At 72.6% G+C, this 112,745-nt stretch carries 108 protein-coding genes (2 of these 108 cut by a window edge); 54 read left to right on the forward strand and 54 right to left on the reverse strand.

What is annotated here, in order from left to right; translation table 11 throughout:
* Nucleotides 1-632 carry the 5' portion of a serine--tRNA ligase gene (gene serS / locus ACRQ4C_RS13945; protein ID WP_439689073.1) on the reverse strand. The gene continues 634 nt to the left of window position 1, outside the view, so only the first 632 of its 1,266 coding nucleotides appear in the window; the start codon lies at nt 630-632; the stop codon falls past the left edge of the window.
* A 128-nt stretch (nt 633-760) separates the two neighbouring features.
* Between serS and ACRQ4C_RS13950 the strand changes: the two genes are divergently transcribed.
* Nucleotides 761-1,825, forward strand: coding sequence for a diacylglycerol/lipid kinase family protein (locus tag ACRQ4C_RS13950; RefSeq protein WP_290134081.1), 1,065 nt, complete (start codon nt 761-763; stop codon nt 1,823-1,825).
* A 195-nt stretch (nt 1,826-2,020) separates the two neighbouring features.
* Here the strand turns inward: ACRQ4C_RS13950 and pheA are convergent, their stop codons facing one another.
* Genes pheA through ACRQ4C_RS13970 form a run of 4 tightly spaced genes read right to left on the reverse strand, consistent with a single transcriptional unit; the run spans nt 2,021 to nt 5,479 of the window.
* Nucleotides 2,021-2,977, reverse strand: a complete 957-nt coding sequence (pheA, locus tag ACRQ4C_RS13955) for a prephenate dehydratase (RefSeq protein ID WP_290134080.1) — start codon at nt 2,975-2,977, stop codon at nt 2,021-2,023.
* Nucleotides 2,978-3,008: 31 nt separating this feature from the next.
* On the reverse strand, nt 3,009-3,569 hold the full coding sequence (locus ACRQ4C_RS13960) for a MarR family winged helix-turn-helix transcriptional regulator (protein WP_439689074.1): 561 nt from the start codon (nt 3,567-3,569) through the stop codon (nt 3,009-3,011).
* Nucleotides 3,570-3,578: 9 nt separating this feature from the next.
* A complete protein-coding gene (locus tag ACRQ4C_RS13965; RefSeq protein ID WP_439689075.1) occupies nt 3,579-4,034 on the reverse strand; it encodes a hypothetical protein in 456 nt (151 codons plus the stop codon).
* On the reverse strand, nt 4,031-5,479 hold the full coding sequence (locus tag ACRQ4C_RS13970) for a molybdopterin-dependent oxidoreductase (protein ID WP_439689076.1): 1,449 nt from the start codon (nt 5,477-5,479) through the stop codon (nt 4,031-4,033). The genes ACRQ4C_RS13965 and ACRQ4C_RS13970 overlap by 4 nt, the downstream gene beginning before the upstream one ends.
* A gap of 54 nt (nt 5,480-5,533) precedes the next feature.
* Here ACRQ4C_RS13970 and ACRQ4C_RS13975 point away from each other — a divergent pair, with 54 nt between their 5' ends.
* From ACRQ4C_RS13975 to ACRQ4C_RS13985, 3 genes are read left to right on the forward strand one after another with little or no spacing between them, the layout of a single operon-like run.
* Complete coding sequence (locus ACRQ4C_RS13975) at nt 5,534-7,006, forward strand: glycosyltransferase 87 family protein (protein ID WP_439689077.1); 1,473 nt, start codon at nt 5,534-5,536, stop codon at nt 7,004-7,006.
* Nucleotides 7,007-7,010: 4 nt separating this feature from the next.
* The gene (gene moaA / locus ACRQ4C_RS13980) at nt 7,011-8,069 is read left to right on the forward strand and encodes a GTP 3',8-cyclase MoaA (RefSeq protein WP_439689078.1); all 1,059 of its coding nucleotides are present in this window, start codon (nt 7,011-7,013) and stop codon (nt 8,067-8,069) included.
* Nucleotides 8,070-8,071: 2 nt separating this feature from the next.
* On the forward strand, nt 8,072-8,326 hold the full coding sequence (locus tag ACRQ4C_RS13985) for a MoaD/ThiS family protein (protein WP_439689079.1): 255 nt from the start codon (nt 8,072-8,074) through the stop codon (nt 8,324-8,326).
* Between the two features lie 162 nt (nt 8,327-8,488).
* Here ACRQ4C_RS13985 and ACRQ4C_RS13990 read toward each other — a convergent pair whose 3' ends face one another.
* Genes ACRQ4C_RS13990 through ACRQ4C_RS14015 form a run of 6 tightly spaced genes read right to left on the reverse strand, consistent with a single transcriptional unit; the run spans nt 8,489 to nt 13,804 of the window.
* Entirely contained in the window at nt 8,489-9,589 is a 1,101-nt protein-coding gene (locus tag ACRQ4C_RS13990; protein ID WP_290134071.1) for a calcium:proton antiporter, read from the reverse strand.
* Nucleotides 9,586-10,626 carry an ABC transporter ATP-binding protein gene (locus ACRQ4C_RS13995; protein WP_439689080.1) on the reverse strand — a complete coding sequence of 347 codons (1,041 nt, stop codon included), beginning with the start codon at nt 10,624-10,626 and terminating at the stop codon, nt 9,586-9,588. The genes ACRQ4C_RS13990 and ACRQ4C_RS13995 overlap by 4 nt, the downstream gene beginning before the upstream one ends.
* Nucleotides 10,623-11,456, reverse strand: a complete 834-nt coding sequence (locus ACRQ4C_RS14000) for an ABC transporter permease (RefSeq protein ID WP_439689081.1) — start codon at nt 11,454-11,456, stop codon at nt 10,623-10,625. The genes ACRQ4C_RS13995 and ACRQ4C_RS14000 overlap by 4 nt, the downstream gene beginning before the upstream one ends.
* A 4-nt stretch (nt 11,457-11,460) precedes the next feature.
* Nucleotides 11,461-12,261 carry a molybdate ABC transporter substrate-binding protein gene (modA, locus tag ACRQ4C_RS14005; RefSeq protein WP_439689082.1) on the reverse strand — a complete coding sequence of 267 codons (801 nt, stop codon included), beginning with the start codon at nt 12,259-12,261 and terminating at the stop codon, nt 11,461-11,463.
* A complete protein-coding gene (locus tag ACRQ4C_RS14010) occupies nt 12,258-13,388 on the reverse strand; it encodes a ThiF family adenylyltransferase (RefSeq protein WP_439689083.1) in 1,131 nt (376 codons plus the stop codon). The genes modA and ACRQ4C_RS14010 overlap by 4 nt, the downstream gene beginning before the upstream one ends.
* Entirely contained in the window at nt 13,385-13,804 is a 420-nt protein-coding gene (locus ACRQ4C_RS14015) for a TOBE domain-containing protein (RefSeq protein WP_439689084.1), read from the reverse strand. Before ACRQ4C_RS14015 ends, ACRQ4C_RS14010 begins: the two co-directional genes overlap by 4 nt.
* A gap of 109 nt (nt 13,805-13,913) precedes the next feature.
* On the opposite strand from ACRQ4C_RS14015, the gene ACRQ4C_RS14020 reads away from it, so the two are divergent.
* A complete protein-coding gene (locus ACRQ4C_RS14020) occupies nt 13,914-15,551 on the forward strand; it encodes a glycosyltransferase family 39 protein (RefSeq protein WP_290134065.1) in 1,638 nt (545 codons plus the stop codon).
* 66 nt (nt 15,552-15,617) lie between these two features.
* Here the strand turns inward: ACRQ4C_RS14020 and ACRQ4C_RS14025 are convergent, their stop codons facing one another.
* The 5 genes from ACRQ4C_RS14025 to ACRQ4C_RS14045 all read right to left on the reverse strand — a co-directional run bounded on the left by ACRQ4C_RS14025 (nt 15,618) and on the right by ACRQ4C_RS14045 (nt 20,983).
* Entirely contained in the window at nt 15,618-16,550 is a 933-nt protein-coding gene (locus ACRQ4C_RS14025) for a 4-(cytidine 5'-diphospho)-2-C-methyl-D-erythritol kinase (protein WP_290134064.1), read from the reverse strand.
* An 81-nt stretch (nt 16,551-16,631) separates the two neighbouring features.
* Nucleotides 16,632-17,936: an O-acetylhomoserine aminocarboxypropyltransferase/cysteine synthase family protein gene (locus tag ACRQ4C_RS14030; protein ID WP_439689085.1), complete on the reverse strand. Its 1,305-nt coding sequence runs from the start codon at nt 17,934-17,936 to the stop codon at nt 16,632-16,634.
* Nucleotides 17,936-18,988: an LLM class flavin-dependent oxidoreductase gene (locus ACRQ4C_RS14035; protein ID WP_290134062.1), complete on the reverse strand. Its 1,053-nt coding sequence runs from the start codon at nt 18,986-18,988 to the stop codon at nt 17,936-17,938. Before ACRQ4C_RS14035 ends, ACRQ4C_RS14030 begins: the two co-directional genes overlap by 1 nt.
* An 86-nt stretch (nt 18,989-19,074) precedes the next feature.
* Entirely contained in the window at nt 19,075-20,073 is a 999-nt protein-coding gene (locus ACRQ4C_RS14040; RefSeq protein ID WP_439689086.1) for an ATP-grasp domain-containing protein, read from the reverse strand.
* 52 nt (nt 20,074-20,125) lie between these two features.
* Nucleotides 20,126-20,983 (reverse strand): helix-turn-helix transcriptional regulator, encoded by an 858-nt coding sequence (locus ACRQ4C_RS14045; protein ID WP_290134060.1) that lies wholly within the window; start codon nt 20,981-20,983, stop codon nt 20,126-20,128.
* 101 nt (nt 20,984-21,084) lie between these two features.
* Between ACRQ4C_RS14045 and ACRQ4C_RS14050 the strand changes: the two genes are divergently transcribed.
* Nucleotides 21,085-21,825 carry an SDR family oxidoreductase gene (locus ACRQ4C_RS14050; RefSeq protein WP_439689087.1) on the forward strand — a complete coding sequence of 247 codons (741 nt, stop codon included), beginning with the start codon at nt 21,085-21,087 and terminating at the stop codon, nt 21,823-21,825.
* Nucleotides 21,826-21,942: 117 nt separating this feature from the next.
* Here the strand turns inward: ACRQ4C_RS14050 and ACRQ4C_RS14055 are convergent, their stop codons facing one another.
* The 8 genes from ACRQ4C_RS14055 to rsmI all read right to left on the reverse strand — a co-directional run bounded on the left by ACRQ4C_RS14055 (nt 21,943) and on the right by rsmI (nt 28,154).
* Nucleotides 21,943-22,374, reverse strand: coding sequence for a hypothetical protein (locus ACRQ4C_RS14055; protein WP_439689088.1), 432 nt, complete (start codon nt 22,372-22,374; stop codon nt 21,943-21,945).
* Between the two features lie 93 nt (nt 22,375-22,467).
* Nucleotides 22,468-23,007, reverse strand: a complete 540-nt coding sequence (locus tag ACRQ4C_RS14060) for a hypothetical protein (RefSeq protein ID WP_439689089.1) — start codon at nt 23,005-23,007, stop codon at nt 22,468-22,470.
* Between the two features lie 46 nt (nt 23,008-23,053).
* Nucleotides 23,054-23,563 (reverse strand): type II toxin-antitoxin system VapC family toxin, encoded by a 510-nt coding sequence (locus ACRQ4C_RS14065; RefSeq protein WP_439689090.1) that lies wholly within the window; start codon nt 23,561-23,563, stop codon nt 23,054-23,056.
* Nucleotides 23,560-23,784, reverse strand: coding sequence for a hypothetical protein (locus tag ACRQ4C_RS14070; RefSeq protein ID WP_439689091.1), 225 nt, complete (start codon nt 23,782-23,784; stop codon nt 23,560-23,562). Before ACRQ4C_RS14070 ends, ACRQ4C_RS14065 begins: the two co-directional genes overlap by 4 nt.
* Before the next feature lie 82 nt (nt 23,785-23,866).
* Entirely contained in the window at nt 23,867-24,715 is an 849-nt protein-coding gene (rsmA, locus tag ACRQ4C_RS14075) for a 16S rRNA (adenine(1518)-N(6)/adenine(1519)-N(6))-dimethyltransferase RsmA (protein WP_290134051.1), read from the reverse strand.
* 2 nt (nt 24,716-24,717) lie between these two features.
* A complete protein-coding gene (locus ACRQ4C_RS14080; RefSeq protein ID WP_400412651.1) occupies nt 24,718-25,647 on the reverse strand; it encodes a TatD family hydrolase in 930 nt (309 codons plus the stop codon).
* Nucleotides 25,644-27,224, reverse strand: coding sequence for a methionine--tRNA ligase (gene metG / locus ACRQ4C_RS14085; RefSeq protein ID WP_439689092.1), 1,581 nt, complete (start codon nt 27,222-27,224; stop codon nt 25,644-25,646). The genes ACRQ4C_RS14080 and metG overlap by 4 nt, the downstream gene beginning before the upstream one ends.
* A gap of 108 nt (nt 27,225-27,332) precedes the next feature.
* Nucleotides 27,333-28,154, reverse strand: a complete 822-nt coding sequence (gene rsmI / locus ACRQ4C_RS14090; RefSeq protein ID WP_439689093.1) for a 16S rRNA (cytidine(1402)-2'-O)-methyltransferase — start codon at nt 28,152-28,154, stop codon at nt 27,333-27,335.
* Nucleotides 28,155-28,239: 85 nt separating this feature from the next.
* On the opposite strand from rsmI, the gene ACRQ4C_RS14095 reads away from it, so the two are divergent.
* Nucleotides 28,240-29,871: a dolichyl-phosphate-mannose--protein mannosyltransferase gene (locus ACRQ4C_RS14095; RefSeq protein ID WP_439689094.1), complete on the forward strand. Its 1,632-nt coding sequence runs from the start codon at nt 28,240-28,242 to the stop codon at nt 29,869-29,871.
* A gap of 15 nt (nt 29,872-29,886) precedes the next feature.
* On the opposite strand, the gene ACRQ4C_RS14100 is transcribed toward ACRQ4C_RS14095, so the two are convergent.
* Nucleotides 29,887-30,534, reverse strand: a complete 648-nt coding sequence (locus ACRQ4C_RS14100; RefSeq protein WP_290134044.1) for a TetR/AcrR family transcriptional regulator — start codon at nt 30,532-30,534, stop codon at nt 29,887-29,889.
* Between the two features lie 149 nt (nt 30,535-30,683).
* Here ACRQ4C_RS14100 and ACRQ4C_RS14105 point away from each other — a divergent pair, with 149 nt between their 5' ends.
* The 7 genes from ACRQ4C_RS14105 (at nt 30,684) to ACRQ4C_RS14135 (ending at nt 41,482) form a co-directional block, all read left to right on the forward strand.
* A complete protein-coding gene (locus ACRQ4C_RS14105; RefSeq protein ID WP_439689095.1) occupies nt 30,684-32,234 on the forward strand; it encodes an MFS transporter in 1,551 nt (516 codons plus the stop codon).
* Between the two features lie 467 nt (nt 32,235-32,701).
* On the forward strand, nt 32,702-33,562 hold the full coding sequence (locus ACRQ4C_RS14110) for a sulfurtransferase (protein WP_439689096.1): 861 nt from the start codon (nt 32,702-32,704) through the stop codon (nt 33,560-33,562).
* A gap of 114 nt (nt 33,563-33,676) precedes the next feature.
* Complete coding sequence (locus ACRQ4C_RS14115; protein ID WP_439689097.1) at nt 33,677-34,732, forward strand: NAD-dependent epimerase/dehydratase family protein; 1,056 nt, start codon at nt 33,677-33,679, stop codon at nt 34,730-34,732.
* 3 nt (nt 34,733-34,735) lie between these two features.
* Nucleotides 34,736-35,281: an ATPase gene (locus ACRQ4C_RS14120; protein ID WP_439689098.1), complete on the forward strand. Its 546-nt coding sequence runs from the start codon at nt 34,736-34,738 to the stop codon at nt 35,279-35,281.
* Nucleotides 35,282-35,347: 66 nt separating this feature from the next.
* On the forward strand, nt 35,348-37,192 hold the full coding sequence (locus ACRQ4C_RS14125; RefSeq protein ID WP_439689099.1) for a thioredoxin domain-containing protein: 1,845 nt from the start codon (nt 35,348-35,350) through the stop codon (nt 37,190-37,192).
* A 47-nt stretch (nt 37,193-37,239) separates the two neighbouring features.
* The gene (gene hrpA / locus ACRQ4C_RS14130; RefSeq protein ID WP_439689100.1) at nt 37,240-41,094 is read left to right on the forward strand and encodes an ATP-dependent RNA helicase HrpA; all 3,855 of its coding nucleotides are present in this window, start codon (nt 37,240-37,242) and stop codon (nt 41,092-41,094) included.
* A gap of 19 nt (nt 41,095-41,113) precedes the next feature.
* On the forward strand, nt 41,114-41,482 hold the full coding sequence (locus ACRQ4C_RS14135; protein ID WP_439689101.1) for a VOC family protein: 369 nt from the start codon (nt 41,114-41,116) through the stop codon (nt 41,480-41,482).
* 43 nt (nt 41,483-41,525) lie between these two features.
* On the opposite strand, the gene ACRQ4C_RS14140 is transcribed toward ACRQ4C_RS14135, so the two are convergent.
* On the reverse strand, nt 41,526-42,071 hold the full coding sequence (locus tag ACRQ4C_RS14140) for a GNAT family N-acetyltransferase (protein WP_439689102.1): 546 nt from the start codon (nt 42,069-42,071) through the stop codon (nt 41,526-41,528).
* The gene (locus tag ACRQ4C_RS14145) at nt 42,068-42,616 is read right to left on the reverse strand and encodes a YbaK/EbsC family protein (protein ID WP_439689103.1); all 549 of its coding nucleotides are present in this window, start codon (nt 42,614-42,616) and stop codon (nt 42,068-42,070) included. The genes ACRQ4C_RS14140 and ACRQ4C_RS14145 overlap by 4 nt, the downstream gene beginning before the upstream one ends.
* Before the next feature lie 36 nt (nt 42,617-42,652).
* On the opposite strand from ACRQ4C_RS14145, the gene ACRQ4C_RS14150 reads away from it, so the two are divergent.
* Complete coding sequence (locus ACRQ4C_RS14150) at nt 42,653-43,309, forward strand: CatA-like O-acetyltransferase (RefSeq protein WP_439689104.1); 657 nt, start codon at nt 42,653-42,655, stop codon at nt 43,307-43,309.
* 52 nt (nt 43,310-43,361) lie between these two features.
* Here the strand turns inward: ACRQ4C_RS14150 and ACRQ4C_RS14155 are convergent, their stop codons facing one another.
* A complete protein-coding gene (locus ACRQ4C_RS14155; RefSeq protein ID WP_439689105.1) occupies nt 43,362-44,033 on the reverse strand; it encodes a TIGR02453 family protein in 672 nt (223 codons plus the stop codon).
* Between the two features lie 96 nt (nt 44,034-44,129).
* On the opposite strand from ACRQ4C_RS14155, the gene ACRQ4C_RS14160 reads away from it, so the two are divergent.
* Nucleotides 44,130-44,621, forward strand: a complete 492-nt coding sequence (locus ACRQ4C_RS14160; protein WP_439689106.1) for a nucleoside deaminase — start codon at nt 44,130-44,132, stop codon at nt 44,619-44,621.
* Between the two features lie 78 nt (nt 44,622-44,699).
* On the opposite strand, the gene ACRQ4C_RS14165 is transcribed toward ACRQ4C_RS14160, so the two are convergent.
* From ACRQ4C_RS14165 to ACRQ4C_RS14175, 3 genes are read right to left on the reverse strand one after another with little or no spacing between them, the layout of a single operon-like run.
* Nucleotides 44,700-46,319 carry a hypothetical protein gene (locus ACRQ4C_RS14165; protein ID WP_439689107.1) on the reverse strand — a complete coding sequence of 540 codons (1,620 nt, stop codon included), beginning with the start codon at nt 46,317-46,319 and terminating at the stop codon, nt 44,700-44,702.
* Between the two features lie 3 nt (nt 46,320-46,322).
* On the reverse strand, nt 46,323-47,249 hold the full coding sequence (locus ACRQ4C_RS14170; RefSeq protein ID WP_439689108.1) for a carbohydrate ABC transporter permease: 927 nt from the start codon (nt 47,247-47,249) through the stop codon (nt 46,323-46,325).
* The gene (locus ACRQ4C_RS14175; protein ID WP_439689109.1) at nt 47,246-48,256 is read right to left on the reverse strand and encodes an ABC transporter permease; all 1,011 of its coding nucleotides are present in this window, start codon (nt 48,254-48,256) and stop codon (nt 47,246-47,248) included. Before ACRQ4C_RS14175 ends, ACRQ4C_RS14170 begins: the two co-directional genes overlap by 4 nt.
* Before the next feature lie 160 nt (nt 48,257-48,416).
* Between ACRQ4C_RS14175 and ACRQ4C_RS14180 the strand changes: the two genes are divergently transcribed.
* Genes ACRQ4C_RS14180 through ACRQ4C_RS14190 form a run of 3 tightly spaced genes read left to right on the forward strand, consistent with a single transcriptional unit; the run spans nt 48,417 to nt 50,640 of the window.
* The gene (locus tag ACRQ4C_RS14180) at nt 48,417-49,154 is read left to right on the forward strand and encodes a class I SAM-dependent methyltransferase (RefSeq protein ID WP_439689110.1); all 738 of its coding nucleotides are present in this window, start codon (nt 48,417-48,419) and stop codon (nt 49,152-49,154) included.
* A 60-nt stretch (nt 49,155-49,214) separates the two neighbouring features.
* Nucleotides 49,215-50,222 (forward strand): LacI family DNA-binding transcriptional regulator, encoded by a 1,008-nt coding sequence (locus ACRQ4C_RS14185; RefSeq protein WP_290134028.1) that lies wholly within the window; start codon nt 49,215-49,217, stop codon nt 50,220-50,222.
* A 31-nt stretch (nt 50,223-50,253) separates the two neighbouring features.
* On the forward strand, nt 50,254-50,640 hold the full coding sequence (locus tag ACRQ4C_RS14190; RefSeq protein WP_290134027.1) for a VOC family protein: 387 nt from the start codon (nt 50,254-50,256) through the stop codon (nt 50,638-50,640).
* A gap of 150 nt (nt 50,641-50,790) precedes the next feature.
* Here ACRQ4C_RS14190 and ACRQ4C_RS14195 read toward each other — a convergent pair whose 3' ends face one another.
* Entirely contained in the window at nt 50,791-51,513 is a 723-nt protein-coding gene (locus tag ACRQ4C_RS14195; RefSeq protein ID WP_439689111.1) for an esterase/lipase family protein, read from the reverse strand.
* On the reverse strand, nt 51,510-52,283 hold the full coding sequence (locus ACRQ4C_RS14200) for an alpha/beta fold hydrolase (RefSeq protein ID WP_439689112.1): 774 nt from the start codon (nt 52,281-52,283) through the stop codon (nt 51,510-51,512). The genes ACRQ4C_RS14195 and ACRQ4C_RS14200 overlap by 4 nt, the downstream gene beginning before the upstream one ends.
* Before the next feature lie 84 nt (nt 52,284-52,367).
* Between ACRQ4C_RS14200 and ACRQ4C_RS14205 the strand changes: the two genes are divergently transcribed.
* From ACRQ4C_RS14205 to ACRQ4C_RS14215, 3 genes are all read left to right on the forward strand, one after another.
* Entirely contained in the window at nt 52,368-52,874 is a 507-nt protein-coding gene (locus ACRQ4C_RS14205; protein ID WP_439689113.1) for a hypothetical protein, read from the forward strand.
* Between the two features lie 25 nt (nt 52,875-52,899).
* Nucleotides 52,900-53,448: a dihydrofolate reductase family protein gene (locus ACRQ4C_RS14210; RefSeq protein ID WP_439689114.1), complete on the forward strand. Its 549-nt coding sequence runs from the start codon at nt 52,900-52,902 to the stop codon at nt 53,446-53,448.
* A 117-nt stretch (nt 53,449-53,565) separates the two neighbouring features.
* Nucleotides 53,566-54,864 carry an NAD(P)/FAD-dependent oxidoreductase gene (locus ACRQ4C_RS14215; RefSeq protein WP_290134020.1) on the forward strand — a complete coding sequence of 433 codons (1,299 nt, stop codon included), beginning with the start codon at nt 53,566-53,568 and terminating at the stop codon, nt 54,862-54,864.
* Between the two features lie 284 nt (nt 54,865-55,148).
* On the opposite strand, the gene ACRQ4C_RS14220 is transcribed toward ACRQ4C_RS14215, so the two are convergent.
* On the reverse strand, nt 55,149-56,054 hold the full coding sequence (locus ACRQ4C_RS14220) for an SDR family oxidoreductase (protein WP_439689115.1): 906 nt from the start codon (nt 56,052-56,054) through the stop codon (nt 55,149-55,151).
* A 95-nt stretch (nt 56,055-56,149) separates the two neighbouring features.
* On the opposite strand from ACRQ4C_RS14220, the gene ACRQ4C_RS14225 reads away from it, so the two are divergent.
* The 4 genes from ACRQ4C_RS14225 (at nt 56,150) to ACRQ4C_RS14240 (ending at nt 60,887) form a co-directional block, all read left to right on the forward strand.
* A complete protein-coding gene (locus ACRQ4C_RS14225) occupies nt 56,150-56,722 on the forward strand; it encodes a TetR/AcrR family transcriptional regulator (RefSeq protein WP_439689116.1) in 573 nt (190 codons plus the stop codon).
* 92 nt (nt 56,723-56,814) lie between these two features.
* A complete protein-coding gene (locus tag ACRQ4C_RS14230) occupies nt 56,815-58,047 on the forward strand; it encodes an acyltransferase family protein (protein WP_439689117.1) in 1,233 nt (410 codons plus the stop codon).
* Between the two features lie 238 nt (nt 58,048-58,285).
* Nucleotides 58,286-59,644, forward strand: coding sequence for an MFS transporter (locus tag ACRQ4C_RS14235; RefSeq protein ID WP_439689118.1), 1,359 nt, complete (start codon nt 58,286-58,288; stop codon nt 59,642-59,644).
* 58 nt (nt 59,645-59,702) lie between these two features.
* A complete protein-coding gene (locus ACRQ4C_RS14240) occupies nt 59,703-60,887 on the forward strand; it encodes an FAD-dependent oxidoreductase (RefSeq protein ID WP_439689119.1) in 1,185 nt (394 codons plus the stop codon).
* A gap of 141 nt (nt 60,888-61,028) precedes the next feature.
* Here the strand turns inward: ACRQ4C_RS14240 and ACRQ4C_RS14245 are convergent, their stop codons facing one another.
* Together ACRQ4C_RS14245 and ACRQ4C_RS14250 are read right to left on the reverse strand one after the other, a co-directional pair.
* Nucleotides 61,029-61,901, reverse strand: a complete 873-nt coding sequence (locus tag ACRQ4C_RS14245) for a UbiA family prenyltransferase (RefSeq protein ID WP_439689120.1) — start codon at nt 61,899-61,901, stop codon at nt 61,029-61,031.
* Nucleotides 61,898-62,824, reverse strand: a complete 927-nt coding sequence (locus tag ACRQ4C_RS14250) for a DMT family transporter (protein ID WP_439689121.1) — start codon at nt 62,822-62,824, stop codon at nt 61,898-61,900. The genes ACRQ4C_RS14245 and ACRQ4C_RS14250 overlap by 4 nt, the downstream gene beginning before the upstream one ends.
* Nucleotides 62,825-62,894: 70 nt before the next feature.
* Here ACRQ4C_RS14250 and ACRQ4C_RS14255 point away from each other — a divergent pair, with 70 nt between their 5' ends.
* From ACRQ4C_RS14255 to ACRQ4C_RS14310, 12 genes are all read left to right on the forward strand, one after another.
* Nucleotides 62,895-63,746, forward strand: coding sequence for a LysR family transcriptional regulator (locus ACRQ4C_RS14255; RefSeq protein WP_439689122.1), 852 nt, complete (start codon nt 62,895-62,897; stop codon nt 63,744-63,746).
* Between the two features lie 29 nt (nt 63,747-63,775).
* Nucleotides 63,776-64,603: a fructosamine kinase family protein gene (locus ACRQ4C_RS14260; RefSeq protein ID WP_439689123.1), complete on the forward strand. Its 828-nt coding sequence runs from the start codon at nt 63,776-63,778 to the stop codon at nt 64,601-64,603.
* Nucleotides 64,604-64,685: 82 nt separating this feature from the next.
* Nucleotides 64,686-66,887, forward strand: coding sequence for an ArnT family glycosyltransferase (locus tag ACRQ4C_RS14265; RefSeq protein ID WP_439689124.1), 2,202 nt, complete (start codon nt 64,686-64,688; stop codon nt 66,885-66,887).
* A 32-nt stretch (nt 66,888-66,919) separates the two neighbouring features.
* The gene (locus ACRQ4C_RS14270) at nt 66,920-67,639 is read left to right on the forward strand and encodes a response regulator transcription factor (protein WP_290134008.1); all 720 of its coding nucleotides are present in this window, start codon (nt 66,920-66,922) and stop codon (nt 67,637-67,639) included.
* Nucleotides 67,636-69,240: a sensor histidine kinase gene (locus ACRQ4C_RS14275; RefSeq protein WP_439689125.1), complete on the forward strand. Its 1,605-nt coding sequence runs from the start codon at nt 67,636-67,638 to the stop codon at nt 69,238-69,240. The genes ACRQ4C_RS14270 and ACRQ4C_RS14275 overlap by 4 nt, the downstream gene beginning before the upstream one ends.
* Before the next feature lie 37 nt (nt 69,241-69,277).
* Entirely contained in the window at nt 69,278-69,550 is a 273-nt protein-coding gene (locus ACRQ4C_RS14280; RefSeq protein WP_439689126.1) for a hypothetical protein, read from the forward strand.
* Nucleotides 69,551-69,575: 25 nt separating this feature from the next.
* Nucleotides 69,576-70,115, forward strand: coding sequence for a hypothetical protein (locus tag ACRQ4C_RS14285; RefSeq protein WP_439689127.1), 540 nt, complete (start codon nt 69,576-69,578; stop codon nt 70,113-70,115).
* A gap of 196 nt (nt 70,116-70,311) precedes the next feature.
* Nucleotides 70,312-71,616 (forward strand): glycosyltransferase, encoded by a 1,305-nt coding sequence (locus ACRQ4C_RS14290; protein ID WP_439689128.1) that lies wholly within the window; start codon nt 70,312-70,314, stop codon nt 71,614-71,616.
* Nucleotides 71,617-71,974: 358 nt separating this feature from the next.
* The gene (locus ACRQ4C_RS14295; protein WP_439689129.1) at nt 71,975-77,551 is read left to right on the forward strand and encodes a glutamate synthase-related protein; all 5,577 of its coding nucleotides are present in this window, start codon (nt 71,975-71,977) and stop codon (nt 77,549-77,551) included.
* On the forward strand, nt 77,548-79,335 hold the full coding sequence (locus tag ACRQ4C_RS14300) for a sulfite reductase subunit alpha (RefSeq protein WP_439689130.1): 1,788 nt from the start codon (nt 77,548-77,550) through the stop codon (nt 79,333-79,335). Before ACRQ4C_RS14295 ends, ACRQ4C_RS14300 begins: the two co-directional genes overlap by 4 nt.
* A gap of 283 nt (nt 79,336-79,618) precedes the next feature.
* Nucleotides 79,619-79,963: an ArsR/SmtB family transcription factor gene (locus tag ACRQ4C_RS14305; protein ID WP_439689131.1), complete on the forward strand. Its 345-nt coding sequence runs from the start codon at nt 79,619-79,621 to the stop codon at nt 79,961-79,963.
* Between the two features lie 71 nt (nt 79,964-80,034).
* Complete coding sequence (locus ACRQ4C_RS14310) at nt 80,035-81,018, forward strand: SRPBCC family protein (RefSeq protein WP_439689132.1); 984 nt, start codon at nt 80,035-80,037, stop codon at nt 81,016-81,018.
* A 126-nt stretch (nt 81,019-81,144) separates the two neighbouring features.
* On the opposite strand, the gene ACRQ4C_RS14315 is transcribed toward ACRQ4C_RS14310, so the two are convergent.
* Genes ACRQ4C_RS14315 through mvk form a run of 5 tightly spaced genes read right to left on the reverse strand, consistent with a single transcriptional unit; the run spans nt 81,145 to nt 86,500 of the window.
* Nucleotides 81,145-82,305, reverse strand: a complete 1,161-nt coding sequence (locus ACRQ4C_RS14315) for a hydroxymethylglutaryl-CoA synthase (protein ID WP_439689133.1) — start codon at nt 82,303-82,305, stop codon at nt 81,145-81,147.
* Entirely contained in the window at nt 82,302-83,366 is a 1,065-nt protein-coding gene (locus ACRQ4C_RS14320; RefSeq protein WP_439689134.1) for a hydroxymethylglutaryl-CoA reductase, read from the reverse strand. The genes ACRQ4C_RS14315 and ACRQ4C_RS14320 overlap by 4 nt, the downstream gene beginning before the upstream one ends.
* Nucleotides 83,359-84,459, reverse strand: a complete 1,101-nt coding sequence (locus tag ACRQ4C_RS14325) for a phosphomevalonate kinase (RefSeq protein WP_439689135.1) — start codon at nt 84,457-84,459, stop codon at nt 83,359-83,361. The genes ACRQ4C_RS14320 and ACRQ4C_RS14325 overlap by 8 nt, the downstream gene beginning before the upstream one ends.
* Nucleotides 84,456-85,475 carry a diphosphomevalonate decarboxylase gene (mvaD, locus tag ACRQ4C_RS14330; protein WP_439689136.1) on the reverse strand — a complete coding sequence of 340 codons (1,020 nt, stop codon included), beginning with the start codon at nt 85,473-85,475 and terminating at the stop codon, nt 84,456-84,458. The genes ACRQ4C_RS14325 and mvaD overlap by 4 nt, the downstream gene beginning before the upstream one ends.
* Nucleotides 85,472-86,500 (reverse strand): mevalonate kinase, encoded by a 1,029-nt coding sequence (mvk, locus tag ACRQ4C_RS14335; RefSeq protein WP_439689137.1) that lies wholly within the window; start codon nt 86,498-86,500, stop codon nt 85,472-85,474. Before mvk ends, mvaD begins: the two co-directional genes overlap by 4 nt.
* A gap of 141 nt (nt 86,501-86,641) precedes the next feature.
* On the opposite strand from mvk, the gene ACRQ4C_RS14340 reads away from it, so the two are divergent.
* Genes ACRQ4C_RS14340 through ACRQ4C_RS14355 form a run of 4 tightly spaced genes read left to right on the forward strand, consistent with a single transcriptional unit; the run spans nt 86,642 to nt 90,219 of the window.
* Entirely contained in the window at nt 86,642-88,252 is a 1,611-nt protein-coding gene (locus tag ACRQ4C_RS14340; protein ID WP_439689138.1) for a DHA2 family efflux MFS transporter permease subunit, read from the forward strand.
* A 47-nt stretch (nt 88,253-88,299) separates the two neighbouring features.
* Complete coding sequence (locus ACRQ4C_RS14345; RefSeq protein ID WP_439689139.1) at nt 88,300-88,773, forward strand: MarR family winged helix-turn-helix transcriptional regulator; 474 nt, start codon at nt 88,300-88,302, stop codon at nt 88,771-88,773.
* A 22-nt stretch (nt 88,774-88,795) separates the two neighbouring features.
* Complete coding sequence (locus tag ACRQ4C_RS14350; RefSeq protein ID WP_290133993.1) at nt 88,796-89,218, forward strand: organic hydroperoxide resistance protein; 423 nt, start codon at nt 88,796-88,798, stop codon at nt 89,216-89,218.
* A gap of 26 nt (nt 89,219-89,244) precedes the next feature.
* Entirely contained in the window at nt 89,245-90,219 is a 975-nt protein-coding gene (locus tag ACRQ4C_RS14355; RefSeq protein WP_439690913.1) for a zinc-binding dehydrogenase, read from the forward strand.
* 57 nt (nt 90,220-90,276) lie between these two features.
* On the opposite strand, the gene ACRQ4C_RS14360 is transcribed toward ACRQ4C_RS14355, so the two are convergent.
* The 5 genes from ACRQ4C_RS14360 to ACRQ4C_RS14380 form a co-directional block, all read right to left on the reverse strand.
* Entirely contained in the window at nt 90,277-92,046 is a 1,770-nt protein-coding gene (locus ACRQ4C_RS14360; protein ID WP_439689140.1) for a chloride channel protein, read from the reverse strand.
* Between the two features lie 68 nt (nt 92,047-92,114).
* Nucleotides 92,115-92,564, reverse strand: coding sequence for a MarR family winged helix-turn-helix transcriptional regulator (locus ACRQ4C_RS14365; RefSeq protein WP_439689141.1), 450 nt, complete (start codon nt 92,562-92,564; stop codon nt 92,115-92,117).
* A 21-nt stretch (nt 92,565-92,585) separates the two neighbouring features.
* Entirely contained in the window at nt 92,586-93,290 is a 705-nt protein-coding gene (locus tag ACRQ4C_RS14370; protein WP_439689142.1) for a DUF4396 domain-containing protein, read from the reverse strand.
* A gap of 141 nt (nt 93,291-93,431) precedes the next feature.
* A complete protein-coding gene (locus tag ACRQ4C_RS14375) occupies nt 93,432-94,889 on the reverse strand; it encodes a sugar porter family MFS transporter (RefSeq protein ID WP_439689143.1) in 1,458 nt (485 codons plus the stop codon).
* A 145-nt stretch (nt 94,890-95,034) separates the two neighbouring features.
* The gene (locus ACRQ4C_RS14380; protein ID WP_439689144.1) at nt 95,035-95,544 is read right to left on the reverse strand and encodes a hypothetical protein; all 510 of its coding nucleotides are present in this window, start codon (nt 95,542-95,544) and stop codon (nt 95,035-95,037) included.
* A 92-nt stretch (nt 95,545-95,636) separates the two neighbouring features.
* On the opposite strand from ACRQ4C_RS14380, the gene ACRQ4C_RS14385 reads away from it, so the two are divergent.
* On the forward strand, nt 95,637-96,551 hold the full coding sequence (locus tag ACRQ4C_RS14385; RefSeq protein ID WP_439689145.1) for a LysM domain-containing protein: 915 nt from the start codon (nt 95,637-95,639) through the stop codon (nt 96,549-96,551).
* 92 nt (nt 96,552-96,643) lie between these two features.
* Here ACRQ4C_RS14385 and pgi read toward each other — a convergent pair whose 3' ends face one another.
* The 5 genes from pgi to ACRQ4C_RS14410 all read right to left on the reverse strand — a co-directional run bounded on the left by pgi (nt 96,644) and on the right by ACRQ4C_RS14410 (nt 102,411).
* Complete coding sequence (gene pgi, locus ACRQ4C_RS14390; RefSeq protein WP_439689146.1) at nt 96,644-98,350, reverse strand: glucose-6-phosphate isomerase; 1,707 nt, start codon at nt 98,348-98,350, stop codon at nt 96,644-96,646.
* Between the two features lie 198 nt (nt 98,351-98,548).
* Nucleotides 98,549-99,559: a nitronate monooxygenase gene (locus ACRQ4C_RS14395; RefSeq protein WP_439689147.1), complete on the reverse strand. Its 1,011-nt coding sequence runs from the start codon at nt 99,557-99,559 to the stop codon at nt 98,549-98,551.
* A gap of 61 nt (nt 99,560-99,620) precedes the next feature.
* Entirely contained in the window at nt 99,621-101,864 is a 2,244-nt protein-coding gene (locus ACRQ4C_RS14400) for a heavy metal translocating P-type ATPase (protein ID WP_439689148.1), read from the reverse strand.
* The gene (locus ACRQ4C_RS14405; RefSeq protein WP_439689149.1) at nt 101,861-102,079 is read right to left on the reverse strand and encodes a heavy-metal-associated domain-containing protein; all 219 of its coding nucleotides are present in this window, start codon (nt 102,077-102,079) and stop codon (nt 101,861-101,863) included. The genes ACRQ4C_RS14400 and ACRQ4C_RS14405 overlap by 4 nt, the downstream gene beginning before the upstream one ends.
* A 29-nt stretch (nt 102,080-102,108) precedes the next feature.
* Nucleotides 102,109-102,411 (reverse strand): metal-sensitive transcriptional regulator, encoded by a 303-nt coding sequence (locus ACRQ4C_RS14410; protein WP_439690914.1) that lies wholly within the window; start codon nt 102,409-102,411, stop codon nt 102,109-102,111.
* Between the two features lie 133 nt (nt 102,412-102,544).
* On the opposite strand from ACRQ4C_RS14410, the gene ACRQ4C_RS14415 reads away from it, so the two are divergent.
* The 11 genes from ACRQ4C_RS14415 to ACRQ4C_RS14465 all read left to right on the forward strand — a co-directional run bounded on the left by ACRQ4C_RS14415 (nt 102,545) and on the right by ACRQ4C_RS14465 (nt 108,764).
* Nucleotides 102,545-103,132 carry a hypothetical protein gene (locus ACRQ4C_RS14415; protein WP_439689150.1) on the forward strand — a complete coding sequence of 196 codons (588 nt, stop codon included), beginning with the start codon at nt 102,545-102,547 and terminating at the stop codon, nt 103,130-103,132.
* A 9-nt stretch (nt 103,133-103,141) separates the two neighbouring features.
* Nucleotides 103,142-104,299, forward strand: a complete 1,158-nt coding sequence (locus ACRQ4C_RS14420; RefSeq protein WP_439689151.1) for a helix-turn-helix domain-containing protein — start codon at nt 103,142-103,144, stop codon at nt 104,297-104,299.
* 187 nt (nt 104,300-104,486) lie between these two features.
* Nucleotides 104,487-104,936: an Asp23/Gls24 family envelope stress response protein gene (locus ACRQ4C_RS14425; protein ID WP_290133981.1), complete on the forward strand. Its 450-nt coding sequence runs from the start codon at nt 104,487-104,489 to the stop codon at nt 104,934-104,936.
* Nucleotides 104,929-105,120, forward strand: a complete 192-nt coding sequence (locus tag ACRQ4C_RS14430) for a DUF2273 domain-containing protein (RefSeq protein ID WP_022902999.1) — start codon at nt 104,929-104,931, stop codon at nt 105,118-105,120. The genes ACRQ4C_RS14425 and ACRQ4C_RS14430 overlap by 8 nt, the downstream gene beginning before the upstream one ends.
* Complete coding sequence (locus ACRQ4C_RS14435) at nt 105,117-105,431, forward strand: hypothetical protein (protein WP_290133980.1); 315 nt, start codon at nt 105,117-105,119, stop codon at nt 105,429-105,431. Before ACRQ4C_RS14430 ends, ACRQ4C_RS14435 begins: the two co-directional genes overlap by 4 nt.
* Before the next feature lie 9 nt (nt 105,432-105,440).
* Nucleotides 105,441-106,016 (forward strand): DUF6286 domain-containing protein, encoded by a 576-nt coding sequence (locus tag ACRQ4C_RS14440; protein ID WP_439689152.1) that lies wholly within the window; start codon nt 105,441-105,443, stop codon nt 106,014-106,016.
* Nucleotides 106,013-106,576 carry a hypothetical protein gene (locus ACRQ4C_RS14445; protein WP_439689153.1) on the forward strand — a complete coding sequence of 188 codons (564 nt, stop codon included), beginning with the start codon at nt 106,013-106,015 and terminating at the stop codon, nt 106,574-106,576. Before ACRQ4C_RS14440 ends, ACRQ4C_RS14445 begins: the two co-directional genes overlap by 4 nt.
* A 107-nt stretch (nt 106,577-106,683) precedes the next feature.
* Nucleotides 106,684-106,854, forward strand: a complete 171-nt coding sequence (locus tag ACRQ4C_RS14450) for a CsbD family protein (RefSeq protein WP_290133978.1) — start codon at nt 106,684-106,686, stop codon at nt 106,852-106,854.
* Between the two features lie 70 nt (nt 106,855-106,924).
* Nucleotides 106,925-108,091, forward strand: coding sequence for an Asp23/Gls24 family envelope stress response protein (locus tag ACRQ4C_RS14455; protein ID WP_439689154.1), 1,167 nt, complete (start codon nt 106,925-106,927; stop codon nt 108,089-108,091).
* Nucleotides 108,088-108,507, forward strand: coding sequence for an MFS transporter permease (locus ACRQ4C_RS14460; protein WP_439689155.1), 420 nt, complete (start codon nt 108,088-108,090; stop codon nt 108,505-108,507). The genes ACRQ4C_RS14455 and ACRQ4C_RS14460 overlap by 4 nt, the downstream gene beginning before the upstream one ends.
* Nucleotides 108,508-108,587: 80 nt before the next feature.
* Nucleotides 108,588-108,764 carry a hypothetical protein gene (locus ACRQ4C_RS14465; RefSeq protein WP_400415632.1) on the forward strand — a complete coding sequence of 59 codons (177 nt, stop codon included), beginning with the start codon at nt 108,588-108,590 and terminating at the stop codon, nt 108,762-108,764.
* A gap of 195 nt (nt 108,765-108,959) precedes the next feature.
* Here the strand turns inward: ACRQ4C_RS14465 and ACRQ4C_RS14470 are convergent, their stop codons facing one another.
* The 3 genes in view from ACRQ4C_RS14470 to ACRQ4C_RS14480 are tightly spaced (at most 40 nt apart) and all read right to left on the reverse strand, a layout consistent with a single transcriptional unit that may run on beyond the window.
* On the reverse strand, nt 108,960-109,928 hold the full coding sequence (locus tag ACRQ4C_RS14470; RefSeq protein ID WP_439689156.1) for an NAD-dependent epimerase/dehydratase family protein: 969 nt from the start codon (nt 109,926-109,928) through the stop codon (nt 108,960-108,962).
* A 40-nt stretch (nt 109,929-109,968) separates the two neighbouring features.
* Nucleotides 109,969-112,656 carry an alpha/beta fold hydrolase gene (locus ACRQ4C_RS14475; protein ID WP_439689157.1) on the reverse strand — a complete coding sequence of 896 codons (2,688 nt, stop codon included), beginning with the start codon at nt 112,654-112,656 and terminating at the stop codon, nt 109,969-109,971.
* A protein-coding gene (locus ACRQ4C_RS14480) for a 3-oxoacyl-ACP synthase III (protein WP_290133972.1) crosses the window boundary here: on the reverse strand, nt 112,653-112,745 show its 3' end. It continues 990 nt past the right edge of the window; the window shows 93 of its 1,083 coding nt (coding positions 991-1,083); its start codon lies beyond the right edge, outside the window — the gene reads right to left on this strand; the stop codon is at nt 112,653-112,655. Before ACRQ4C_RS14480 ends, ACRQ4C_RS14475 begins: the two co-directional genes overlap by 4 nt.

The raw sequence follows: 112,745 nt of genomic DNA on the forward strand, positions 1-112,745 counted from the left end.
GCGTGCTCCCCGAGGAAGCCGGTGCCGGCCATCGTCTCGGGACGGACGAGCGTCGGGGTGATGAGCGGCTCGAACCCGGCGGCGACGGCACGGTCGAGGCCGAGCGACATGAGGGCGATCTCGAGCCGTGCGCCGAGGCCGCGCAGGAAGTAGAACCGTGAGCCGGACACCTTCACGCCGCGCGGGATGTCGATGATGCCGAGGTGCTCGCCGAGGTCGGCGTGGTCCTTCGGCTCGAAGTCGAACTCGGGCTTCGTGCCGACGGTGCGGAGCGTGACGAAGTCGTCCTCCCCGCCCTTGGGCACGTCCGGCAGCACGACGTTGGGGATCGCGCGGACGACGGTGTTGAAGGCCTCCTCGGCCTCGGTGACGGTGGCCTGCGCCTCCTTCACCTGCGCGGCGAGCGCCTGGGCCTGCTGCACGAGGGCGGCCTTCTCGTCCTTCGGGGCCTTCGCGACGGTCTTGCCGAAGGCGTTCTGCTCGGCGCGGAGGGACTCGAACGAGGTGATCGCGCTCCGCCTCGCCGCGTCCGCGGCGACGGCGTCGTCGACGACGTCGACGGACGCGCCGCGCGCCTCCTGCGAGGCCTTGATGACGTCCGGGTTGTCACGCAACAGCTGGGGGTCGATCACCGCACCATCCTAAGGGGGCCGCACCAGGAGCCGGCCTGGAGGCCCGTGGCGGGCCCGCCCCGCGCCTCCCGGCGGGTTCATGGCCGGTCCGGCATCCCCTCGCAGCATCCGGTCGGTAGCGTGGCAGCATGTCGACCCCTTCGGAGACCGCGCCTGCGGACGCCCTCCAGACCGAGCAGCAGACGGCCGCCGTCGTCTACAACCCGGTCAAGGTGCACCTGCCGACCCTCAAGCACACGATCGAGCAGCTCCAGCGGGACGCGGGCTGGGCCGAGACCCTGTGGTTCGAGACCACGGAGGAGGACCCGGGCGGCGGGATGACCCGCGCCGCGATCGAGGCGGGTGCCGACGTCGTCGCGGCCGCCGGGGGTGACGGCACCGTCCGCGCCGTCGCCGAGGTCGTGCACGGCTCCGACGCGGCCCTCGCCCTCCTGCCGAGCGGGACGGGCAACCTGCTCGCCCGCAACATGAAGCTGCCGCTCGACGACCTGCAGGCGAGCGCGCGGACGATCTTCCACGGGGACGACCGCCCCATCGACTTCGGCACCCTCACGGTGGAGCGTGAGGGCGGCGATCGCGAGAAGTTCGGCTTCCTCGTGATGGCCGGCCTCGGGCTCGACGCACGGATGCTCGCGAACACCCGGCCCGAGCTGAAGAAGCGCGTCGGGTGGCTCGCGTACGTCGACTCCCTCTTCCGCTCGGTGCGGGACGCCGACGCGTTCGAGTTCCGCTACCAGCTCGACGACGAGGGCAACCACTCGGCGCGGGCGCACTCGCTCATCGTCGGGAACTGCGGGCAGCTCCAGGCCGGGGCCATCCTGCTGCCGGACGCCGAGATCGACGACGGCGTGTTCGACATCGCGGTGATGCGACCGCGCGGGTTCTTCGGGTGGGTCCGGATCGGCGCCCGGGTGTTCTGGGAGAACGGGATCCTGCGGACGTTCCGGCGGTCGTCGTTGGCGAACACGGTCGTCGGGCAGAAGCTCGTGACGGCCTCGCGCGAGGAACGCCCCCTGCGGTACCTCCGCGGGCAGGAGTTCACGGCACGGCTCGAGCGTCCGGACGAGTTCGAGGTGGACGGCGACCCGGTCGGGAAGATCGTGGCGTTCCGCTCACGCATCGACCCGCTGGGCCTCCGGGTCCGCGTGCCGGCGCCGGGCGACGACCGCCACGGCTCGCGCCAGGTCCCGTAGGGGACAGGCGCGGCGCTACCGCGCGTCCGGGCGCGACTCCGCCGGCCGTTGCCGTCGGCCGTCCGCGTTGTCGGAGGGCGTCGCACAACCAAAGTAACGCCGAACCGCCGATCCGCGTGGTTCAGCACGCCTTCGGTTGTGCGCCGACGAAGCGCGCCGCAACCGCCGCCACCGCTGCTGCGGCCGGGCCGGGCGCTACCGCGCGTCGGGCTCGCCGGAGACGATCGCCCGCAGCCAGTCGCGCGCCTCGACGAACGCCTCGTCCGAGTACCGCGCCGGCACCTCGGGTCGCTGTCCGTCGGCCCGCGGGTAGGACCCGAGGAACGTCACGCGCGGGCTGAACCGCCGGAGACCGAGCAGCGCGTCCGCCACCCGTTCGTCGCGCACGTGCCCGTCGAGGTCGATGACGAACCGGTAGCGGCCGAGCTCGTCGCCGATCGGCCGCGAGGACAGCAACCCCATGTTGATCCCCCGCGTCGCGAACTGCTCGAGCATGTCGACGAGGGCGCCGGGGTGCTCGCTCGGCAGCTCGACGATGACGCTCGTCTTGTCGGCTCCGGTCGGCTCGGGCAGGGCGAGCGTCCGCGACACGAGCACGAACCGTGTCACGGCCGAGGCGTTGTCACCGATCGAGGACGCCAGCACCGCGAGGTCGTGGTGGTCGGTGATCCCGGGAGGCGCGACGGCGGCGTCCGCGGTGGGGTGCTCGTCGAGCAGGGACACGGCGGCGGCGACGTTCGAGGACGCCGGGATGTGCCCGTGTCCGGGGAGGTGCTGCTCGAGCCACTGGTGCGTCTGGGCGTAGGCGACGGGGTGGGCGTTCACGGTGCGCACGTCGGCGAGGGTCGTGCCGTGCCGTGCGACGAGGACGAAGTCGACCGGGACGAGGTACTCCCCCACGATCCGCACGCCGGGGATCCGGGCGAGGGCGTCCTGCGTGGCGCTGACTCCGCCGTCGACGCTGTTCTCGATCGCGATCACGGCACCGACCGACCGGCCGCTCATGACGTCGTCGAGCGCTTCGCCGACGTTGTTCACGCTCCGCCAGGGCTTGCCGGCGGCGGCCTCGACGAGCTTGAGCGCCGCCTCGGTGAAGGTACCGGCCGGTCCGAGGTAGGAGTACGTGTCGGAGGGCTCGGCGGGCGCGTTCATGCGGTGAGCCTATTGCAGCCCGAGCGCGCGCCTACTGCGGTGGCTGCCCCTGCCCGGTGAGCCGCTGCTCGCAGATCGTCGGGCCGTCGTCCTCGCGCGGGTAGGTCAGCGCGGCGAAGCGACCCTCGGGGTCGAGGCGCCCGAGCAGCGCCAACGTGATCGCGTCGAGTTGTCCCACCTGCTCGTCGGTCAGCGCGTCGATGACGAACGTCCGCGCGGTCCGCACGTGCTGCGGCGCCGCCTCGACGATGGCCGCGTAGCCGTCGTCGGTGAGCCGCACGTCGGTTGCCCGGCGGTCGTCGGTGGAGGGGCAGCGTGCGACGAGCCCGCGCTTCTCGAGCCGCGACACCACATGGGACAGCCGGGGCAGGGACGCGTTCGTCGCCGAGGCCAGCGCGGACATCCGCAGCGTGCGCGACTCCGTCTCGGAGAGCATCGCGATGACCATGTAGTCGAAGTGCGTCAGGTCGGCGTCACGCTGGAGCTGCTGGTCGAGCGCCGCCGGCAGGAGCTCCATGACCGCGACGAGCTTCATCCACGCACGGAGCTGCGCGCGGTCGAGCCACGGGGTGTCGTCGGTCGGCTCGGGCATGGGCCGAGTCTACCGATTGGTTGTCGGTTCAACCAGTGCTCGTGGATGATTCCTCGACATCAGGCCGCCGACGACGAGCACCACGATCACCACGACGAGCAGCACCCCCTCGACGATCGCCAACCGGACGCCGTAGTCGAACGGCAGGATCGTCGGGTTCTTCTGCCCGTGCGCCTTCGCCGCGATCTCGGGCAGCACCACGAGGGCCAGCACGCTCCCGAGCACCACGGCCGACTGGACGACCACGAGCACCCACGCCCGGATCGAGCGCCCGGTCCGGCGGAGCAGGAGGCCGGCACCCACGACGAAGGGTGAGAGCACGGCGTCGTGCAGGACGACAGCGCCGAGCAACCAGGTCGCGAGCCCCCAGATCCGGTTCGGTCGCACGGTCGTCACGAGGACGTACGCACCGAACGCCATCACCAGGACACCGAGCACGACGAGCACGATCCGCGCGGCCTTCATGCGATCACCTCGATCTTCTCGATCCACTTCGTCTGCAGCACCCCGGGCCGGCCCGGAGCGATGATGCGCGCCGGGAACCCGTGGTCGAGGTCGAGCGTCGCACCGTTCAGCTCGAGGGCCACGAGGGTCGTCGGGTCCTCCGCGTACTCGGGCCCCATGTCCATGATCCGGTAGCCGCCGTGCCGCTCGAGGCTCGTCACGCGGACCTTCGACCCCGGCTCCGCCTGGACGGCGAGCAGCAGGTCGCGCATCCGCACCCCGCGCCAGGTCGCCATCTGGCTCCAGCCCTCGACGCAGGAGATCGGCAGTTCGGCCTGCGCCGTCCCGAGCGCGACGAGCTCGGCGCGCGAGAACGTCCGGCTGACGGCCGGTCCGACGACGGTGAGCGCCCAGTCCGCGGCGGTCGCGGTCGCGAGGACCCCCGCCGCCCGCGCCGTCCGGTTGACGGGCAGGTCGTTCGGACCGCGGTGCCGCTGGCGCGCACCGAACACGTTGAACGGCTCGGCGAGCGTGCTCGACTGGCCGGCGGTCAGGGCGACGACGCCGACGGTCGCGGCGGTCACCCCGGCGAAGAACCCGCGTCGGGCGATCCGCTCACGTCGTCCGCTGGTCGCCGCGGTCGACGGCCTGGAGGCACGGCTCGGCTCCGCCCCGGCACTCGCGTCGGGCGCCCCGAGACCCGCGTCGGGCGTCCCGAGACCCGCGCTCGGCGACACATCTCGTGACGCAGGCCCCGAGTCCGGTCGCTCAGCGCGAGACTCGGCCCCGATCGGTGTCGCGGCGGGAGCGCCGTCGACCCAGCGGAGCAGGCGGCCGCTGAGGCCGCGGGGGTAGGACGCGGCCGCCTGCGGGGCCGGGGCGTCCGAGGCGGGGCCGACCCGCGCCTCCCGGTCGGCCGCCGGCGGCAGCAGCTCGCTGCCCACCGTCGTGTCCGGGACGAAACGACCGTGCTCGTCGTACGAATCGCGCGACCGCCAGTACCGCGCGATGACCCGCAGCTTCACCGCGACGTGCACGATGAGCGAGCCGATGATGACGTACGCCAGCGCGTTGTGCACCTGCTTGAACGGGAACGGCCACGGGTACCACTGGTACGTGTTCAGCAGCCCGGTCCCCACCTGCACGATGGCCGCCGCCACGAGCACCGCGATGGAGAGCCGCTCGAGGAGGTGCAGGAACCCCCGCACCGGGGGGACCTGGACCAGGGCGGGCATCACGGTGTTGAGCTTCGCGAGGAGCAGCGGGATGATCGCGATCCCCGCGGTGATGTGCAGGCCCTGCGTGAACTGGTAGAGCTGCACGGGACGGGTGGGGAAGCGCATCCACGGGAACGGCTGCTGGAGGAGGTGGCTGTAGACGCCGGTGCCGAAGCAGACCAGGAACGCGATGCCGAGCAGACGCCCCAGGACCACGGCCGAGCGGGCGTTCCGGTTCGGCGACGCCATCGCGGATCGTGCATCCAGGAGCAGCCGCCGGACCGTCGCTAGCCTCGACGCACCATGAGTGAACGTCTCCGCCCCGGCCGACTCCCGTCCACCGCGCTGGTGTCGACCGTGCTGGCGGTCGTCGGGGTGCTCGCCCTGGCGGGCGTCGTCGCCTACGGCGTCACGCATCTGGGGTTCCTCCGAGCTGGTCATCGTTCCCCATTCGTCGCGTGGACCCTGATCGCTTGGACGGTGTTCGCGGCGTCGGTGCTCGCGCTGCGGTTCGTCCCCTCGCGGTGGACGACCTGGCTCGTCGTCGGCGGCGGCCTGGTGGTCGGGCTCGCCGCGCTCGCGGGTCCGCCGAACACCAGCACCGACTCTGCCCGGTACGCCTGGGACGGCATCGTGCAGCACGCCGGGATCTCACCGTACGCGCACACCCCGCAGTCCGAGGCGCTCGCCGGGCTCCGGCCCGACTGGCTGTTCCCCGACAAGGTCGACGGCACGTGCAAGCCGATCGAACCGCGGTTCCGCGGGCTCGGGGACGGCGCGGACGGGCACTGCGTGGCGATCAACCGTCCGGACGTCGTCACGATCTACCCGCCGATGGCCCAGCTGTGGTTCGCGCTCGTGCGGGCCTTCGTGCCCGCGACCGCGCAGTACATGCCGTTCCAGGTGGCGGGGCTGCTGCTGTCGCTCGGTGTGACCGTCGGGCTCGTCGCGGTGCTCCGGCGCACCGGTCGTCCGGTCTGGTGGGCGGCGCTCTGGGCGTGGTCGCCGCTCGTGGCGTCCGAGGCGGTCACGAACTCGCACGTCGACGCACTCGGCGCCGCCCTGGCGACCGCGGGCGCGGTGCTGGTCGCGTTCGGTCGGCCGATCTGGGGCGGGATCGCGCTCGGGGCGGCGACCGCGTCGAAGCTCATCCCCGCACTCGTCTACCCGCCGCTCCTCGGCAGACGACGGCACTGGTGGGCGATCCCCGTCGGCGTGGCCGTCTTCGCACTGCTGTACGTGCCGTACGTCGTCTCGACCGGGCCGAAGGTGCTCGGGTACCTGCCCGGCTACCTGTCGGAGGAGGGCTACGAGGACGGCTCCCGGTTCGCCCTCGTGTCGCTCGTGTTCCCCGGGGACGCGGGCACGGTCGTCGTCGGGCTGCTCGTGCTGCTCGCCGCGTACGTCGCCTGGCGCCTGGCCGACCCGGCGGCCCCGTGGTCCGGGGAGGTCCTGCTCATCGGCGTGACGTTCCTCGCCGTGACCCCCCGCTACCCCTGGTACGCACTGCTGCTCATCCCGTTCGTGGTGCTGTCCGGCCGGTGGGAGTGGCTGTCGATCGGGCTCGCGATCGCCCTGCGCGGGGTGTGGCCGTCGACCCCCGCCTACCGGTGGTGGCTCGCCGCGGCGGTCCTCGTCGTGGTGGTCGGCACGCTCGCCCGCACCAGCCGCTCCGACTGGGCCCGGTGGCGAGACCGGCTGCTGTTCCGGGACGGCCGGGCAGCGCACGCACCCGCGATGTCGTCAGGTACGCGGTCGGCCGAGGACGTACGCTGACGCCATGGCTCCCGCGACGCTGCTCGGAACGACCGGCGCTCCCTCGGCGGACGCGCTGCTCGACCGCTTCGGCCGCCGCGCCGTCGACCTGCGGGTCTCGCTGACCGAGCGCTGCAACCTCCGCTGCACCTACTGCATGCCGGCGGCCGGGCTGCCGTTCGCCCCGGACGACGCACTGATGACCGCGGCGGAGATCGAGCGGCTCGTCCGGCTCGGCACCGCGCGGTTCGGCGTGCGCAAGGTCCGGTTCACGGGCGGCGAGCCGATGCTCCGCCACGACCTCGTGGACGTGATCGCGCGCTGCGCCGCCCTGCCGGACGCACCGGAGCTGTCGCTGACGACGAACGCGATCGGCCTGGCGCACCGTGCGTCGGCGCTGTACGCCGCAGGCCTCCGGCGGGTGAACGTGTCGCTCGACACCGTCGACCCCGACGTCTTCACCGAGGTCACCCGGCGGCCCTTCCTCGACAAGGTCATCGCCGGATTGTCGGCCGCCCACGATGCCGGACTCGCGATCAAGGTCAACGCGGTGCTGCTCCGCGGCGTCAACGACCACCTCGCGCCGGACCTCATGCGTTGGTGCCTCGAGCGCGGGTACGAGCTCCGCTTCATCGAGCAGATGCCGCTCGACAGCGACCACGCCTGGGAGCGCTCGACCATGATCACCGCGGCCGAGACCCGTGCGATGCTCTCCGCCGCGTTCGGGCTGGTCCCCGACGAGGCCCCGCGCGACGGCGCACCGGCCGAGCGGTTCCGGGTGCTCGCACGCGGAGCGGACGGCGCCCTCGGCGCGGAGCTCGGCACGATCGGCATCATCGCGAGCATCACCGAGTCCTTCTGCGCCGACTGCACCCGCACCCGACTCACCGCCGACGGCCACGTTCGCAGCTGTCTGTTCTCCGACGACGAGACCGACGTGCTCGGTCCGATGCGCTCGGGCGCGACGGACGACGAGGTCGCCGAGCTCTGGCAGCGGGCGATGTGGGCGAAGCCCCGCGACCACGGCGACGACAGCGACGACCTCGTGCACCCGACGCGGGGCATGAGCGCGATCGGGGGCTGACGATGACGACGGTGCGGTTCTTCGCGGCGGCCCGGGCCGCGGTCGGTGCGGACGAGGTCGCGGTCGACGTCGCGTCGATGCCGGTCGCCTCGCTCGACGTGGCGCTGGCAGCGGTCAGGGCGGCGGACCCGCAGCGGTGGTCGGCGCTGGTGGAGCGGTGCTCGTTCCTCGTCGACGGGGTGAGCACGCGGGACCGCTCGACGTCGCTCGTCGGGGTGGAGACCGTCGACGTGATGCCGCCGTTCGCCGGCGGCTGACACGCGGGCGACCCCGAGGCGGTCGCCCGCGCCAGCCGGCGGCCCGGGCGACCCGGCGGCTCGCGCGACCCGGCGGCCCGGGGCGGTCACCCCCGCGCCCCAGCGCCGGTCGCCCGCGCGACCCGGGCAGCCGCCCGCACGATCCGGCGGCGGTCGCCCGCGCTACGGCGCGATCGACAGGACGATGAACGCCGCGAAGATCACCAGGTGCACCCCGCCCTGCAGCCGCGTCGCACGCCCGGGCAGCACGGTGAGCACCGCGGCGACGATCGTCAGCGCGAGCAGCACGATCTGCGCCGACCCGAGCCCGAGCAGCAGCGTCCCGGGCATGAAGAGCGACGCCACCGCGATCGACGGGATCGTCAGACCGATCGACGCCATGGCCGACCCCATCGCGAGGTTCAGGCTCGTCTGGATCCGGTTGCGCGCCGCGGCCTTCGACGCCGCGATCCCCTCCGGCAGCAGGATGAGCAGGGCGATCACGACACCGACGAACGACGGCGGGAAGCCCACCGCCGCGACGCCCGCCTCGATCGCCGGGGACTCCACCTTCGCCAGGCCCACGACGGCGACGAGCGCGAGGAGCAGCAGCCCGAGCGACACCAGCGTCTGCCGACCGGTCGGGGTCGCTGCGTGCACGGTCTCGTCGTCGGCGGCAGCCCGCGGCCCGGGGCCGACCGGCAGGAAGAAGTCCCGGTGCGCGATCGTCTGCGTGAACACGAACAGCCCGTAGAGCGCGAGGGACGCGATCGCCACGAACACCAGCTGCACACCGGTGAACGAGGCGTTGTCCGTCCCGGTGGTGAACGTCGGCAGGACGAGCGTCAGCACCGCCAGCGCCGCGACCGTCATCGTCGCCGCGGAGGCGCCCTCCTGGTTGAACCGGACGGTGTGGTGCCGGGTCGTGCCGATGAGGATCGCCAACCCGACGAGTCCGTTCATGGTGATCATCACCGCGGAGAACACCGTGTCGCGCGCGAGCGTCTCGGCCTTCGCCCCGCCCGAGCTCGACAGCGCGATGATGAGCGCGACCTCGATGATCGTGACCGCGACAGCGAGCACGAGCGACCCGAACGGCTCCCCCACCCGGTGCGCGACCACCTCGGCGTGGTGCACGGCCGCGAGGACCGTCGCGGCGAGGACGACGGCGACGAGGACGACGACCACCGTGCCGAGGTCGTACCGGCCGTACGTCAGGGCCAGCACGACCGCCGCGACGACGGGTACCGCGACGGGCCAGGCCTTGCCGATCCAGGAGGTCATCCGTCGATCCTCCCACCGTCCGGCTCGTAGACCACCACCTCGTCGGCCGGGACGCTGATCCGACAGGTGTCGCCGACCGCGAGCCCGAGCGCCGCGAACCGTGTCAGGGTGACGTCCGCCACGAGCTCGCCCGCCACGACCCGGACGAGGCCGTCCCGTGGTTCGACGGCGTCCACGCGACGCCCCACCCCGTCGTCGTCCCGCGTCAGGAGCGCGGCCGTCGGGTGGTAGGCGGCCAGGGCCGACCGGCCGGGAGGCACGGTGTGCGGCGCCGACGCCAGCTCACCGCCGTCGGTGGTCACGACCCCGCCGCTGGTCGCCCTCCCGGGCACCGTCACCAGGCCCGAGAACCGGGCGGCGAAGGCGCTCCGCGGACGGCCGAGGACCGCACCCGGGGTGCCGCGGTCGACGACCCGCCCGGCCTCGACCAGGACGGCCCGGTCGGCGAGCGCCATCACCTCGACGGGGTCGTGCGTCACGAGCAGCGTAGGACGTCCCGCGGCCGCGGTGACGAGGGCGGCGCGGACCTCCTGCCGGGCGGTGACGTCGAGCGCCGAGGTCGGCTCGTCGAGGAGCAGCACCGCCGGGTCGGCCGCGAGGGCGCGGGCGATCGCGACGCGCTGGGCCTGACCGCCCGAGAGCGTCCCCGGTGCCCGGTCGGCCAACGGGAGCGCCCCGACGGCGGCCAACGCGTCGCGGGCGCGGCCACGGGCCTCCCGGCTGGTGGCGCCGACCGCTCGCGGTCCGAAGGCGACGTTCGCGACGACGGAGCGGTGGGGGAAGAGGTCGGGGCGCTGCGCGACCAGGCCGATGCGTCGGCGGTGGGTGGGCACCGAGCGGACGTCGTCGGAGAGCGTGCGTCCGTCGAGGACGACCGCACCGCCGTCCGGACGGACGAGCCCGGCGAGGACGTCGACGACCGTCGACTTGCCGGCGCCGTTCGGGCCGACGAGGGCGACGCACTCGTCGGGACCGACCTCGAGCGCGACGTCGACGTCACGGGCGCGGACGACGACGTGCGCCTCCAGGCCGCTCACGCGAGCACGCTCCGGTTGCGCAGCGACGAGACGCCGATGACGACCACGGCGACGACGACCAGCACGAGCGAGAGCGCGACCGCGGTGTCGGGGTCGATCTCGCGCTGGAGGTAGATCTCGAGCGGGAGGGTCCGCGTCACGCCCTGCAGGCTGCCGGCGAAGGTCAGGGTGGCGCCGAACTCGCCGAGGGCCCGGGCGAAGCAGAGGACGAGCCCTGCCGTGATGCCCGGGAGGATCCGCGGCGTGGTGACGGTCAGGAAGGTGCGGGTGGGGCTCGCGCCGAGGGTCGCCGCGACCCGTTCGTACCGGTCGCCGCCGACGCGGAGCGCACCCTCGATCGACGACACCAGGAACGGCATCGACACGAAGGTCTGTGCGATGACGACCGCGGCCGTGGTGAACGCGATCCGCACCCCGTGGTCGTCGAGGAACGCGCCGATCGGGCCGAGCCTGCCGAACGCCGCGAGGAGCGCCAGGCCGCCGACGACGGGCGGCAGGACGAGCGGCAGCAGCACGACGGCGCGGGCCACCCCGGTCCACCGCGACGTCGACCGGGCGAACACCACGGCGAGCGGGTAGCCGAGGACGAAGGCGATGCCGGTGGTCGCGGCCGCGGTGCCGAGGCTCAGTCCGAGGGCGGTGCGGGACGCCGGCGAGGTGACGAGCGCGACGAACGACCCCCAGTCGACACGGCCGACCATCGCGAGGACGGGCACGACGACGAACAGACCGCCGAGTGCCGCCGGGACCGGGAGCCACCACGGGACGGACTGACCGCGCCGGCGGGACCGGCGCGGCGGGCTGAGCTGTCGGGTCTGCCGGGCGGGCACCGGGTCAGGGCTTCCCGAAGCCGGCGTCGGCGAGCACCTTCTGGCCCGCGTCGGACAGGACGTAGGCGGTGAACGCCTTCGCGAGCTCGGGGTCCGTCGACCCCTTGAGCACCCCGATCGGGTAGGTGTTGACCGCCTCCGAGGCCTCGTCGAACCGGACGCCGTCGACCTTACCGTCCGAACCCTCGACGTCGGTGACGTAGACCAGACCCGCGTCCGCCTGCCCCGACTCCACCTTGCCGAGGACGTCCGTCACGGACTGCTCCTCGCTCACCGGGCGGAGCTCGATGCCGGTGGCCCGTTCGACCTTCGCCGTGGCCGCGCCGCACGGCACCGGCGCGGCGCACGTGACGACCTGCAGCCCGTCGCGGGTGAGGTCGTCGAGGCCGGTGACGTGCTCCGGGTTGTCGGGGGCGACGGCGATCTCGAGGGTGTTCGTCGCGAAGTCCCGCGGTGACCCGGCCGCCACGTCGGTCTTCACGATCTTGTCCATGTTGGCCTCGTCCGCGGAGGCGAACACGTCCGCGGGTGCGCCGTTGCGGATCTGGGTGACGAGGTCGCTCGACCCGGCGAACGAGAACCGGATCGTCGTGCCGGGGTGCGCCTGCTCGAAGCGGTCGCCGAGCGTGGTGAACGTCTGCTGGAGCGACGCGGCGGCGAAGACCGTGATCGAACCGGAGAGCGCGCCGGACGACGAGGACGCGGAGTCCGTCGCCGTGGGTGCGCCCTGCGCGGAGCACCCCGCGAGCGCGAGCGCCGCGATGACGCCGGTGGTCAGGGCTGTCGTCCGCAGGAGCGTCTTCACTCTGTCAGCGTAGCCGCATCTGCGTCTGATTTTGCGTTCACGTCTGCGTCTGCGGCTGCGGCTGCGGCTGCGGCTGCGTGCATCGTCGGTCGTCCCTCGGCTCGCCAGGCGGCGATCCCGCCGTCGAGGACGACGACCGGGCGGTCGAGCGTGCGCGCGTAGGCGGTGGCCCGTCGCCCGCTCGCACAGACGGCGACCACGGTGCGGCCGTCGGGTCGCAGCACCTCGGGCGTGATGCTGCCGGAGATGATCCCGGTCGCGCGTTCCTCGGGCGTGCGGACGTCCACGAGGACGAGCGTCGCGGCCCCGGCACCGGTCCGGGGCGCCTCGGCGCCGAGGGCGTCGGCGAGCGCCGACGGTGCGATGGTCTCGGGCTCCGCGTCCACCACCGGCGTCGGCCGTCGCGAGCCGGGCCCGCGCCGCAGGGGGCTCTCGGTCCACCGCCACCGTCGGGCGTCGACCGTGAGCACCCGGCCGAGGAGCGGCTCGCCCAGGCCGGCGATGAGTGCGGTGACCTGGGCCGCCATCACCGAGCCGACCGCACCGCAGAGGGCGGGCAGGACGCCGTCGAGCGCGCACGAACCCTCGTCGGGCAGCACGTCGGGGTGCAGGTCGTGGAAGTCGACCGGGTCCGCTCCGGCGTCGTGGAACACCGAGACCTGGCCGTCGTAGCCGAGGACGGTGCCCCAGACGAACGGGATCCCGTGGGCCGCGCACGCGTCGGACACGGACCGGGTGACGACGACGCTGTCGGCGGCGTCCACCACGACGTCGTGCCCGGCGACCTGCTCCGGTGCGAACGTCGTCGTGAGCGCGACGACCTCGAGCGACGGGTCGACCGCACGCAGGCGCTCCGCAGCGACCTCGGCCTTCGGACGTCCGACGTCCGCGAGGCCGAACAGGACCTGGCGGGCGAGGTTCGACGGGTCGACGACGTCGTGGTCCACCACGGTCAGTCGACGGAGACCCGCGCCGGCGAGGTACTGCAGCACGGGGGCTCCGAGGCCGCCCGCCCCGACGACGAGGACGCTGGCGTCGGCGAGTGCGGCGAGGGCGCGGTCCCCGGCGCCCTGCAGCGCGGCGGTGCGGGAGGTCAGCGCCCGGCGGACGTCCACGGGCGGGGTCACTCGCGACCCGCCGTGGGGTCGGGCTCCGGGACCTCGACGGACACCATCGTGGCCTTCACCGACGCGACCGCGACCGAACCGACCTCGAGCCCGAGGTCGCGTGCTGCCTCGGCACTCATCAGCGACACGACCCGGTGCGGGCCGCTCTGCAGCTCGACCTGGGCCATCACCCCGTCGACCACCAGGTCGGTCACGATCCCCACGAAGCGGTTGCGCGCCGAGCTCCGGACACCCGACGGGTCGCCGAGTTGCGCGCCCCGACGTCGGGCGTGCTCGGCGAGCTCCCGCCCTTCGACCACCGCACGGCCCGCACCGTCGTCGTGGCGGGTGAAGGTCCCGCCGTCGACGAGTCGTCGGACGGTGTCGTCGCTCACCCCGAGGTACGTCGCCGCGTCGCGGATCCGGAGCATCGTCATGGTGCCTGACGATAGTCCGTGCTCCGGCACGGAACCGGCATGTGAACTCTCAGTGGACGGCACGGTGCACCCCGGCACTCGCCCAGGCCGCCCGGATACGGTGCAGGGCGTGAGTTCCCCCCGTACCGACACCATCAGGGTGCAGCCAGGCCTGTCCACGGCCTCGGTACGGGAGCGTCTGCGGGCGGTCCCGAGCGGCGTGCGCGTCGCCGTCGTCCGGACGCCCGAGCTCACGGTCGGCGCCCTCGGGGTCCTCGTGGCCGCCGCCTTCGCCTGGGTCCCGTCGCTCTGGTACGACGAGGCCGCCACCGTCACGAGCGCCCAGCGCACGTGGCCGCAGCTCTGGGCGGAGCTGCACAACGTCGACGCCGTGCACGGGCTGTACTACGCGCTCATGCACGGGTGGTTCTGGCTCGTGGGGTACACGCCGTTCACGCTCCGCTTCCCGAGCGCCCTGGCGATCGGCGTCGCCGCCGGACTCGTGGTCGCACTCGGGCGTCGCCTCGGCGGGCGGCGGTTCGGCATCGCCGCGGGGCTCGTGTTCCTCGCACTCCCCCGTGTGCAGTGGGCCGGCAGCGAAGGACGCTCGTACGCGACCATCACGACGTTCGCGGTGTGCCTGACGCTCGTCGGGCTGACCGCCGTCCGTCGGTCCCGGTCCGGCCGGAGTCTCCACTGGTGGGTGGCGTACGCCCTCCTCGCCGTCGTCGCGATCACCTTCAACGTCTACCTCGCCCTCGCGGTCGTGGCGCACGGCGTGACCTTCCTGTGGACGATGCTCGCCGACCGCCGTGCCCGGAGCGCCGACCACGGAGTCCGCCCCCTCGCACCAGGCGGCTCCCTGCTGCGCTGGGCGATCGTCTCGGTCGTCGTCCTCGTCGCGGTCACACCGTTCGTGGCCGCCGTCGCCAGCCAGTCCAAGCAGGTCGCCTGGCTCGCCCCGATCAACGACCGCACGTTCGCGCAGGTGTTCGCGACGGCCTGGTTCGGTGGCGTCGACGTGTACGCCGCCGTCGCGTGGGCGCTCATGGTCCTCGGCGTCGTCACCGCCCTGGTCGCCGCGCACCGCTCGTCCGCGACGGTCCGGTCGCTGTTCCGTGCCCAGGCCGTCCGCGTCGCGCTGCCGCTCGTCGTGGTCCCGACGCTCGCGCTCCTCGTCGCCACCGCGATGGGCCGACACCTGTACACGCCGAAGTACGCCACGTTGAGCCTGCCGTTCGTGGCGCTGCTCATCGCGCTCGGCATCACGGTCATCCGGAAGCGTGCACTGCTCGCCGGGGCGCTCGTCGCCGTGCTCGTCCTGTCCGTCCCGACGTCCGTGCTGGTGAAGCTCCCCCGGTCGAAGCAGGACTCCACGTGGTCCGTGGCCGCCTCGATCATCGCCTCCGAGCGGTCGCAGCAGCGCGACAGCGACGAGGGGGTCGTCTTCGGCAGCGTGTACGGCCACCCCGGGACGACCGCCGACATCATCCGGCAGTCCTACCCGAACGCGTTCGCCGGCATGACCGACCTCGCCGTGCGGAAGGACGGACCCGCCGCCGGCGTCCTCTGGGACCAGAACGGCGACCTCTCCTCGACCATCCCGAGCCGACTCGGCGACATCGACACCGTGTGGTTCGTGGGCGGGACCGTCAAGGCGCGGAACATCGAGCCCGAGACCACGCAGGTCCTCGCGGAGCACGGCTTCACCGCCGTGCAGCACTGGAAGACCGGCACCGTGGTGCTCACGGAGTACAAGCGCTCCTGAGCAGCAGGGCCGGCCGGCCGCCGTACGGGCGTCCGCTGTCAGTGCACGATCGTCAGTGCACGACTGTCAGTGCACGACGCGGGCGCCGTGCACCGGTCCCGCGGCACGGACCGCCACCAGCCCGGCGGCGCTGAGCTCCACCTGCACCTCGAGCGCGGCGTCCCGGTCCGCCACGAGGAACGCCACCGTCGGTCCGCTCCCGGACACGAGTCCTGCGAGCGCCCCGGCCTTCTCGCCGATCTCGAGCGTCTCCGCGAGCGAGGGCTGGAGCCGCATCGCCGGGGCCTGCAGGTCGTTGTGCAGGCAGTCGGCGAGCAGGTCCGGGTCACCCGCGCGGAGCGCCTGGAGCACGTTCGCCTCCACCACCGGGGTCGTGGGCGCCGGGGCGATGTCGGCCCGGTACCGCTCCCGGTGCTCGTCGAGCGCACGGTAGACGGCGGGTGTCGAGAGTCCGGAGTCGCTGAGCGCCAGCACCCACCGGAACTCCCCCTTGGCCAGAGCCGGGCTGAGCTCGTCGCCCCGTCCGGTGCCGACCGCGGTGCCGCCGGCGAACGCGAACGGGACGTCGGCGCCGAGCTGTGCGGCGAGCCGCAGGAGTTCATCGCGGCCGAGGGCGGTCCCCCAGAGCGTGTCGACCGCCAGCAGGGTGGCCGCGGCGTCCGCTGATCCCCCGCCCATCCCGCCGGCGACGGGGACGTGCTTCTCGATCGTCAGACGGACCCCACCGCGGTGTCCCGAGGCGTCCGCGACGAGCCGGGCTGCCCGGATCGCGAGGTTCGACTCGTCCGTGGGCACCGCCGTGGTGTCGATCGGCCCCGTGAAGGAGACCGAGAAGTCGTCGGCCGGCTCGGCGATCACGTCCTCGTAGAGCGACACCGCCTGGTACGCCGTCGCGACGTCGTGGTAGCCGTCGTCCTGCAGCGCACCGACGGACAGGAACACGTTGATCTTGCCGGGGGCGCGCGTCCGCACGCGGGTCGGTGCGGCCAACGAGGTCATGGCTCCAACCTATCCCGCGGCCGGAGCACGTTCCTGCGCGTGACGGCCGAGCCGCCGGCACCCGCCCCAGCGGGCAGCCGGCTACGGCCGTGCGGCCGCGAACCCCCGCCCGAGGTCCGCGAGGACGTCGTCGATGTGCTCGAGCCCGATCGACAGACGGATGAGGCCCTCGCCGACTCCCGCTGCCGCACGCTCGGACGGCGTCATCTGCACGTGCGTGGTCGACGCCGGGTGCACGACGAGCGATCGGACGTCACCGATGTTCGAGACGTGGTCGAACAGCTCGAGGGCCCCGACGAACCGACGACCGGCCTCGAGCCCGCCGTCGAGGTCGAACGCCAGCACGGCGGACGGCCCGGCCGGCACGTAGCGCTGCGCCAACGCGTGCCACGGCGACGAGGGCAGCCCGGCGTAGTGCACGCCGAGGACCTGGTCGTGCGCATCGAGCCAGGACGCCACGGCGGCGGCGTTCGACACGTGCCGCTCCATCCGCAGCGACAGCGTCTGGATGCCCTGCAGCACGAGGAACGCCGTGAACGGGGCGATCGCCGGGCCGAGGTCGGCGGAGAGCTTCGAGCGGGTGCGCTGGATGAACGCTCGCGGACCGAACTTCGCCGCGAAGTCCGTCCCGGCGAACCCGGAGTGCTCGACGCTGGTCAGCTGCGGGTACTTGTCCGGGTACGCCGCCCAGTCGAACTTCCCCGAGTCGACGATCAGCCCGGCGATCGCGCTGCCGTGGCCGGCGAGGTACTTCGTCGCCGAGTGCACGACGATGTCCGCACCGTGCTCGATCGGACGCACGAGCCAGGGCGTCGCGATGGTGTTGTCGACGATGAGCGGCACGCCGGCCTCGTGTGCGACACCGGCGACGCCCGCGAAGTCGAGCACGTCGCCGCGCGGGTTCGGGATGGACTCACCGAAGAACGCCCGGGTCTCCGGACGGACGGCAGCCGCCCACTCGGCGAGGTCGGTGGGGTCCTGCACGAAGGTGAACGTGATGCCGAGGTCTCGGAGGGTCGACGCGAAGAGCGTGTACGTCGCGCCGTACAGGGAAGCGCTCGACACCACGTGGTCCCCGGCACGAGCGACACCGAGCACCGCGAGGGACGTGGCGGCCTGTCCCGAGGCCAGCGCGAGCGCACCCACCCCGCCCTCGAGGTCCGCGATGCGCCGTTCCAGCGCGGCGGCCGACGGGTTGTTCACGCGCGAGTACGTGTGGCCCGGTGCGTCGAGCAGGAACCGCGCTGCGGCGTCCTCCCCCGAGGGGTACACGAACGCGGCGCTCTGCGCGATCGGCGGCACGTTCGCGCCCCAACCCGGGTCAGCCTTGAACCCTGCTCGGATCTGCCGGGTCTCGAAGGCCCAGTCGTCCTCGACCGCGGCCATCAGATGCCCGCCCCGGACGGCACTGGCACCGACGGGCGGACGAGCGGGATGACCTGCTCGCCGAAGCGCTCCATCTCCTCGAGCTGCGGCGAGAACTGCAGCAGCAGGGTGTCGACCCCGGCGTCCTCGAACTCCTTGATCCGGTCAGCCACCTGCGAGGGGGTCCCGACGAAACCGGGGCGCAGCCCGCGGTTCGACACGGAGTAGTCCTCGAGCGAGGGCACGTGCTCGAGCTGCGACTTCGAGATGAAGTCCTGGTAGGACTCGTAGGCCTTGCCGTGCTGCACGTCCGTGATCCGGGCGAGCTCGGCCTGCGCCTCCGCCTCGGTCTCGCGGACGATGACGTACGCCGCCATCCCGAACGCCTCGAACGGCTCGAGTCCCGCGTCCTCACGCCGGCGGCGCATCTCGGCGATCTTCGTCCGGAGCTCCTCGACGGTGCCGCCGTGGGTCACGTACGCGTCGGCGTAGCCCGTGATCGCGGCCTTGCCCGCCTCGCTCTCACCGCCGGCGTAGATGCGCGGCGTCACGCGCGGCTTCGGTTCGAGGTGGGCGTTCTCGACGTCGTAGTACTCGCCGTGGAACGAGTACGGCGTCTCGCGCCAGAGGCCCTTCATCACCTCGACGAACTCCGCGGTGCGCTTGTAGCGGTCGTCGTGCTCCGAGAAGATCCCGCCGTACTGCTTGGCCTCCTCGGCCCACCAGGCGCTCACCACGTTGAAGGTGAAGCGGCCGCACGAGATGTCGTCGATCGTCGCCGCCTGCTTCGCGGTGACGGCCGGCAGGTGGTAGCCGGGCCGCATCGCCGCCATGATCTCGAGCCGTTCGGTCGTCGCCGCGATGGCGGCCGCGAGCGACCACGCCTCGAGCGACGGCGCGGCCGTCCCCTTGATGTCGTTGAGGTTCAGCTCCGGCACGAGCGTGAGGTCGAAGCCGATGCGCTCGGCTCGCTGCGCGAGCCGCTTGACGTAGTCGAAGGTGACGGGCATGTCCTCGTCCTCGACGTTGCGCAGCCAGCCGCCGAAGAGCGGGGTCCAGTATCCGAATCGCACGGGGTGGGTTCCTTGGGTGGTGAGTACCGGCCTGGAGGCACGGGGCGGGCCCGCACCGTGCCTCCAGGCCGTGGGTGGCTTGGTCCTCAGACCGCGGCGGTCTGGTACTGCGCGGCCAGCAGGCCGCCGGTGAAGCGCGCGATCGCGCGCGGTCCCGAGACCGGTGCGACGGCCTCGACCGCGGGGTTGTAGTTCGTGTTCGTGTTGATGTCGTAGACGACGTGACGGCCGTCGGTGGTCTCCATGAACTCGACTCCAGCGATCGGGATGCGCTGCTCGGCCAGGAACGTGCGGAGCTGCTGCACGAGCGGGTGCGACGCGGTGACGTCCTCGCGGACGCTGAACGCGGCCGGCGCGTCGGCCGGGCCCTCGGTGCCCGGCACGTCGCACACGGCACCGGCGATGGCCTGCGGGACCTCGCATGCGTCGGCGGGGCAGAGCTCGAAGCTGCCGGCGCTCGTGTCGACACGGACGGCGTAGACGAACTCGCCGCCGACGAACTCGAGGCGCGTGATGAACGGCTCGCGGGCCGTGAGGTACTCCTGCAGGAGGGTGATGCCGTCGACCGGGGCCTCGAACTCGGGGCTGTCGACGTACGCGTCGAACTCGGCGAGCGAGTCGAACCGGCGCACCCCGAGGCCCTTGCCGCCCTGGTTGTGCTTCGTGATGAAGGGGACGTCCTGCCCGCCCGTGAAGGTCCGGGCGGCGTTCTTGAGCCCCGCCGCCCCGAACACCGCGGTGGTGCGCGGCACGTCGAACCCGGCGTCGCGAAGCAGGCCGTGCTGGGCGACCTTGGACACCTCGAGCTCGAGGACGTGGCTGCCGTTCACGACCGTCCGGCCGGAGCGCTCGAGCCAGCCGAGGAGCGCCCGGGTGTACTCCTTGCTGTGCTCGTGGCCGCGGGTGTGGCTCGATGCCGACATCCGGCTCCAGTAGACGCCCGGCGCCGGCTCCGCGGCGAGGTCGATCTGACCGTCGGTGAGGAGGATCTCCTCGACCGGGACGCCCTCGGCTGCGAAGGCGGCGGCGAGCGGCGGGAACCACTCGGGGTTCTCGTGGATGACGTACACGCGCGGAGAGCTCACGCGTCCACCCTAGGCACGGCGTGTGACAGCGAGCCAGGTGTGTGACGCGGTGCTACCTCGCCGCACCGGATGCGTCGAACTGCTGCGAGCCGACGACGCCGAGGAGCTCGAGCTTCTGCGCGTCCTCGGTGCCGGGCGGCGCCGTGAAGAGCAGGAGGGCCTGCGCCCGGTTGTCGGTGTGCAGCACCTGGCAGTCGACGGTGATGCGGCCCAGCTCCGGGTGGACGAAGGTCTTGTGGTCCTCCCAGCGCGTGCGGACCTCGTGGAGTGCCCAGAGCTCCCGGAACGCGGGACTCTCGCGCTCCAGGTCGGCGATCAGCTGCTGTGCCCGACGGTCCCCGGGGCCGGCAGCGCCCACCGCCGCGCGGAGGCTCGCGACCTGTGCCCGCGCGAGGCGGTCGTGCTGCTCCGGCGCGTACTTCGCCCGCTCGGCCTCGGTCGTGAACCACCGCCACGGCTGGTAGCGCTCGTTGCCCGGCAGGTCCACCGTCGAGCCGAGGAGTGCCGCCGCGAGCCGGTTCTCGACGAGGGTCTCACCGAGGTCGTTCACCACGATCGCCGGGGTGTCCTCGAGCCGGTCGAGCACCCGGAGCACCGCCGGGTCGACGTGGTCCGAACGGTGGACCCGGACCGGCGCGTTGTGGCCGGCCAGGTGGAACAGGTGGTCGCGCTCGTCGAGGGAGCAGCGGAGCGCGCGAGCGACGGCGGCGACCATCTGCTCGGACGGCTGCGGCCCGCGCTGCTGCTCCAGTCGGGTGTAGTAGTCGGCGGACATCCCCGCGAGGGCCGCGACCTCCTCGCGCCGCAGACCCGGCGTCCGCCGGCGTGCACCCGACCCGAGGCCGACGTCCTCGGGTCGCAGGGACTCGCGGCGGCGGCGGAGGAAGTCGGCGAGGGCAGCACGGTCCATGCAGACATCGTGCACCGCGTACCCGGTCCGAGCCAGGGATCGGCGGTCCCCCGATGAGCGCGCTCTGGTTCCACGGGCGACCGGCGAGGATCGTGGAGGACATGGACATCACGAACGCCACCGTCTTCATCCCCGGCGCGACCTCCGGCATCGGCCTCGGACTCGCGCTCCGCCTGCAGGCCGCCGGCAGCACCGTCGTCATCGGCGGGCGTCGGGCGGCCCTGCTCGACACCCTCCACGATGAGCACGGCTTCGACACCGTGGTCGTGGACGTCGCCGACCCGGCGTCGGTCGCCGCGGCCGCCGACACCGTGCTCGCTGCCCACCCGACGCTCGACTCCGTCGTCACGATGTCCGGGATCATGCGGACCGAGGACCTCCGGGAACCCGGCCACGTCGAGACCGCGGTCGCCACGATCGAGACGAACCTGCTCGGCACCATCCGGCTCGTCGACGCGTTCCTGCCGCACCTGCTCACCCGTCCGGCCGCGACCCTCGTCACGGTGTCGTCGGGCCTCGCGTTCACCCCGCTCGCTGCGACGCCGACCTACAGCGCGACGAAGGCCGCCGTGCACTCGTACACGCAGTCCCTCCGACAGCAGCTCGTCGGCTCGTCGGTCACCGTCCTCGAACTCGTACCGCCGGCGGTCGCCACGGACCTGCTCGGTGGTGCGGACTTCGGGGGCATGTCACTCGACGACTTCCTCGACGAGGTCGTGGGGCTGCTCGAGTCCGGGGCCGCGCCGGAGATCCTCGTCGAGAACGTGCTGCCGCTCCGGTGGTCCGAGCGGGACGGGACGCAGCAGCAGCTCATCGAGGTGCTCGCCGGTCGCGGGCACTGACGGCGAGGCGCTCGCCCCGCCGTTCGTTCGCACAACCGAAGTCGACCGGAACCGTGCGGATCCCCGGCGCCGACGGACGTTGGTTGTGCGACCGCGATCAGCACCGGCGCGCGACGCTCAGTCGGTCGCCGGCCCCGGATTGCCGTTGCGCGCCTCGCGACGCCGGACGATCCGGTCGACCGTGAGCTGCACGAGTCGGAGCGCCAGCACTCCTCCGACGCCGACCAGCGCCGAGTCGAGCGGTCGGTGGAGCATCCGCATCACCACGTAGACCCCGAGGAGCGCGATCGCCTCGCTCGCCCGTGTGAGCGGTCCGGTGCTCGGCGCCGTGTTCTCGGTCTGGTCGTCGTCGGGGCTGTCGTCAGCGCTCATCCGAGCGAACGCGACACCCCAGACGACGAGCAGGACGCCGAGCGGGATCGCGACCCACGCGGCGTCGCTCGTCGGGTCGTGCACGACCGCGACGAACGCGAGGGCGGCGACCACGACGCCGCCGACCACGAACGACGCGGTGACGGCACGGGCGAGCTTCGAGGGTCGTTGCGGCACCCGGCGAGCGTAGCGGTGCTCCGGGCGTCCGAGGACTCCCCCGTTCGGCCGTGACGCCCGTTCGGCCGCCCCGCCCGTCCGGCTGTCCGGTGGTCAGAGGCTGGCGAGCAGCTGCTGCAGCTCGGCCTTCGCGTCGGGCATCCGCTCCGGACCGGTCAGCCGCTCGCGTTGCACGCTGACCCGGACCGTCCCGGGCTTGGGGCCGTCCTCGGTGTTGAGGAGGACCGACTCGCGATCCGGGAAGGTCCAGCGGGCCGACGGCCGCTTGCCGCCGCGGCTCTGCGACGTCGGGTCGAACCCGAACGCGGCGGTGACGACGGGGAGGATGCGGTCGAGCACGGCCTCCCGCTCGCCGGGGAGCTGCCGTGACGCAGAGACCGCGAAGGTCCCGTCGGAGCGCTGCCCCGGGATCCGCAGCCCGCGCGCCTGCTCGTAGCCGATCGCGACCCCTTGCGCCCACCATCCGTCGACGCCGTGCTCCACGAGCCAGGCGGCGATCGCGGTGTGACCGAGGTGCTGGCCGCCGGCGGCGTCGAGCTCGGCGTGCCAGTCGTCGGGGTACTTCCCCGTGGCCGCGAAGATGCGCTCCGGCCCCGCGCCCTGCGTGTGCGATCGCACCGTCCCGTCGCTCATGCGGTCAGCGTAGGGCCGGCGCGATCGCATCGCACCGTTCGGCGCGTCAACTGCGGAGAGCTCGCGCTGCATCGAGCGTGTCATTGCTCACGCACAACGAGAACCCGTCGACGCATGCGAAGGCGGCACGGGTGGTGACGATCGCCGGCACGTCGGAAGCCCACGCGGTCACGACCTGCACCGCCACGGAGGCAGGCACGCCGAGCTCGGAGACGAGGTCCGTTGCACCGGGTAGGACTCCGTCGAGCGGCACCGTGTGCACGCTCGACGATCGCAAGTGCTCCAGCCATGCGTCCACCAGCTCGGGTCTTCCCAGGCCCTCGGCTACCTCGAGCAGCTCGACTTCGAACAGCGACGACACGATCATGGCGGTCTGCTGGAGATCCAGGTGCGCCAGGAACGCGGCGGCGTTCTCGTGCCCCGGTTCCGACGCAACGAGTGCGCGGAACAGGAAGGGCGGGTCGAGCAGCACCAGGTCGAGTGATCCGACGCATTCCTCGAATGCGAGGACGCGGTCCCACCCGAAGTCGACTGGCTCCCCGGACGCGGCGCTCACGTGTCGTACCGGGAGCCGAGGTACTCGCTGATGGGTCTGTCGAGCCACACGCTGTTCGATGCGCGGTGCAACTGCTCCTGTCGCTCCTCCGCAGTGCCTTCCAGCGCCGGCCGTCGCGCGAGGAACGCGGCCATCTCGTCTGCGGTGTACTTCCGGACGCGGCTCCGGATCGCGGCGACGCGCGCCGCCTGCGTGACGCGATCGCGGTTCGGTGCGAACATCGTTCCTCCTCGGTAGGTGAGGAAGAACGTACGGACATCGGAAGCCGGTCACGAAACCTCCCGGATGTGCGGTGGGCGACGGTCAGCCTGCTGCAAGCACCGTCCGCCCGAGCCGCACGAAGTCGTCCACGCCGATGACCTCGCCGCGCGCCGTGGGGTCGATCCCGGCGGCGGTCAACACCTCGGCGGCCCGTGCGCTGCCACCGAGCACCCCGGACAGACTCTGCCGGAGCATCTTCCGCCGCTGCTGGAACGCGGCATCCACGAGCACGAACACCCGCGACCGCAGGGCATCGTCGCCGGGCTGCTCACCGCGGTCGAATCCCACGAGGACGCTGTCGACGTTCGGCACCGGCCAGAACACCTGACGGCTGACCTGACCGGCGATCGACCACGAGCCGTACCAGGCAGCCTTGACGCTCGGGGATCCGTAGACCTTGCTGCCCGGGTCGGCTGCGAGCCGGTACCCGACCTCGGCCTGCACCATGACGAGCGCGCGCTCGATGCTCGGGAAGGTCGCGAGGAGGTGCAGGAGCACCGGGACGGAGACGTTGTACGGCAGGTTCGCCACGACGTGCGTCGGCGCTTCCGGGAGGTCGGACGCCGCCACGGTCAGGGCGTCCTGGTGCACGACCCGGAGCCGCGCGTCCGGCTGCATGGCCGACACCGTGGCCGGGAGCTGAGCAGCGAGGCGTCCGTCGATCTCGACCGCGGTGACGGATGCGCCGGTCTCGGTCAGACCGAGGGTGAGCGAGCCGAGGCCCGGGCCGATCTCGAGGACGCGGGACTCCGGCGTCACCCGCCCCGAGGCCACGATGCGACGGACGGTGTTCGCGTCGTGCACGAAGTTCTGCCCGAGCTTCTTCGTCGGCGTGACGTCGAGCTTCGCGGCGAGGTCACGGATCTCCGCCGGTCCGAGGAGCGCGCCCACGACTACTCCGCCACCGTGACGGGTTCGGCGTCCCACGCGCCGTAGACCGTCTCGGTGTTCGACGCGATCTGCGCGGCGAGCATCGACACGTCGGTGCGCAGGGTCTCCGCCATCGAACGCAGCGTGAGCGGGATGAGGTACGGCGCGTTCGGTCGACCACGGTAGGGCGTCGGGGTGAGGAACGGCGCGTCCGTCTCGACCATGATGAGGTGACGCGGTGCGACCTCGAGCGCATCGCGGAGGTCCTGCGCGTTCTTGAACGTCACGGTGCCGGCGAAGGACATGTACCAGCCCCGCTCGGCGCAGAGACGGGCGAGGTCGGGCCCACCCGAGAAGCAGTGGAACACCGTGCGCTCCGGTGCGCCGACGCGGTCGAGGACCTCGACCACGGCGTCGTGCGCGTCGCGGTCGTGGATCGTCAGCGCGAGGTCGTGCTCCTTCGCGATGCGGATGTGCTCCTCGAACGAGCGGACCTGGGCAGCGCGGCCGTCCTCACCCGTGCGGAAGAAGTCGAGGCCGGTCTCCCCGATCGCGCGGACACGGGGCAGGGCGGCGAGCTCGGCGATCCCCGCGAGGTGCTCGTCGAGGCTGCCGGCCGCGTCGAGCACGGGTGCTTCGTTCGGGTGCAGCGCGACGGCCGCGAGCACGCGCGGCTCGCGAGCGGCGATGGAGGCGGACCACTGCGAGGTCGCGAGGTCGGTACCGACCTGCACGACGCCCCGGACACCGACGCTCGACGCACGGTCGAGGTGCTCGCGGTACTCGAGCGGCCCGTCGCCACCTTCCCCGACGCCGTCGGCGATCTCCATGTGGGTGTGGTTGTCGTACACCGGGACGACGAGCGCCTGCGGCAGGGGCGGGTACGTCAGGTCGCGCTTCGACCCGCCGCCCGATCCCTCGCCGCGGGCACGGACGTGCGCCGCGTCGGTCACGCTGCGCCCTGCTCCGGCTGCTGCTCGATGCGCGGGAAGAGCCCGGACTCGAGCGGCACGATCTGCGCCGCCGCCTGCCACTCCCATGCCCGGTCGATGCGCTGCTCGGCGATGGACCCGCCGGCTCCGATCGACGCCCAGAGCTTCTCGGTCGCCTTCGGCATCACGGGCGAGACCAGGACCGCGACGGTACCGAGGCCGCGCAGCGCGGTGACGAGCACGGTTGCGAGCCGTTCGCGCTTCGTGTCGTCCTTCGCGAGGGCCCACGGCTCCTGCTCGGTGATGTACCCGTTCAGGGCGTCGACGAGCTCCCAGACGGTGGCGATCGCGTCGTGCGGCGCGAAGGAGCCCACCGCGGCGTCGGCGCGCTCGGTCACCGAGCGGGCGAGGTCCTCGACGGCACGATCCGCGTCGGTCGACGCACCGGCCGTCGGGACGACGCCGTCGAAGTACTTGCCGAGCATCGCGACGATGCGCGACGCCAGGTTGCCGAACCCGTTGGCGAGCTCGGCCTGGTACCGGGCGGAGATGTCCTCCCAGCTGAAGTTGCCGTCCTGCCCGAAGGTGATCGCGCGGAGGAAGTAGTAGCGGAAGGCGTCCGATCCGAAGGTGTCGGTGATCTCCGACGGCGCGATGCCGGTCAGCTTCGACTTGGACATCTTCTCGCCGCCGACGAGGAGCCAGCCGTGCCCGTAGACGCGCTCCGGCACCGGGAGCCCGGCGGCCATGAGCATCGCCGGCCAGATGACGGCGTGGAACCGGGCGATGTCCTTGCCGACGATGTGCACGCTCGGCCAGAGGCGATGGAAGGCTTCGTCGTCCTCGGAGCCGTAGCCGAGCGCCGTGACGTAGTTCAGCAGCGCGTCGAACCACACGTAGAGGACGTGGTCGTGGTCCCAGGGGATCTGGATGCCCCAGTCGAAGCTGGACCGCGAGATCGACAGGTCACGCAGCCCCTGCTTCACGAACGAGATGATCTCGTTCCGGACGCTCTCGGGCTGGATGAACTCGGGGTTCGACTCGTAGAGGTCGAGCAGCCGCTGCTCGAAGTCGGACATGCGGAAGAAGTAGTTGCGCTCGGACAGCACCTCGACCGGGATCGAGTGGATGGCACAGACCTGCTGCCCCTCGTACGCCCCGGTGCCGGCCACGAGGTCGCTCGGCTGCTTGTACTCCTCGCACCCGACGCAGTAGAACCCCTCGAACTCGCCGGCGTAGATGAAGCCGTCGTCGTACAGCTTCTGCAGGAAGGCCGTGACGCCACGCTCGTGACGCTCGTCCGTGGTGCGGATGAAGTCGTCGTTGGCGACGTCGACCGTCTCGAGCAGGGGCTTCCACGCATCGGTGACGAGCCGGTCCGCCCACTCCTTCGGGGTGACGTCGTTCGCCGAGGCGGTGCGCAGGATCTTCTGCCCGTGCTCGTCCGTCCCGGTGAGCAGCCAGGTGTCCTCGCCGCGCTGACGGTGCCAGCGCGCGAGCATGTCCGCGGCGACCTCGGTGTACGCGTGCCCGATGTGGGGCACGTCGTTCACGTAGAAGATCGGCGTGGTGATGCTGAAGGAGGACCCGTCGGACATGCGGACCATCCTACGGGCGCGCGGAGCGCGCATGACGCGGCTGTGGACAACTCGGACTGGAGGCGCGGGGCGGCGCCGCCCCGCGCCTCCAGGCCGCCGATCTGCCTGTCACCTCGCCGCCAGCGCGCCCTCGTAGAGGTCCCGCTTCGACAGTCCGGTCGCGTCCGCGACCGCCGCCGCGGCCTCCTTCATGCGTGTGCCTGCCGCGACGCGTTCGAGCACGAGACGGACGCCGTCCTCCAGGGAGGTGACGTCGTCGCTCCCGGACGACCCCTCGACCACGATGCAGATCTCTCCGCGCGATCCGTCGGCGGCCCACTCGGCGAGCTCGCCGAGCGTGTCGCGTCGGACCTCTTCGTGCAGCTTCGTGAGCTCGCGGCACACGACGGCGCGTCGGTCGGCGCCGAAGGCGGCAGCCATGTCGGCGAGGGTGTCGCCGAGCCGGTGCGGCGACTCGAAGAAGACCATCGTGCGACGCTCCCCCGCCAGCGCCTCGAACGACCTGCGCCGCTCGCCCTGCTTGCGCGTGGGGAAGCCCTCGAAGGTGAACCGGTCGGTCGGCAGGCCGGACACGGCGAGCGCCGTGAGGACCGCCGACGGACCGGGGATCGCCGTGACCGTGACACCGGCCTCGGCGGCTGCTGCCACCAGGGGGAACCCGGGGTCGCTGATCGCGGGCATGCCGGCGTCGGTGAGGACCACGACGTCGTCGTCCTGGGCGAGTGCGACGACGTCGGCGGCACGCTCCCGCTCGTTGTGCTCGTGCAGCGCGATGAGCCGCGGCCGGTTCTCGATCGCGAGCGCGCGCATGAGGTGCACCGCGGTGCGGGTGTCCTCGGCGGCGATGACGCTCGCGTTCGAGAGGGTCTCGACGAGCCGGCGGGAGGCGTCCCCGAGGTTGCCGATGGGGGTTGCTGCGAGCACGATCACCCGTCCATTGTCGCCGCACGACGGCTCTCCACAGCACCCCGGAGGTCGCAGCCTGGTCATGGAGAGCCTCCGTAGGATGTCCGCGATGACCAGCGAGCTGACCGACGACCGCCGGGACGTGGCGGACCGCCCGACCGGCTCGCGACTCGACGACTGGTGGGCGCACGTCCTCCGGACCGGCACCCGGGTCGCGGTGTGGCGGTGGACCGGGCCGCTCGCGGTGACGCTGCTCGCTGCCGTGCTGCGGCTCGTCGGCCTCGGCCACCCGCACTCGCTCGTGTTCGACGAGACGTACTACGTCAAGGACGGCTGGTCGATCGTGCACCTCGGGTACGAGGGCACGTGGCCGGCGAACCCGTCGGAGAAGGGCGCACCGACGACGGACCAACGGTTCGCCGACGGACAGACCGACCTGTTCTCACAGGCGGCGGAGTTCATCGCGCACCCGCCGCTCGGCAAGTACCTCATCGGCCTCGGCATGCTGGTGTTCGGAGCGGACAGCTCGTTCGGCTGGCGCATCACGGTCGCGGTGCTCGGCATCGCCACGGTCTTCCTCACCGCCGTCATCGCCCGGTCACTCTTCCGTTCGACCGCGATCGGCACCCTCGCCGGTTTCCTGCTCGCGGTCGACGGCCAGGCGATCGTGCTGTCGCGGGTGACGCTGCTCGACGGCATCCTGACGTTCTTCGTGGTCCTCGGTGCCGGTGCCCTGCTGCTCGATCGCCGGTGGACGGAGCGTCGACTCGACCGGTGGGTGGCGCGACGGACCGCGGCCGGGCGGGACACCCTGTGGGGACCGTTCCTCTGGTGGCGGCCGTGGTTGATCGCGATGGGGCTCGCGCTCGGGCTCGCGACGGCGACGAAGTGGTCGGGGATGTTCTTCCTGGCGTTCTTCGCGGTGTACTCGGTGCTCAGCGACATGATGATGCGGCGGCGGGCGGGCATCGAGTTCTGGTCGTCGAGCGCGTTCCTGCAGCAGGCTCCGGTGTCGTTCCTGCTCACCGTGCCGATCGCCGCTGCGACGTACCTGGCGTCCTGGACGGGCTGGTTCACGTCACGGGACGGCTGGGACCGCGACTGGATCGCGAACGGCGGCGAGCGTTGGACCGGTCTGCTCGCGTGGGTGCCGGACAGCCTGCAGAACTGGTGGCACTACCAGTCCGAGATCTACGGGTTCAACATCGGGCTGCACACACCGCACTCCTACCAGGCGAATCCGCTGCTGTGGCTCGTCATGCAGCGGCCGACGTCGATGTACTACGTCGGGACCGACGCCGGTCAGGACGGCTGCACGGCGTCCCGCTGCGGCGAGGCGATCACCGGGATCGCGAACCCGTTCATCTGGTACGCCTCGGTCATCGCGGTCGTCGCGTTGCTCGTGTTGTGGGTGCTGCGTCGGCGCTGGGAGTACGGCTTCGTGCTGATCGGTGTCGCGGCGGGCTACCTGCCGTGGCTGATGTACGTGAACCGGACGGTGTTCCAGTTCTACACGATCGCATTCGAGCCCTTCATGGTGATGGCCCTCGCCGCGGCGATCGGGTTGGTGCTCGGTCGCCGGACGGACGAACGGTCGCGCCGGACCCGGGCGATCGTCTGGGTCGGCGTGTACCTCGGGGTCGTCGTGCTGGCGTCCGTGTACTGGTACCCGATGTGGACCGCGATCCAGATGCCGTGGGACTTCATCCGGTCGCACTACTGGATGCCCAGCTGGCTGTAGCAGCCTCGGCCGGGTTCAGCTGCCCGGCTGCAGCGCCCGTTCGAGGGCTTCCCGGTCGAGCGGCGTGCCGGACATCGGGTCGGCGTGCTCCGGGGGCATCACGCCGTCGATGAGCACCTGGGCGTAGCGCCGCCAGGCGTCGGGGTCGGTCGCGCGGGTGGTGTCCGCGACCGCGCCGAGCATCTGCGTGAGCATCGGCAGGTCGCGGTAGTCGAAGCCGTCGCGCACGACGCCGGCGGCCTTCGCGCGACGGATGATCTCGGACACCTGGGTCTCGAGCCGGTTGCGCTCCTCGACGATCGACGGGCGGGCCTTGCCGGCACGCACGATGGCGTCGGCGAGCGCCCGGTCGCGCGCGCGGAACTCGAACACGCCCATCAGGTACACGCGGAGCGACTCGCGGGGGTCGAGCTCCTCGGCAGCGCGGGCGGCGGCGCCGTTCATCGCCTCGAACTTCGTCGCGAGCAGTGCCTCGATCAGGGCGTCCTTGTCGGCGAAGCGGCGGTAGACCGTGCCGACGCCGACCCCGGCCTCGTGCGCGATGTCGTTGAGCGTGACCGAGAGACCGCGTTCGGCGAAGCACTTCCGCGCCGTCTGCAGGATCAGCTCGCGGTTGCGTGCTGCGTCCGCGCGCAGGGGGCGGTCGAGGTCGGTGGTGCTCACGTGGCCAAACCTAGTTGACGATTCTGGGAACAAACGGATGCGGTGACTCCGTTTCGGTCTACACTGGACACAAGCGGATGCCGAGCATCCGTTTTTCTCCGGTCGATCCGACCACCCTTCCCCCTCCACCTTCCAGAAGGAGGCTGCCCGTGACGGCAGAACAGACCGCGCCGACCCCGACCGGGTCCGCGCCCACCACCCAGGACTCCCCGCCCGCCGCTCCCGAGCGCGCCAGCCGCCGCTGGATCGCCCTCGCGGTCATCGCCCTCGCCCAGCTCATGGTGGTGCTCGACGCCACGATCGTGAACATCGCACTGCCGTCCGCCCAGGCCGACCTCGGCTTCGGGACCGACCAGCGCCAGTGGATCGTCACCGCCTACTCGCTGGCGTTCGGATCCCTCCTGCTCCTCGGCGGACGACTCGGCGACCTCTTCGGCCGCAAGAACACCTTCATCATCGGGCTCGTGGGCTTCGCGCTCGCCTCCGTCCTCGGCGGCCTCGCGGACTCGTTCGGGCTCCTCGTCGCGGCACGCGCACTGCAGGGCGTCTTCGGCGCGCTGCTCGCCCCGTCCGCGCTCGGCATGCTGACGACGACCTTCCGTGACCCGAAGGAGCGCGGGCGGGCCTTCGGCATCTTCGGGTCCATCGCGGGCTCGGGTGCCGCACTCGGCCTGCTGCTCGGCGGGGTCCTCACCGAGTACGCGACCTGGCGTTGGTGCCTCTACGTCAACGTGGTCTTCGCGGTCCTCGGCGTGATCGGGGCGCTGGTGTTCATGGCGAAGCCGCCGAAGGCCGACCGCCCGCGGATCGACGTCGCTGGCGTGCTCACCATCACGGCCGGTCTGGTCGGGATCGTGTACGGCTTCTCGAACGCCGAGACGAACGGCTGGGACGATCCGCTGACCATCGTGATGCTCGCGGCTGGCGTCGTGCTCATCGCCGCGTTCGTGGTCATCGAGACCCGGGTCGCGCACCCCCTGCTGCCGCTCCGCGTGGTCCTCGACCGCGACCGAGGCGGTTCGTACATCGCGATCGGCCTCGTCGCGATCGGCATGTTCGGCATCTTCCTGTTCCTGACCTACTACCTCGAGCAGACGCTCGGGTTCACGTCGCTGCAGACCGGTCTGGCGTTCCTGCCGATGCCGCTCTCGATCATCGTGTCGTCGACGCAGATCGGCGGACGGCTGCTGCCGCGGGTCGGCCCGAAGGTGCTCGTCTTCGCCGGCGGCCTCGTCGCTGCGACCGGGCTGCTTATGCTGCTCCGGACCGACCTCGACAGCACCTACGCCGGTACCGTCCTGCCCGCGCTCGTCGTCATCGGGCTCGGGATGGGCACGATCTTCTCGTCCGCCATCAACACCGCGACGACCGGGGTCGCCCGAGCCGACGCCGGAGTGGCGTCCGCGACCGTCAACACCATGCAGCAGATCGGTGGGTCGATCGGCACGGCACTCCTCTCGACGATCTTCGCGGACGTCGTGAAGGACCGGCTGGCAGACCTCTCCGCGGCGCCGACGAAGCTCCAGCAGGCCCAGGCGGTGCTCGACGGCTACCACGTGGCGTTCGGCATCTCGGCCGGCGTCCTGGTGCTGGTCGCCCTCGCGGGCGGGCTGCTCATCAACCGGCAGTCGGTGCGGCTCGCGAAGCTCGAGCACGCCGCGGCGACCGCGACGGGGAGCATCGCGACCGCCGCGCACTGACGGTCCCAGGCACGTCACGACGACCCGCTCGGCTCGGTGCCGGGCGGGTCGTCCGCGCGTCGCGTGGGGGCGCCGCGCTCGTGGGTGGCTGGGCGCGTGGGTGGGGGGGGGCTCGGTGCCGCTGCGGAACGACCGGACCGCTGTCGGACGACGACGGTCCGGTCGTTCGTTGCACGCGACGGAAGTTGCGCACGCGGGACTGCGACACCGCCGCTGTCGGACGACCGCGGCGGTGTCGTTCGACAGCGGCCGACCACGGCCGCACCCACGCCAGCGCGCCACGCCCGCCCACGCCCGCGCGCCGCGCCCGAACACGCCAGCGCGCCGCGCCCGGCCCCGCCAGCGCGCCGCGCCGCGCCCCGCCCGCACCGCCCGAGAGCCGAATCGCGCGGTACGGAACGGCCCGCAGTTGCGCAGTGTTGCGGTTCCCCTCGCAGGCGTCAGGGGTGCTCGTTACGGTGGGCGGCATGGCCCCCGTCCTGACCTCGCCGCTCGTGTCGACGCAGTGGCTCGCAGACCACCTCGGTGCTGACGAGCTCGTGGTGCTCGATGCCTCCGTGCAGACGTCGGGGACCGGACTCGAGACCACCTGGCGATCCGCGGAGGACGCCTACGCCGACCGTGGGCACGTGCCCGGCGCCCGCTACGCCGACCTGCTCGACGACTTCTCCGCGCCGGACGGCGACGTCCCGTTCACGCGGCCGAGCGCCGAACGGTTCGAGTCCGCCGCGGGCCGCCTCGGCGTCACGAACACGTCGACGGTCGTGGTCTACGACGACGGGGTCGGGCAGTGGTCGGCTCGCCTGTGGTGGATCTTCCGGTCGTTCGGCTTCGACTCCGTGGCCGTGCTCGACGGTGGCTTCACGAAGTGGCGCGACGAAGGACGTCCGGTGCGCATCGGTTCCCTCGCCCGTTCGGCGCAGGCTCCCGCATCGGACGTCTTTCTGGCGGGCGAGGAGCGTCCGCTGTGGGTCGACCACGACCGGGTGCGGCGCGCGACCACCGGCGTCGAGCCTGCGGCGCTCGTGCTCGCGGCGGACGACGACGCCCTCGGTGCGGAGCACGCCCCGGTGATCCCGGGCAGCACGGCGATCCCGGTCGGCACCCTCGTCGACCCCGACACCAACGCCTACCTGAAGGGACGCGCGCTCGAGGCCGCCTTCGCGGAGGTCATCGAGTCCGAGGAGATCGTCACCTATTGCGGCGTCGGGACGGCGGCGTGCGTCGATGCGCTGGCGTTGACGGTCCTCGGCCACGACCGGGTGCAGGTCTACGACGGCTCGCTCGCGGACTGGTGGCGGCGCGAGCCGGAATCCATCGCGTCCTGACCAGACTCCCGACCCGCACGGCACGCGTCGCGCGAGCGCACGCCCTGCCACCTGCGAGACGTGCGCCGCGCGACCGACGCGCCCCGCGCCTCCCGGCCGCACTACCGTTGCAGCATGAGCACGAGACGCGCGGTCATCCTCGGCGGCACCGGCGGCATCGGCTCCGCGGTCGCCCGACACCTCCTCGACGCCGACGACGACTGGCAGGTCGAGGTGGTCTCCCGCCGAGGCGGTCCCGTGGCGGACGCGTTGACCGCCGACGGGGCGACGTCGACCGTCGGCGACGCCCGCGACACCGCGCTGCTCCGGTCGCTGCTGCGACCCGGCGCCGACCTCGTCGTCGACACCGTCGGGCGGACGCGCGACGACGCGCTGCGGCTCCGGCCGTTCCTCGACGACGCGGGGTCCACCGTGTTCGTGTCCTCGAAGGCGGTGTACGTCGACGAGCAGGGACGGCACGGCAACTCCGTCGAGCGTCCGGTGTTCGGCGGCCCGGTGACCGAGCTGCAGCCCACGGTCGTGCCGAACGACGCCGACCCGACGAGCCGCGACGGCTACGGCGCTGCGAAGGTCGCCGCCGAACAGGTCCTGCTCGACCACGGTGCCCCGGTCACGGTGCTGCGTCCGTCGAAGGTGTACGGCCCGCACATCGGGCGTCCACGGGAGTGGTTCGTCGTCCGCCGGGTACTCGACGGACGAGAGCGGATCCTGCTGGCGGACCACGGCCGCGGGGTCGACCACACCACCGCCGCCTCCGGGATCGCGAGCCTCGTGGCACTCGTCGCGGACCGGCCGGACCGCCGCATCCTGAACGTCGCGGACGAGACCGCCCCGTCGGTCCTCGAGATCGTGCGGACCGTCGCGAGCCACCTCGACCACGTGTTCGACGAGGTGCTGCTCGACGAGGACGCGCCCGCCTTCGTGGGCGTGACACCGTGGTCGTCGTCGAGCCCGTTCGTCCTCGACACCGCAGCCGCGCGGGCCCTCGGCTGGACCCCACCGCGGTACGAGCAGGCGGTCGTCCCCGAGCTCGACTGGCTCGTCGACACCGCGCACCGGGTCCCGGCGGACGGCGACGTGCCGTGGGCGGACGACCCGTTCTGGGAGCGGATGTTCGACTACGGCCCGGAGGACGCCGCACTCGCCCTCCTCATGCTCGGCCGGGGCTGACCCGTGCCCCGCTCGGAGGTGCTGTTCATCGGTGGCCGCTCCGGCGTCGGCAAGTCGACTGCCGCCGAGGCGTTGCACGACCTGCTGGTCGCCGACGATGTGCGGCACGTCGTCATAGAGGGCGACGCGCTCGACCTGGCGCACCCGGCGCCGCACGTCGAGCACCCGGAGGCGCACCTGGCGGAACGGAACCTCGCGACGATCTGGGCGCGGTACCGCGAGCTCGGGCACCATCGGCTGGTCTACACGAACACCGTCTCGGTCCTCGAGCACGAGACCCTGGCCACCGCGATGGGCGATGACCCCCTGGTCACCGCGGTGCTGCTGCGCGCAGGCGACGCAGCGGTCGCCGACCGCCTGCGGCGTCGGTCGGGTGGTCGCCTCCCCGAGGCGCAGCTGGCACACAGCACGAGGACGGCCGGGAGGCTCGACACGGCTGTCCGGGGCGACGTCACGCGGTTGGACACGGACGAGCTGACGCCGGAGGACGTGGCACGTCGGCTCGCGTTGCTCACGGGGTGGCTCCCCACACCGCCCGCTGTGGACTGAGCGGATCGGTCCACAGCCCGGCCGACGCGCTGCCGGAGTTCAGGGCGATCGGGGCAGGCTGGACGCATGAACGACAACCGCCTCGGCTCGGCCGTCAGCCCCTACCTCCGCCAGCACGCGGAGAACCCGGTGGACTGGCGCGAGTGGGGCCCGGAGGCCTTCGCCGAGGCTCGCGATCGAGATGTCCCCGTCCTCGTGTCGATCGGGTACGCGACCTGCCACTGGTGCCACGTCATGGCGCGCGAGAGCTTCTCGGACCCAGGGGTGGCCGACCTCCTGCGGCAGGACTTCGTGGCCATCAAGGTCGACCGCGAGGAACGCCCGGACGTCGACGCGAGCATGATGGCCGCGGCGAGCGCCTTCACCGGACAGCTCGGCTGGCCCCTCACCGTCTTCACGACGCCCGACGCGCACGTGTTCTTCGCGGGGACGTACTTCCCGCCGGAGCCGGTGCAGCAGGTGCCGTCGTTCCGGCAGGTCCTCGGCGCGGTGCTGGACGCCTGGCGTGAGCGTCGGGGCGAGGTGGACGCGAACGCGGCGGCGATCGCTGCGGCGATCCGACAGGGCGCCGAGGCGGACGCGACCGTCGTGTCCGGCGACGGACGCGACGGGGACGAGCCGCGCCTCCCGTCGGTGGACACGACCCATGCGGTCCTCGACCAGCTGCGGCAGGCGGAGGACACCACGTACGGAGGTTTCGGGGGCGCACCGAAGTTCCCCGGTGCGCCACTCCTCGAACTGCTCGGCGACCTCGCGGCGGGCGACCCGGCCGACGGTGCGGATGCCCGCGGGCTGCTCGGCCGCACGCTGGGGGCGATCGCCGGCTCCGAGCTCACCGATGCCGACGGCGGGGTCTTCCGGTACGCGACGCAGCGTGACTGGAGCGTCCCGCACTACGAGCGGATGCTCTACGACAACGCGGGACTGCTGGCGGTGGCCGAGTCCGCGCAGGCACGGGGCATCGCCGCGTTCCTCCGCGACACCCTGCGGCGACCGGACGGTGCGTTCGTCGCGGCGCAGGACAGCGAGTCGACGATCGACGGGCGCCGGGTCGAGGGCGAGTGGTACCGCCGTCCGCTGGCCGAGCGCGCGACGCTCGATCCGCCGCCCCTCGACGACCAGGTGCTGACGGGCTGGAACGGCCTCGCGATCCGAGGGCTCGCCATCGCCGGAGCGCGGTACAGCGACGACGAGATGACCTCGCTCGCCAGGGGCGCGGCGGACGCGGTGCTCGCAGCGCACGTGCGTGACGGGCACGTGGCGGTCCGGTCGAGTTCGCCGCGTGGCACGTCGAGCGCTCCGGCGACGATCGAGGACGTCGGCCTGCTCGCCGAGGGGCTGCTCGAACTCGCGCTCGTCACGGGCGAGGTGTCCTACGCCTCCGCCGCACGGGTCCTCGTCGACGACGGCCTCGCCGGTCGCTTCGGTGTCGACCCGGTCCTCGACTCGGCGGGGACGGCGACCGGCGAACAGCCGCAGACGGCGCTGCGGTCGGGGACGGTCGGCCTCGCCTCGGCGGCGGCGACGCTCGCAGCGCTGACAGGTGAGCGCTCGTACCGCGACGCGGCCGAGCGGCTCGTCGCCGATCGTGCCCGGTCCGGAACGGAACGACCGCTCGGGTACGCCGATGCGCTCGGGCTCGCGCTGGCGCTCGGGCGACCGTCGCGCGAGGTCGTCGTCGTGACCGCCGACCTGGCCGACCCGATGCGGTCAGCGGCGTTCGGCGCGCGACGTCCCGGGACGACGATCGCGGCCGTGACCCCGGCACAGGCCGACGAGTGGGCGGCCGCGGGCTTCGGGCTGTTCGAGTCGCGCGCCGCGCTCGCCCCGGCGGCGTACGTGTGCCACGACCGGGTGTGCGCACTGCCGGCACGGGCACTCGACGAGCTCGTGGCGCAGCTCGCTGGATGACGCGCGAACACCACGGCGGGACGCCGCACAGGTATCCTGGAATGCTCATGTCTGCCACGCCCGTCATCACGTACCCGCCCGAGCTGCCCGTCTCGCAGCGGCGGGACGACATCGCTGCCGCGATCCGCGACCACCAGGTCGTGATCGTCGCCGGTGCGACGGGCTCCGGCAAGACCACCCAGCTGCCGAAGATCTGCCTCGAACTCGGCCGCGAGTCGATCGGGCACACCCAGCCCCGCCGGATCGCAGCCCGCACGATCGCCGAGCGGGTGTCCGAGGAGCTGGGCGGCGAGCTCGGCGACCTCGTCGGGTACCAGGTCCGCTTCACCGACAAGGTGTCCGCGAACACGAAGATCAAGCTGATGACGGACGGGATCCTCCTCAACGAGATCCACTTCGACCGTGACCTGAAGCGCTACGACACGATCATCATCGACGAGGCGCACGAGCGGTCCCTGACGATCGACTTCCTGCTCGGCTACCTCAAGCGGCTCCTCCCCCGCCGGCCGGACCTCAAGGTCATCATCACGAGCGCGACGATCGACCCCGAGTCGTTCTCGCAGCACTTCGGTGGCGCCCCGATCATCGAGGTTTCCGGCCGGACGTACCCGGTCGAGGTCCGCTACCGCCCGCTCGTCGCGGACGACGGCGACGGCGCCGACAGCGACGACGACGAGGACGACCCGCGGACCGACGACCAGGGGAACGGCAACGGCCGCACCCCGGACGACCGTGACGTCCTCCAGGGCATCACCGACGCGCTCGACGAACTCGCCCGCGAAGACCCGGGCGACGTCCTCGTGTTCCTCTCCGGCGAGAACGAGATCCGCGACGCGCAAGAGGCCATCGAGGGCAAGCGGTACCCGGGCACCGAGGTCCTCCCCCTCTACGGGCGCCTGTCCGCCGCCGACCAGCACCGGGTCTTCGAGCGACGCAGCACGCCGGGCGTCCGCCGCCGGGTCGTCCTCGCGACGAACGTGGCGGAGACGAGCCTCACGGTGCCCGGCATCAAGTACGTCGTCGACACCGGGACGGCCCGCATCTCCCGGTACTCGCCGCGCGCCAAGGTCCAGCGTCTCCCGATCGAGGCGATCAGCCAGGCGAGCGCGAACCAGCGCTCGGGTCGTGCCGGTCGCACGAGCGCGGGCATCGCCGTCCGGCTGTACTCCGAGCAGGACTTCGAGCGTCGGGCCGAGTTCACCGATCCCGAGATCCTCCGCACGAACCTCGCGGCGGTCATCCTGCAGATGATCTCGCTCGGCTTCGGCGACATCGAGTCGTTCCCCTTCCTGCAGCCGCCGGACTCCCGAGGGGTGAAGGACGGTCTCGACCTGCTGCGCGAGCTGCGGGCCGTGGACGGTGACGGGCGGATCACGAAGGCCGGTCGACAGCTGACGCGGCTGCCGATCGACCCGAGGCTCGGCCGGATGGTGCTCGAAGCCGGGCGACAGGGCGTCGGCCGCGAGGTCATCGCGATCGTCAGCGCCCTGAGCATCCAGGACCCACGCGAACGCCCGCTCGAGAAGCGCGCCCACGCCGACCAGCTGCACGCCCGGTTCGCCGACCCGACGAGTGACTTCCTCACCCTCCTCAACCTCTGGAACCACATCGAGGACAAGCAGGACGAGCTGTCGTCGAGCGCGTTCCGGCGACTGTGCAAGGCCGAGTTCCTGAACTACCTGCGCATCCGCGAGTGGCAGGACCTGTACCGGCAGCTCTCGCGCGCGGCGAAGCAGGTCGACGTCCGCGTCGGGCAGTCCCGCAGCGAGGACGGCGACGCCGTGCACCGGTCGCTGCTCGCCGGGCTCCTCAGCCAGATCGGTCTCCGCGACCGGGAGAAGCGCGACTACCTCGGGTCACGGAACACCCGGTTCGTGGTGTTCCCGGGCAGCGTCCTCGCGAAGAAGCAGCCCGACGCGGTGATGGCCGCCGAGCTCGTCGAGACCAGCCGGCTCTTCGCCCGCACGGTCGGCAAGATCGACCCCGCGTGGGTGGAACCGCTCGCCGGTGACCTCCTCAAGCGCACCTACGGTGAGCCGCACTGGGAGAAGAAGCAGGGCGCCGTCGTCGCCTACGAGCGCGTGACCCTGTTCGGCGTCCCCGTCGTCCAGCGGCGGCGCGTGCAGTACAAGCGCGTCGACCCCGAGCACTCCCGTGAGCTGTTCATCCGGCACGCCCTCGTCGAGGGCGAGTGGGACTCGCAGCAGGCCTTCGACCGCGAGAACCGCCGTCTCCGCAAGGAGCTCGAGCAGCTCGAGGAGCGCACGCGCCGACGGGACATCCTCTTCGACGACGAGAAGATCGTCGACTTCTACGACGCCCGCATCCCCGCAGACGTCGCGACCACCCGCGATTTCGAGGGATGGTGGCGGAAGGCGAGGCGCGACCAACCGGACCTGCTCACGATGCGCAGGTCGGACCTCCTGGCCGAGGACGCGGCGGAAGCCGCGCAGGACCAACAGGAGTACCCGACCCAGTGGCGGTCGGGCGACCAGCGTCTCGCGATCAAGTACCGCTTCGAGCCGGGCGCGCAGGACGACGGTGTGAGCGTCCAGGTGCCCCTCGCGCTGCTCCCCCGGATGCGCGAGGAGGGGTTCGACTGGCAGGTGCGGGGCCTGCGCAAGGAGCTCGTCACGGCGCTGATCAAGTCGCTGCCGAAGCAGATCCGCAAGAACATCGTGCCCGCGGCGGACTGGGCGGAGAAGATCGTCGCCGAGCTCCCCGACGACGCGCCGACGGAGCCGACCGAGTCGTTCCGGTCGACGCTGGCCCGGACCATCCAGCGCATGACGTACGTGCCGGTGTCGGAGTCGGACTTCGACCTGACCCGCGTGCCGCCGCACCTGCTCCCCACCTGGGCCGTGGTCGACGAGCGTGGCCGGAAGGTCGAGGCCGGCAAGGACCTCGCGGCCCTGCAGACGAAGCTGAAGGACCGGACCCAGCAGAGCGTCGCCTCCGCCACGGCGAAGGCGAACCGGCCTGGAGGCGCTGCTCGCGTCGCGCGGGCCGGTACCGACCTCGAGCGGTCGGGTCTCACCGCGTGGCCCGCCGGTGACCTCCCTCGCGTCCTCGACACGAAGCAGTCCGGCGGGGTGATCCGCGCCTACCCGGCGCTGGTCGAGGAGGGCTCCGGTCCGAAGGCGACGGTCGCGGTGCGGCTGCTCGCCACCGAACGCGACCGTGCGGTCGCGATGCCCGCGGGTGTCCGTCGACTCGTCATGCTCGCGGTGCCCTCGCCGGTGTCGTACATCCAGCAGCACCTCACCGCGCAGGAGAAGCTCGCCCTCGCCGCCTCGCCGTACTCCTCGACGCAGGCACTCTTCGACGACGTCCTCGCCGCGGTCGTCGACGCCGGCATCCGCGCTGCACACCCGGACGGTCTCGTGTTCGAGCAGGCCGCGTTCGAGCGGGTCCGCGACGCCGTGTCCTCCACCGTCGTCGACACGATGTTCACCGCGGTGTCCGAGGTCGCGGCCGTCCTCACCGCGCACCGCAACGCCGAGCGGGCGATCAAGCAGGCGAACTCCATGTCGCTGCTCGGGGCGCTGACGGACCTGCGGCAGCAGATGGAGCGGCTCGTGTTCCCCGGGTTCGTTGCAGTCGCCGGGCTCGACCGGCTCCGACGGATCCGCGTGTACCTGCAGGGGGTCGAAGCGCGCGTGCAGAAGCTCCTGCAGAACCCCGGGCGCGACGCGGCCTGGATGCGCGAGGTCACCGTCGCCACCGACCGCTACACCGACGCCGGTGGGACCTTCCCGCCGGAGGTCGGCGCGCACCCCGAGCTCGTCCACGCCCGCTGGATGCTCGAGGAGTTCCGGTTGAGCCTGTTCGCGCAGGAGCTCGGGACCGCCGAGACGGTGTCGTTGCAGCGGATCACGAAGGCCCTGGCTGCCGCGCGCTGACGGGGCTAGCGTGTCGGCCATGATCGGCACACTCGACGTCGTCGTCCTGGACTGCCCGGACCCCCGCGCACTCGCGCGCTTCTACGTGGAACTCCTCGGCGGCGAGATCGTCGCCTCCGACGAGGACTGGGCGGAGATCGCGCTCCCCTTCACCGACCTCCGGCCGATCCTCGCGTTCCAGCAGGTCGCCGACTACCGCGCGCCGGAGTGGCCTGGGCAGGACGTCCCGCAGCAGAGCCACCTCGACGTGAAGGTCGACGACCTCGACGCCGGGGAGACCGCGGTGCTGGCGATCGGCGCGACGGCGACGGGATCCGGGACCGAGACGTTCCGCGTGTACCTCGACCCGGCCGGGCACCCGTTCTGCCTCATCCGACCGAACGACTGAGCGGGCGCACCGACCGGGCGCTCCGACCCGGCCGCAGCGCGCCTCACCGGACCGGGTCGGTCGCGAGCCGGGCGTACACGCACAGGTCGTGCCGCACGCCCTCGATCGGGTACGCCTGCCGCAGCGTGCCCTCGAGGGTGAACCCGAGCCGCTCCGCGACCGCGCGGCTCGGCAGGTTGTCGGCGGCGGTCCGGAGTTCGACGCGGAACACCCCTTCGTCGAACAGCGCGTCGAGGAGGGCCTCGACCGCGCGGGTCATCACGCCCCGCCCACCGGCGCTCGACGCCAGCCAGTAGCCGATCTCGGCCTTCGCCGTCGCCGGGGTGATGCGTGCGGCGAGTGCGCCGACGACCTGCCCGTCGAGCACGATCGCCGTCGAGACCCCGGTGCCCTCGGCCCAGCCGGTGAGTCCCGGGGTGAGGTAGGCGAGGACGTCCTCGGTGGTGAGGTCCGGCCGGGCGAGTTCCTCCCACGGCCGGAGGTGGTCGAGGTCGGCCAGCACGAGGTCGCGGTACGCCTCGGCCACGGAGTCGTCGGCGAGGACGAGCGACACGTGGTCGTCGACGACGATCGGCAACCGGACCGTCATGCGTCGGGCGTTGGAGTCGCGAGTCCCTCGACGACCTGCACGTGCGGCAACCCCGCGAGCACCGCGCCCGGCAGGAACAGCTTCGCGCCACGGAGCCCGGCGCCGATGACGACCTCGGGAGCGTCCTGCACCCGTGCGTCCGCGTACACCGGCCACGACGACGGGAGGCCGATCGGGGTGATGCCGCCGTACTCCATGCCGGTCAGCGCGACGGCCTCGTCCTTCGGGGCGAAGCTCGCCTTGCGGACGTCGAGGAGCTTCTTGACGACGCGGTTCACGTCCAGGCGGGTGTGGGCGAGCACGATGCACGCGGCGTACCGGACGTCCTCGCCGCGCCTGCCCGCGACGACGATGCAGTTCGCGCCGCCCTCCACCGGGAAGCCGTACGCCTCGGAGAACGCCGCCGTGTCCGCCAGGTCGGGGTCGATCGACGCGGCCTGGACCCGACCGAGGACGTCGGCGGGCAGTGCGACGAGCGCCTCGGCGACCGGGATCGCCAACTGACCGGAGGCGACGAGGGCGGGGACGCGCTGCAGTGTCGGCATGGCTCCACCCTAGGGATCGGGGCCACACTGGCTCTCATGACCGCGCTCCGCCCCGTCGACCTCGCCACCTGGCCACGCCGCGAACACTTCGAGCACTATCGAGACCGGGTGCCGTGCACGTGGGAGATGACCGTCGAGCTCGACGTCACCGACTTCGCCGAGACGGTCAGGCGTACCGACCGTCGCACCTACGCCTCACAGCTGTGGGCGATCGCGTCCGTTGTGAACCGCCACGAGGAGTTCCGGATGCAGCTCCAGGAGGACGGCTCGCCGGCGGTGTGGGACGTGGTGCACCCGATGTTCACGGTGTTCCACTCGGACACGGAGACGTTCTCGGTGCTGTTCGTCCCGTTCGACGAGGACCCGGCACGGTTCCACGCGGCGGCCGTGTCGACGATGGAGCGCTACCGGGACGACCACCGGATGTTCCCGCAGCCCGACCGCCCCCGGAACGTGTTCGACGTGTCGACGCTGCCCGGGACGTCGTTCACCGGGTTCGCGCTGCACGTGAAGGAGGGCTTCGACCACCTGCTCCCGGTGTTCACGATCGGGCGCTACCGGTACGTCGAGGGCCGGACGATGATGCCGATCGCGGTGCAGGTGCACCACGCGGCGGTCGACGGGTTCCACGGGGCACGGCTGTTCGCCGAGTTGCAGACGACCTTCGCGGAGGCCGGCTGGCTCCGCGGCTGACGCTGCGCACACCGGGCGAGACCGCACGACCAGCGCCGGAACCCGCAGCCGCTCAGGCCCGCTCGTCGATCGACCGTGCTCCCGGCACGGGCGGCGCCGGGTCGTCGGCGGCGTCGGGGTCCTCGGCCCGCGCCCACTTCACGGTCCACCGCACGAGGGGCTGCACCCGCTCCCATGCATCGACGACGTCGGACAGCGGGCTGGTCAACGGCAGGTGCCGGAGTGCGGCGTAGTGCTGCATCCGGAGCAGGTCGATGCGCGGGTGGTCCGCGTCGTACCCCCGCGGTGCGGTCTTCAGCGGTGGTCCGGCGAGCTCGAACCCGGCGTCGGTGAGGTCGTCCAGCACCCGCTGCAGCGCCGCAGCGGCCTGGGGGTGCTCGTCGATCGCGGTGCGGGCGGCGTCGAGCTGCGCGCGCGACGGGGCGTACAGCCCGCCACCCGCCTGGATGCCGTCGGCACCGGCGCTGAGGTAGACCCCGCCCGCGGTGAGCCCGGTGTCCTCCCGGTAGGGCCGCTTGTCCGGCGTGAAGCGGAGGTCCCGGTGCTGCCGGAGCACCCGTCCGGGTCCGTAACGTCGCTCGGCCTCGTCGAGCAGGGCCTCCATCGGTGCCTCGACGTGCCGCTCCCATTCCTCCCGGTGGTCCTCGAACCAAGACTTCTCGTTGTGCTCGGCGAGCCCGCGGAAGAACGTGGCGAGCGCGGGGGTGAAAGGCCGGTCGGTCATGCCGGCCAGTGAACCGCCGCCGACTGCGACCCGCCCGACGCCCCGGGGTACGACGCCACCCACCGCCCGGGCAGCCGCCGGGAGGACGGTGGGCCGATGCCCCACGACGAACCCACCACACCGACCGACTTCACGGCACTGGCGGTCTCCCGCGCCCTCGACAACGTCGCCGACGGGGGCAAGCCCTTCGCCTGCCTGATCGTCCGCGACGGCGAGGTCGTCGTCGAGGCCGTCAACCACGTCGCCCAGACCGGCGACCCGACGGCGCACGCCGAGATCCGCGCGATCCGTGCTGCCGCCGAACAGGGCATCACGGACCTCGGCGGGTACGACGTCTTCGTGACGGCGTACCCGTGCCCGATGTGCCTCGGTGCGCTCTACTACGCGCAGCCCGACCGGGTCGTGTACGCCGCGACACGGGAACAGGAGGGCGAGCACTACGAGGACGGCAACCGCCTGATGAGCCTCGGCAGCTTCTACGGCGAGTACGCCAAGCCCGTCGAGGAGCGCACGCTGCGTGCCGAGCAGGGCCGCGTCGACGACCCGGCCGCGCCGTTCCGCGCATGGAGCGCCCGGCACGCGGACTGACGCAGTGGGCGTGACCCGGTGACGGTCTGGAGGCTCGGGGCGGGCCCGCACCGTTCCTCCCGTCCGTCACGTCGTCCGTCAGGACGCGCGTGCCTCGAGCGCCTCCTCGAACTCACGACGGACGGCGTCGCCCCCGCGACGCCGCCATTCCCGAACGGTGTCCCTCCAGGACGCCACCGGCGCCCTGCCGAGCAGGACGTCGTTGATCGCGTTGGTCGCGAACGTACCCACGGTCGGTCCCTTCGTCGAGTTGGTCGGCGAGTACAGGCCGTAGGTGGGGTTGGGCAGGCCGTCGTCCAACCACGACGCAAGGGACCGGTACACGGTGTCGGTCATCCCGGGTCGCCCGGCGTAGTAGAGCGGCAGCGGGCACTCCGTGAAGTACTGCAACGGGAACTCGCCGAGGGCCGTCTCGCTGTTGCCGACCGTCGTGAGCACGGGGGCGCCGTCGCGGTACTCGAAGTCGCGTCCCTCGATGCCGAACTTCCGGTACGTCCAGGCCTCCGTGCCGAACGGTGAAGCGCACCAGTCCAGCACATCGAGGAGCATCCGCACGCGGCGATCGTCCCCGGCGGCGACGGCTGCGATCGTGTTGTTCGGGTCGCCGAGCCAGGGCTTCGGCTTCGCCCCGCCGGGCCCGACGAACGGTGCGAGACCGAGCTCGAACCCGCTGCCGGGCGTCGCCTGCCCGAGGATGCCCGGGATCGCGCTGTACGTGTCGGACAGCATGAGCGCGGACCCCTGCACGAGCCACACCTTGCCGTTGTAGGCGGTGATGCTGTCCGGGTGCACCAGGTCCTCGGCGATGAGTCGACGTGACACGTCGAGCAGTTCCCGGTACTCCTCGGTCTCGTACATGTGCGTCAGGGATCCGCCGTCCTCCCGCCACTGGTTCGGGACGCCGAGCATCGGAGCGAGGATGCTCGTCGGGACCGAGGCCAGCGCCCACCGGTTCGCGTGCGGGTCGGACACCCTGCGGCAGAGCTGGAGGAACTCGTCGAGACTGCCGAACCCCGGGTCGACACCGAGCCGGTCGAAGCGGTCCTGGCGCAGGTGGAGGACCTGGGAGGTCAACGGACCGCGGGGCACCGGCACACCGTAGATCCCTCCGGAGAAGACCGTCCCGCGCCACGACGCAGTCGGCAGATTCGCCAGGTACGGGTAGTCGCGGACCCCGGCACCGGAGAGGTGTGGGCTGAGGTCCGCCGCCTTCGCCTCGAGGAACTGGGGCAGGTAGGAGAAGCCCTGGTTGATGGTGAAGACGTCGCCCAGGGTGTCGCCGGCGACCTGCGTGGCGAACTTGTTGGGGAAGTCCGCGTTCGGTGTGATCGTCAGCCGCAGGTCGACCCCCATGTGCTCGTCGAGACCCTGCCAGTACGGGTTGTTCCCCTTCGACGGCGGCACCGGGGAGTTCGTCGGCACGCTGCCGCGGACGATCGACCCGTCGCCGGGTCTGCCCCGCGTGGGTACCAGCCGGTCGGGGATCGACCGGAACGCGCTCGGCATGAGCGCGCTCGTCTTCGGCAGGACGGGCGCAGGTCCGCCCTGCCACGGCACGTAGTCGGGCAGCGCGACGGCCTTGTTGATCGCCTTCACGTCAGTGGAACGGGTCACGGTGCTGCACCCGGCCAGGAGGCTCGTGGCCGCGATCCCGAGTCCGCCCCCGATGAGGGCGCGGCGGGTGATGTTCGTGGTCATGGTTCAGCCCTTCACCGCGCCGGTCAGGACACCCTTGGCGAAGTGTCGCTGGAGGAACGGGTAGACGACGAGGATCGGCACGATCGAGACGACGAGGATCGCCATCTGGATCGAGGCCTGTGGGGGCAGCGCGTCCGAGGAGGTCCCGAGGTCGGATCCGCCGAGTTGCGCGTTGTTGATGACGTAGGTGCGCAGCACGAGCTGCAGCGGCCACTTCGCGGTGTCGTTGATGTAGAGCAGCGCGTTGAAGAACGCGTTCCAGTAGCCGACCGCGTAGAAGAGGCCGATCACGGCGAGGACCGCCTTGGACAGCGGGAGCACGATCCGCCAGAACACCGCGAAGTCGCCGGCACCGTCGATCCGCGCCGACTCGATGAGCTCCTTCGGGATCGCCATGAAGAACGAGCGCATGACGATGACGTTGAACGCGCTGAGTGCCGTCGGGAGGATCAGTGCCCAGTACGAGTCGAGCAGGCCGAACTGCTTCACGACGAGGTAGTTGGGGATGAGTCCTGGCGCGAAGAGCAGGCTCACGAGCACCAGGGACAGCACGAAGCCCGAGCCGTACGAACCCGGCCGGCTGAGGGCGTACGCGAGCATGGCGCTGACGAACAGGCTGATGAGGGTCCCGACGAGCGTGATGCCGATGCTGACGACCATCGCGCGGGTGACCACACCGCCGGCGAAGATGCTCCGGTACGCACCGAGGTCGAGCCCGCGTGGCCACATCACGAACCCACCGGCCTCGTTCACCTGGCTGGTCGGCGCGAGGCTCGTCGAGACGATGCCGACGAACGGCAGGATCACCGCGAGGCAGATCACCAGCAGCACCGCGCCGGTGAGCAGTCGTCCGGGGAGCGGTGTCTGGTCGGGTCCGCCTCGCTTGCGCTTCGTCCGGCGGGGCACGGTCACGGTGTGGGTCGCGGTCACTTCTGGTCCTTCTGGTAGACGCCCGCTTCGCCGAAGACGTGGGCGAGCTTGTTGGCGCCGAGCACGAGCAGGACGCCGACGACGCCCTTCACGAGTCCGACCGCGGCGGCGACGCCCCACTGGCCGCCCAGCACGCCGTTGTTGTAGACGTACGTGTCGAGCACCTCGCTGGCGGCTCGGCCGACGGCGGCCTGCTGCAGGAGAATCTGCTCGAAGCCGACCGTGAGCGAGTCGCCGAGCCGGAGGATCAGGAGCAGCACGATGATGCCGCGCATGCCCGGCAGGGTGACGTGCCACAACTGCCGCCACCGCGAAGCACCGTCCATCTTCGCCGCCTCGTACAGGCTGGTGTCGATCTGACTCAGCACGGCGAGGAAGAGGATGGTCGCCCATCCGGTGTCCTTCCAGATCACCTGGCTCGTGAGGAGCGCGATGAACCCGTCCGGGTTCCCGAGGAAGTCGATGGCATCGCCGCCGGCCGCACGGATCGCGTTGTTCACGAGCCCCGAACCGCCCAGGATCTGCTGGAAGACCGCGACGACGATCACCCAGGAGAGGAAGTGCGGCAGGTAGAGGATCGACTGCACGACCTGCTTGATCCGATCGGACAGCAACGAGTTGAGCATGAGGGCGAGCACGATCGGCGCGGGGAACACGAAGACCACCTGCACGAGCGTGATCACGAGGGTGTTCCGGAGGGCGCCGAGGAACTCCGGGTCGCCGTCGAACACCACCGAGAAGTTGTCCCACCCGACCCACGGGCTCCGTCCGAGCGGGACGAACGGCAGGTACTCCTGGAACGCGATCGCGTTGCCGAGCAGGGGTAGGTAGTGGAACGCGAGGAGCAGCGCCACCCCGGGCAGCCCCATGAGCAACAGCACCCGGTCCCGCCGGATCCGCTGCCACGCCGTCCGTCGTCCGTCAGGCCGCCGTGGCGGCGAACCTCGTCGATCAGCACGTGGTTCGGTGTGCGCGCGGTCCGGCGCGCGGACGTCGAGCTTCGTCACTCGGTGGCCCCCTCCGTTGGATTCCTGCAGGCGACCCTCCCGCCGCGAGCAACCGTTCGGCAACGTGTTGCCACCTGTTTCCATCGTTGTAACGGTCCATCGCTGCGCAGCGCTGCCCTGCTCGCGGCGGTCCGTACCAGCTGCGTGCCAGGGTGGGGACATGACCTTCGAGCAGCACGCGCGCTCCTTCGGCAGCGCGGTCGAGGCCTACGAGCACGGGCGACCGGGGTACCCGGCCGAGGTGGCCGACTGGTTGGTCCCCCGCGCGGCGCGGCGACTCGTCGACGTCGGTGCGGGGACCGGCAAGTTCACCCGGACGCTGCTCGGCCGCGGCGCCGAGGTGGTCGCGGTCGAACCGCACCCGGCGATGCGGGCGCGGCTCGCGACGCTGCTGCCGGATGTCCGCGCGCTGGACGGCACCGGTGAGGTGGTGCCGCTGCCGGACGCGTCCGCGGACGCGCTGACCTTCGCGCAGTCCTGGCACTGGGTCGACCCGGCCGCCGGCATCACCGAGGCTGCACGGGTCCTCCGGCCCGGCGGCGTCCTCGGCCTCGTCTGGAACGTGCGCGACGAGTCCTCGGACTGGGCGCAGCGGCTCGGCGACGTCATCACGCGGCCCGAGGCCCAGCGGATGTCGTACGACGACGAGTCGGTGCTCGACGGGCCCTTCGGGGAGCGGGAGCACCGCGTGTTCGCGTGGGTGCACGAGCAGGACCGGTCGGCGTTCCTCGACATGGTCCTGTCGCGCAGCTACGTCATCGTGCTGCCGGACGCCGAGCGCGCCGACCTGCGTCGAGCGGTCGAGGAGCTCCTCGACACCCACCCGGACACGGCTGGGCACGACGTCGTCCGGGTGCCGTACCGCACGCACGTCCACCGGTACGAGCGGCGGCCGTAGCGCGGCCAGCACTGGCGCGGCCAGCCCGTGCACGGCCGACCCGGGCGGTACGCTCGGACGATGCGCGCGACCGTGCGGGAGGTGGCCGCCCTCGCCGGGGTGTCACCGAAGACCGTATCCAACGTCGTCAACGGCGGCGTCCCCGTGCGCCCGGAGACCCGGGCACGCGTCGAACAGGCGGTCGCCGAGCTCGGGTACGTGCCGAACCTGTCGGCCCGCGGGCTGCGGAACGGCCGGTCGGGCGTCATCGCGCTCACCCTGCCGGAGATGCGGAACCCCTACGCCGCGGAACTCACCGAGTGGTTCGTCGAGCTCGCCCGCGACCACGGCTGGGTCGTGCAGCTCGACCAGACGGGCAACGACCCCGAACGCGAGCAGGACCTCGTGTCCCGCGCCCGCGCGCACCTCGTCGACGGGCTCGTGCTCAACCCGGTGACGCTGAGCGCGAGCGTGCTGGCCTCGACCGAGGGACTCCCGCCGACCGTCGTGATCGGCGAGGTCGAGCCGGAGCACGTCGACCAGGTGCACGTCGACAGCCGGGCCGCGGCGGAGGAGGCGACGGCGTTCCTCCTCGGCGCCGGTCACCGGCGGATCGCGATCGTCGGTGCGGCGGCCGCCGTCCGGGCGACCGCGACGAGCGAGCTCCGCGAACGCGGACACGGCGATGCGCTGACCGCGGCGGGCATCCCCGTCGACGCAGGGCTCCGGGTGCCGCTCGACGACTGGTCGACGGCGACCGCAGCCCGCGAGTTCGGTGCGTGGCTGGACCGGAACGACCTGCCCGACGCGGTGTTCGCGTTCACCGACTCGATCGCGTTCGGCGTGCTGCACGTGCTCGCCGCCCGCGGGGTCCGGGTGCCGGAGCAGGTCAGCGTGATGGGGTTCGACGACATCGCGGCGGCGGCGTTCGCGATCCCCGCGCTCACGACGGTGGCGTTCGACCGGAAGACCCTCGCGGGTGCAGCGCTGCGGCTGCTCGCCCGGCGGATCGACGACCGGACGGCGCCGCCGGAGACGTTCGTGGTGCCGCACCGGATCGTCGAGCGCGCGAGCGTCACCCCGCGCTGACGCCCGGCAGGACGCGCGTACGCTCCGCCGCATGACGAGCGACGACGCGACGATGCCGACCCTCGTGGCCACGGTGGTGCAGTCCCCCGAGCCGATCCGACTGGCGCGCTTCTACGGGGCGCTCACGGGGTGGACGGTGCACGAGGACGACCCGACGTGGGCGCGTGTCCGGCCGGTCGACGGCGCTGGACTGTCGGTGCAGTACGACCCGGAGTACGTCGCCCCGGTCTGGCCGAGCGAGGCCGGCGCGCAGAACATGCAGCTCCACGTCGACTTCCAGGTGGAGGACTTGCCCGGTGCCGTCGCCCGGGCCGTGGAACTGGGCGCCCGCGAGGCAGCGTTCCAGCCGCAGGACGACGTCCGCGTGCTGCTCGACCCGGACGGGCACCCGTTCTGCCTCTTCCTGCCCGGCGCATGAGCGGACCGCGGGCGCGGGTGGGCCCAGGCGGGCGCGGGAGCCGAGACTCGGCTGGGCGGACAGTTCGGTGGTCGTCGCGCCGCGAAGGTGTCCGCGGAGCCGAGACTCGGCCCCGCCGAGCCCGGTCGAGCTCGGCCGGCCGGCCGCGCCTCAGTCGGTGGCGGCGAGCACGGCCTCCCGGGTGCGGGGATCGCCGAGGATCCGGAAGTGCCCGCCGACCGGCAGCCGCACGTTCGTCGCCCCGGCGAGCTCCGACCCCTCCGGGATGAGCGTGTCGAACACCCCGTAGACCGAGGTGATCCGGGCGTTCACCGCGAGCTCCCGCCCCATCGCCGCGAGCACCGGGTCCGCGGCGCGGAACACCCGGAGGTGCGCGACGGGGGCCAGCCTCGCGAGCGACGAGCCGCCGAACGGCGTGGAGACCGCCACCATCCGGTCGATCCGGTGGTGCGGGTCGAGCGACGCCATCGCGTACTTGCCGATGAGGCCGCCCTTGCTGTGCGCGACGAGCAGCACCTCGCGCAGGTCGTGCTCCTCGAGGTACGCGACGACCTCCTCCGCCGAGGCGGGCACGGGGCGGACGTTGTGCCGGAGGACGGGCAACACGTGCACGGGGTGGCCACGGTCGTGCAGCGCGTCCATCAGCGGTCGCATGAAGTGCCACGTCTCGTAGACGCCCGGGATCACGACGACGGGCGGCCGGAAGCCGTCGAGGTAGTCGTCCGCCGTGGTCGGCCCGAGGCTCCGCACCTGCCAGCGCGCGGCGTAGAGCCAGTCGCGGACGGCCCACACGGCGCGCGTGAGCAGCCCGACGGGAGGCACGGATCGCCCGTCCGGGTCGGCCTGCGTCATCGAGGCGGTCGGGTCGGTCATCCGAGACGCTCCAGGGTCTCGACGCGCCGGAACTCGGCGACCAGGTCGGCGAACGCGACCGGGCGGTGCTCCTGCACGTGGTGCGCGCCGGGGAGTTCGACGAACGCGCCGCGGCGGGCGTTGGAGGCGACCCGGGCGGCCCAGGCGTGGCGGGCGATCGGGTCCCGGTCGCCGCGGACGACGAGCACCGGGACGTCGAGGCCGGTGACCCGCTCGAGCAGCGGGTAGCGGAGCATCGGACCGAGCTCCCGGACGTACTGTCGGACGCTGCGCAGGTAGTCGGTGAGGACGACGGCGTTCATCCGCGGCCCTTCGGCGAACGAGTCCCGACCGAGGCCCACGGCCTGGTGGAACAGCGTCCGTCGACGATCGTCCACGACGGGCCCGACGAGGACGACCGACGACACCGCACCCGGGTGGCGGAGCCCCGCCTCCACGGCGACCTGCGTGCCCATCGACTGCCCGACCACGACGAGTTCCCCGGCGCCGCGGGACCGTGCCGCGCGCACCACGAGGTCGGCCAGCTCCTCGGCGTCGAGCCGTCGACCGGCCGGTGGCAGCCCGCCGAAGCCCGGGAGGTCGACGGCGACCGTCCGGTGCGTCCTCGCCAGCGCCTGCTGCGAGCGGGCGAACGAGCGGTGCGACATGCCGATGCCGTGCACGAGCAGCACCGTCGGGACCAGGGCGTCGTGGAGGCGACCGGTTGGCGCCAGCGTCCGGAGCCGCACGGGCAGCCCGTCGACCGACACCGTCTCGACCTTCGCGCGCACGGCTCCGACGCTACGCCCGGGTCCACAGTGCAGCGTCAGCGTCGTCATCACCGGTTGATAGCCGAGCGGTGTGCACTCGTCACCATGAACGACACCACGCCCACGAACACCTCGACCGAGCCCCGCCGGTACCCGTCCGCCCCGGACGGCTGGGGCGCCGCGCCCGCCGCCGCTCCGAGCGGGTGGGACGCCGCGCCGACCGCCGGTCAGACGGCGACGGACACCCGCACACCCGGCACGGACCCGTACGCCGCCGAGTGGGACACCGCGCGGCAGACACCGACTCCCTGGTACGGCAACGCCCCGAGCCAGGGGCGCACCAAGCCACGTCCGCCGTGGTTCTGGCCGGTCATCGCGGCGGCGGTCGGGGTGGCTGCGCTCCTCGTCGGCGGCGGCGTCGGCTTCGCGATCGGGCACGCGATCGGCGGGACGCAGTCCCAGGGCACGTCGCAGTTCCCCGGCCGTGGGACGAACGGCTTCCCGGGGTACGGCGGCGGCACCGGGCAGCAGCCCGGCGGCACCCAGGGCGACAGCGGAACCCAGGGTGACAGCGGCACCCAGGGCGGCACCGACTCCGGGTCTGGTAGCTGACCAGGCACGCCGCTATCCTCCGAGCATGCGGAAGGTCACCTCGGGTCTCTTCACCTCGGTCGACGGCGTGGTCGACGAGCCCTACAAGTTCCAGCACGACAGCTTCGACGACGAGCTCGGCGCGGGCATGACGGCGTTCATGTCCCGCACCGACACGGTCCTCCTCGGCCGGAACAGCTACCTCGAGTGGGCGGAGTGGTGGCCGGCGCACGCCGACGACCCCTTCGGCCAGTGGATCAACCCGATGCCGAAGTACGTCGCGTCGACCACGCTCGGCGACGACCTCGCGTGGGAGAACAGCACGCGCATCACGGGCGACCTCGACGCCTTCGTCCGCGACCTCAAGCAGCAGGACGGCGGCGACATCGCGGTCACGGGCAGCATCTCGGTCGTCCGGCACCTGCTCTTCGCCGGGCTGCTCGACGAGCTCCAGCTCATGATCCACCCGGCGATCGCCGGTCCCGGCCGGCGGCTCTTCGAGCCCACGGACCCGCCCACGCGCCTGACGCTGCTCGACAGCACCGTGACGAGCAAGGGGAACGTGCTGAACACCTACACGCGGCGAGACGGCTGACGGAGCCGGGGCGGGCCTCCAGGTCGGGTCGGCGGTGAGCGCCCCGGTCATCGGTAGGCCCTGAGCGCGCGTACCCTCGGAGGCGACCATCCGCCGTCCGAGGAAACCAGGGAGCTCATGCCGCAGGACACCCGCCCACACGTCGTCATCGTCGGTGGAGGCTTCGCCGGCATCGCGGCCATGCGGGAGCTCGCGGACGCCGACGTCCGGGTCACGCTCGTCGACCGCCACGTCTACAACATGTTCCAGCCCCTCATGTACCAGGTGGCGACCGGAGGGCTGAACGCCGGTGACGTGACGTACTTCCTCCGCAGCCTCCGGGCGAAGCAGTCGAACGCCGAGTTCCGGCACGGCCTGCTCACCGGCATCGACCCGGTCGAGCGGATCGCCGAGATGTCCGACGGCGAGCACCTGCACTACGACTGGCTGATCCTCGCCAACGGCGTGAACACGAGCTACTTCGGCACACCCGGCGCGTACGAGTACGCCTACTCGATGTACTCCCGGTCCCAGGCGCTCCGCATCCGCGACGAGCTGTTCACCCGGCTCGAGGAAGCCGCCGCGAACCAGGGCCCGGACGAGATCAAGATCGTGATCGTCGGCGGTGGTGCGACCGGCGTCGAGATGGCCGGTGCGCTCGCCGAGCTCCGTGACCAGGCGCTCGTCGGCGCCTACCCCGAGATCGAGCGCGGCAACATCTCGATCACGCTCGTGCACCGCAGCGGCGAGCTCCTCAAGCCGTTCGCGCCGCGCCTGCGTCGGTACGCGGCGAAGATCCTCCGGAAGCGCGGGGTCGTGCTGCGGCTCAACACGGGCGTCGCCGAGGTCCGTCCGGACGGCGTCGTCACCGCCGAGGGCGAGTTCATCCCGGCCTCGCAGGTCATCTGGGCCACCGGCGTCGCGGCGCACAAGGAGGTCTCGGGCTGGGGCATGCCACAGACCCACGGCGGCCGGATCCAGGTGGACGACGACCTCCGCGTCAAGGGTGTCGACCGGGTCTTCTCCGCCGGTGACATCGCCGCCCAGGACGACGCGCTCGCCCAGCTCGCCCAGCCGGCGCTCCAGGGCGGCAAGCACGTCGCGAAGCAGATCAAGCGCCTGCTCGAGGGCAAGCCGACCGAGCACTTCAAGTACTTCGACAAGGGCACGATGGCCACGATCGGCACGAACGCTGCGGTCGCCCAGCTCCGCGGCGGGATCACGATGGTCGGCCCCGTGGCGTGGGCGGCGTGGGTCGCGGTGCACATCGCCTCGCTGCTCGGCAACGGCAACCGGCTGTCGACGCTGTCGCACTTCTTCGTGCGGTACCTGTGGTTCATGCGGAAGCGCGCGATCCCGATCGTCGGCGACGTCCGGCCCGTGCGGCCGAACGGCGACCGCGAGCCCGAGCCCTGGCAGATGCAGAAGGCCGAGTAGGCGCCGGGAGCGCGGGGGCTCCTGCGCTCATCGTCCGCGACGAAACACGCGTCGATCGACACGCGTTTCGTCGTTCGTTGCGACCGCATCGGATGCGCGTGCATGTTGCGACGACACACGCGTCGATCGACGCTCGCATTGTCGAACCCGCTCGGCACGCGGCAGGCGCGAGCGGCAGGAGCACGCACGGCGCGCCGTGGACGCGACCCGGCACCGGACGGGAGGCGCGGTGCGGGCCCGCACCGTGCCTCCCGTCCGGCGGGTGGTCCGCCGGGCGCGCGGCGCTACGCGCCCCGGACCGGGAAGTACGCCCCGCCCGCGATGTCGTCGAGCAGGCCGACGCCCGTCGGCTCCCACCCGAGCAGTTCGCGCGTCGCGTCCGAGGTCGCCGACATCTCCATCGCGAAGAAGCGGCCGATGAAGCCGAAGTGCTCCTCGGCGTCCGCCGGGTCGACCGACGTGACCGGCAGGCCGAGGCCCGCCCCGATCGCCTCGGCGATGTCCCGCGTCGGGATGCCGGACTCCGTGACGGCGTGCAGCCGCGTCCCCGCCGGGGCCTGCTCGAGTCCGAGCCGGACGAGCCGGGCCGCGTCCGTGACGTGCACGGCGGCCCACCGGTTCGTGCCGTCCCCGACGTAGCCGGACACCCCCGTGCGCTGGGCCGCAGCGACGATCGCCGCGATGAACCCGTGGTCGCCGGTGCCGTGCGTGGTCGGGCTGAAGCGGGCGGCGATCGCTCGGACGCCCTGGTCGACGAAGTCGAATCCCCGGTTCTCGCTCCCGCCGCGCATGCTGTCCGGGCCGACGAACGGGTTGTCGTCCGACTCGGTCGCCGGACGACCCTGTGCGAGGCCCGCGACCCCGGAGGCCACGACGAGCGGCCGGTCGGTGCCGACGAGCGCGGCGGCGAGGGTCTCGACGGCAGCACGCTCGGCGGCGTTCGTCGCGACCGGGTCCGCCCAGTCGTGCTTGTTGGCGAGGTGGAGGACCCCCTCGGCGTCGGCGGCGCCGCGGTGCAGGGCGTCGAGGTCGTCGAGGTCCCCGCGGAGCACCGCGGCACCCTTCCCCTCGAGCGCGGCGGCGGAGGCGTCCGAGCGGGCGAGTCCGGTGACGGTGTGTCCAGCGGCGAGCAGCTCGTCGACGGTGTGGGAGCCGATCCATCCGGAGGCCCCGGTGACGAACACGTGCATGTGCGTTTCCCTTCACGGTGTCCGTGGCGCTGATGTCACGAACTGACATCACGGTAGCACTCGATGTCAGTCGCTGTCATCAGTAGACTGCCGACATGGTCCGATGGCAACCCGGTACACGCGAGCGACTGCAGTCGACGGCGATGCAGCTCTTCGCCGAGCAGGGCTACGACGCCACGACCGTGGCCGAGATCGCCGGGGCGGCCGAGGTCACCGAGCGCACCTTCTTCCGGCACTTCGCCGACAAGCGCGAGGTGCTGTTCGCCGGGCAGGACGACTTCCTCGCGATGTTCGCGGACCCGATCGAGCAGTCCCCGGACGGCACCGCGCCGTTCGAGCTGGTCCGCCTCGCGATCACCGCCGCCGGTTCGTTCTTCGACCACGAGAAGCGGCCGTTCTCCCGCGCCCGCCAGGCGATCATCGAGGCGAACCCGGCCCTGCAGGAGCGGGAGCTCGCCAAGCTCGCGACCCTGAAGATCCACCTGGGTGCCCTCCTCCGCCACCGCGGCGTGGGTGAGCCCGCCGCGACGATCGCCGCCGAGACGGCCGTCACGGTCTTCCACCTCACGTTCCAGCAGTGGATCGCGCCGAGCGAGGAACGGTCGTTCGAGGACATCGCGGCCGAGCGGCTCGACGCCCTGACGGAGCTCGTGCACCCCGTTCGTTGAGACTCCTCTTACCTCGGGCGAGCATCCTGTAACGATCAGGTCACGGTCCGCTCGTCGGTCCGGGCAGCAGAACGATCTCGCAGGAGGCGACCGTGGCGACCACCACGATCTCGCCGGAGCGGACCCGCAGCACCTCCGCACCGGCCACGACCGACGGCAGCACGCACGCCGACGGCACCGCACGCAGGGACGGCAGCACGACTCCCCCGCCGCCGTCGACGTCCCGTGCGCCCGCGCTCGACGGGCTGCGCACGATCGCGATCCTCGCCGTGATCCTCTACCACCTCCACGTGTCGCACTTCGACGGCGGCTTCATCGGCGTCACGGTGTTCTTCGTGCTCTCCGGCTTCCTCATCACGACGCTGCTGCTCGGCGAGCGCCGGAAGACCGGCCGCATCCGCCTCGGCTCGTTCTGGGGCAAGCGCGTGCTGCGGCTCTACCCGGCACTCATCGCCTTCGTGGTCGTCGGACTCGCGCTCTGGAACTGGGTCGGTGACTACAAGGGCGCGACGTTCTCCGCCGGCGAGGCCGCGTTCATCGCCCTGAGCTACACGGGCAACCTCTTCCGCTCGTTCTGGGACACCACGCAGGGCGTGTTCGCCCACACGTGGAGCCTGTCGATGGAGGAGCAGTTCTACCTCGTCTGGCCGCCCGTGCTCGTGCTGCTCTTCGCGATCCGGTCGCGTCGCCGGTGGCTGATGGCCGGGCTCGGCGTGGTCATCGTCGGCGCCTCGATCGCGTCGTTCCTCAGTTACGAGAAGCCCAACGGCGGCGCGACCCCGGACGTGTACTTCTCGCCCGTGCTCGGCGTCGTCCCGCTCGCGACCGGGTGCCTGCTCGCGCTGCTGCTCGACGACGAGCGCGTCCGTCGCGTCGCCGCGGGCATCGCCGGCCACCTGGCGACGTGGGTCGGGCTGGCCGCTCTCGTCGGCGTCCTGCTCTGGATCGACGGGGACTGGACGCAGCACGCCTCGACGTTCGGGGTGGTCCTGCCCGTCACCGGCCTCGTGTCGGCGGTGCTCATCGGCGGACTCGTCTCCGTCCGCACCCCGGTGTCGGCGGTGTTCGCGTGGACGCCGATGTCCTGGTTCGGCCGTCGGGTGTCGTACTCGGCGTACCTCTGGCACCCGCTCGTGATCGCGCTCCTCGGGACGTTCGCGATCGGTGCGTGGGGCAAGGTGTGGCTGGTCGTTGCGGCGCTCCTCGTGGCGGTCGGCGCGGCCTACGCGGTCGAGGTGCCGGTCGAGAAGGCCCGCAAGCGCTTCCGCGAGGCGAAGCGTCTCGTCGCCGCGGATCGCGCCGCGCGCGAGCACGCCACCGCGTAGCGCCGGCAGCGGCTGTCGCACGCGACCAGACGACCGGCGGGAGGCCCGTGGCGGCGCCGCCACGGGCCTCCCGTCCGTGTGGTGGTCGCGACCAGACCCTGCAACGGCACGCGCGCGGTTCGTGGATCCGGTGGCCGAACCCAGCGCGCCGCACGGAGGACAACCTGGGACACCGGCGGCGGGGTCCGGCCTACGGTCCGGTGGGCGTCGCCACGGTGGCGGCGCTCGAGGAGCGACCATGACCCAGCGCGGCACGACCGCCACCCCTGCCGGACGGAACGGGTTCCTCCGGCGCATGACGTTCGCGTGCGCATGGGGTGAGGGCCTCGACGGCTTCGACCTCGGCGTCATCAGCGTCGCCCTGCCGTCCATCACGATCGCGCTCGGCCTCGACCCGGTGCTCGCCGGGCTCATCGGCGCGAGCTCGCTGATCGGCATCTTCATCGGAGCGCCACTCGCCGGGTGGCTCACGGACCGGTTCGGCCGCAAGCGGGTCTTCACGATCGACGTCCTGCTGTTCATCGTGCTCGGGCTGCTGCAGGCGTTCGTCGCGGACGGCTGGCAGCTCTTCGTCGTGCGCGTGCTGCTCGGCATGGCGATCGGTGCGGAGTACTCGATCGGTGCCGCGATGCTCGCCGAGTTCGCACCGTCGAAGGACCGGGGCCGACGGCTCTCCGGGCTGCTCGTCTGCTGGTACGGCGGGTACCTCGTCGCCGTCGTCACCGCCTACGCCCTGATCGACTGGGCCGGGCTGAGCTGGCGGTGGGTCCTCGTCACGAGCGCCCTCCCCGCGGTCGTCACGGCGCTGGCGCGGCTGGGCTTCCCCGAGTCACCGCGGTGGCTGCTCCAGCACGGACGGACGGAGGAGGCCCGGACGATCGTGACCGAGCGGCTCGGCGGCGACGCGTACTTCCGCGACGAGCAGTACGCGGCCGAGGAACAGCGCGAGGGCGGGTACCGGGTGCTGTTCGCGAAGGAGAACCGGCAGCGCCTCGCCTTCATCTCGCTGTTCTGGGCGTGCAACGTCGCACCGTACTTCGCGATCTTCACCTTCGCGCCGACCGTCCTGAAGTCGCTGCAGCTGCACGACGAGGCGACCGGGACGATCATCGTCAACGCCATGGCCGCGATCGGTGCGCTCGTCGGCATGCTCACGATCGAGCGGCTCGGTCGACGCCGGCAGCTCATCCCGCCGTTCTGGATCATGGCCGTCGCCCTCGCCGTCGTCGGGCTGTGGGGCTCGGCTCCGGGCATCGTCGTCGTCCTCTGCTTCGCGGTGTTCTCGTTCATGAACGCGGCGCAGGGCAACCTCACCGCGGTGTACCCGATCGAGGTGCTGCCGACGGAGGTCCGCTCGACCGGCGTCGGCTTCGCGGCCGCGTGCAGTCGGGTCGGTGCCGCCGCGGGGACCTTCCTGCTGCCGATCGGCATCGACTCCATCGGCATCGGTGCGTGCATGCTCATCGCCGCCGCGATCTGTGTCGTCGGGGCGCTCCTGTCCCAGGTGATGGCGCCGGAGACCACCGGCAAGGGTCTGCACGACACGAGCACCCAGCCCCTGCGTGAGCAGGCCCGGACGGCGACCGCCGCCCGGTGAGCCGGTCCGGGGTGCGCACCTGCACGGGGACGGCGGCCGTGGTCCGTAGGCTCCGAGCGTGACCACCGAGCGCGTCGACGTCCTCGTCGTCGGCGGCGGCCCCGTCGGCTGCTTCGCCGCGGCGCTCCTCGCCGAGCGCGGCATCGACGTCGCGGTGTGGGAACGACGTGCCGACCCGCCGAGCGGCTCCCGGGCCATCGGCATCCACCCGCCGTCGCTCGACGCCTTCGCAGCGATCGGTCTCGACCGGGCGGTCCTGTCGGAGGCCGTGCTCGTCCGCACCGGTGTCGCCCGGAGCCGGGGCCGCGAGCTCGGTGCGCTCTCCTTCGCGGGCGCCTCGGCCACGCACCCGTACGTCGCGACGCTCGACCAGCACCGGACGGAGACGCTCACACGCAGGCGGCTGCCAGCGGGAGCCCTCCGGACCGGCACGACACTGACCGGCCTGCACCAGGACCGGTCACGTGTCCTCGCCGAGGGGACCGGACCGGACGGCAGCCCACGGTCGGTCGAGGCGGCGTTCGTCGTCGGCGCCGACGGCGGCCACAGCACGGTGCGGGAACTGCTCGGCATCGCGACCCGTGGGCGGGACTACCGCCACCGCTACGTGATGGGCGACTTCGCCGACCCCGAGGACCCGTCGGCACGATCGACCGCGCTCGTCGACGTCGGGCCGGACGGGGTCGTCGAGTCGTTCCCGCTGCCGGGTGGTCGACGGCGGTACGTGGCGCTCGTGGGCACGACCGGCGAGGGCTCCGACCGCTCGGACTCCACCGGAACGGCGGCCGCCCGTCTCGCCGACGTCGTCGCCGAGCGCACCGGGTCGACCCCGGACCCGTCGACCTGCACGATGACGAGCGACTTCGGTGTCCGCCGGCGGGAGGCCACCCGGACCGGCGTCGGTCGGGTCGTGCTCGTGGGCGACGCGGCGCACGAGATCAGCCCGATCGGCGGCCAGGGCATGAACCTCGGCTGGCTCGACGTCGCGTCACTCGTGCCGATGCTGGCGACTGCGCTCCGGGCCGGTGCGGGCGCGACGGTGCCGACCACCGCGCGGACGGCGTGGGCGCGGCGTCGCCGAGCCGCTGCCCGGCGTGCGGCGCGGCAGGCCGAGGTCAACATGGCGCTCGGACTCCCCGCCGGGGTCGCCGGGTCCCGCGGCCGGGACGCGCTGTTGCGCACGGCGTTGGCGCTCCCCACGGCGTCGACGCTCGCCGGCCTCTACGCGATGCGCTGGGCCTGAGCGGGGCCCGCGCTCCGGCGGCACGCCGGCCGGTCAGGCGACCAGCCGCGCGCCGGCCGGTCAGGCGACCAGCCGAGCCCCGGCCGGTCAGGCGACGAGCCGTCCCCCGGCCGGTCAGGCGACCAGCCGCGCCCCGGCCGGTCAGGCGACGAGCCGAGCCCCGGCGACCGCGAGCTCGACGACGAGCACGAGCGACGACGCGATCACCAGCCGGAAGAGCGCGCGCGTCGGCCGACCGGCGAACACGAGCCGCACGCCGACCACCGCCAACACCACCACGACGACCGTCCCGACGACCGCCAGCACGGCAGCACCCCCGCCCGCGGCACCGGCCCCGCCGAGCCGCCCGCCGAGCTGCCCGCCGAGCACCAGCAGCGCCGCGACGACGAGCGCACCGAACGCCAGCACGCCCGCACCGCGCAGCCCGAGGCGGTGCGGGAAGCCCCGGACCCCGGTCGCCGCGTCGTCGAGCAGGTCCGGCAGGACGTTCGTGCAGTGGATCGCGACGCCGAACACCGCACCGGTCGCGATCGCCCACCACGCCGGCCAGGCACCGCCACCGCCGGCCGACACGGCGACGACGGGCAGCAGGCCGAACGCGACGACGAACGGCACGACGGACCAGACGGTGCGCTTGAGCCACGCGTCGTACGCCCAGCCCGCAGCGACGAGGACGACGTGGGCGACGGCCGCGACCGGGCCGAGCAGCACCGACAGCACGACGGCCACGCCGGCCGTGACGAACGCCGCCGTCCGGACGGTCCCGACGGCGATCAGGCCTCCGGCGACGGGCTTGTCCGTCCGCCCGACCGCACGGTCACGGTCGGCGTCGATCCAGTCGTTGGCGAGACCGATCGACAGCTGCCCGGCGACGACCGCGAGTGCGACGAGCACGACCAGCCACACCGGGTGCCCGACGGCCGCGGCGACGACCGTCGCGAGGACCGTCACGGTGACGGTCGGGCCGGGGTGCGACGACGCGAACAGCAGCCGCGCGGTCGAGGGGTGGCTCACCCGGCCGAGCGTACCGACGGTCGACTGCGCGTCGCGTCGGGGTGGTGGCGGCGCAGCACACCCGACGCGAGCGCGATCCCGAGCAGCACCACCAGTCCGCCCACGGGCTCGTTCCACCGCAGCGGCTCACCGAGCACGAGGACGCCGAGGGCGACCCCGACGACCGGCGTCAGGTACGTCACCGTGGACGCACGTCCCGCGCCCCACGCTCCGACCAGCCGCGTGTTCCAGGCGTAGGCCAGCCCCGTGCCGACCGCGCCGAGCGCGACCATCGCGGCCACGATCCTCCAGTCCAGCCGCACCGGACCGGTGGCGATGACGGGCGCGACCAGCAGCATGAGGACTGCCGCGAGCGTGAGCTGCACCGTGGCGACGGTCGTCGGGTCCTGCCCGCTGCCGACGCCGAACCGGCGCAGCCACGCGAGGCCGATGCCGTACGACGCGGTCATGCCGAGCAGCGCCACCTGACCGGGGACCGTGGCGAGCACCGCCGGGTCGCCGACGAGGTCCCGCGGTCCGACGAGGACGAGCACCCCGACGATCCCGAGCACGATGCCACCCAGCTGTCGGCGGCTGAGTCGCTCGGACGGCACGAGGACCGCGAGCGCGAGGAGCGTCATGATCGGCGTCGTCGCGTTGTAGATGCTCGCGAGGCCGGACGGCACCGTCTGCTCCGCCCAGGCCATGAGCGACGACGGCACCGCGTTGAGGAACACCGCCACGACGAGCAGGTGTCCCCACACCCGCGGCTCGCGGGGCCACTTCCGACGAGTCGCGAGCAGCACGACGACGAGGGTGACCGCGCCGAGGACGGTCCGCACGGTGGCGACCTGCTGCGGCGCGAGCCCCTCGAGTCCGATCTTCGCGAAGAAGAAGCTCGAACCCCAGGTGAGGGCGACGAGGACGTAGAGGAGGGCGTTCACGAGGGCTAGCATCGACCACCACCGCACATGTGTCGAACGCATGTGCCTCATGTCGCCATGAGGAGGACGCATGACCGTCTCGATCCCCCAGCTCCGCGCGTTCACCGCGACCGTGGACTCCGGATCGTTCACCGGGGCCGCCGCGGCCCTCGGCGTCGGACAGTCCGCCGTCTCCCACGCGGTCGCGGGGCTCGAGCGCGAGGTCGGCGGTGCCGTCGTGCACCGCGGAGGCGCCGTGACCGCCACCCCGCTCGGGGAACGCCTGCTCGCCCATGCCCGAAGCGCGGTCGCCTCGATCGACGCCCTGGAGGCAGTGGTCACCCCCGCCACGGCGCGCGGCACCGTGCGCCTCGCCGCCGTCCCCACGGTGTGCCAGGGGCTGCTCCCCCGCCTCCGCGAGCTGTGGGCGGTGACGCTGCCGGACGTCGACGTGCAGGTGTACGAGGGCGACGACGAGGAGATGCCGGAGTGGCTCGAGGGCGGCACCGTCGACGCCGCCGTGCTCGTCGACCCCGCGCCGGTACCGACCGGTGCCGTGGTCGTCGCGCGGGACGAGATGGCTGCCGTCGTCCGCCGGGACCACCCGCTCGCGAGCCAGACGGCGCTCACGCTCGACGACCTGCACGAGGACGGCCTCGTCGCGGGTGGCGGCGGGTGCGAGGTGCAGATCCAACGGCTGCACGAGCTCGACGGGCAGCCGTTCCGGTGGGCGCACCGGGTACGGGAGATGAACACGATGTTCGGGATGATCCAGCGTGGCGAGGGCGTCTCGATCGTGCCGACGCTCGGACGGAGCATGCTGCCGGACGACCTCCTGATGCTGCCGCTCGAGCGACGGCTCACCCGCACGCTCGTGCTGAGCGGACCGTCGTCCCGGCCGTGGCACCCGCTCGCACAGGCGCTCGTCGACGCGGTCCGGTGACCACCAGCGGCCACGAGCAGGATGGCGTGGTGACCGAGACGTACGTGAAGACCTTCACCGACCCCGACGAGGCGACCGCGGAGGCCGCCGGGCTGGAGTGGCTCGCCGAGGCCGAGGACGCCGGCGGCACGCGGATCGCCCGGGTCCTCGCGCACCCGGAACCGCGGGTCCTGCACCTCGAGCAGATCAGCGACGGGGCACCGACGACGGAGCAGGCCGGACGCTTCGGCCGGTCGCTCGCCCACACGCACGCCGCCGGTGCTCCGCACTGGGGCGCACCCTCGCCGGGGTTCCCGCAGCAGGGCTCGCTGCGGATGGGGCGGTCGCGGACGGCGTTCGTCTCCGCCGCGGACGCCCCGGACACCTGGGGCGAGTTCTTCGCCGAGTACCGGATCCGCGACTACGTGTCGCGCATCGTCGACCAGGGCGGGTTCGACGGCGCCGAGGCCGCGGTGTTCGAGCGGGTGGCCGAGCGCCTCGAGGACGGCGAGTTCGGCGCGCCGCAGCCGTCGCTCGTCGGGGACGGCCCCGCGCGACTGCACGGTGACCTCTGGGCGGGGAACGTGCTCTGGCCGACACCGGGGCAGCCGGTGGACGGCACGACGCCGACGGGCGCGGTGCTCATCGACGCGAACCCGCACGGAGGGCACGCCGAGACCGACCTGGCGCTCCTCGGGCTGTTCGGGCTGCCGCGGCTCGAGACCGTCCTCGCGGCCTACGACGAGGCGTCCCCGCTCGCCGACGGCTGGCAGGACCGCGTGGAGCTGCATCAGCTCGCGCCACTGTTGCTGCACGTCTTCCTGTTCGGCGGGTCGTACACGGGGGCAGCGCTCCGGGCAGCCCGGCGCTACGCCTGACGCGGACTCCTGCCGACAGGTCTTAGGGAGCGCCAAGGCAGTACATCGGCGCGTTCGGGGAACGCCCGGGAACCTCATCGTCATGACCACGTACCCGACCCCCGTGACCGACCGTCGCGAGCGCACCCACCCCGGGACCACCACCCGGGACCGCCGCCCGCCACTCGCTCGCCTGTTCCTCGGCGAGCGTGAGGACGCCCGCTGGCTCCGGCCGGCGTTCTGGGCGCTCCTCGCCCTGACCGCCGTCGTGTACCTGTGGGACCTCAGCATCTCCGGGTACGCCAACAGCTTCTACGCCGCCGCCGTCCAGGCCGGCACGAAGTCGTGGGAGGCGTTCTTCTTCGGCGCCCTCGACTCGTCGAACTTCATCACGGTCGACAAGCCGCCGGCATCGCTGTGGGTGATGGTGCTGTCCGCGCGGCTGTTCGGCTTCTCGTCGTTCAGCCTCCTCCTCCCCCAGGCCCTCATGGCCGTCGGGTCGGTCGCGCTCGTCTGGGGCACCGTCCGCCGCACCCTCGCACGTCTCGGGGCGACGACGGCGAACGTCGGGGCCCTGCTCGCCGGGTTCGTCGTCGCGGCCACCCCCGCAGCGGCGCTCATGTTCCGGTTCGACAACCCGGACGCGCTGCTCGTGCTGCTCATGACCGCCGGCGCCTACTGCACCGTGCGGGCACTCCCCCGGGGCAGCTGGCGGTGGATCGCCCTCGCCGGGGTGGCCCTCGGGTTCGCGTTCCTCACGAAGATGCTGCAGGGGCTCCTGGTGCTGCCGGCGTTCGGCCTCGTGTACCTGGTCGCCGCGCGGACCTCGTGGGGTCGTCGTGCGATCGGACTCGGCATCGCGGCGGTCTCGCTCGTGGTCTCGGCCGGTTGGTGGGTCGTCGCCGTGTGGCTCTGGCCCGCGGAGTCCCGCCCCTACATCGGCGGCTCGACGAACAACACCGTGCTCGACCTGGTCTTCGGCTACAACGGCCTCGGTCGCATCTTCGGCGGCTCGGGCAACGGCGGCGGCGGGATGGGCGGCGGGACCGCCGGGTCGTCGTTCGGTGGCTCGACCGGGCTCGACCGGCTGTTCTCGTCCGAGATGGGGCTCGAGATCTCGTGGCTCCTGCCCGCGGCGCTCCTCGCGCTGGTGCTCGGCCTCGTGGTCGTCGGTCGGCGGCACCTCGGTGACCCGGTCCGCGTCGGGCTCGTGCTCTGGGGCGGCTGGCTGCTCGTCACCGGCCTCGTCTTCTCGTACATGTCCGGAACGATCCACCCGTACTACACGGTCGCCCTGGCCCCGGCGATCGCCGGCCTCGTCGGCACCGGCGGCGCCCTCCTCTGGAGCGTGCGCGACCGCGTGATCGGTCGCCTCGGACTCGCGGGCATGGTCGGCATCACCGCGTACTGGGGCTTCTGCCTGCTGAACGAGGACCCGACCTGGCTGCCCTGGCTCCGGTGGGTCGTGCTCGTCGGCGGCCTCCTGTCGACCGCCGCGATCGTCATCGGCAGCGTGCCCCCGCTCCGCAAGCTCGTCACGGTCGGTGTCCTCGCCGGCACGCTCTTCGGGCTGACCGGGACCACGGCCTACGCCCTCGCCACGACGACCGTCGGGCACTCCGGTTCGATCCCGAGCGTCGGTCCGTCCGGCAGCGGCTCCGGCGGGATGGGCGGCGGCACCGGCGGTGGACAGCCGGGAGGCACGGGAGGCCCCGGCGGATCGGCCTCCGGTTCCGAGAGCGACAGCTCCGACAGCGGGGACGGCACCCAGCAGGGTCCCGGCGGCACGCCGCCGGACGGCACCTCGGGCGAGGTCCCGTCGATGCCGGACGGCACGTCCGGCAGCCAGGACGGCACCGGCACCCAGGAGGGAACCGGCACTCAGGAGGGATCTGGCGGCGCGACGTCCGACGGCGGGTCGGGGACGGGCCTCCAGGCCGGTGGCGGCGCGATGGGAGGCGGAGGCGCGTCGACCTCGTCGGCCCTCACGAAGCTCCTCGAGTCGACGGACACGACCTGGTCCGCCGCCGTCAACGGATCGCAGTCCGCCGCGCAGCTCGAACTCGACACCGACACCGCCGTCATGGCGATCGGTGGCTGGTCGAGCGACCCGGCGCCCACCCTCGCCGAGTTCAAGGCGTACGTCGCCGAGGGCAAGATCGGCTACTACATCTCGTCCGGCAGCGGCGGCGGGATGGGCGGCGGCTCGTCCACGGCCTCGGCCATCCAGGAGTGGGTCGCGGCGAACTACAGCAGCACCACGGTCGGTGGCTCCACGGTCTACGACCTGAGCGACCCGACGTGATGCGCGACGAGGGCGCGGATAGGCTCGCCGACATGGCCGGCACCCCGCTGCAGCGCACGGACGGCACGCCCGTCCGCGCCCTCGTCGTCGACGACGAGCACGCGCTCGCGGACGCCGTCGCCCTCGCGTTCGCGGGCGACGGCTGGGCCGTGCGCGCCGTGCACCGCGGACGGGACGTCCTGTTCGCCGCGCGGGAGTTCCAGCCGGACGTCATCGTGCTCGACGTCATGCTGCCGGACATCGACGGGTTCGAGGTGCTCGAACGGCTCCGCGACGCCCGGGACGACGTCCGCGTCCTGTTCCTCACCGCGCGGGACGCCCCCGAGGACCGGCTCGCCGGGCTCACGGGCGGCGGTGACGACTACCTGACCAAGCCGTTCGGCATCGAAGAGCTGCTCGTGCGGGCACGCATCCTCGCCCGGACCTCGGCTCGGGTCGCGGCAGCCGGACCGGCCGGGATCGTCGTCGGCGACCTGCGCCTCGACGAGGACGCCCGGAGTGTGACCCGGGACGGCGACCCGCTCGAACTGACGCCGACGGAGTACGAGCTGCTGCGGCACCTCGCCCGGAACGCGAACCGCGTGCTGTCGCGGGAGCAGATCCTCGCGAGCGTGTGGGGCATGGACTTCGGGGCGTCGTCGAACCTGGTGGACATGTACGTGTCGTACCTCCGCAAGAAGCTCGACGCCGGCCGGGAGCCGATGCTGCAGACCGTCCGTGGGGCCGGGTACGTGCTCCGCCCGACGACGTGAGCCGGGTGCGTCGGCCGGGTGCCGTGCGGCCGGGTGCCGTGCGGGCGGGTGCCGTGCGGGCGGGTGCCGTGCGGGCGCCCTCGCTGCGGTGGCGGATCGTCGGGGCGGTCGCGCTGCTGCTCGTCGTCACGAACGTCGTGGTCGGGGCGGTCACCGTCGTGGCGTTCCGGGAGTACCTCGTGGGGCGGCTGGACGCGGAGCTCGCCACGGCAGCGGGGCGGGTCGTGGGGGACGGGAGGCCGCCGGGGTCGGGGTCGGGGTCGTCGGGGTCGGGGTCGGGGTCGTCGGGGTCGGGGTCGGGGTCGTCGGGGTCGGGCTCGTCCGGCGGTTCCGCCGGGCAGCCGGACCCGGACAACGAGTTCATCGGTGCGCCGGGGCAGGCCGCCGGGACGGTCGTGGCCGTCCTCCGTTCCGGGTCCACCGTGCTCGCCGGCTACACCGACAGCGAGGGTCGGCAGCACGGGCTCACGGCCGCGCAGGAGCGCACACTGTCGGCGATCGACCGCGACGGCACACCCGTCACGGTGCAGCTCGGAGAGCTCGGCGCCTACCGGGCGCAGGCCGTCGGCAGCGGCGGGGACGTCTTCGTCACGGCGCTCCCCCTCGGGGCGCTCGACTCGACCATCACCCGCCTCGTCCTGGTCTTCGGCGGCGTCACCCTGCTCGGGCTCCTCGTGGCCGCGTGGGCCCTCGCACTCACCGTCCGACGGGCGCTGCGGCCGCTCGAACACGTCGCCGGCGTCGCCTCCGACGTCGCCGCACTCGACCTCGAACACGGCGAGACCGACATCACCGCCCGGGTGGGCGCGGCCGACCTCACCGCGAACCGCGAGGTTGGGCAGGTCGGCACCGCGCTCAACCGCCTGCTCGGCCACGTCGGTCAGGCACTCACCGTCCGCCGCGAGGCCGAGTCCGGCATGCGGACCTTCGTCGCCGACGCCTCCCACGAGCTCCGCACGCCGATCGCCACCGTCCGGGCCTACGCCGAGCTCTCGACGACCTCGACCGACCTCGACGCGGTGCACGCCAACGTCGGCCGGATCGCGACCGAGGCGGTCCGGATGGGTGACCTCGTCGAGGAACTGCTGCTGCTCGCACGGCTGGACGCCCGCGCGCTCGCCGGGACCCCGCCGCTCGCCGTCGACGCGGTCGACCTGACCGCGATCGTGGTCGAGGCGACGATGGACGCCCGGACGACAGCGCCGGACCACCGCTGGACCCTCGAGGTCGACGACGACCCCGTGACCGTGGACGGCGACGCGGCGCAGCTCCGGCGACTCGTGCGGAACCTGCTCTCGAACGCGGCGCAGCACACGCCGAGCGGATCGGCCGTCGTGGTCTCCCTGCGGCGTGTGCCGGGAGCGCCCCGGCCCTCCGTCCGACTCGTCGTCGCGAACGACGGGCCGCCGATCGATCCGGCGCTCCTGCCGAGCCTGTTCGACCGCTTCACGCGCGGCGAGGCCTCACGATCGCGAGAGCACGGCACGAGCGGCCTCGGTCTGGCGATCGTGCGGGCGGTGACCGCGGCCCACGACGGCACGGTCCGTGTGGTGTCCGAGCCGGGGCGCACAGCGTTCACCGTGGAGTTGCCCGCGTCCTGAGCCGTTCCGGTACGCTGCGGGCAACGAAGGGGGCGCCATGCCGGACGACTACACCCGACTCCCGGAGAGCCCGCGCCACGAGGACCTCGTGGTCGAGGTCCCGGCGTTCGAGGACGACCGCCCGCAGCCGGAGCCCGAGCCGCCAGCGGCAGCACCGGAGCTCGTCGCCGCGACGCGGTTCGCCCAGACCTCGCACGCGGCGCCGACGATCCGGCGGACGCAGGTGCGCGCCGGGCTGTGGATCGCGGGCGTGCCGATCGTCGTGCTCGCCGTGATCGCCGTGGTGCAGGTACTGACCACCGATATGTAGTGTTGTACGCCGTGGAGGGGCGGCGATGAACACGACCGGCAGGACGCGACGCCACGCGTATGTAGACGAGTCGAAGGCGAAGGACTACCTCCTCGTCTCCGTCGCACTCGACTCGGGCTCGTTGCACCGGGCCCGGGGCACCGTGCGCTCCATGATCCTTCCGGGCCAGAGTCGATTGCACATGCGCAAGGAGAGTGATCGCAGACGACGGTACGTGCTGGATGCGCTGTCCGAGTTCACCACCTCGACGGTGATCGTCAGGGCACCGAAGGACGGACGGTCTGACCGAGAGCGTCGAAGCCGATGCGTCGCTGGCTTGATCCGATGGTCGGTGGACACCGGCATCGACGAGATCTGCTTCGAGCTCGATGAGACGCTCCAGCGCCAGGATCGGCAACGCATCGTCGAGACCTTGCACGTCGTCCGACCGAAAGCGGTGAACCACCGCCACGAACGTGCTGCGATCGAACCGCTGCTCGCGCTGCCCGATGCGATCGGCTGGGCTTGGGCGAAAGGGGGCGATTGGCGACGCCGAGCCGGAGCGGTGACGATCAAAGACGTCTGATGACGCGTACCGATCGGGAGCGCGTCGGTCCCCCGAAAGCGCGAAACCCGAGCGCCCAACCGTCCGGATGGGTCTCGGGTTCACTTCTCGAAGCTCAGCGCAACGAGCGAAAGTAGCATATCAGCCCCACGCAGGCTCCACCAACGGCGCCCGACTCGCGTTCTTAGAGCCGCCACAGGGTCCTGCAGCGGGGCGCATGAGCCGGCTGCCGAACCTGATCGGCATGACGGAGACGAACCAGCCCCTCGACATCGACATCGTCGTCCCCTGCCACAACGAGCAGGACACGCTCGCCGCGCACGTCCGCCGGCTCCACACCTTCTGCCGCACCTCGCTGCACCACACGTGGCGCATCACCATCGCGGACAACGCCTCGACCGACGACACCGCCCGCATCGCCGACGACCTCGCCGCGATGCTCCCCGAGCTCCGCGCGGTGCACCTGCCCCTGAAGGGTCGCGGCCGGGCGCTCAAGGCGGTGTGGGGCGCGTCCGAGGCGAAGGTGCTCGTCTACGTCGACGAGGACCTCTCGACCGACCTCGCCGCGCTCGAGCCACTCGTCGCACCGCTGCTCTCCGGACACTCGGACCTGGCGATCGGCACGCGGCTCGCGGGGTCGTCGCGGGTGGTCCGGGGCGGGAAGCGCGAGTTCATCTCCCGCTCGTACAACCTGCTGCTGCGCACGACGATGAGCGTCGGGTTCTCGGACGCGCAGTGCGGGTTCAAGGCCGTCACCCGCGAGGCCGCGCAGCACCTCCTGCCGCTCTGCGAGGACGACGCGTGGTTCTTCGACACGGAGCTCCTGGTGCTCGCCGAGCACGCCGGGCTCCGCGTGCACGAGGTCCCGGTCGACTGGGTCGACGACGTCAACTCCTCGGTGCACATCGCCTCGACGGCGACGGAGGACCTCAAGGGGATGTGGCGGGTGTCACGCGGCCTCGCGACCGGACGCATCGCGGTCGCCCCGGTCTACGACGCGATCGGCCGCCGTCCGTTCACACCGCCGCACGTCGGGATCGTCGGGCAGGTCCTGCGCTTCGGTGCCATCGGTGTCCTGTCGACGGTCGCGTTCGCGGTGCTCTACGCGCTGTTCCGGCCGGCGATCGGGGCGCAGACGGCCGACTTCACCGCGCTGCTGCTGACCGCGATCGGCAACACCGCGCTCAACCGGCGCTTCACGTTCGGGGTCCGAGGCCGGGCGGGCGCCGGGATGCACCACGTGCAGGGGCTCGTCGTGTTCGGCATCGCATGGGCCATCACCGCGGGGTCGCTCGTCGTCCTGCACGCGACCACCCCGGACGCCACGCACGGGACGGAGATCGTGGTCCTCACTGCGGCGAACCTCGTCGCGACGCTCGTGCGGTTCGTGTTGTTCAAGGCGTGGGTGTTCCGCTCCCGTCCGCGCCCCGAGCTCATCCGCCCCGGTACCACGCCGGCGGCGGACGCGTCCACGGAAGCACGCACCGAGCCGATCCCGGTCGACGAGCACCGCGCGGCCTGAGCAGCGCGGAGCGCGCCGCACAACCGAAGGCACCTCGAACCACGGAGATCCGCGGCGCGAGGTGCCTTCGGTTGTGCGAACGTGAAGCGCACCACGCGCCGCGCCCGCGCATCGCGCGGCGCCCGGAGCGCCCGGAGCGCCCGCGCACCGGGCCGGACGCGGCTGCCGGAGCCGCGCCGCGCCTCCCGTCCGGCCGGTCTGTTGCGTCGGCGGTATACCAACCCGTAGCATCACCTCACCGCACCACAACCCCACAGGGCCCGACCGTCACCACCCGACGGCCTGCCCGCGGCGAGCGCTCCGAGGATGCAGCGTGGCCGTCCGCTGCCTGTCGGCACACGCTCCACTGGACCCGCACGTGAACCACTCCTCCTTCGGTCTGTACGACCCTGCCCGCGAATCGAGCGATTGCGGCGTCGGCTTCATCACCCGTCTCGACGGCACGCCGACCCACGACGTGATCCGCAAGGGCGACGAAGCGCTCTGCTCGATCCCGCACCGCGGCGGCAAGTCCGCCGAGGGCGTCGGCGACGGCGCGGGCGTGAGCATCGACCTGTCGGTGGAGTTCTTCAGCGCCATCACCGGCGAGGCACTGCGCGCCGGACACTTCGGTGTCGCGAACTGCTTCGTGCCGGGCGACACCACGCCGGCCGGCGCCGCCGAGCGCGCCGCCGCCGTGCAGATCGTGACCGACGCGATCGAGCACGAGGGCTTCGAGCTCCTGCTCGTCCGCGACGTCCCGGTGGACCACTCGGTCGCCCGGCCCGAGGCCGAGCAGTACCAGCTGCCGATCGTGCAGTGGGTGTTCCGTGCGCCCTCGTCGTGGGAGCGCTCGGAGGTCGACGCCGCGGCGAACCGGGCGCTCCTCGCCGTCGAGCGCGTCTCGTACACGCAGGCCGCCGAGGCGCACGCCCCGCACGCCGCCCTGTACCCGCTGTCGCTCAGCGCCCGGACCCAGATCCTCAAGGGCCGGCTGAACTCGGGCGAGGTCATCTCGTACTTCCGCGACCTCACGGACCCGCGGCACTCGGTGCGGACGCTCTACTTCCACACGCGGTTCTCGACGAACACCGAGCCGCACCCGACGATGGCGCAGCCGTTCCGCCTCATGGCGCACAACGGCGAGCTGAACACCGACCGGAAGAACCGCCTGTCGGACGAGGCGCTCGCGCGCGCCCGTACCCGGAGCATCGTGCGTCCGCCGGGGCAGTCGGACTCGAGCCGGCTCGACCAGACGCTGCAGAGCCGGGTGTTCGACGACGGCCTGGACATCGTCGAGGCCGTGGTGTCGCTCATGCCCCCGGCGTGGGAGAACGACCGGACGCTGTCGTCCGACGTGCGGGACATGCTCGAGTACTTCTCGCTGTACGAGGAGAAGAACGACGGCCCGGCCGCCGTGATCTTCAGCGACGGCGACGTCGTGGGCGCTCGGCTCGACCGGCTCGGGCTCCGCCCGCTGCGCACGGTGCAGACCGACGAGTACCTGATGGTGGCGTCCGAGGCGGGCCAGGTCACCTTCGAGCCCGAGGGCGTCGTGCACCGGGGCCGGATCGAGGCGGGCGGCATGCTCGTCGTCGACCACCGCACCGGGTCGCTCATGCGCTCGGACGACGTGCTGCGGATGCTCGCCGGCCGCCGCGACTACGGCAGCCTGCTCGACGCGGCGCGCGTGAACCTCGACGACCTGCCGGCACCGGACTACCGGCGCGGGACGACGACCCTCGGCTACGACGGCGACCTGTCGCTCGCGGGCCGCTACGTGGCGTACTCGCTGAACCAGGAGAGCTTCCGGTTCATGCTCGACCCGATGCTCGCGAACGGGTCGGAGCGGATCTCGGCGATGGGCTACGGCAACGCCATCAACGCGCTCAGCGACACCGAGGGCGGCATGGCGAAGTACTTCTCGCAGCGCTTCGCACAGGTGACGAACCCACCGCTCGACTCGATCCGCGAGGCCGACGGCATGTCGATGCGCGTCGCCCTGGGCAGCAAGCCCGACGGGACGGGCAGTGGCGAAGGGACGCCGACCCGACAGCTCGTCGTGCAGTCCCCCGTGCTCGGGCACCTCGACATGGTGCGCCTCCGCGACCAGGACATCGTGCCGCTCGAGCGCTTCGACATGCTCTACGTACCGGTCCTCGGGGACGAGCAGGCGAACGCGGACGCCGTGCGCGCCGCGACCGAGGAGCTCGCGGACGCCGTCGCCGCGTTCGCCGAGCGCACCGGCGGCATCGCGGTCCTCACCGACCGCAGTGTCTCGTCGACGCATGCTGCCCTCCCCGTGATCCTCGCCGTGGCCGCGGTCAACCAGCGCCTCATCGAGACCGGGCTGCGGCTGCGGGTCTCGATCGTCGCCGAGTCCGGTCAGCTGCCATCGTCACACCACGTCGCGACGGCCCTGGGCTTCGGGGCGTCGGCGGTGTACAGCCTGTCGGCACGGCTCCGTGCGGAGGAGAAGTACCCCGCCGAGGCTGCCCCGGCCGGCGAGTACACCGCGACCGACCTCGCCCTGAAGCGCTTCCGGAAAGCCGCCGAGAAGGCCCTCGCGAAGACGATGGGCCGCGTCGGCCTGTGCACCGCCGAGAGCTACATCGGCGGCGAGTTCTTCGAGCCCAACTACCTCGACACCGGCGACGACCTGTTCGCCCGGGTCTTCCCGCACATGGACGCGCCGGTCGGCGGTGTCGGCTTCGCCCGCATCGCGCAGGCCGCGACGGACTGGCACGAGCGCGCCCGGAGCGTCGCGACCGAGGGCCAGGTGCCGCTGCTCGGCCTCTTCAAGGAGCGCTCGGACGGCGCCGGACACTCGTTCGGCGTCGCGAGCGTCCGCGGCTTCGGCGGCATGACCGAGGAGCGCCCCGCGTTCGAGCGCTCCGGCGACTCCGACGCGCTCCGGCTGCTCACGCTCGGGCAGCTCGACGACTCGTTCGGCATCACGGACGCCGCGTACCGGAACACCGGGTACGACCGGCTGAGCGACGCCGAGATCGACGCGCACCGGGTCACGCCCGGCTACGTGTCGTTCCTGCAGACCACGCACGACGAGCGGTCGCGTCGCCCCGCGGCACTCCGCGACGTGCTCGCGCTCCCCGCGGACGTCACGGGCATCGACGAAGCGGAGGACTTCGCCCGCGAGCTCGGTCGCTTCGCGACCACCGGGAACGCCAGCATCACGGTGCGCGGCCTCGCTGGCTCGCGTGCGTCCTCCGAGCAACTGCCGGGAGGCACCACACGCTTCCGCCTGGAGCTCACCTCGACGGGGTCGACGGGTGCACTGCGCCACCAGGCGCTCGCGGACGGCCTCGCCCTGTTGCACCCCGGGACGGTCGACGTCGACTCCGTCGCCGACGACCACGTGACGCTCCGCGCCACGGGCGCCGCCGCCGACCTGCTCGGGCTGCTCCAGCAGGCACCGGCGAGCGTCGACGTGGCCGAGGTCCAACCGGCGCACGAGATCACCCGCACACTCGCGTCCGGCGCGATGAGCCACGGTGCGCTCGTGGCGACCGCGCACGAGGCGGTCGCGCACGGCACGAACATGGTCGGCGGGATGTCGAACTCGGGCGAGGGCGGCGAGCACCACTCCCGCTACGGCACGATCCGCGGCTCGCGCATCAAGCAGTTCGCGTCCGGGCGGTTCGGCATCTGGGCTGGTTACCTCGCCGACCCGATGCTCGAGGAACTCGAGATCAAGATCGGCCAGGGCGCCAAGCCCGGCGAGGGCGGGCAGCTCCCCGCACCGAAGGTCACGGTGGACATCGCCGCGGCCCGGGGTGGCACGCCCGGCGTCGAGCTCATCTCGCCGCCGCCGCACCACGACACGTACTCGATCGAGGACCTCGCGCAGCTCATCCACGACTGCAAGGCCGCCCGGGTCCGGGTGATCGTGAAGCTCGTGTCCTCGGAGGGCATCGGGACGATCGCGGTCGGCGTCGCGAAGGCCGGCGCGGACGTCATCAACGTCGCGGGGAACACCGGCGGGACCGGTGCCGCCGCGGTCACGAGCCTGAAGTACGCCGGGCGTTCGGCGGAGATCGGCGTGGCCGAGGTCCACCAGGCCCTCGTCGCGAACGGCCTCCGCCAGAAGGTCACGCTCCGCTGCTCGGGTGCGCACCAGACCGGCTCCGACGTGGTCACGAGTGCGCTGCTCGGCGGGGACTCGTTCGAGTTCGGGACGACCGCGCTGATGATGCTCGGCTGCGTCATGGCGAAGAACTGCAACGTGAAGTGCCCGGCGGGCCTCACCACGAACGCCGAGGCGTTCGAGGGCGACCCGCGTGCGCTCGCGCAGTACCTGCTCAACATCGCCCACGACGTGCGGCAGATCCTCGCGCGCCTCGGCCTGCGCTCCCTGCGCGAGGCCCGCGGGCGCACCGACCTGCTGCAGCTCCTCGACCACCCGGCGAGCGTCGGTCGGCTCGACGTCCGGAACCTGCTCGCGCAGGTGCCGGAGAAGGTCGTCACGGACCCGGAGTACCTCGAGAAGGACTTCCGGACCGACGACGCCCTCATCGAGCAGGTGCGTGCAGCGCTCATCGACGGCCACGAGCACGCCCTGACCGTGGACGGCATCGCGCTGGGCAACGCCGACAAGTCCGTCGGCGGGCAGCTCGGCATCGACGTCGAGCGCATCCTCAACCACGAGCTGCGCGGCGTCGACCTGTCGGCGCACCCCGCGATCACCACCGACGACCGCGGTCGCCGACGCCTCGTCGACGGTGCCCTGACGATCCGCACGAGCGGGTCCGCGGGGCAGTCCTACGGCGTCTTCACGAACGACGGCACGACGCTCGAGCACGTCGGCACTGCGAACGACGGCGTCGGCAAGAGCCAGTCCGGTGGTCGGATCGTCGTCCGGGCGCCCGGCGGCGGCAGCGTCGAGCGCGGCGGGAACGTCCTCGTCGGCAACTTCGCCCTGTTCGGCGCCACGGGTGGCCGCACGTTCGTCGAGGGTGAGGCGGGCGACCGCTTCGCCGTCCGCAACTCCGGCGCGACCGCGGTCGTCGAGGGCGTCGGCGACTTCGGCTGCGAGTACATGACCGGCGGTGCCGTGTTCAACCTCGGTGCGTACGGCAAGGGCCTCGGCAACGGCATGTCCGGCGGCTTCCTGTACCAGTACGACCCGTCGGGCGCGGTGACCGAGCGGGCGAGCACCGACTCGCTCCTCGTGTTCCCCGTCACCGAGACCGAGCGCGGTGCGTTCCACGAGGCCGCTGCGAAGCTCCTGCTCGAGTGGCACCTCGAGGCCACGGGCTCACCGCTGGCCGCGCGGCTGCTCGACGAGTGGGAGACCACCCGTGCGCACGTGTACGTCGGCATGCCCCGCGCGCTCCTGCTCAGCCAGGACGCCGACGAGATCCTCGCCGCCGCGACCCGTCCGGAGCTCCTCGACGAGCTCGCGAACTCCGTGGCGACCGACAAGCTCCGCGCGTTCAAGGTCGACTACCGCGACCAGCGCACCGTGCTCGACGGTCGTGCCCCGGCGCTCGGCGACCAGGGCGAGGACATGTTCTCGCTGCTCTCGTCGTACACCGTGCTCGGGGTCGCCCAGGACGTCGCGCAGGAGCGGGTACCGGGCGCCGGTGCGTCCGACCAGCGCGTGACCGAGGCCGTGAAGAACCTCATCCTGACCGAGGACTTCCAGGTCAAGCAGCGCGTCGTGAAGTACCTGCGCGGGACGTTCGACCGGTTCGCCGACGACGAGCTCGCGACCCTCATCGCCGTGAAGCGGCTCGACGACTCGAAGCGTGCGCTCGCGCAGCGGAACAACCGGAGCACGGACATGCCGGGCACCACGGGGTGGATCATGCACCAGAACGCCAAGAACGCCGGACGCGTCCGGGCTGCCCGCTTCGACGAGCTGCTCGCGAACGCCGCGCTCGAGGACATCGCCGGCCGCGCCCCGCAGGCCCCGACCGAGGCGGTGTCGGCATGACCACGCTCCCGCCCACCGGGCAGCTGATCCCGGTCGACGCCCCGTTCTCCGCCGCGCAGGAGTCCTGGCTCGCCGGGTTCATCGCGGGCATCGCCGCCGCGGGCAAGCGTGCCGCCGGTGGTGCCCCGACGACGACGATCGACGTGCTGTTCGGCACGCAGACGGGCAACGCCGAGTTCCTCGCGGACGAGCTCGTCGCCGGCGCGAAGGCCCGCGGGCTCGGCGGCCGGGCGACCCCGCTCGACGCCGTCACGCCGGAGCAGCTCGCCGGGATGTCACACGTCCTCGTGGTCACCTCGACGTACGGCGAGGGCGAGATGCCCGACAACGCCGGACTGTTCTGGGACGCGATCCAGGCGTCGACGGTCCCGCGGCTCGAGGGCCTGCAGTACGCGGTCCTCGGTCTGGGCGACACGAGCTACGACGAGTTCTGCCAGGCCGGCAAGCTCCTCGACACCCGCTTCGAGCAGCTCGGCGCGACCCGCATCCACGACCGCGTGGACTGCGACGTCGACTTCGAGGACCCGGCCGCCCTCTGGAGTGCCGCGGTGCTCGACCGCCTGGCCGCCGAGGCCGGTGCACGGCCGGCCGCTGGTGGCCCCGCCGCCGGGACGACCACCGGGTCCGCCGCAGCCGACGGGGCGGGCGCGAGCCGTGCCTCCCGGCCGGGCTCCCAGTGGAACAAGCGCAACCCGTACCGCGCACCGCTCGTCGTCAACCGTCTGCTCTCCTCGCCGCGCAGCGCGAAGGAGATCCGGCACTTCGAGTTCGACCTCGGCGACTCCGGCATCGAGTACGCCGCCGGCGACGCGCTCGCGGTGGTGCCGCACAACGACCCGGCGCTCGTCGACCAGCTGCTCGGACACCTCGGGGCGGACGGCTCCGCGGACTTCGACGGGCGGCCGCTCGCCGAGGTGCTGCGGCTCGACCGCGAGATCCGCACGCCGTCGAAGGACCTCGTGGCCGACCTCGTGCAGCGCGCTCCCGCGTCGGAGCTCGCGGCCGTCGTGTCGCACGGTGACAAGCACGAGCTCGACCGGTGGCTCTGGGGGCGGGACGTCCTCGACCTCCTGCGCGACGCCGGGAGCGCGGCACCGACGATGGAGGAGCTGCTGCCGAACCTCCGCGGGCTGCAGGCTCGGCAGTACTCGATCTCGTCGAGCCCGCTCGCGCACGAGGGCCGCGTCCACCTCACGATCGCGTCCGTCCGCTACGGCGACGTGCACCGCTCCCACGCGGGTGTCGCGTCCACCTACCTGGCCGACCGCGTGCAGGCCGACGGCGAGGTCGACTTGTACCTCCAGCCGAACGCCGCGTTCGGGGTGCCCGCCGACGGCGACGCCCCGGTGGTCATGATCGGCCCGGGCACCGGCATCGCACCGTTCCGCGGGTTCCTGCACGAGCGCGCCGCCGCCGGGGCGACCGGCCGCAACTGGCTGTTCTTCGGCGACCAGCACCGCGACACCGACTTCGTGTACGAGGACGAGCTCACCGACCTGCAGGAGCGGGGCGTGCTCACCCGGCTCGACCTCGCGTTCTCGCGCGACCAGGCCGAGAAGGTCTACGTGCAGACGCGGATGCGGGAGCAGGCGGCGGAGCTGTACCGGTGGCTCGAGGACGGTGCGTTCGTGTACGTGTGCGGCGATGCCTCGCGGATGGCGAAGGACGTCGAGCAGGCGTTGCTCGACGTCATCGCGGATCAGCGCGGGCGCGGGGCGGACGACGCCGCCGCGTACGTGGCCGACCTGCGGCGCGCGAAGCGCTACGTGCGCGACGTGTACTGAGGCGCGGCGCCCGGCGCGGGGCGCGGGGCGCTCGGGGCCTGGCGCGGGGCACCCGGCACCCGGCACCCGGCACCCGGCACCCGGTGACGCTCGTCGCGAGTCGCCCTGCACACGGGTACCGCGAAAGCGACAGACAGCCAGGAAGCGCGCTCGACCGGACCGCGGAAGCGACAGATCACGCTGGCGGACGCCCGCGATCTGTCGCTTTCGCGAAAGCGACAGATCCCGGTGCCGCCCACGCACCCCTTGCGCAGTGCGCGCAGCCGGCGTAACGTGCAACCAGATGGTTGTACGACCCGAACTCACCGACGCCGAGGTCGACCGCGTGTTCCACGCGCTCGCCGACGCCACGAGACGGGACATCGTGCGGCGGACCCTCGCCGACGGTGTCACGGTCTCGGTCCTCGCGGCGGCCTACGACATGTCGTTCGCCGCCGTGCAGAAACACGTCACCGTCCTCGAGGGAGCAGGACTCGTGACCAAGGAACCCCGCGGGCGCGTCCGCATCGTGCGCGCCGACCCCGAGCAGCTCGAGCGTGTGCGCGGTCTGCTCGAGGAGTACGGCCGGCTCTGGCACGGCCGTATCGACCGACTCGACACCCTGCTGGCGAGCGACGACGAGCGCTGACGCACAGCAACGACGACCACGACCACGACCACGACCACGACCTGCGACCACCGACTCGACGAGGAGCCACCATGCCCGTGACCAGCGTCCACACCGACCCGGAGGCCCTGACGACCACGCTCGTCGCGGACTTCCCCGTCCCGGTCGAACGACTCTGGGGAGCGTTCACCGACCCCCGGCAGCTCGAACGGTTCTGGGGCCCGCCGAGCTTCCCCGCCACGTTCTCGGAGTTCGACCTCCGTCCCGGCGGCCGCGCCCGCTACGACATGACCGGTCCGGACGGCGAGACCTACCGGTCCGTGTGGCTCGTGCACACCGTGGAGGAACCGGTCCGTCTGACGTTCGACGACCTGTTCGCCACCGAGGACGGTGAGGTCGACCCCACGCAGCCGACGAGCACGAGTGTCCTGGACTTCGAGTCGACCGACACCGGCTCCCGCGTGCGGATCACCACGACGTTCCCGGACGCCGGAGCCCTCGAGACCCTCCTCGCGATGGGCATGGAGCAGGGCTACACCGAGGCGTTCGGGCAGCTCGACCGGGTGCTCGCGGACCTCCGGGAGTACGCGCTCGGCAAGGGCGTCGTCACCGAGGTCCTCGACGACACCCACGTCCGCTTCACCCGCGCGTTCGAGGCCCCGCGACACGTGCTCTGGCGCGCGCACACCGAGCCGGAGCTCATGCGCCGGTGGCTGCTCGGCCCGGACGGCTGGGAGATGACGGTCTGCGAGAACGACCTCCGACCGGGCGGACGGTACCGGCAGGCCTGGGCGCCCGTCGGGGACACCGAGGGCGAGCCGTTCGGCTTCGAGGGCGAGAACGCCGTCGTCCAGCCGGAGCGCCGACTCGTCAGCACCGAGGCGATGACCGGGGCACCGTACCCCCCGAACACGAACGACCTCACGTTCGACGAGGTCGACGGCGCGACGCTCCTGACCCTGCTCGTCACGTACCCGAGCATCGAGCAACGGGACGCGATCCTCGCGACCGGCATGACCGACGGCATGGAGGCGAGCTACCAGCGTCTGGAGCGCGAGGTGCTCGCGACGGCGTGACCGGTCGCGTCACGGCGTGACCCACGGACGGACGGGAGGCCCGTGGCGGCGCCGCCACGGGCCTCCCAGCCGTCACCGGGTCGCGCCGGGCGCGGGGCGCCGCGAACGCGACAGGGTGCGCCCGCGTCAGTCCTGCGTCGTCGCCTCGTAGCGGCGGGCACCGCCACGGACCCCGGCGAACCGGTACGGCCCGCTCGTGACCCGCGGCCGCTCGGTGTCCTCACTCGTCGCGGCACCCGCGGCGTGGAGCTCCCGGTACGCGTCGACCGTCAGCGGGACGCGGGCGTCGAGCATCGACCGGACGCGGCCCTCCCGGCGGTGCGAGCGGTACCCGGGCCGGACGATGCCGGTCAGGAGCTCGCCGACGCTGCCCGAGCCGTAGCTGAACATCGCGATCCGCTGCCCGTCGAGGTCGTCGTCGAGGTCGAGCAGCGCCGCGAGGGCGATCCAGATCGACGCCGTGTACGTGTTGCCGGTCTGCTTGTTGTACGTGAAGCCGATCGCGAGCTCGGCGTCGTCGAACGGCTGCCCGACGTGCTGCGCGAGCTTCCGGTGCGCCTTGATCGCCATCTTCGTGAACGGCTGGTGGTGCACCCAGCGCGTGATGTCCTCGTAGCCGGGTCCACCCTGCGCCACGAGGTCGTCCCAGGCCCCGACGAACGCGTCGACGTAGGCGGTGACCGACAGGCGACCGTCGACGAGCGCGGTGGAGCGGTCGTTCGGCCGCCAGAAGTCGTCGACGTCGGCGGTGAAGACACCCGCGGCGGGTTCGATCTCGATGAGGTCGGGCTCGGCGGTCACGAGCACCGCCGCGGCACCGGCACCCTGGGTGGGCTCGGCCGCCGTGTCGACGTCGTACCGTGCGACGTCGGCGGCGATGACGAGCACCCGCTCGTGCGGCGCCCGCGCGACGATGCCGAGGGCGAGCTGCACGGCGGCCGTCCCGCCGTAGCAGGCCTGCTTCAGCTCGACGACCCGGACGGACTGCGGCAGCCCGAGCAGGCCGTGCACGAACACGCCGGCGGCCTTGGACTGGTCGACGCCGGACTCGGTGGCGAACAGCACGGTCCGGATGCCCTCGACGCCGTGGCGGTCGATGATCTCCTTCGCCGCCGCCGCTCCCATCGTCACGATGTCCTCGTCCGGCGCGGGCACGCTGAAGGCGTCCTGCCCGATGCCGACGTGGTACTTCGCCGGGTCGACCCCGAGCCGCTCGGCGAGGTCGTCGAGCTCCAGCACGTGGTGGCCGGTCGCGATCGCGATGTCGTGGATGCCGATGGCGGTCATGCTGCACCTCCTGCTGCCGCGCCGCGTCGTTCCATCGCGACGTGCGCTGCCATGAGTTCTCCCGGGTTCGTCTGCGCCGCGAGGAGCGACAGCTCCCCGCACAGCACGGTCGCCGCGCACAGGGCGGCCAGGCGGCGGGCGTTCTCACCGGGGGCGCGGTCCTCACGGCAGCCGAGCCGCACGAGGGCGTCCTCGACGACGGGCAGGTCACCGCCCTTCCCGTTGCCGACCGTGCCGACGATGAGGTGCGGCAGCGAGGTCGCGAAGTACAGGTCGTCGCCGCGGACCTCCGCGGACGTGATGCCCTGGGACCCCTCGACGATGTTCGCCGCGTCCTGGCCGGTGGCGAGGTAGAACCCGAGGAGCATGTTGGCGTAGTGGGCGTTCGCGGAGCGCAGGGCGCCGGCGATCGTGGAGCCCACGAGGTTCTTCGCGACGTTCAGCTCGGCGATCCGCTCGGGGGTGGAGCGCAGACGCTTCACCACGACCTCCCCCGGGATGACGATCTCGGCGATGGTGTTGCGGCCGCGACCACGGATGCCGTTCACCGCGGTGGCCTTCTTGTCGGTGCAGAAGTTGCCCGAGATGCTGACGTACCGCAGGCCCGGCTCCCACGACAGGATCGCGGGCAGCAGCTTGTCGGCCGCCTGCGTGACCATGTTGTGGCCCGAGGCGTCCCCCGTGGTGAACGCGAAGCGGAGGAACAGCAGGTCGCCGACGATCTCGGGGTGCACCTCGATGAGCTTCGCGAACCGGCTCTGCCCCGTCACCAGCGCCTCGAGCTCGTCCTGGCGCGCGAGGATGCGACCGGCCGCGACGTGGGCCGCGGCCGCGCTGTCGGCACGCACGACGACGGACCGGGTCATGCGCTCGTCGACGACGGTCGCGACTATGCCGCCCTCGACCGAGCGCGAGATGCGCGCCCCGCGACCGACGGACGGCCACAGCGGCGACTCGTAGGTGGCGAGCGGGACCTCGTGCTCACCGTCGACCGCGTTCCCCGAGACGCGGATCGGCCCGACCCACTTGGTCGGGATCGGGGTGGTGGTCGGGTCAGTCATCGAGGTCTCCTTCGGGCGCCTGCACCGCGACGCTGAGGTGCCTGATGTCGTGCGCCTCCCAGGCGCGGTGGATGGCGGTGAGGTCGGTGTCCGCCGGGACGAGCGCGATGCCGCAGTCGCCGCCGCCGGCTCCGGACGGTTTCGCCGCCCCGCCGGCCTGCTCGACGACGTCACACAGGGTGGCGAGCCGTTCGGTCTCGATCTGCGACCCGACGGACGCGCCGAGGCGCTGGAGCAGGACGCGGGCGCGTCGGAGCGCGTCGAGCGTCCGCTCGGCGTCGCCGGACTGGAGGCCCGTGGTCAGGTCGTCGACGCAGGCCCGGCTCTCGTCGAGGAACGCCTGGTACCCGCCGTCGCGGTGCTCGCGCACGACGCTGACGAGCTTCGTGGTCGACGCGGGCGAACCGGTCCAACCGACGAGGAGGCGGAGGTCGGTCGGCGCCGGCAGACGCTGCACGTCGAACCCGGTCCACGCGTCGGTGTCGTCGAGGATGCCCGAGACGCTGCCGTCGCCGCGGTCGGGCGCGGGTCGCAGCATCGCGGCGAGCAGTTCGCGGTCCGGGGCGCTGTAGCGGAGCCACCCACCGAAGGTGCTCGCGGCGAGGTCACCGCCGGAGGCCCGGGGGTTCACCCGGATCGTCGCCAGCAGCGCCACGCGGAACCGGTCGCACTGCGTCAGACCGAGGCCGTAGAAACGGTCGAGGGCACCCACGGTCGCGACGGTGACCGCGGCGGACGAACCGAGCCCGAACTTCCGGCCGCTCGCGTCGTCGAGCTGGCTCTGGATCCGGAGGTCGTGGAACCGCGGCGCGATCCCTCGCTCGGCGCGGAGCTTCTCGACGAGGTCGATCGTCGCCATCACGTAGTCGTACGGGTGGTGCTCCCGGTCGAGCGCGAGGCCGTCCTCGGCACGGGTCCACGTCAGCGGCAGGTGGCCGTACTCTTCCGAGTGCACGCTGCCGGACCCGTGGCCCTCGCTGACCCGGGCGGTGATGGCGCGGTCGAGCGCGATGAGCACGGACGGCTGCCCGGGCTCGACGACGGCGTACTCCCCGGCGACGAACAGCTTGCCGTGGGCGCGGAACTCGATCACTCGGCGGACTCCTCCGGTCGGACGACGGCCGGGGCGGGTGCCTCTCCGGTCGTCGCGGTTCCTTCGGAGCGGACGAGGTGCGCGCCTGGTCCGGTGCCGGACTCGATGACGTCCCCGTGCCCGGCGAGGGCGGTGGCGACGGCGGAGCGGTCCTGTGGTGTGGTGAGCACGACCACGTTCGGGCCCGCGTCGGCGGTGGCGTACGCCTGCAGTCCGGCGGCGCGGAGCTCGGCGACCGCGTCGAACACGGCGACGCTCCGAGCGGTCAGGTAGCGGATCGGGGGGAAGGCGCCCTCGATCGTGGCGTGCATGCGGAGGGCGTTGCTCTCGGTGAGCTCGCCGATGCGGGGGAAGTCCCCGGCGGCGCAGGCCGCGAGCACCTCGGTGACGGTCTCCGTCGTCGAGGTCACCCAGGCCGGGTAGAACGGCGACGTCGCGATGGTGCGGCGCATGGCCTCGCGGGAGCCGATCGGCTTCGGACCGGCGTCGATCGTCACCACGACCATGGCCATCGGCGGGGCGGGGACGGTCTCGGCGTACGAACCCTGGTCGTCACCGGCGTGCCAGACCGCGACGCCTCCCGGGATCGACCGCGTGGCCGACCCGGAACCCCGGCGGGCGAGCCGGGACAGGTCACGCTCGGACAGGTCCAGCCCGTACGCGGCAGCGGCGGCGGTCGCGAGGGCGGCGAACCCCGAAGCGCTCGACGCGAGGCCGGCACCGGTCGGGACGGTGTTCTCGCTGACGACCGAGGCGTGCTCGGTCGACCCGGCGAGCGTGCGCACGAGGTCGAGGAACTGCGTGACCCGCACCAGCGCACCGTCGGTCGTGACGGCGCCGTTCAGCGTCAGGGTGTCGTCCGCCGTCCCGCCGACCGTGACCGTGGTGGTCGTCGGGAACACGTCGAGCCCCATCGAGACGCTGCCGGTCGCCGGCAGCGCGAGGGTCGCGTCCGCCTTGCCCCAGTACTTGACGAGGGCGATGTTGGGGTGCGCCACGGCCGTTGCGGTGGTCATGCGCGGTCTCCGATCGTGGTGGTCCAGGTGGCTGCGGCACCTGCGCCGCGCAGGGCTGCCGCGATGCGGTCAGCGTGGTCGTCGTCGGCGGCGAGGGCGAGGACGCAGCCCCCGCGGCCGCCGCCCGTGAGCTTCGCGCCGAGGGCACCGGCCCCACGTGCCGCGGTGACGAGCCGGTCGAGGTCGGTGCTCGAGACGTCGAGGTCGGCGAGCAGCCCGTGCGCGGCGTCCATGCTCGCACCGAGCGCCTGGGCGTCCCCGCGCTCCAGGGCGGTCCGGGCAGCGCGGGCGAGCTCGCCGATCGCATCGACCGTCGCTCGGACCGCGACCGGGTCGCGCTCGAGACGGTCCCGGACGGACGCGACCGCTTCGCGCGTGTGTCCGGGGACGCCGGTGTCCGCGACGACGAAGGTGCACCGGGCACCGAGGGCGACGGGTTCGACACGACCGCCCTCGAACCAGACGGGGGCGTCCGCGACGACCCCGCGCGCGTCGAGTCCGGACGGGCGCCCGTGGGCGATGCGCTCGCACTCCTGGATCAGCTCGTGGTGGGCGTCGGCGTCGAGGGTCTCACCGAGGGCGTCGGCCACGGCGGCGGTGACGGCGGCGGCGACCGCGGCACTCGACCCCATCCCCCGGGCGGTCGGGACATCGCTGTCGACGCGGACGTGGAACCGGCGGTCGGTCACGCCGAAGTGGCGCAGCGTCGCGGTCACCGCGGTGACGGTCGGCAGGACGGCCGCGGGCGCGGTGTCGAGGGGGCCGGTGTGCACCGCGGACTCGAGCAGGTGACCGGTCGCGGGGTGCGTGTCGGGGCCGCGGTCGACGCGCGCGGGGTCGGGCTCGACCGGGGTGACCGTCGCGACCACGACCGCGTCGAGGACCGGCAACACGAGTGCGGGTGCGCCGTGGACCACGGCGTGCTCCCCGATGAGGATCGTCTTGCCGTGGGAGGCGGCGCGTCCCGTGCGGCGGGTGTCGCCGGCGGCGGGGGCCGCGGTGTGGTCGAGGTGGTTGCTGGTCATCGTGGGTCACGTCAGCCTAACCGTCCGTGCCCATGCGCGTGCTCGACGCCGGCCGTACCCCGTCGGTGAGCGACCTCCACGCGGGCGTGGCAGGCGGCGTACGGTGATCATCAGCATGCTGACGATCCCAGGAGGCACCGCATGAGCACCCCACACCCCCGCGCCGTCGAGGACCCGGCCGCGATCGACCGCCGGCGCTGGGCCGGCCTCGTCGTGATCAGCATCGCCGTGTCGCTGATCATCGTGGACTCGACCATCGTCAACGTCGCGATCCCGAGCATCGTCCGTGACCTGGACATCGGCTCGACCGCGGTGCAGTGGGTGCAGGAGAGCTACACCCTGGTGTTCGCGGCGCTGCTGCTCGTGTTCGGCTCGCTCGCCGACCGCCTCGGGCGACGGCTCCTCCTGGTGACCGGCGTCGCGGTGTTCGCGGCGGCGTCGGTGCTCGCCGCGCTGGCACCGACCGGGGAGCTGCTCGTGCTCGCCCGCATCGTCCAGGGCGTCGGCGGCGCGATGGTCCTCCCGACGACCCTGTCGCTCGTCAACGCGAACTTCACCGGCCGCGAGCGCGGCATCGCGTTCGCCGTCTGGGGGTCGACGATCGGTGGCATGGTCGCCGTCGGGCCGCTGCTCGGCGGGTGGCTCACGACCTCGTTCTCGTGGCGCTGGGCGTTCGGCATCAACATCCCGCTCGGCGTCGCGATCGTCGTCTGCGCGTTCCTCTTCGTCCGCGAGTCCCGCGACGCCGTGCACGCCGGCCGGATCGACGTCGTCGGGGCGGTGCTCAGCGTGCTCACGAGCGCGTCGCTCGTGTTCGGACTCATCGAGGGGCGGACCTACGGGTGGTGGACGAACGCCGAGCGGCTCCGGATCGGCGACTGGTCGTGGCCCGGCCCGCTCTCCCCCATCCCGTACGCGTTCGGGCTCACCGTGGTCGCCGGCGTGCTGTTCGTGCTCTGGACGCTGCGGCGGCAGCGGAACGGCCGCTCGACACTCATCGCCCTCGACCTCTTCGGCATCGCGTCGTTCCGCGGCGGCTCGATCGCGGCGCTCATCGTGTCGCTCGGCGAGTTCGGCATCATCCTGTCGCTCCCGCTGTGGCTGCAGAACGTGCTCGGCTACTCGGCACTCCAGACCGGGTTCGTGCTGCTCGCCCTCGCCGTCGGGTCCTTCGTGGCGAGCGGGTTCGCCGCCACGGCCGGACAGCGCATCGGCGCCCTCCGGATCGTCCGGCTCGGCATCGGCGCGGAGATCGTCGGCGTCGCCGCGGTCGGGTTCGTCGTGTCGTCGTCGACCCCGTGGTGGGCGATCGTGCCGTGCCTGTTCGTGTACGGCTTCGGCGTCGGCCTCGCCACCGCGCAGCTCACCGGCGTCGTGCTCCAGGACGTCCCGGTCGAGCGGAGCGGTGAGGCCTCCGGCGCACAGAGCACCGCGCGGCAGATCGGGTCCGCGCTCGGCATCGCGGTGCTCGGCACCGTCCTCTTCACCTCGACGAACACGCTGCTCGAACACCGACTGGAGGACGCCGGCACCCCGTCCGCGACCGCCTCGCAGGTGGCCGACGCGGTCGTGACGTCCTCCGGCGGGGCGATCGCCGGACTCCGCGAGCAGGACCCGTCGGCCGCGGACGCCGCAGCGGAGGCCTTCAGCGACGGGACCCGCGCGGCGGCGTGGTCCGCTGCGGGCTTCCTCGTGCTCGGTTTCGCCGCGACGCTGCGGCTCCGGGCACGGCGACCCGACGACGAGAACTGACGCAAATCCGGGTTGTGCACAACTGAGTTGTGTGCAACACTGTCGTCATGCCCGTGACCGACGAGATGGTGTGCTTCTCCCTCTACGCCGCCTCCCGCGCGACGACCCAGGCGTACCGCACGATGCTCGAGCCCTGGGGCCTGACGTACCCGCAGTACCTCGTGCTGGTCACCCTCTGGATCGAGGGCGACCAGACCGTCTCGTCCCTCGGCGACCACCTGCAGCTCGACTCCGGCACCCTGTCGCCGCTCCTGCGCCGCATGGAGCAGGCCGACCTCGTCCGCCGCGAGCGACGGAGCACCGACGAGCGCGTCGTCACCGTCACGCTCGGTGACCGCGGGCGCACGATCCGTCCCGAACTCGCGCACGTCCCCGCCCGCATCGCACAGGGCATGGGGCTGCCGGACGAGCAGGCCGCGCTCGAGCTCATCGGCACGCTCCAGCGCCTCACCGCCACCATGCACGCCGCAGCCGAGCCCCGGGCCGACGAGCCCGCCGGCGCGGCGCAGCAGCAGCACTGACCCCCACGAAGGAAGGAACCACATGGAAGCCCTCTACACCGCCGAGGCCCTCTCCACCGGTGCCGGCCGCGACGGCCGTGTCGCGACCAGCGACGGCTCGTTCGCGCTCGACCTCGCGATCCCGAAGGAGATGGGCGGCTCGGGCAACGGGACGAACCCGGAGCAGCTGTTCGCCGCCGGGTACGCCGCCTGCTTCCACTCCGCACTCCAGGGTGTCGCGCGTGCGCAGAAGGTGAAGATCACGGACTCGTCCGTCGGCGGCCGCGTGCAGATCGGCCCGAACGGCGACGGTGGCTACCAGCTCGCCGTGCTGCTCGAGGTCGTGCTGCCCGGACTCGAGCACGACCAGGCCCAGGCCCTCGCGGACGCCGCGCACCAGGTGTGCCCGTACTCGAACGCCACCCGCGGCAACATCGACGTCACCATCACCGTCTCGGAGGACTGACCATGACCGACACCACCCCCACCGCCATGCGCGCCGTCGTCCACCACGAGTTCGGCGAGCCCGCCGACGTGCTGACCGCCGAGGAGCGCCCGGTCCCCACCCCGGGCGCCGGCGAGGTCCTCGTCCGCACCGTCCTCTCCCCGATCCACAACCACGACCTGTGGACCATCCGCGGCACGTACGGCTTCAAGCCCGAGCTCCCCGCGGCCTCGGGCACCGAGGCGCTCGGCGTCGTCGAGGCGCTCGGCGAGGGCGTCACGAACCTGTCGGTCGGCCAGCGCGTCGCCGGTGGCACCTTCGGCGTCTGGGCCGAGTACTACGTCGCGAACGCCGCGGGTCTCGTGCCGGTGCCGGACGCGATGACCGACGAGGACGCCGCGCAGCTCGTCTCGATGCCGTTCAGCGCCATCAGCCTGCTCCACTCGCTCGACCTGCGCAAGGGCGACTGGCTCATCCAGAACGCCGCGAACGGTGCGGTCGGCCGCATGGTCGCGCAGCTCGGCAAGGCCCGCGGCATCAACGTCATCGGGCTCGTCCGTCGCGCCGCCGGTGTCGAGGAGCTCCGCGAGCAGGGCATCGACCGCATCGTCGCCACGGACGCGGACGACTGGCAGGACCAGGTCCGCGCGATCACCGGCGGCGCCCCGATCATCGCGGGCGTCGAGTCCGTCGGCGGCAAGGCCGCCGGTGACATCGCCTCGGTGATGGGCGAGAACGGCACCCTCGTCGTGTTCGGCGCGATGGCCTCCCCCACCCTCGAGATCCCGTCGGGCAAGGTCATCTTCGGCCAGCTCACGGTCAAGGGCTTCTGGGGCGCGGTCGTCAGCAAGACCATGGACGCGCCGCTCAAGCAGCAGCTCTTCGGCGAGCTCATCTCGCGCGTGCTCGACGGTTCGCTGACCCTCCCGGTCTCGGAGGTCTTCCCGTTCGAGGAGGCCCGCGCCGCGGCGCGCGCCAGCGACACCGCCGGCCGCGTCGGCAAGGTGCTCCTGCGCCCGTAGCGCACGCAGCAGACGGACTGGAGGCGCGGTGCCAGCTGGTACCGCGCCTCCAGTCCGTCAGGCGGCGGGGACCAGAGCCCGCAGCGCGTCTGCCTGAGCGAGCCACCCGACCGGGCGGCCGTCCCCGTCGACCACCGGCAGGCCGGCGGTGTCCGACGCCTCGATCACGTCCTGCACGACCCCGTCGAGCTCGACGTCGTCGTGGACCGCCGTCACGTCGGACGCGACGTCGAGCACCGGACGGTCCGCGAAGTCCACGTCGGTGAGCACCGATTCGCCGGCCGACCGCGCGGACACGACGCCCGCGAAGCGTCCCTCGGCGTCCACCACGACGACCGGTGCCCCACCGCCGGACTCGACGGCCACGAGCGCCTCGGCTGCGGTCGCGGTCACCGGTACCAGCGCGCCGAGCGGCCGCGCGGCACCACCGACCGTCGCCCCCGAGGACCGGCGGACCGGGACCGCCGAGTCGGTCAGGTCCACGCCGCGGCGACTGAGCTTGAGCGTGTACACGGTGTCGCGCGACAGGACCTTCGACACCGCCGTCGCGATGACGACCGCGACGACGACCGGCAGGACGAGCGCGTAGTCGCCGGTCAACTCGAAGAGCATGATGCCCGCCGTGATCGGTGCGCGGGTCGACCCGGCGAACACCGCTCCCATCCCGACGACCGCGAACGCCCCGATCTGCCCGTGCAGGGCCGGCTCGACCACCGCCGCGGCCTCGCCGAAGGCCGCACCGACCATGGCCCCGATGAACAGCGACGGCGCGAACACCCCGCCGGAACCGCCGATCCCGAGCGTCAACGAGGTGGCGAGCACCTTCCCGACCACGAGCACGGCGAGGAACCCGAGCGCGTACTGCCCGGCGACCCCGTGCTCGAGGACCGGGTACCCGACGCCGTACATCTGGGGCAGCGCGAGCAGGAGCAGGCCGAGGAGCAGGCCGCCGACGACGGGCCGCAGCCACTCCGGACCGCGGCTCGCCCGCCACAGGAGGTCGCAGGCGTCCTCGACGAGGTACAGCACCCGGGTGAAGCCGATGCCCACCGCTCCCGCGACGAGCCCGAGCAGCGCGAAGAGCAGGTACTCCGGTGGGGTGACCCCGCCGATGGCCGGCAGGTGCAGGAACGCCGAGTCGCCGAAGACCGCGCGCCCGACGAGCGCCGCTGTCACGCTCGCGATCGCCACCGCGCCGAACGACGTCGGGGTGAAGTCGCGGAGGAGGAGCTCGAGCGCGAAGAAGACCCCGGCCACGGGAGCGTTGAACGTGGCCGAGATGCCGCCGGCCGCACCGCACGCGACGAGGGTCTTCAGCCGGACCTCGGGCAGCCGCATCCACCGGCCGATCGTCGAACCGAGTGTCGAGCCGATCTGGATGATCGGCCCCTCCCTGCCGACGGAGCCGCCTGCCCCGATGCAGATCGCGCTCGCGAGGGCCTTCACGACGGCGACGCTGCCGCGGATCCGACCGCCGTTCCGGTCGACCGCGAACATGACCTCGGGCACGCCGTGCCCCCGCGCCTCACGCGCGAACCGGTGGATGAGCGGCCCGTAGAGCAGCCCGCCGACCACGGGGGCGAGCACCACGAAGCCGGCGCCGAGCCACGGGACCCACGGGTTCACGGGGTGCCCGGTGGTCGCGGAGTAGTCGGCGTGCCCGCTGAAGACCCACGTGGCGTGCTCGATGAGCCAGCGGAAGACGACGGCGGCGAGCCCGGCGCCGGCACCGACGACGAGGGCGGGCAGGGCGAGTCGGACGGCGGCGCCGCCGAAGCGGGTACCGGCGGCGTGCAGGTGGGAGCGGGCGGGAGCGGATGTCGACACGGTCCTCCAGAGTTGTACGAGCACAATGATTGTACGCGTGCAACTACAAGGAGGCGAGCACTGCTGGGTCAGCCCCCGAAGGCCGAGACCTCCTCCGGCAGCGGCTCGTCCATCGCCGTCCGCAGCGCCCGCATCCCGGCGACCACCGCGGGCCGCTCCGCCTCGGGCACCCGCTCCAGTACCTCCGCCAGCTCACGGCTCCGTCGCGCGCTGACCTCGTCGACGAGCGCCCGACCGCGGTCCGTCGCAGCCACGAGCACCTCACGCCGGTTCGCAGCACCCGGCCGGCGCTCGACCCAGCCTCCGGCCACGAGGCGGTCGACGTTGCGCGTCAGCGTGGAGGGTTCGACCGCCAGACGCTCGGCGAGGTCGCCGGCACGGGTCGGCCCCAGCGTGGTGACGAGCACGATCAGCCGGAACTGCGGGACGGTGACGTGCTCGAGGGCGGGCGCCAGCGAACGCGCGACGATGCCGAGCAGCCCTCGGGACGCCGCGAGCACCTCGTCGATCTCAGCCATGCCCACCATCCTCGCAGCCCGTCACATGGCCTCCTTGATCCCGCGACGCACCAGCCAGGCGTTCACCGGGTAGGCGCACACGAACCCGGCGACCATGGCGAGCTGCATCGCCACCCAGAACTCCGGCGAGAAGACACTCGCCCGTCCGCCGAAGAGCGCGGGGAACACGACGAGCTGCCACACGGCCATGAGCCCGTACATCCCGATCTGCCACGCGACGATGCTCAGCGTGTCGGCCTTGAGCGCGGCGACGAGCCCGGCACGGACGCCGAGGCCGCGCATCGGGGCGATGGCGAAGTACTGGAAGCCGATGCCGAGCAGGTAGGCGAGGACGAAGTCCACGACCCACCCTGCGACCATGCGGTCCTGGTAGAGCGAACCCAGCCCGATGACGGCACCGATCGCCGGGAACCAGGCGAGCCCGAACTCGCCCACCAGGTCGCCGAGTGCACACCCTGCGCCGCAGTGGCTCGTGTCGATCGCCGTCCCGGCCCACCGGCCGTGGTCCGGCGCGGTCGCCCTCCCGCGTCGGAGGTAGAACACGAGCCAGACGACGCTGCCGAACAACATCGTCAGCGGCCAGACGAGCGCCATCACCCGCATCCGCGGCGGGTGCCGGACGACGTCGACGGCGACGAACGCCGTGCAACCGACCGCGACGACCAGGAGCACCGCGCAGAGCGCGGTGAGCGGGGACGGGAAGGCATGGATCCCGAGCTCGACCACGGCCACCACCTCGGCTTGTACGCGTACAACGACAGGTCGAGCCTACGGTCGGGTCACCACGCTGCTCTCAGCCGGGTGACTGACGGACGGGAGGCCCGTGGCGGATCCGCCACGGGCCTCCCGTCCGTCAGTCGTGCGCGGTCAGGCGCGCGCCTTCTTCTTGTCGACCACGAAGATGTTGCCGGTGGTGACGCCCTCCTCAACCTCCTCCAGGGTGCGGCCGCGGCTCTCCGGTACGAACTTCCAGATGAAGAGCAGGGCGAGGACGCCGACGACGGCGAAGCCGAAGAACGTCCCGGTGATGCCGGTCGCCGCCACGATCGTCGGGAAGTACAGCCCGAGGAACGCGTTCGCGATCCAGAGGCAGAACACCGCGCTGCCCATGCCGAGTGCGCGGATCTGCGTCGGGAAGATCTCGGACAGGACGACCCACACGGCGATGTTGAGGAAGGTCTGCATCGATCCGACGAAGGCGACGACGAGGAACAGGATCACCCACGGGCGCGCCGGGTTGCCCGTCACGAGCAGCATCGAGGCGATGCCGATGAGGAAGTGGCACACGGTGGTCAGCGAGAACCCGATGAGGAGCGTGGTCCGCCGGTTGATGCGCTCCATGTTCGCGAGGGCGATCACCCCACCGATCACGGCGATGACACCGGGAGCGATGTTGGCGATGAGCGCTGCCTGCGCCTCGAAACCGGACTCGATGAGGACTGTCTGGCCGTAGTACATGATCGAGTTGATGCCGGTGAGCTGCTGGGCGACGCCGAGCCCCGCGCCGATGAGCACGATGCGGATGAGCCACTTGTTGCCGAGCAGCGTGCGCCACCCGCTCTGCCGCTGGACCTTCGCCTCGAACTCGTTCGTCCGCTTGATGTCCTCGAGCTCCGCCGTCGCACGCTCCTTCGAGCGGATCTGCCCGAGCACCTCGAGCGCCTCGTCGTTGCGCCCCTTCGACGCGAGCCACCGCGGCGACTCGGGCACCCGCAGCATGCCGACGAACAGCGCGATCGCAGGGAGGGCACAGACGGCGAGCATGACGCGCCAGACGCCACCGCCCTCACCCCAGAGGCTGCCGATGATCGCGTTCACGACGAACGCGGCGAGCTGGCCGATCACGATCATGAGCTCGTTGCGGCCGGACAGCGAGCCGCGGATCTCGTAGGGCGCGAGCTCGGCGAGGAACACCGGGACCACCGTCGACGCACCGCCCACCGCGAGTCCGAGCAGCACACGGCCGACGACGATCACGCCGAAGGACGGGGCGAAGACGCAGATGAGGGTGCCGACGAAGAACGCGACGGCGAGCAGGATGATCGTCTTCCGGCGCCCCCACCCGTCGGCGACCCGACCGCCGAGCATCGCGCCGATCGCCGCGCCGAACAGCAGGGAGCTCGTGACGACGCCCTCGGTGAGGTTCGTCAGGCCGAGCTCGGCCTTCATCGGGTTCAGGGCACCGTTGATGACACCGGTGTCGTACCCGAAGAGCAGGCCGCCGAAGGTGGCGACGAGGGCCAGCACGCCGAGGCGGCGGCGGTGCGGCCCCGTGCCGACGGGGGGCAGTGCGACAGCCGGTGCTGTCGGCTTGATGTCGACCATTCGGTGACTCCTTCGTCCGTGATCGCGCTTCATCGCGTGGAGCGATCGTAACCCGAATCCATGTCCTGTCAATCAGTCATTCTGTCGTCAGACCGTTTGGATCGGTCCACGAAAGCCCTGGTCAGCGTCGGAGCGGTCCAAACCGTCAGTGCTCGTCCGGTTCCCGCCGCGGGGACTCGTCACCGAGGACGTCCCCCAGTGAGGCCATGCCCGCGCCGTGGTCCGTGTACCGACGCACCGTCCGGCGCGCCGCAGCACTCGCGGCTCCGGCGAGCTTCGGGTCGCGCCGAGCGGCGTCGGCGACACGGCCGGCGTGCCCTGCGGTGGACAGCAGCACGTTCGCGAGGGCTCGGGCACCACCCTGCTCGGGGACACCGGCGATCGACCACGCGGAGCGGACCTGGTCGTCGGGGCTGACACCGCGACGGGTACCCATCCGATGCCAGTCCGACAGCACCCCCTCGGTGCGGTCGGCGGCGCGGGCGGATTCGTCGGACCGTCGACGAGCGGCATCCCGGGCAGCATCGTCGGCCAGGGCATCGCGCGCCGCGACCGACTCGGCTCGCGCTCGGGCCGCAGCGTCGTCCCCGCCGGACTCGGCGATGCGGGCGGCGTGGGCGGCTGCTGCTGCGGCGAGGATCTCGGAACGGTCCATGCCGACGACGCTAACGCCTGGGGCCGACAGCGAGCGACCGGTTCGCGTGCACGGTCTCCCTCCGGTTAGCATCGCGCGGGAGGGGGAACACGATGAGGACTGCACCGAGGACGGTCGCCACGCTGGGGTTCGTGACGATCGGCATCGTCACGTTGGGCGGGTGCGCGCTGCTCCGCGGCCCGGAGCCCGTTCCGGGACCGACACGCACCTCGCCCTCCGCGAGCGTCTCCGCGAGCCCGACCCCGACGCCGGACGAGTCGTCGGCCGAGGCCCTGCTCGAGGCGTCGGCACATCCGCGGACACCGACCCCCGAGCCGTCGGAAGCGGCGGCTCCCGAGCCGACCCTGAGCCGGATCGCCGCCGGCACGGTCGTGGCGGAGGGGAACGTCGCGTCACCGCTCGGCAGCGTCCACTTCCACTTCCGCATGGTCTCCGACGGGGACGACACGTTCTCGGCGCAGTACTCCGGCTTCACGTCGACGCTGCCCGTCCCGGTGTCGGTCTCCCTGTTCGAGAAGCCGCGGGCGGTCGGCGACGGTCTCACCTACCGTGGCGTCGGCGACCACCAGCTCGGCGGCGCGACCGCGGCACCGGGATCCTCGGCGACGGTGCCGCTCGACGGGTCGGGCGTCGAGCCGTCCGGGCTCACCACCCTCGTGACGTACTCGTCCGCCGGGCCGGACGCCGCGGTCCCGGTCGAGCTCGGCCCCGGCAAGGTCCTCGCCGTGACGACGGTTCGCTGGTCGGTGCCCGCACGGACGACGAACGTGCGACCCGTCGACGGTGGTGCGCGGTCGAACGCTGCCGGGAAGGTCACGGCGACGACGCCGAGTGGCGCGCCGAGGTCCTACGTCGTGGCGCCGGACGACCTCATCGGTGACGTCGCGGCGCGGTTCGGCGTCAGCGTGCGCGCGCTCGTGTGGTTGAACGAGGGCGTGCAGGTGTTCGGCGACGACCAGTACCTCTACGAGGGAACGACGCTCAACCTCGACCCACTGGCGCGCTGACGCGCTCGCGCGCCGCACGTACGTGCGTGCGTGCAGACGGGAGGCCCGTGGCGGATCCGCCACGGGCCTCCCGTCTGCTGTCCGGTCGCGTGCTACTTCCGCAGCTCCAGGTACTTCGCGATGAGCGCCTTGGTCGAGGAGTCCTGCGCGTCGAGCGCGTCGCGGTCGCCCTCCACGGCCGGGGTGACCTGCAGCGCCAGCTGCTTGCCGAGCTCCACGCCCCACTGGTCGAACGAGTCGATGCCCCAGATGGTGCCCTCGGTGAACACGATGTGCTCGTACAGCGCGATGAGCTGCCCGAGGACACTCGGGGTGAGCTCCGGCGCGAGGATCGACGCGGTCGGCTTGTTGCCCGGGAACGTGCGCGCGGCGACGATCCCCTCGTCCGTGGTGCCCTCGGCGCGGACCTCGTCGGCGGTCTTGCCGAACGCGAGCGCCTTGGTCTGCGCGAAGAAGTTCGCGAGGAACAGGGTGTGCACGTCGGTGCCCGGCTGGACGCCCTTGCCGTCGCCGGTCTCGTCCGTGAGGGGACGCGGCGGGTTCGCGATCGTGATGAAGTCCGCCGGGACGAGGTTCGTGCCCTGGTGGATGAGCTGGTAGAACGCGTGCTGGCCGTTCGTGCCGGGCTCGCCCCAGAAGACCTCACCGGTGGAGGTCGTCACCGGGCTGCCGTCCCAGCGGACGCGCTTGCCGTTCGACTCCATGGTGAGCTGCTGCAGGTAGGCCGGGAAGCGGTGCAGGTACTGCGTGTACGGCAGCACCGCGTGGCTCTGGGCACCGAGGAAGTTCGAGTACCAGACGTTGAGCAGCCCCATCAGGACGGGGACGTTCTGCTCGAGCGGGGTCGTGCGGACGTGCTCGTCGATCGCGTGGAACCCAGCGAGGAACTGCTCCCAGTTCTCCTTGCCGATCGCGACGACCACGGCGGTGCCGATCGCGGAGTCGACCGAGTAGCGGCCGCCCACCCAGTCCCAGAAGCCGAAGGCGTTCTCCGGGTCGATGCCGAACGCGGCGACCTTGTCGAGGGCGGTCGAGACGGCGACGAAGTGCTTCGCGACCGCATTCGCCTTGTCCTCGTCGGAGCCGTCGGTGAGCCCGAGACGCTCCCAGAGCCACTGGCGTGCGAGCCGGGCGTTCGTCAGGGTCTCGAGCGTGCCGAAGGTCTTCGACGCGACGATGAAGAGCGTCGTCTCGGGGTCGAGGTCGGCGGTCTTCTCGTAGATGTCGGCCGGGTCGATGTTCGAGACGAAGCGGGCCTCGAGCCCCTGCTGCACGTACGGCTTGAGGGCCTCGTAGACCATGACCGGCCCGAGGTCGGAGCCGCCGATCCCGATGTTGACGACGGTCTCGATCCGCTTGCCGGTCACGCCGGTCCAGGCGCCGGAGCGGATCTGCTCGGCGAACGCGTAGACCTTGTCGAGCGTCGCGTGCACGTCGGCGTCGACGTCCTGCCCGTCGACGACGAGCGCCGGGGAGGCTCCGGCCGGGCGACGGAGCGCCGTGTGGAGGACGGCGCGGTCCTCGGTGACGTTGATGTGCTCACCGGCGAGCATCGCGCGGAAGCGCTCGGCGACGCCGGTGTCCTCGGCGACCTGCAGCAGGCGGGCGAGGATCTCCTCGGTCACGAGGCCCTTGGACAGGTCGACGGTGAGGTCGGCGGCCTGGAACGTGTACTTCGCAGCACGCTCGGGGTCGCTGTCGAACCACCCACGCAGGTCCGGGGTGAAGCCGTCGGCGATGGCGGCGAGCTTCTTCCAGCCGTCGGTCGATGTGGGGTCGACGGGAGCGGATTCGGTCACGAGGGGTCCTCCTGGATCACGTGGGAACACAGTCCGCCGGTCACCGCAGCACTGCGTCGCGGACCACGTTCGAGCGTAGTGCCGTCGCGGTGCGCCCGCGCACAGTCCGCCTTCGCTGTGGACGGACCCTCGCCGGGCCCCGCCTGTGCAGGACAGGTGCCGGATCCGGACCACCTCGGCGCCCGCAGCGCGCCCGGGTCAGGCGAGCAGCGCCTCCAGGGCGTCGGCGACCGGACCGTCGGACGCGGCCCGCCAGGCACGACCCGCCCACAGGTGCAGGCGGTGCGGATCGCCGCTCGCGGCGGCGTCGGTCCGGAGCGGCCGCGTGAGGTGGTGCAGCGCCGGGTAGCCGAGCGGCGCGTCCGGGTGCGCGCGGGTGAAGGCGTTCGCGAGGGCCCGGGCCGGACGACCCGTGAAGGCCCGCGTGAGCACCGTGCGGTCGAAGGCCGCGTCCGCGAGCGCTGCGCGGTGGGTCGACGACGTCCCCGCCTCGTCGGTCCGCAGCACGGCGGTGCCCACGGCGACCGCCGAGGCTCCGGCCGCGAGCTGCTCGCCGACGTCCTCCGCTCCGCCGATGCCGCCGGCCGCGACGACCGGCAGCGGCGTCGCCGCCACCACGGACCGGACCAGCTCCACGAGCGGCACCGCCCGCACGGGCACCCGCGGATCGAGCACGGCGGAGTGCCCACCGGCGGCCTCCCCCTGGACGAGCAGGACGTCGACGCCGCACTCCGCTGCCGCGACCGCCTCGACGGGGTCCGTCACCGACTGCACCGTGACGACGCCGCGACGCCGGAACGCCTGCACGACCGATGTGTCGGGCAGGCCGAACGTGAACGAGACGACCGGGACGGGGTCGTCGAGGAGCGCCGCGACCTTGTCCGACCAGGCGTCGTCGTCCTCGTGGCGCGGCGGCAGTGTCCGGCCGGCCTCGTGCTCGAGTTCGGCGCGGTAGGCCTCGTACGCCTCCGGTTGCACCGGGACCGGGTTCGGGACGAACAGGTTCACCCCGAAGGCCTCGACGCCGGCTGCTCGGACCGCCGCGACCTGCGAGGTCATGGCGTCGACCGTCTGGTACCCGGCGGCGATCTGCGCGAGGTGCCCGGCGCGGGCTGCGGCGACCACGAGGCCGGGCGCGCTCGGGCCGCCGGCCATCGGTGCGACGTGGACGGGCGCTGCGGTACCGAGGACTCCGGGCAGGGAACGCATGTGCCCATCCTGCCGCGGCAGCCGGCGAGCGTCGGGCCGTCGAGGATCAGGCCGTCGAGCATCAGGCCGTCGGTCGGAACCGCCGCAGTCGCAGGCTGTTGGTGACGACGAACACCGACGAGAAGGCCATCGCCGCCCCTGCGAGCACCGGGTTCAGCAGTCCCGCCATCGCGAGCGGGATCGCCGCCACGTTGTACGCGAAGGCCCAGAACAGGTTCCCCTTGATCGTGCGCAGGGTCGAGCGGGACAACCGGACGGCGTCCGCCACGACCGTCAGCCGGCCGCTCACCACGGTGATGTCGCTCGCGGCGATCGCCGCGTCCGTCCCGGCACCCATCGCGATGCCGAGGTCGGCCGCCGCGAGCGCTGCCGCGTCGTTCACGCCGTCGCCGACCATCGCGACGACCCGGCCCTCGGCCTGCATCCGCCGCACGGTGTCGAGCTTCGACGCGGGGGTCGCCCGGGCGTGCACCTCGTCGATGCCCACGGCGTCGGCCACCACTCGTGCGGCACCGCCGTTGTCTCCCGTGAGGAGCACCGGGTGCAGGCCGAGCGCGCGGAAGCGCTCGACCGCGACCGCCGACTCGTCCTTCACGGTGTCCCCGACGACGACCACGCCGAGGGCCCTGCCGTTCCGGGCGACGACGACGGCGGTGGCTCCGTCGGCCTCCGCACGAGCGACCGCGTCCACCGTGTCCGACGGGACGTCGACCGCCCACGCGTCGCGCACCCATTCCAGGCCGCCGACGAACACGGCGTCGCCGTCCACGACGGCCTGGACACCGGCACCCGGGGTCGCGACGAAGTCGTCGGCGCGGACGACCTCGACACCGCGGTCTCGTGCAGCAGCGACCATTGCCCGGGCAACGGGGTGCTCGGAGCCGTCCTCGACGGCGGCGGCCAGGGCGAGCAGGTCGACGTCGCGGAGTCGGGGTCGGGGTCCAGCGCCGTTCGCGGGCACGACGGCCCGCACGGTCATCGCACCCGTCGTCACCGTCCCGGTCTTGTCGAGCACGATCGTGTCGACCGTCCGGGTGCGCTCGAGCACCTCCGGACCGCCGATCAGGATGCCGAGCTGCGATCCCCGTCCGGTCCCGACGAGCAGGGCCGTGGGTGTCGCGAGTCCGAGCGCGCACGGGCAGGCGATGATGAGCGTCGCCACCGCAGCCGTGAACGCGGCCGTGACGGAGCCACCGAGGACGAGCCAGCCGACGAACGCGAGCAGTGCGAGTCCGATGACCACGGGCACGAACACCCCGGACACCCGGTCGGCCAGCCGCTGCACGTCGGCCTTGCCGGTCTGGGCCTCCTCGACGAGCCGTCCCATTCGGGCGAGCTCCGTCTCGGCACCGACCGCGGTGATCGTCACCTCGAGCCGGCCGCCGACGTTCACGGTCGCCCCGGTGACGTGGTCGCCGGTCCGGACCTCGACCGGGACCGCCTCGCCGGTGAGCATGCTGAGGTCGACCGCCGACGACCCCGCCCGGACGACGCCGTCGCTCGGGATGCGCTCGCCCGGCCGGACGACCACCACGTCACCGACGACGAGGGACGACACCGGCACGCGCGACTCGTCCCCACCGCGGAGCACGGACGCGTCCTTCGCTCCGAGCTCGAGCAGCACCCGCAGCGCCGCCCCGGACTCCCGCTTCGCGCGGGCCTCCATGTACCGCCCGGCGAGCACGAAGACCGTCACGGCGGACGCGACCTCGAGGTAGAGCTCGGTCCCCTCCGGATCGGCGGCGAACCACGAGAACGCCATGTGCATGCCGGGCACCCCGGCGTCGCCGAGGAACAGCGCGTAGAGCGACCACAGGAAGGCCGCGGCGACGCCGACGCTGACGAGGGTGTCCATCGTCGCGGCACCGTGCCGCGCGTTCACCCACGCGGCACGGTGGAACGGCAGGGCGCCCCAGACGGCGACGGGCGCAGCGAGGGCGAGCGCCGCCCACTGCCAGTTCGGGAACTGCAGGACCGGCACCATCGAGAGCACGACGACCGGGAGCGCGAGCACCGCCGACACCACGAGCCGGCGACGGAGCAGCGTGGTCTCGTCGTCCGGGCGGAGTGTGTCCGTGGATGCCGCAGGCGGAGTCGGCACCGTCGCCCCGTACCCCGCCGACGCGACGGTGGCGATGAGCCGGTCGACGTCGACGTCGGCGGCGTCCTCGACACGCACCTGCGCCTTCTCGGTCGCGTAGTTCACCGTGGCCGTGACCCCGGGGAGCTTGCCGAGCTTCCGCTCGATGCGGTTCGCGCACGAGGCGCAGGTCATGCCCGTGATGTCGAGCTCGACGTCGCTCACGACCGCACGACCTCGTACCCCGCTTCCGCGACTGCGCTGCGGAGGACGTCGTCGTCGACGGGCGCGTCCGAGGTGACCGTGACGGTCGACGAGCCGCCGGGCACGAGGTCGACCTCGACGCCCTGGACGCCGTCGACCTCGGACAGTTCCTCGGTGACGCTCATCACGCAGTGCTCGCAGGTCATGCCGGTGACGAGCAGGGTCTGGGTGGTCATGCTGGTTCCCTCCATCGGGTTCGGTCGGTTCAGGAGCGCACGAGGCGGGCGATCGCGTCGCTCGCCTCGCGCACCTTCTGGTCGGCGGCGTCGCCGCCCTCGGCGACGGCCTCGGCGACGCAGTGCTTGAGGTGGTCCTCGAGCAGCGAGAGTGCCACCCGTTCGAGCGCACGGTTCGCCGCGGAGATCTGGGTGAGGACGTCGATGCAGTACGTCTCGTCCTCGACCATGCGCGCGATGCCGCGCACCTGGCCCTCGGCGCGGCGGAGCCGCTTGAGCAGGTCGTCCTTGTCGCCGATGTACCCGACGTGCGCGTGCGAGTCCTCGTGCATGGTTCCTCCGTCCACGACAACAGGGTACCCCCCTGGGGTATTCCGGGTCACCAGGTCGCGGGGCCACGACACCCGGACGGGAGGCACGGATCACCTTCCCGTGTCGGCCGGCGGTCCGCTACGTTCCGGTCTCGTGCATCGTCTCTCCCCCGGTCAGCGCTGGGTCGTCGGCCTCGGCGTCTTCGCCCTCGTCCTCGTCGTCGTGGGCCTCGTCGCCGTCATCGTCACCGTGCACGCATCGGGCTGGTGTCTGGTCGAGTCGAACGGTTCGGATCAGACCTGGGAGGGCTGCGAGACCGACGACTCCGGCATCGTCTGGGGCGGCATCCTCGCGGTGATCGGGCTGGTGCACCTCGGGCTGACCGGGCTGGCGGGGGCGCTCGTGTGGACGTCGACACCGGGGATCGGTCCGCGCGCGCCGCGTCCCGTGCGTGAGGAGTTCCACGTCTTCACGGTGGGCGACCTCGCCGGGTCGGCGACGCAGGACGCACTGTTCGGCCGGGTCTTCAGCGTGGTCGAGGACGTCGTGCCCGGGTGGCGCTTCGAGGATGGTGCGTCTCGTCCGGGCAGGCCCGACGACTCCGTGGCCGGCTCGGTCCTCCGGCTCGACGCCGAGTGGCAGCTCGCGATCCTGGACCGCCGTGCGGGACCCGGTCAGCGACGCGTCCGGGTCGACCTCGCGTCCGGCGGGACGGCGTGGGTCTTCACCCCGATCGTGTAAGCAGTCCCCATGAGCACCGCGTCGTCCAACGGGTTCCGGAAAGCGCGGTACACGCACGATGACGGCACGGACTACGGCACGATCTTCACGTCCGAGTACGCCGGGCGGCAGTTCGCGAGCGAGACCTACGCGACACCGGACACCCGCTACGAGTACACGGTCGTCGGTGACGACGACCTCACCCTCCGCTCGATGCGGGCCCTCGGTGGCCGCCGTGGCGGGGTGATCGGGCCGCGGACCGACCACGTGGTGTTCTGGCTGACCGAGGGCGAGCTCGAGATGCACTTCCCGGACCGGACGCGGGTCGTCCGACCGGGAACGCCGTACATCGCGTCCGCGTCCGAGGCGTACCGCTTCGAGTCGTCCGGCACGATCTACCACGGCATCCACGTCGCTGACTCGTTCCTCCGGGAGGTCGGACGGCAGCTCGGCTTCCGGCTGCCCGAAGGCCCGCTGCTCTTCGACCAGCAGGACGAGGCGATCGCACGACGTGAGCCACTCCGTCGGCTGCTCCGCGAACTGCAGTGCTCCCTCCTGGACGAGCGCGTGACCGGCCCCATGCGGACGGCCCTCAACCGCCGGCTGGCGACCGTCGTGCTCGACACGTTCCCGATCCGGAACCGCGGGGACGACGTGCCGGTGGCGAACCGGCTGCGAGACGCCGTGCGCTTCATCGAGGAGCACGGCGCCGAACGTCCGTCCGTCGCCCGCATCGCGGCGTCCTGCGGGCTGAGCGAACGCGGCCTCCAGGAGGTGTTCGCCCGCACGATGGGCACGAGTCCACGCCGGTTCCTCCGCGACCACCGACTCGACCGGGTCCGGGACGAGCTGCTCCAGGGCGATGACCAGACCGTCTCGGCCGTGTCCGCCCGCTGGGGCTTCACCAACCCGGGGCGGTTCGCACGCGACTACCGGGAGCGCTTCGGCGAGGACCCTGCGGCGACGCTCCGTGACCGGTCGAACGCGCGACTCCGGCTCGCGGTCGCGTTCATCGAGCAGCACGTCGACGACCGCCTGACGGTGTCCCGGATCGCCGAGGCCGCCGGTGTCCGACCGCGTCGACTCCAGCAGCTGTTCCAGGCCGAACACGGAACGACGCCGAGCGCCTACGTCGCCGCGGTCCGGCGACGGAAGGCTCCGGAGCCGGCCGCAGTCCGGACGCACTGAGGCAGCCGCTTCCCGCGTCCCGGTCATCCGCGTCAGTCGCCGGGGTACAGGAACCAGTGCGCTCCGCGACCCTTCCTGGGAGTCCACTGATTCCTCTCAGACCGCCGTGACGACGGTCGGTGGTGCCCCGTCTCATCCGTGAACAGCAACCGCTGGGAACGCCCGGCGGGACACGGAAGGAGCAACCATGGCTGACACCACGACCACCTCGACCACCACCACGCCGCGCACCGCCGCAGCGGGCTCGTCCAGCGCCTCGGGCAAGACCGTGATCGACGACACCGTCGTCGCGAAGGTCGCCGGCATCGCCGCCCGCGAGGTCAACGGCGTCCACTCGCTCGGCACCGGTGCGGCCCGCGCGATCGGTGCGATCCGCGACGCGATCGGCCAGCGCGACTTCGGCCAGGGCGTCAAGGTCGAGGTCGGCGAGAAGCAGGTCGCCGCTGACGTCGTGATCGTCGCCGAGTACCCGGTCGCCCTCCAGCAGGTCGCCGACGGCGTCCGCTCCGGTGTGGCACGGGCCCTCGAGCAGATCGTCGGCATGGAGGTCGCCGAGGTCAACGTGACCGTCCAGGACGTCTACATCCCGGGCGACGACGACAACGACGACGAGAAGAAGGAGTCCCGCGTTGAGTAACACACTCGTCGGCGCACTGATCGGCGCCATCCTCGCCGTCGTCGCACTCCAGTTCGGCTTCTGGGGCTTCGTGCTCGTGATCGTGTTCGGTGCGATCGGGGCCCTCGTGGCCGCGATCAGCTCGGGCAAGATCGACCGCGGTGCCCTGACCGACGTGCTGACCGGACGTCGGAGCTCCCGGTGACCGCCGGCCCGGGCGTGCCCGGCCGCGTCGAGGTCACCGCCCGGGCTCTGAACTCGCTCGCGCGGGCCGTCGCAGCCGAACGGCTCGGCGCCCCCGCCAAGCGGGTCCGGGTCGGACTCGGCGACGCGGCCGGGGCCCTGACGATCGACGTCGAGAGCCCCGTCCGCGCGCAGGACGACCTCGTCACCGCCACCGGCCGCGCTGCCGGTGACATCCGCGACCGCGTGGCGGCCCTCACCGGCCGACGCGTCGGCTCCACCCACATCGAACTCACCGGCATCGTGCGCGAGCACGACGGCCGTGTCCGCTAGGAGGTCGTCATGAGCAACGGTTCCGTCGAACGACGCATCCGTCGCCGGAGCGTGCACCCGTCCCGTTCCACCGCGGTGTCGGTCGCGCTCGTGGTGCTCGTCCTCGTGGCGGCGTGGATCGGCACCGAGTCGGTCCTCAAGGCCGTGGGCGCGGCGCCGCTGTTGGCGGACCCGCAGACGGTCGTCGACGCCGCACTCAAGCCCGACGCCGCGTTCGTGACGATCGTCGAGGTCGTCGCGGTCGTGCTCGTGGTCCTCGGCGTCGTGCTGATCGTCCTGGCCCTCAAGCCCGGCCGGCAGCACCGGTCAGCGGTCGAGCACGACCGGGGCGCAGTGGTCATCGACACCCGCATCCTCGCGTCCACGGCAGCGAACGCCGCCGGACTCGCCGCCGGCGTCCCCGAGGACAACACCTCTGCGACCGCCCGCGGCCGGAGCACCGAGGTCCGCGTCGTGCCCGTCACCGGTGTCCCGGTCGACGAGCAGCGCGTCCGTGACGCCGTGCAGCAACGACTGGGTCGTCTGGACGAGCGGTTCGGCAAGCGTGTGAAGGTCCGTGTGGAGGAGAAGGGAACGTTGGCATGACCAAGAGCAACCGCACCCTGAACCGCATCATCCTGCTGGTCCTCGGACTCGTCGCCGTCCTCGTCGGCCTCACCATCGGCGCCGGCGTCCTGCCCGCCGTCCGCGACGCCCTGGGGCCCTACCTCACGTTCCCCACCAGCCTCACCGTGCCCGCGGCGTCGCTGTGGATCGTCGCTGCGGCGTGCGTCGTGGTGATCGTGCTGGCACTGCTGTGGGTGTTCACCCGCGGCCGCGGCGGCACGTCCGTCGCCGTCCGGGAACGCTCGGGCGAGGACCAGGTCACGATCAACGTCGCGCTCGTGCGGGACGTCATCGACCACGAACTCGCCGACGTCCGCGACGTCGTCGGCTCGAAGGTCGACACGTACCTGGTCAAGCGGCAGCGCGCCGCCCGGATCCGGGTGACCGTGCGCCGCGGCGGCGACGCCGTGAGCGTCCTCGACGCCGTCGACCACGCCATCGGCGTGCTGGACCGCACCCTCGGCCGCCAGGTCCCGATCCTGGTCCACCTCACCGGCGGCACCCGCGCCGCCCTGGCCAAACCCACCCGCGTGCAGTAGACCGCACCACCCACCCACCCCACCAGACCCCGGGAGACCACCCCCACCTCCCGGCAGCACCACCCAAGGAACCGGGCGCATGCCCGGACGAGAGAGAGGAGCCCGTCATGGGTCTCGACGACAAGATCAAGAACGCTGCCCAGGACCTCGCCGGCAAGGCCAAGGAAGCCGTCGGCAAGGCGACCAACGACGACCAGAAGGTCGCCGAGGGCAAGAAGGACCAGGCCGCAGCCAGCGCCAAGAAGGCCGGCGAGGACGTCAAGGACGTCTTCAAGTAACCCGCCACGGACCCGGACGCCGCCCGCCCACGGTGGGCGGCGTCCGTCGTCCCGGAGCAAGGAGGAAGTCATGCAGCACGACTCGAACGCCCGGACGCAGATCACCGAGGTCCCCCTGCCGGCAGAGCTCACCGAGCCCCTGCCCGAGGACGCCTCGCGCGTGACCGTGGCCGCCCGCACCGCCGCCGAGACCGCCCTCGGGGTGCACGGGGTCCACCACCTCGGCAACCTCCTGGCCCGCGCAGCCGACCGGGTGCGCTCCCAGTTCGGCCGCTCCGCCGGGACGACCGGGGTGCAGGTCGACGAGGAGGACGGCGCACTCGACGTCGTCGTCTCGATCGTCGTCGAGTACCCGGAGCCCGTGGTCGCGGTCGCCGACGAGGTGCGTCGGCAGGTCCGCGAGGCCGTGTCGCAGCTCAGCGACGGCACCGTGACCGTCGACGTCCGCGTGCTCGACGTGCACGGACCGTTCGACGACGAGCCCTCCGCGCTGGACCGGGCCGTCGAGTCCGGCAAGGACGCGGTGGACCGCGCGAAGACCGCGGCCTCCGACATCGCTGCCGACGTGCAGGAGAACGCAGCCGACGTCGCCGAGCGGGCTCGTGACGCCGCTGCCCGCGCGGTGGACCGTGCGGGTGACGCGGCCGACACGGCGCGTGCTGCCGTCGCGGACGCCACCGATCGCGTCCCGGAGGTCGCCTCCGACACGGCCGACCGCGCCCGTGAGGTGGCCTCCGACACCGCTGACCGCGCCCGCGAAGTGGCCTCCGACGCCGCCGACACGGCGCGCGAGACCGTCGACCGTGCGCGCGAAGGAGTCGCCGACGCTGCCGATCGCGCTCGGGACGGTGCCGACCGTGCCCGTGACGCGGCCGCCGACGCCGTCGACCACGCGAAGGACGCGGCGGGGGCAGCACGCGACGCCGCGGCCGACGCCGGTGCCGAGGTGTCCGACCGCGCCGCGCGCGCCGCCGACGAGGCCGCCGACTCCGCCCGTGACGCCGGCTCGCACGCGCAGGACGCTTCCGCCGACGCAGCGGTGGCGGACGACCGTGCGGACGCCGTCGGGGCGGGTGACCGCCACGAGGACGCCGCCGGGCCCGGGGACGAGCAGGTCGCCGACGCGCTCGACGAGGCCTCCGCCACCTTGTCCCGTGCCGCCGACGCCCTCCGCGAGGACGCCGACACGCACCGCGACGTCGTCCCCGACCAGGGTCCCGACGGCGACCGGCCGTGACCGCGCTCCGGGGCTTCGGACGCGACCGCCCCCGGACACGCCGTCCGCGGCCCCGGGGCGTCTGGATCGCGTCGGGGATCGGGATCGTCCTGCTCCTCGCGATCGTCGTGGGGGCGTTCTTCCCGCTCGTCGGTTTCCTCGCCGGGGTGACGGCGACGACTGCGGGTCTCGTGCCGTTCCCGTTCGTGCGGGTGACCCTGGTCGCACTGCTCGGCCTGGTCGTCGTGCTCGCGCTCGTCCTCCTCGCTCTTACGCGGCGGCACACCGTGACCTCGGTCGTCGCGGTCGTGTTCGCCGTGCTCGTCGCCCTCGCGGTGACGGCCTACCCGGTCGTCACGGTCGCGGTCTCGTCGGCGGACCGCGCCGGCGACGTCTGGCCGATCGTCACCGACCTCTGGCAGCGCTTCACGGGTTGAGGCCCGACACACTGCCGCTGCGCTGCCTGCCGCACCTGCGGCACCTGCGGCACCTGCCGCACCTCGAAGGGAGCACCACCATGCGGAACCGCATCATCCTGGTCGGACTCGTCGTCCTGCTCGGGTTCTGGCTCGGCGCACGGGCGAACCGTCCGGTCGTGAAGGACTCGAAGGCCGAGGTCGCACGCCGCGCCCTCGCCGACCGACGAGCCCGGAAGCGCCGGAAGGCACTCAAGCGCAAGCTCGGACTCGGCTGAGTCCCGCCCCACCGACCCCGTGCCGGGTCCGCGACCCGAACGCGGACCCGGCACGGTCATGTCCGGCGCGAGGCTCGGCCGCGCGGGCCGAGACTCGGCCAGGCGGACACTTTCGCCGCGTTGGCAGCGCGGAAGTGTCCGCGGAGCCGAGACTCGGCGCCGAGCGGGCCCGCGCCCGGGCCCCTGCCGCGGTGCTCAGCGCGCGGCAGCGAGCCGGACAAGCCCCTCGTCGATCGACACCGAGGGCGTCCAGCCGAGGTCGCGGCGCGTCCGACGCTGGTCGAACCAGTGCGCCGTCGACAGCTGCTCCGCCAGGAACCGCGTCATCGGCGGCTCGTCCTGCCCCGGCCGCACGCGCCACACCGCCTCGACGGCCGACCCCGCCACCCGCGCGACCCCGGCCGGCACGTGCCACCGCGGCGCGGGTACCCCGGACGCCTCGCAGATCCCCGCGAGGAGCTCCGCGACGGGCCGCGGCTCGCCGTTCGTCACGACGTACGCCGACCCGTGCACACCGTCGTCCGTCGCGTGCTCGAGCGCCGCCACCATCGCCGACGCCGCGTTGTCGACGTAGAGCGTGTCGATGAGCGCCGCGCCGGAGTCGAGCAGCGGCAGCCGCCCCGCACGCGCCCGTTCGACGATCCGTCCGACGAGCTGGGTGTCCCCCGGCCCCCACACCAGGTGCGGCCGGACCGCGACGACCGCGAACCCCGGCTCGTCCGCAGCCAGTGCGAGGAGTTCGGCGGCGGCCTTCGTGCGGGCGTACTCCCCGCGGGCACGGTCGGGCTCGGCCGGGCCGGCACCGACACCGGCGAGCGACGTCCCGGTGTGGGCGACCGACGGCGAGGACACGAACACGACACGTCCGGCACCCGCGGCCCGTGCGGCGCCGAGGAGCGCCCGGGTGCCCTCGACGTTCACGCGGCGGAAGTCGTCCGGGTCACCGGCGAGGGAGACCTTCGCGGCGAGGTGCACGACGGCGTCGACGCCCTCCACGGCGCAGGCCAGGGCGTCCCGATCGGTGACGGTCCCGAGCACGTCCGCAACGCCCGACACCCCGGACGGGCGGCGTTGGAACGTCCGGACCTCGTGCCCGGCGTCCCGCACGGCCGCCGCGGTCGCCTGTCCGAGGAAGCCGCTGGCTCCCGTGACCAGGACCTTCACGAGCAGCCCCGCAGCGCACGCCTCCCGGCGACGCCGCCGGTCACGGCCGCACCATCCGGTCACCGGCGAGCACGGACGACGCCCACCGCCCGAGCCGCGTGCGGTCGACCTTCGAGTTGTGCCGGACGTCGGTCGGCAGCACGGGCACGACGAGCACGGCTGCCACGGGCACCCCGGCGGCGGCGCGCACCGAGGACGCCAGCGACGGCGACGCGAGGCCGGGTCGACGCTCGGCAGGGTCGGTCTCCACGACGGCGACGACCTGCTGCGTACCGGCCGGTCCGATGCCCGTGACACCCGCACGACGGACCCCGGCGACGCGCTCGATCCGCTGCTCGGGCCCGACCGGGGTGACCACGCCGTCCGGTGTCGTCACGACGTGCTGCAGCCGCCCCTCGACCCACAGCCGTCCGGCGTCGTCGAGGTGCCCGACGTCGCCGGTCCGGTGTCCGCGCGGGTCCGCGACGCCGAGCCGCGAGGCCCGGTCGGTCCGCCAGAGCCGGTCGTAGTGGTCGCGGACGTGCGGGGCGGCGACCACGATCTCGCCGGTCACCCCCGGAGCGTCGGTGAGTGCGCCGGTCGCGGCACCGTCGGCGTCGAGCGGGGCGATCCGCACGGTGACGCCGGCCGCGGGCACCCCGACGCACACGCCGGACGCGTCAGCTGCCGACGCCGCCCGGACCCCGTCGAGGTCCACGTCGGTCATGAGCAGCCCCTCGGTCATCCCGTAGGGGGTGTGCGCCGTCGCGTTCGGCATCAGCTCGGTCGCCGCGGCGAGCAGCGCGCCGGAGACCGGCGCTCCCGCGGAGAGGAACAGCTCGACACGCCGCAGCGCCGTCCGGTCGGTCTCCGTCAGCTGCGACGCGGTCGCGACGACGTTCGCGATCGCCGCCGGCGACAGGAAGACGACGGTGGCGTCCGCGGCGGCGACGGCACGGGCGACCGCGGTCGCGGTGAGCGTCCGGGGTGCGGTGACGTCCATGTCCGGCGCCACCGACCGCGCGCCGAGGGCGGGGCCGAGGAGTGCGAACGGCGCGAACCCCGCGACGAGTCCGGTACCGACGCCGACGCCGTACTGCGTCGCGAGGGCGTCCCGGACCGCGCCGAGCTGCCGGTGCGTGTAGACGACGCCCTTCGCCGGTCCGGTCGATCCGGAGGTGAAGAGCACCGCCGCGGTCGCGTCGGGCGACGGCGCCTCCGGCAGGACACCGCCCACGGCGAGTCGGTCGGCGCCGACACGGGCGACCTCGGCGAGCGTGTGCGACACCCCGAGGGCCCGTCGTGCGGCCCCGGGGAGCGCGAGGGTCGCGATGCGGCGGCCCGGCCACCCGAGTGCACGCGACGCCGCGAGTCCCGGCAACGCACCGATGATCCAGTCCGGTCGCGCACCCCGGACGGCCCGCGTGAGACCGCGGATCCCGAGTCCGGCGTCCGCCACCACCACGACGGCACCGATGCGCACGCTCGCGTACAGCACGGCGGTCAGGTCGGCACCCGGCGTCACGAGCAGCGAGACCCGGTCCCCCGCACGGACGCCGACGACGGCGAGACCAGCGGCGATCTCGTCGACGCGGCGTGCGAGGAGCCGCCAGCTGACGGTGCGGACGCCGCCGGGCGCCGCCATCTCGACGAGTGCGGGTCCGTCGTCGTCGCGCAGGTCCTCGAGTGCGGCCCACAGCGGGCGGCTCGCCGCAGCGACGTGGTCGGTGTCGGCCGGGAGGCTCGGTTCGGCCCGGGTGGGCACGGTCCCCTCCGGCAGGCGGTCGCCCAGCCAGTCGGTGACCGTCGCGGCGACGTCGACGTCCTCCGGCAGCAGGTGCCCGGCGCCCTCGAAGCGGTGCACGTCGGCGTGCGGCAGGCGGCGGCGCAGGTCGTCGAGGTAGCGCTCGAGGAACACCGGGTCGCGCGGTCCCCACATGAGGAGCGCGGGGACGTCGAGCGCGGCGACCCCCGCGGCGATCCGGTCGAGCTCCGGCGCCGAGGCGTGGTCGGCGTCCACGGGGATGTCCGCGACGAAGCCGCCGATGCCTCCGCGGCGGGCGGCACCGCGGTACGGCGCACGGAAGGCGTCGGCGACGGCGCGGTCGAGCTTCGGGTGCGCGATCGCCAGGGTGGTCTCGAGGAACGCGGGCGTGAGGACGGTCGCCCGACCGAGCATCCCCGGCCCGAGTGCGAGGCGCAGCGGCGCGGGGATCGGTGCGTCGGCTGGCTGGTGCACGGCGGTGTTGCACGTCGCGACGCCCACGACGAGGTCCGGGTGGTCGACCGCCCACCCGAGCGACACCACCCCGCCCCAGTCGTGCCCGAGCGTGACGACGGGACCGGTCAGCCCGAGCTCGTCGGTCAGTGCCCCGAGGTCGGCGACGCGCTGCGCCAGCCCACGCTGCGTGCCCGTCCGCTCCGAGAACCCCATGTCGAGCTGGTCGACCGCGACGACCCGCCACGCAGGGCCACCGGCGCGGGCGACGTCGAGCGTGCGCTGTGCGACCGAGCGCCAGAGGTAGGACCACGTGGGGTTGCCGTGCACGCACAGCAGGGTGCCCACGGGACGCGCGCCGAGCGCGTCGAGGGAGCCGGCCGTGTCGAGGAGGTGCCAGGTGCGCTCGGGGTGAGCCGCGCCTCCCGGCACGGTGACCAGCCGTGACCAGTCGGGGTCGAGTCCGGGCAGGGGCGGCGGGAGCGTCGCCGGCGCGGTGGTGGCAGCGACGCGAGGGAGGCCGGACCTCACCAGTGCAGTTCCAGCATCGCGGTGTTGATGCCCGATCCGACGCCGCCGAGGAACACCCGGTCCCCGGTGCGGATCGAGCCCTTCGCGAC

The organism is Curtobacterium sp. SP.BCp (assembly GCF_051903255.1).
Lineage (GTDB): Bacteria > Actinomycetota > Actinomycetes > Actinomycetales > Microbacteriaceae > Curtobacterium.

Excerpts from the sequence above, each read along its gene's own strand:
- moaA (WP_439689078.1), top strand. The coding sequence starts at position 7,011 with ATGGCTCCCGCGACGCTGCTCGGAACGACCGGCGCTCCCTCGGCGGAC.
- ACRQ4C_RS14160 (WP_439689106.1), top strand. The coding sequence starts at position 44,130 with ATGCCCCACGACGAACCCACCACACCGACCGACTTCACGGCACTGGCG.
- ACRQ4C_RS14215 (WP_290134020.1), top strand. The coding sequence starts at position 53,566 with ATGCCGCAGGACACCCGCCCACACGTCGTCATCGTCGGTGGAGGCTTC.
- ACRQ4C_RS14305 (WP_439689131.1), top strand. The coding sequence starts at position 79,619 with ATGGTTGTACGACCCGAACTCACCGACGCCGAGGTCGACCGCGTGTTC.
- ACRQ4C_RS14205 (WP_439689113.1), top strand. The coding sequence starts at position 52,368 with ATGAACGACACCACGCCCACGAACACCTCGACCGAGCCCCGCCGGTAC.
- ACRQ4C_RS14405 (WP_439689149.1), bottom strand. The coding sequence starts at position 102,079 with ATGACCACCCAGACCCTGCTCGTCACCGGCATGACCTGCGAGCACTGC.
- ACRQ4C_RS14350 (WP_290133993.1), top strand. The coding sequence starts at position 88,796 with ATGGAAGCCCTCTACACCGCCGAGGCCCTCTCCACCGGTGCCGGCCGC.
- ACRQ4C_RS14150 (WP_439689104.1), top strand. The coding sequence starts at position 42,653 with ATGACCGCGCTCCGCCCCGTCGACCTCGCCACCTGGCCACGCCGCGAA.
- metG (WP_439689092.1), bottom strand. The coding sequence starts at position 27,224 with ATGTCCGACGGGTCCTCCTTCAGCATCACCACGCCGATCTTCTACGTG.
- ACRQ4C_RS14155 (WP_439689105.1), bottom strand. The coding sequence starts at position 44,033 with ATGACCGACCGGCCTTTCACCCCCGCGCTCGCCACGTTCTTCCGCGGG.
- ACRQ4C_RS14125 (WP_439689099.1), top strand. The coding sequence starts at position 35,348 with ATGAACGACAACCGCCTCGGCTCGGCCGTCAGCCCCTACCTCCGCCAG.
- ACRQ4C_RS14030 (WP_439689085.1), bottom strand. The coding sequence starts at position 17,936 with ATGGCCGCGGTCGAGGACGACTGGGCCTTCGAGACCCGGCAGATCCGA.
- ACRQ4C_RS14050 (WP_439689087.1), top strand. The coding sequence starts at position 21,085 with ATGGACATCACGAACGCCACCGTCTTCATCCCCGGCGCGACCTCCGGC.
- ACRQ4C_RS14445 (WP_439689153.1), top strand. The coding sequence starts at position 106,013 with ATGACCAAGAGCAACCGCACCCTGAACCGCATCATCCTGCTGGTCCTC.
- ACRQ4C_RS14180 (WP_439689110.1), top strand. The coding sequence starts at position 48,417 with ATGACCTTCGAGCAGCACGCGCGCTCCTTCGGCAGCGCGGTCGAGGCC.
- ACRQ4C_RS14095 (WP_439689094.1), top strand. The coding sequence starts at position 28,240 with ATGACCAGCGAGCTGACCGACGACCGCCGGGACGTGGCGGACCGCCCG.
- pheA (WP_290134080.1), bottom strand. The coding sequence starts at position 2,977 with ATGAACGCGCCCGCCGAGCCCTCCGACACGTACTCCTACCTCGGACCG.
- ACRQ4C_RS14450 (WP_290133978.1), top strand. The coding sequence starts at position 106,684 with ATGGGTCTCGACGACAAGATCAAGAACGCTGCCCAGGACCTCGCCGGC.
- ACRQ4C_RS14345 (WP_439689139.1), top strand. The coding sequence starts at position 88,300 with ATGCCCGTGACCGACGAGATGGTGTGCTTCTCCCTCTACGCCGCCTCC.
- ACRQ4C_RS13975 (WP_439689077.1), top strand. The coding sequence starts at position 5,534 with ATGAGTGAACGTCTCCGCCCCGGCCGACTCCCGTCCACCGCGCTGGTG.
- ACRQ4C_RS14375 (WP_439689143.1), bottom strand. The coding sequence starts at position 94,889 with ATGGTCGACATCAAGCCGACAGCACCGGCTGTCGCACTGCCCCCCGTC.
- ACRQ4C_RS13990 (WP_290134071.1), bottom strand. The coding sequence starts at position 9,589 with ATGACCTCCTGGATCGGCAAGGCCTGGCCCGTCGCGGTACCCGTCGTC.
- ACRQ4C_RS14255 (WP_439689122.1), top strand. The coding sequence starts at position 62,895 with ATGACCGTCTCGATCCCCCAGCTCCGCGCGTTCACCGCGACCGTGGAC.
- ACRQ4C_RS14210 (WP_439689114.1), top strand. The coding sequence starts at position 52,900 with ATGCGGAAGGTCACCTCGGGTCTCTTCACCTCGGTCGACGGCGTGGTC.
- mvk (WP_439689137.1), bottom strand. The coding sequence starts at position 86,500 with ATGACCAGCAACCACCTCGACCACACCGCGGCCCCCGCCGCCGGCGAC.
- ACRQ4C_RS14225 (WP_439689116.1), top strand. The coding sequence starts at position 56,150 with ATGGTCCGATGGCAACCCGGTACACGCGAGCGACTGCAGTCGACGGCG.
- ACRQ4C_RS14465 (WP_400415632.1), top strand. The coding sequence starts at position 108,588 with ATGCGGAACCGCATCATCCTGGTCGGACTCGTCGTCCTGCTCGGGTTC.
- ACRQ4C_RS14070 (WP_439689091.1), bottom strand. The coding sequence starts at position 23,784 with ATGTTCGCACCGAACCGCGATCGCGTCACGCAGGCGGCGCGCGTCGCC.
- ACRQ4C_RS14355 (WP_439690913.1), top strand. The coding sequence starts at position 89,245 with ATGCGCGCCGTCGTCCACCACGAGTTCGGCGAGCCCGCCGACGTGCTG.
- ACRQ4C_RS14190 (WP_290134027.1), top strand. The coding sequence starts at position 50,254 with ATGACGAGCGACGACGCGACGATGCCGACCCTCGTGGCCACGGTGGTG.
- ACRQ4C_RS14185 (WP_290134028.1), top strand. The coding sequence starts at position 49,215 with ATGCGCGCGACCGTGCGGGAGGTGGCCGCCCTCGCCGGGGTGTCACCG.
- ACRQ4C_RS14015 (WP_439689084.1), bottom strand. The coding sequence starts at position 13,804 with ATGACGATGCTCCGGATCCGCGACGCGGCGACGTACCTCGGGGTGAGC.
- ACRQ4C_RS14220 (WP_439689115.1), bottom strand. The coding sequence starts at position 56,054 with ATGCACGTGTTCGTCACCGGGGCCTCCGGATGGATCGGCTCCCACACC.
- ACRQ4C_RS14060 (WP_439689089.1), bottom strand. The coding sequence starts at position 23,007 with ATGAGCGACGGGACGGTGCGATCGCACACGCAGGGCGCGGGGCCGGAG.
- ACRQ4C_RS14300 (WP_439689130.1), top strand. The coding sequence starts at position 77,548 with ATGACCACGCTCCCGCCCACCGGGCAGCTGATCCCGGTCGACGCCCCG.
- ACRQ4C_RS13960 (WP_439689074.1), bottom strand. The coding sequence starts at position 3,569 with ATGCCCGAGCCGACCGACGACACCCCGTGGCTCGACCGCGCGCAGCTC.
- ACRQ4C_RS14115 (WP_439689097.1), top strand. The coding sequence starts at position 33,677 with ATGAGCACGAGACGCGCGGTCATCCTCGGCGGCACCGGCGGCATCGGC.
- ACRQ4C_RS14045 (WP_290134060.1), bottom strand. The coding sequence starts at position 20,983 with ATGGACCGTGCTGCCCTCGCCGACTTCCTCCGCCGCCGCCGCGAGTCC.
- ACRQ4C_RS14315 (WP_439689133.1), bottom strand. The coding sequence starts at position 82,305 with ATGACCGCCATCGGCATCCACGACATCGCGATCGCGACCGGCCACCAC.
- ACRQ4C_RS14195 (WP_439689111.1), bottom strand. The coding sequence starts at position 51,513 with ATGACCGACCCGACCGCCTCGATGACGCAGGCCGACCCGGACGGGCGA.
- mvaD (WP_439689136.1), bottom strand. The coding sequence starts at position 85,475 with ATGACCACCGCAACGGCCGTGGCGCACCCCAACATCGCCCTCGTCAAG.
- ACRQ4C_RS14135 (WP_439689101.1), top strand. The coding sequence starts at position 41,114 with ATGATCGGCACACTCGACGTCGTCGTCCTGGACTGCCCGGACCCCCGC.
- ACRQ4C_RS13965 (WP_439689075.1), bottom strand. The coding sequence starts at position 4,034 with ATGAAGGCCGCGCGGATCGTGCTCGTCGTGCTCGGTGTCCTGGTGATG.
- ACRQ4C_RS14140 (WP_439689102.1), bottom strand. The coding sequence starts at position 42,071 with ATGACGGTCCGGTTGCCGATCGTCGTCGACGACCACGTGTCGCTCGTC.
- ACRQ4C_RS14265 (WP_439689124.1), top strand. The coding sequence starts at position 64,686 with ATGACCACGTACCCGACCCCCGTGACCGACCGTCGCGAGCGCACCCAC.
- ACRQ4C_RS14425 (WP_290133981.1), top strand. The coding sequence starts at position 104,487 with ATGGCTGACACCACGACCACCTCGACCACCACCACGCCGCGCACCGCC.
- hrpA (WP_439689100.1), top strand. The coding sequence starts at position 37,240 with ATGTCTGCCACGCCCGTCATCACGTACCCGCCCGAGCTGCCCGTCTCG.
- ACRQ4C_RS14380 (WP_439689144.1), bottom strand. The coding sequence starts at position 95,544 with ATGGACCGTTCCGAGATCCTCGCCGCAGCAGCAGCCGCCCACGCCGCC.
- ACRQ4C_RS14365 (WP_439689141.1), bottom strand. The coding sequence starts at position 92,564 with ATGGCTGAGATCGACGAGGTGCTCGCGGCGTCCCGAGGGCTGCTCGGC.
- ACRQ4C_RS14395 (WP_439689147.1), bottom strand. The coding sequence starts at position 99,559 with ATGCGTTCCCTGCCCGGAGTCCTCGGTACCGCAGCGCCCGTCCACGTC.
- ACRQ4C_RS14320 (WP_439689134.1), bottom strand. The coding sequence starts at position 83,366 with ATGACTGACCCGACCACCACCCCGATCCCGACCAAGTGGGTCGGGCCG.
- ACRQ4C_RS13985 (WP_439689079.1), top strand. The coding sequence starts at position 8,072 with ATGACGACGGTGCGGTTCTTCGCGGCGGCCCGGGCCGCGGTCGGTGCG.
- ACRQ4C_RS14410 (WP_439690914.1), bottom strand. The coding sequence starts at position 102,411 with ATGCACGAGGACTCGCACGCGCACGTCGGGTACATCGGCGACAAGGAC.
- ACRQ4C_RS14420 (WP_439689151.1), top strand. The coding sequence starts at position 103,142 with ATGAGCACCGCGTCGTCCAACGGGTTCCGGAAAGCGCGGTACACGCAC.
- ACRQ4C_RS14455 (WP_439689154.1), top strand. The coding sequence starts at position 106,925 with ATGCAGCACGACTCGAACGCCCGGACGCAGATCACCGAGGTCCCCCTG.
- ACRQ4C_RS14290 (WP_439689128.1), top strand. The coding sequence starts at position 70,312 with ATGAGCCGGCTGCCGAACCTGATCGGCATGACGGAGACGAACCAGCCC.
- ACRQ4C_RS14280 (WP_439689126.1), top strand. The coding sequence starts at position 69,278 with ATGCCGGACGACTACACCCGACTCCCGGAGAGCCCGCGCCACGAGGAC.
- ACRQ4C_RS13950 (WP_290134081.1), top strand. The coding sequence starts at position 761 with ATGTCGACCCCTTCGGAGACCGCGCCTGCGGACGCCCTCCAGACCGAG.
- ACRQ4C_RS14235 (WP_439689118.1), top strand. The coding sequence starts at position 58,286 with ATGACCCAGCGCGGCACGACCGCCACCCCTGCCGGACGGAACGGGTTC.
- ACRQ4C_RS14440 (WP_439689152.1), top strand. The coding sequence starts at position 105,441 with ATGAGCAACGGTTCCGTCGAACGACGCATCCGTCGCCGGAGCGTGCAC.
- ACRQ4C_RS14145 (WP_439689103.1), bottom strand. The coding sequence starts at position 42,616 with ATGCCGACACTGCAGCGCGTCCCCGCCCTCGTCGCCTCCGGTCAGTTG.
- ACRQ4C_RS14310 (WP_439689132.1), top strand. The coding sequence starts at position 80,035 with ATGCCCGTGACCAGCGTCCACACCGACCCGGAGGCCCTGACGACCACG.
- ACRQ4C_RS14340 (WP_439689138.1), top strand. The coding sequence starts at position 86,642 with ATGAGCACCCCACACCCCCGCGCCGTCGAGGACCCGGCCGCGATCGAC.
- ACRQ4C_RS14025 (WP_290134064.1), bottom strand. The coding sequence starts at position 16,550 with ATGACCTCGTTGGCCGCACCGACCCGCGTGCGGACGCGCGCCCCCGGC.
- ACRQ4C_RS14270 (WP_290134008.1), top strand. The coding sequence starts at position 66,920 with ATGGCCGGCACCCCGCTGCAGCGCACGGACGGCACGCCCGTCCGCGCC.
- ACRQ4C_RS14285 (WP_439689127.1), top strand. The coding sequence starts at position 69,576 with ATGAACACGACCGGCAGGACGCGACGCCACGCGTATGTAGACGAGTCG.
- ACRQ4C_RS14110 (WP_439689096.1), top strand. The coding sequence starts at position 32,702 with ATGGCCCCCGTCCTGACCTCGCCGCTCGTGTCGACGCAGTGGCTCGCA.
- ACRQ4C_RS14165 (WP_439689107.1), bottom strand. The coding sequence starts at position 46,319 with ATGACCACGAACATCACCCGCCGCGCCCTCATCGGGGGCGGACTCGGG.
- ACRQ4C_RS14385 (WP_439689145.1), top strand. The coding sequence starts at position 95,637 with ATGAGGACTGCACCGAGGACGGTCGCCACGCTGGGGTTCGTGACGATC.
- ACRQ4C_RS13970 (WP_439689076.1), bottom strand. The coding sequence starts at position 5,479 with ATGGCGTCGCCGAACCGGAACGCCCGCTCGGCCGTGGTCCTGGGGCGT.